The organism is Vibrio sp. FE10 (assembly GCF_030297155.1).
GTDB classification, from domain to species: domain Bacteria; phylum Pseudomonadota; class Gammaproteobacteria; order Enterobacterales; family Vibrionaceae; genus Vibrio; species Vibrio apostichopi.
Map to the genome: position 1 here is coordinate 2,018,503 of NZ_AP028068.1, position 115,343 is coordinate 2,133,845.

Annotated in this window: 97 protein-coding genes, 2 pseudogenes and 1 riboswitch (2 of these 100 only partly in view); of the genes and pseudogenes, 43 read left to right on the plus strand and 56 right to left on the minus strand. The window is 43.7% G+C overall.

Annotation, left to right across the window (positions count from 1 at the left end; translation table 11 throughout):
- Both QUF19_RS25615 and QUF19_RS25620 read left to right on the plus strand, forming a co-directional pair.
- Positions 1–274, plus strand: partial view of a substrate-binding domain-containing protein gene (locus tag QUF19_RS25615; RefSeq protein ID WP_286301055.1) — the 3' end only. It extends 845 nt beyond the left edge of the window; 274 of the gene's 1,119 nt are visible here — the last part of the coding sequence; its start codon lies off the left edge, out of view; the stop codon is at positions 272–274.
- Positions 271–2,745 carry an EAL domain-containing protein gene (locus tag QUF19_RS25620; RefSeq protein ID WP_286301056.1) on the plus strand — a complete coding sequence of 825 codons (2,475 nt, stop codon included), beginning with the start codon at positions 271–273 and terminating at the stop codon, positions 2,743–2,745. Before QUF19_RS25615 ends, QUF19_RS25620 begins: the two co-directional genes overlap by 4 nt.
- Positions 2,746–2,937: 192 nt before the next feature.
- On the opposite strand, the gene QUF19_RS25625 is transcribed toward QUF19_RS25620, so the two are convergent.
- The 9 genes from QUF19_RS25625 to QUF19_RS25665 all read right to left on the minus strand — a co-directional run bounded on the left by QUF19_RS25625 (position 2,938) and on the right by QUF19_RS25665 (position 14,857).
- Positions 2,938–3,843 carry a LysR family transcriptional regulator gene (locus tag QUF19_RS25625; RefSeq protein WP_102434976.1) on the minus strand — a complete coding sequence of 302 codons (906 nt, stop codon included), beginning with the start codon at positions 3,841–3,843 and terminating at the stop codon, positions 2,938–2,940.
- 78 nt (positions 3,844–3,921) lie between these two features.
- A complete protein-coding gene (locus QUF19_RS25630) occupies positions 3,922–5,301 on the minus strand; it encodes a BatD family protein (RefSeq protein ID WP_286301059.1) in 1,380 nt (459 codons plus the stop codon).
- Positions 5,298–7,040: a VWA domain-containing protein gene (locus QUF19_RS25635; protein WP_286301061.1), complete on the minus strand. Its 1,743-nt coding sequence runs from the start codon at positions 7,038–7,040 to the stop codon at positions 5,298–5,300. Before QUF19_RS25635 ends, QUF19_RS25630 begins: the two co-directional genes overlap by 4 nt.
- A complete protein-coding gene (locus QUF19_RS25640) occupies positions 7,033–8,112 on the minus strand; it encodes a vWA domain-containing protein (protein ID WP_286301063.1) in 1,080 nt (359 codons plus the stop codon). Before QUF19_RS25640 ends, QUF19_RS25635 begins: the two co-directional genes overlap by 8 nt.
- The gene (locus QUF19_RS25645) at positions 8,105–8,665 is read right to left on the minus strand and encodes a DUF4381 domain-containing protein (RefSeq protein WP_286301064.1); all 561 of its coding nucleotides are present in this window, start codon (positions 8,663–8,665) and stop codon (positions 8,105–8,107) included. The genes QUF19_RS25640 and QUF19_RS25645 overlap by 8 nt, the downstream gene beginning before the upstream one ends.
- Positions 8,666–9,628 carry a DUF58 domain-containing protein gene (locus tag QUF19_RS25650; protein WP_286301066.1) on the minus strand — a complete coding sequence of 321 codons (963 nt, stop codon included), beginning with the start codon at positions 9,626–9,628 and terminating at the stop codon, positions 8,666–8,668.
- 12 nt (positions 9,629–9,640) lie between these two features.
- Positions 9,641–10,624 (minus strand): AAA family ATPase, encoded by a 984-nt coding sequence (locus QUF19_RS25655; protein ID WP_286301069.1) that lies wholly within the window; start codon positions 10,622–10,624, stop codon positions 9,641–9,643.
- Between the two features lie 95 nt (positions 10,625–10,719).
- The gene (locus QUF19_RS25660; RefSeq protein ID WP_286301070.1) at positions 10,720–13,101 is read right to left on the minus strand and encodes a multiheme c-type cytochrome; all 2,382 of its coding nucleotides are present in this window, start codon (positions 13,099–13,101) and stop codon (positions 10,720–10,722) included.
- A gap of 208 nt (positions 13,102–13,309) precedes the next feature.
- Positions 13,310–14,857 (minus strand): arylsulfatase, encoded by a 1,548-nt coding sequence (locus tag QUF19_RS25665; RefSeq protein WP_102435034.1) that lies wholly within the window; start codon positions 14,855–14,857, stop codon positions 13,310–13,312.
- A gap of 345 nt (positions 14,858–15,202) precedes the next feature.
- Between QUF19_RS25665 and QUF19_RS25670 the strand changes: the two genes are divergently transcribed.
- The 4 genes from QUF19_RS25670 (at position 15,203) to QUF19_RS25685 (ending at position 21,516) form a co-directional block, all read left to right on the plus strand.
- A complete protein-coding gene (locus QUF19_RS25670; protein WP_286301072.1) occupies positions 15,203–16,765 on the plus strand; it encodes an arylsulfatase in 1,563 nt (520 codons plus the stop codon).
- Positions 16,766–17,192: 427 nt separating this feature from the next.
- Positions 17,193–18,299 carry a cytochrome-c peroxidase gene (locus tag QUF19_RS25675; protein WP_286301074.1) on the plus strand — a complete coding sequence of 369 codons (1,107 nt, stop codon included), beginning with the start codon at positions 17,193–17,195 and terminating at the stop codon, positions 18,297–18,299.
- Complete coding sequence (locus QUF19_RS25680; RefSeq protein WP_286301076.1) at positions 18,292–20,688, plus strand: ATP-binding protein; 2,397 nt, start codon at positions 18,292–18,294, stop codon at positions 20,686–20,688. The genes QUF19_RS25675 and QUF19_RS25680 overlap by 8 nt, the downstream gene beginning before the upstream one ends.
- Before the next feature lie 174 nt (positions 20,689–20,862).
- Entirely contained in the window at positions 20,863–21,516 is a 654-nt protein-coding gene (locus tag QUF19_RS25685; RefSeq protein ID WP_102435035.1) for a DUF2057 family protein, read from the plus strand.
- 169 nt (positions 21,517–21,685) lie between these two features.
- On the opposite strand, the gene QUF19_RS25690 is transcribed toward QUF19_RS25685, so the two are convergent.
- The 3 genes from QUF19_RS25690 to QUF19_RS25700 form a co-directional block, all read right to left on the minus strand.
- Entirely contained in the window at positions 21,686–21,844 is a 159-nt protein-coding gene (locus tag QUF19_RS25690) for a hypothetical protein (RefSeq protein WP_286301080.1), read from the minus strand.
- A gap of 184 nt (positions 21,845–22,028) precedes the next feature.
- Positions 22,029–22,745, minus strand: a complete 717-nt coding sequence (locus QUF19_RS25695) for a Crp/Fnr family transcriptional regulator (RefSeq protein WP_286301083.1) — start codon at positions 22,743–22,745, stop codon at positions 22,029–22,031.
- Between the two features lie 336 nt (positions 22,746–23,081).
- Complete coding sequence (locus QUF19_RS25700; RefSeq protein ID WP_286301085.1) at positions 23,082–24,095, minus strand: adenosine deaminase; 1,014 nt, start codon at positions 24,093–24,095, stop codon at positions 23,082–23,084.
- 89 nt (positions 24,096–24,184) lie between these two features.
- Positions 24,185–24,284: riboswitch (purine riboswitch) on the minus strand.
- Positions 24,285–24,454: 170 nt separating this feature from the next.
- Between QUF19_RS25700 and QUF19_RS25705 the strand changes: the two genes are divergently transcribed.
- Positions 24,455–25,237, plus strand: a complete 783-nt coding sequence (locus QUF19_RS25705; protein WP_286301088.1) for a response regulator transcription factor — start codon at positions 24,455–24,457, stop codon at positions 25,235–25,237.
- Positions 25,238–25,387: 150 nt separating this feature from the next.
- Here QUF19_RS25705 and QUF19_RS25710 read toward each other — a convergent pair whose 3' ends face one another.
- On the minus strand, positions 25,388–25,882 hold the full coding sequence (locus QUF19_RS25710; RefSeq protein ID WP_286301089.1) for a GNAT family N-acetyltransferase: 495 nt from the start codon (positions 25,880–25,882) through the stop codon (positions 25,388–25,390).
- Between the two features lie 162 nt (positions 25,883–26,044).
- Positions 26,045–27,037 (minus strand): DUF2860 family protein, encoded by a 993-nt coding sequence (locus QUF19_RS25715; RefSeq protein ID WP_286301092.1) that lies wholly within the window; start codon positions 27,035–27,037, stop codon positions 26,045–26,047.
- A gap of 203 nt (positions 27,038–27,240) precedes the next feature.
- Between QUF19_RS25715 and QUF19_RS25720 the strand changes: the two genes are divergently transcribed.
- A complete protein-coding gene (locus QUF19_RS25720; RefSeq protein ID WP_286301094.1) occupies positions 27,241–27,738 on the plus strand; it encodes a fasciclin domain-containing protein in 498 nt (165 codons plus the stop codon).
- Between the two features lie 129 nt (positions 27,739–27,867).
- On the opposite strand, the gene QUF19_RS25725 is transcribed toward QUF19_RS25720, so the two are convergent.
- The 6 genes from QUF19_RS25725 to QUF19_RS25750 all read right to left on the minus strand — a co-directional run bounded on the left by QUF19_RS25725 (position 27,868) and on the right by QUF19_RS25750 (position 30,981).
- Positions 27,868–28,164, minus strand: a complete 297-nt coding sequence (locus QUF19_RS25725) for a hypothetical protein (protein ID WP_102434992.1) — start codon at positions 28,162–28,164, stop codon at positions 27,868–27,870.
- Between the two features lie 197 nt (positions 28,165–28,361).
- Complete coding sequence (locus QUF19_RS25730) at positions 28,362–28,562, minus strand: hypothetical protein (RefSeq protein WP_286301096.1); 201 nt, start codon at positions 28,560–28,562, stop codon at positions 28,362–28,364.
- A gap of 136 nt (positions 28,563–28,698) precedes the next feature.
- A complete protein-coding gene (locus QUF19_RS25735) occupies positions 28,699–29,166 on the minus strand; it encodes a GNAT family N-acetyltransferase (RefSeq protein WP_286301098.1) in 468 nt (155 codons plus the stop codon).
- A gap of 54 nt (positions 29,167–29,220) precedes the next feature.
- Entirely contained in the window at positions 29,221–29,535 is a 315-nt protein-coding gene (locus tag QUF19_RS25740; protein WP_102434995.1) for a cupin domain-containing protein, read from the minus strand.
- Between the two features lie 9 nt (positions 29,536–29,544).
- Positions 29,545–30,048, minus strand: a complete 504-nt coding sequence (locus QUF19_RS25745) for a YgjV family protein (RefSeq protein ID WP_102434996.1) — start codon at positions 30,046–30,048, stop codon at positions 29,545–29,547.
- A gap of 132 nt (positions 30,049–30,180) precedes the next feature.
- On the minus strand, positions 30,181–30,981 hold the full coding sequence (locus QUF19_RS25750; protein WP_286301104.1) for a PhzF family phenazine biosynthesis protein: 801 nt from the start codon (positions 30,979–30,981) through the stop codon (positions 30,181–30,183).
- Positions 30,982–31,222: 241 nt separating this feature from the next.
- On the opposite strand from QUF19_RS25750, the gene QUF19_RS25755 reads away from it, so the two are divergent.
- A complete protein-coding gene (locus QUF19_RS25755; protein WP_286301106.1) occupies positions 31,223–32,254 on the plus strand; it encodes an ABC transporter substrate-binding protein in 1,032 nt (343 codons plus the stop codon).
- Between the two features lie 3 nt (positions 32,255–32,257).
- The gene (locus QUF19_RS25760) at positions 32,258–34,690 is read left to right on the plus strand and encodes a putative bifunctional diguanylate cyclase/phosphodiesterase (RefSeq protein WP_286301108.1); all 2,433 of its coding nucleotides are present in this window, start codon (positions 32,258–32,260) and stop codon (positions 34,688–34,690) included.
- 449 nt (positions 34,691–35,139) lie between these two features.
- Here QUF19_RS25760 and QUF19_RS25765 read toward each other — a convergent pair whose 3' ends face one another.
- Both QUF19_RS25765 and QUF19_RS25770 read right to left on the minus strand, forming a co-directional pair.
- Complete coding sequence (locus QUF19_RS25765; RefSeq protein WP_102435000.1) at positions 35,140–36,165, minus strand: GGDEF domain-containing protein; 1,026 nt, start codon at positions 36,163–36,165, stop codon at positions 35,140–35,142.
- A 9-nt stretch (positions 36,166–36,174) separates the two neighbouring features.
- The gene (locus QUF19_RS25770) at positions 36,175–36,630 is read right to left on the minus strand and encodes a putative pterin-binding protein (protein ID WP_032500264.1); all 456 of its coding nucleotides are present in this window, start codon (positions 36,628–36,630) and stop codon (positions 36,175–36,177) included.
- 356 nt (positions 36,631–36,986) lie between these two features.
- Here QUF19_RS25770 and QUF19_RS25775 point away from each other — a divergent pair, with 356 nt between their 5' ends.
- The 6 genes from QUF19_RS25775 (at position 36,987) to QUF19_RS25800 (ending at position 42,628) form a co-directional block, all read left to right on the plus strand.
- Complete coding sequence (locus QUF19_RS25775) at positions 36,987–37,382, plus strand: c-type cytochrome (RefSeq protein WP_286301113.1); 396 nt, start codon at positions 36,987–36,989, stop codon at positions 37,380–37,382.
- 15 nt (positions 37,383–37,397) lie between these two features.
- On the plus strand, positions 37,398–38,834 hold the full coding sequence (ccoN, locus tag QUF19_RS25780) for a cytochrome-c oxidase, cbb3-type subunit I (protein WP_286301115.1): 1,437 nt from the start codon (positions 37,398–37,400) through the stop codon (positions 38,832–38,834).
- Positions 38,824–39,438, plus strand: a complete 615-nt coding sequence (locus QUF19_RS25785) for a cbb3-type cytochrome c oxidase subunit II (RefSeq protein WP_286301117.1) — start codon at positions 38,824–38,826, stop codon at positions 39,436–39,438. The genes ccoN and QUF19_RS25785 overlap by 11 nt, the downstream gene beginning before the upstream one ends.
- Positions 39,435–41,591, plus strand: a complete 2,157-nt coding sequence (locus tag QUF19_RS25790; protein WP_286301119.1) for a c-type cytochrome — start codon at positions 39,435–39,437, stop codon at positions 41,589–41,591. Before QUF19_RS25785 ends, QUF19_RS25790 begins: the two co-directional genes overlap by 4 nt.
- 328 nt (positions 41,592–41,919) lie before the next feature.
- On the plus strand, positions 41,920–42,144 hold the full coding sequence (locus tag QUF19_RS25795) for a PAS factor family protein (protein ID WP_076670032.1): 225 nt from the start codon (positions 41,920–41,922) through the stop codon (positions 42,142–42,144).
- A gap of 301 nt (positions 42,145–42,445) precedes the next feature.
- The gene (locus tag QUF19_RS25800) at positions 42,446–42,628 is read left to right on the plus strand and encodes a hypothetical protein (RefSeq protein ID WP_004730424.1); all 183 of its coding nucleotides are present in this window, start codon (positions 42,446–42,448) and stop codon (positions 42,626–42,628) included.
- A gap of 214 nt (positions 42,629–42,842) precedes the next feature.
- On the opposite strand, the gene QUF19_RS25805 is transcribed toward QUF19_RS25800, so the two are convergent.
- The 7 genes from QUF19_RS25805 to QUF19_RS25835 form a co-directional block, all read right to left on the minus strand.
- Complete coding sequence (locus tag QUF19_RS25805) at positions 42,843–44,135, minus strand: alpha/beta fold hydrolase (protein ID WP_286301152.1); 1,293 nt, start codon at positions 44,133–44,135, stop codon at positions 42,843–42,845.
- A gap of 457 nt (positions 44,136–44,592) precedes the next feature.
- Positions 44,593–45,330 (minus strand): DUF3726 domain-containing protein, encoded by a 738-nt coding sequence (locus QUF19_RS25810; protein ID WP_102435007.1) that lies wholly within the window; start codon positions 45,328–45,330, stop codon positions 44,593–44,595.
- Entirely contained in the window at positions 45,327–47,141 is a 1,815-nt protein-coding gene (locus QUF19_RS25815) for a hypothetical protein (protein ID WP_286301154.1), read from the minus strand. The genes QUF19_RS25810 and QUF19_RS25815 overlap by 4 nt, the downstream gene beginning before the upstream one ends.
- Before the next feature lie 279 nt (positions 47,142–47,420).
- A complete protein-coding gene (locus tag QUF19_RS25820) occupies positions 47,421–49,016 on the minus strand; it encodes a BCCT family transporter (protein ID WP_286301157.1) in 1,596 nt (531 codons plus the stop codon).
- A gap of 231 nt (positions 49,017–49,247) precedes the next feature.
- The gene (locus QUF19_RS25825; RefSeq protein WP_029222845.1) at positions 49,248–50,243 is read right to left on the minus strand and encodes a membrane dipeptidase; all 996 of its coding nucleotides are present in this window, start codon (positions 50,241–50,243) and stop codon (positions 49,248–49,250) included.
- A gap of 210 nt (positions 50,244–50,453) precedes the next feature.
- Positions 50,454–51,914: an aldehyde dehydrogenase family protein gene (locus QUF19_RS25830; RefSeq protein ID WP_286303311.1), complete on the minus strand. Its 1,461-nt coding sequence runs from the start codon at positions 51,912–51,914 to the stop codon at positions 50,454–50,456.
- A gap of 199 nt (positions 51,915–52,113) precedes the next feature.
- Positions 52,114–52,512, minus strand: coding sequence for a RidA family protein (locus QUF19_RS25835; RefSeq protein ID WP_004730412.1), 399 nt, complete (start codon positions 52,510–52,512; stop codon positions 52,114–52,116).
- A gap of 157 nt (positions 52,513–52,669) precedes the next feature.
- On the opposite strand from QUF19_RS25835, the gene QUF19_RS25840 reads away from it, so the two are divergent.
- The 10 genes from QUF19_RS25840 (at position 52,670) to QUF19_RS25885 (ending at position 61,265) form a co-directional block, all read left to right on the plus strand.
- On the plus strand, positions 52,670–53,554 hold the full coding sequence (locus tag QUF19_RS25840) for a LysR family transcriptional regulator (RefSeq protein ID WP_019823356.1): 885 nt from the start codon (positions 52,670–52,672) through the stop codon (positions 53,552–53,554).
- Between the two features lie 811 nt (positions 53,555–54,365).
- On the plus strand, positions 54,366–54,767 hold the full coding sequence (locus tag QUF19_RS25845) for a hypothetical protein (RefSeq protein ID WP_004730409.1): 402 nt from the start codon (positions 54,366–54,368) through the stop codon (positions 54,765–54,767).
- Position 54,768: 1 nt separating this feature from the next.
- Positions 54,769–55,539, plus strand: coding sequence for a F0F1 ATP synthase subunit A (gene atpB, locus QUF19_RS25850; RefSeq protein ID WP_286301164.1), 771 nt, complete (start codon positions 54,769–54,771; stop codon positions 55,537–55,539).
- A 46-nt stretch (positions 55,540–55,585) separates the two neighbouring features.
- Positions 55,586–55,822 (plus strand): F0F1 ATP synthase subunit C, encoded by a 237-nt coding sequence (atpE, locus tag QUF19_RS25855; protein WP_004730405.1) that lies wholly within the window; start codon positions 55,586–55,588, stop codon positions 55,820–55,822.
- A gap of 54 nt (positions 55,823–55,876) precedes the next feature.
- The gene (locus QUF19_RS25860) at positions 55,877–56,347 is read left to right on the plus strand and encodes a F0F1 ATP synthase subunit B (RefSeq protein ID WP_171307887.1); all 471 of its coding nucleotides are present in this window, start codon (positions 55,877–55,879) and stop codon (positions 56,345–56,347) included.
- A gap of 11 nt (positions 56,348–56,358) precedes the next feature.
- Positions 56,359–56,910, plus strand: a complete 552-nt coding sequence (locus QUF19_RS25865) for a F0F1 ATP synthase subunit delta (RefSeq protein ID WP_009844933.1) — start codon at positions 56,359–56,361, stop codon at positions 56,908–56,910.
- 9 nt (positions 56,911–56,919) lie between these two features.
- Entirely contained in the window at positions 56,920–58,461 is a 1,542-nt protein-coding gene (gene atpA, locus QUF19_RS25870; RefSeq protein WP_016766773.1) for a F0F1 ATP synthase subunit alpha, read from the plus strand.
- Positions 58,462–58,508: 47 nt separating this feature from the next.
- Positions 58,509–59,378, plus strand: a complete 870-nt coding sequence (gene atpG / locus QUF19_RS25875; RefSeq protein ID WP_286301292.1) for a F0F1 ATP synthase subunit gamma — start codon at positions 58,509–58,511, stop codon at positions 59,376–59,378.
- 42 nt (positions 59,379–59,420) lie between these two features.
- Positions 59,421–60,806, plus strand: coding sequence for a F0F1 ATP synthase subunit beta (gene atpD, locus QUF19_RS25880; RefSeq protein ID WP_004730394.1), 1,386 nt, complete (start codon positions 59,421–59,423; stop codon positions 60,804–60,806).
- 15 nt (positions 60,807–60,821) lie between these two features.
- Positions 60,822–61,265 carry a F0F1 ATP synthase subunit epsilon gene (locus tag QUF19_RS25885; RefSeq protein ID WP_017074015.1) on the plus strand — a complete coding sequence of 148 codons (444 nt, stop codon included), beginning with the start codon at positions 60,822–60,824 and terminating at the stop codon, positions 61,263–61,265.
- Positions 61,266–61,441: 176 nt separating this feature from the next.
- On the opposite strand, the pseudogene QUF19_RS25890 reads toward QUF19_RS25885, so the two are convergent.
- Positions 61,442–62,403 (minus strand): annotated as a pseudogene (locus QUF19_RS25890) (nitrilase family protein).
- 106 nt (positions 62,404–62,509) lie between these two features.
- Here QUF19_RS25890 and QUF19_RS25895 point away from each other — a divergent pair.
- A complete protein-coding gene (locus QUF19_RS25895) occupies positions 62,510–63,409 on the plus strand; it encodes a LysR family transcriptional regulator (RefSeq protein WP_286301296.1) in 900 nt (299 codons plus the stop codon).
- A 147-nt stretch (positions 63,410–63,556) separates the two neighbouring features.
- Here QUF19_RS25895 and QUF19_RS25900 read toward each other — a convergent pair whose 3' ends face one another.
- The 18 genes from QUF19_RS25900 to bla form a co-directional block, all read right to left on the minus strand.
- Positions 63,557–64,879 carry an ethylbenzene dehydrogenase-related protein gene (locus QUF19_RS25900; protein WP_286301299.1) on the minus strand — a complete coding sequence of 441 codons (1,323 nt, stop codon included), beginning with the start codon at positions 64,877–64,879 and terminating at the stop codon, positions 63,557–63,559.
- A 1-nt stretch (position 64,880) separates the two neighbouring features.
- Complete coding sequence (locus QUF19_RS25905) at positions 64,881–65,405, minus strand: cytochrome b (RefSeq protein ID WP_286301301.1); 525 nt, start codon at positions 65,403–65,405, stop codon at positions 64,881–64,883.
- Positions 65,406–65,952: 547 nt separating this feature from the next.
- Positions 65,953–66,501, minus strand: coding sequence for an RNA-binding S4 domain-containing protein (locus tag QUF19_RS25910; protein WP_286301303.1), 549 nt, complete (start codon positions 66,499–66,501; stop codon positions 65,953–65,955).
- Between the two features lie 78 nt (positions 66,502–66,579).
- Positions 66,580–67,869, minus strand: coding sequence for an ATP-binding protein (locus QUF19_RS25915; RefSeq protein WP_353505930.1), 1,290 nt, complete (start codon positions 67,867–67,869; stop codon positions 66,580–66,582).
- A 19-nt stretch (positions 67,870–67,888) separates the two neighbouring features.
- On the minus strand, positions 67,889–68,593 hold the full coding sequence (locus QUF19_RS25920; protein WP_286301307.1) for a response regulator: 705 nt from the start codon (positions 68,591–68,593) through the stop codon (positions 67,889–67,891).
- 240 nt (positions 68,594–68,833) lie between these two features.
- Entirely contained in the window at positions 68,834–72,781 is a 3,948-nt protein-coding gene (locus QUF19_RS25925; protein ID WP_286301310.1) for a zinc-dependent metalloprotease, read from the minus strand.
- A 19-nt stretch (positions 72,782–72,800) separates the two neighbouring features.
- A complete protein-coding gene (locus QUF19_RS25930) occupies positions 72,801–73,832 on the minus strand; it encodes an IS630 family transposase (RefSeq protein WP_270000015.1) in 1,032 nt (343 codons plus the stop codon).
- Between the two features lie 120 nt (positions 73,833–73,952).
- Positions 73,953–74,792: a hypothetical protein gene (locus QUF19_RS25935; protein ID WP_017064734.1), complete on the minus strand. Its 840-nt coding sequence runs from the start codon at positions 74,790–74,792 to the stop codon at positions 73,953–73,955.
- 55 nt (positions 74,793–74,847) lie between these two features.
- Positions 74,848–75,681, minus strand: a complete 834-nt coding sequence (locus tag QUF19_RS25940; protein ID WP_286301314.1) for an ABC transporter ATP-binding protein — start codon at positions 75,679–75,681, stop codon at positions 74,848–74,850.
- Positions 75,682–75,683: 2 nt separating this feature from the next.
- Positions 75,684–76,553, minus strand: coding sequence for an ABC transporter ATP-binding protein (locus QUF19_RS25945; protein ID WP_286301315.1), 870 nt, complete (start codon positions 76,551–76,553; stop codon positions 75,684–75,686).
- Positions 76,554–76,566: 13 nt separating this feature from the next.
- On the minus strand, positions 76,567–78,390 hold the full coding sequence (locus QUF19_RS25950; RefSeq protein WP_286301317.1) for an extracellular solute-binding protein: 1,824 nt from the start codon (positions 78,388–78,390) through the stop codon (positions 76,567–76,569).
- 16 nt (positions 78,391–78,406) lie between these two features.
- Positions 78,407–79,450: an ABC transporter permease gene (locus tag QUF19_RS25955; protein WP_286303312.1), complete on the minus strand. Its 1,044-nt coding sequence runs from the start codon at positions 79,448–79,450 to the stop codon at positions 78,407–78,409.
- Positions 79,451–79,452: 2 nt separating this feature from the next.
- Complete coding sequence (locus QUF19_RS25960; RefSeq protein ID WP_286301321.1) at positions 79,453–80,478, minus strand: ABC transporter permease subunit; 1,026 nt, start codon at positions 80,476–80,478, stop codon at positions 79,453–79,455.
- Positions 80,479–80,843: 365 nt separating this feature from the next.
- Entirely contained in the window at positions 80,844–82,493 is a 1,650-nt protein-coding gene (gene yejF, locus QUF19_RS25965; protein ID WP_286301323.1) for a microcin C ABC transporter ATP-binding protein YejF, read from the minus strand.
- 9 nt (positions 82,494–82,502) lie between these two features.
- Positions 82,503–83,525: an ABC transporter permease gene (locus QUF19_RS25970; protein ID WP_102486191.1), complete on the minus strand. Its 1,023-nt coding sequence runs from the start codon at positions 83,523–83,525 to the stop codon at positions 82,503–82,505.
- Between the two features lie 31 nt (positions 83,526–83,556).
- On the minus strand, positions 83,557–84,645 hold the full coding sequence (locus QUF19_RS25975; protein ID WP_004730359.1) for a microcin C ABC transporter permease YejB: 1,089 nt from the start codon (positions 84,643–84,645) through the stop codon (positions 83,557–83,559).
- Between the two features lie 12 nt (positions 84,646–84,657).
- A complete protein-coding gene (locus QUF19_RS25980; RefSeq protein WP_286301343.1) occupies positions 84,658–86,553 on the minus strand; it encodes an extracellular solute-binding protein in 1,896 nt (631 codons plus the stop codon).
- A gap of 240 nt (positions 86,554–86,793) precedes the next feature.
- Positions 86,794–87,657, minus strand: a complete 864-nt coding sequence (gene bla / locus QUF19_RS25985) for a class A beta-lactamase (protein ID WP_286301344.1) — start codon at positions 87,655–87,657, stop codon at positions 86,794–86,796.
- Positions 87,658–87,849: 192 nt separating this feature from the next.
- Here bla and QUF19_RS25990 point away from each other — a divergent pair, with 192 nt between their 5' ends.
- Complete coding sequence (locus QUF19_RS25990) at positions 87,850–88,911, plus strand: endonuclease/exonuclease/phosphatase family protein (RefSeq protein WP_286301346.1); 1,062 nt, start codon at positions 87,850–87,852, stop codon at positions 88,909–88,911.
- 149 nt (positions 88,912–89,060) lie between these two features.
- Here the strand turns inward: QUF19_RS25990 and QUF19_RS25995 are convergent, their stop codons facing one another.
- Positions 89,061–89,684, minus strand: a complete 624-nt coding sequence (locus tag QUF19_RS25995) for an outer membrane beta-barrel protein (RefSeq protein WP_286301348.1) — start codon at positions 89,682–89,684, stop codon at positions 89,061–89,063.
- Between the two features lie 435 nt (positions 89,685–90,119).
- Here QUF19_RS25995 and QUF19_RS26000 point away from each other — a divergent pair, with 435 nt between their 5' ends.
- From QUF19_RS26000 to QUF19_RS26030, 7 genes are all read left to right on the plus strand, one after another.
- Complete coding sequence (locus tag QUF19_RS26000) at positions 90,120–90,434, plus strand: winged helix-turn-helix domain-containing protein (protein ID WP_286301349.1); 315 nt, start codon at positions 90,120–90,122, stop codon at positions 90,432–90,434.
- A 328-nt stretch (positions 90,435–90,762) separates the two neighbouring features.
- On the plus strand, positions 90,763–91,182 hold the full coding sequence (rbsD, locus tag QUF19_RS26005; protein ID WP_286301351.1) for a D-ribose pyranase: 420 nt from the start codon (positions 90,763–90,765) through the stop codon (positions 91,180–91,182).
- An 89-nt stretch (positions 91,183–91,271) separates the two neighbouring features.
- A complete protein-coding gene (gene rbsA / locus QUF19_RS26010) occupies positions 91,272–92,777 on the plus strand; it encodes a ribose ABC transporter ATP-binding protein RbsA (RefSeq protein WP_286301353.1) in 1,506 nt (501 codons plus the stop codon).
- Positions 92,774–93,760: a ribose ABC transporter permease gene (gene rbsC, locus QUF19_RS26015; RefSeq protein WP_286301355.1), complete on the plus strand. Its 987-nt coding sequence runs from the start codon at positions 92,774–92,776 to the stop codon at positions 93,758–93,760. The genes rbsA and rbsC overlap by 4 nt, the downstream gene beginning before the upstream one ends.
- Before the next feature lie 149 nt (positions 93,761–93,909).
- Positions 93,910–94,788, plus strand: a complete 879-nt coding sequence (gene rbsB / locus QUF19_RS26020) for a ribose ABC transporter substrate-binding protein RbsB (protein WP_102435026.1) — start codon at positions 93,910–93,912, stop codon at positions 94,786–94,788.
- A gap of 216 nt (positions 94,789–95,004) precedes the next feature.
- Entirely contained in the window at positions 95,005–95,931 is a 927-nt protein-coding gene (gene rbsK / locus QUF19_RS26025) for a ribokinase (protein ID WP_286301360.1), read from the plus strand.
- A gap of 153 nt (positions 95,932–96,084) precedes the next feature.
- Entirely contained in the window at positions 96,085–97,086 is a 1,002-nt protein-coding gene (locus QUF19_RS26030; RefSeq protein WP_048663431.1) for a substrate-binding domain-containing protein, read from the plus strand.
- Positions 97,087–97,252: 166 nt separating this feature from the next.
- On the opposite strand, the gene QUF19_RS26035 is transcribed toward QUF19_RS26030, so the two are convergent.
- From QUF19_RS26035 to QUF19_RS26045, 3 genes are all read right to left on the minus strand, one after another.
- Entirely contained in the window at positions 97,253–98,044 is a 792-nt protein-coding gene (locus tag QUF19_RS26035) for a carbon-nitrogen hydrolase family protein (RefSeq protein WP_286301368.1), read from the minus strand.
- A 131-nt stretch (positions 98,045–98,175) separates the two neighbouring features.
- A complete protein-coding gene (locus QUF19_RS26040; protein WP_286301369.1) occupies positions 98,176–98,604 on the minus strand; it encodes a lysozyme inhibitor LprI family protein in 429 nt (142 codons plus the stop codon).
- A gap of 39 nt (positions 98,605–98,643) precedes the next feature.
- Complete coding sequence (locus QUF19_RS26045) at positions 98,644–99,306, minus strand: hypothetical protein (protein ID WP_286301371.1); 663 nt, start codon at positions 99,304–99,306, stop codon at positions 98,644–98,646.
- Between the two features lie 295 nt (positions 99,307–99,601).
- Here QUF19_RS26045 and QUF19_RS26050 point away from each other — a divergent pair, with 295 nt between their 5' ends.
- From QUF19_RS26050 to QUF19_RS26060, 3 genes are all read left to right on the plus strand, one after another.
- Positions 99,602–101,182, plus strand: coding sequence for an EAL domain-containing protein (locus QUF19_RS26050; RefSeq protein WP_286303313.1), 1,581 nt, complete (start codon positions 99,602–99,604; stop codon positions 101,180–101,182).
- A gap of 191 nt (positions 101,183–101,373) precedes the next feature.
- Positions 101,374–103,827: a CHASE3 domain-containing protein gene (locus tag QUF19_RS26055; RefSeq protein ID WP_286303314.1), complete on the plus strand. Its 2,454-nt coding sequence runs from the start codon at positions 101,374–101,376 to the stop codon at positions 103,825–103,827.
- 43 nt (positions 103,828–103,870) lie between these two features.
- Positions 103,871–104,140 carry a hypothetical protein gene (locus tag QUF19_RS26060; RefSeq protein ID WP_286301373.1) on the plus strand — a complete coding sequence of 90 codons (270 nt, stop codon included), beginning with the start codon at positions 103,871–103,873 and terminating at the stop codon, positions 104,138–104,140.
- Between the two features lie 142 nt (positions 104,141–104,282).
- Here the strand turns inward: QUF19_RS26060 and QUF19_RS26065 are convergent, their stop codons facing one another.
- Positions 104,283–104,762 carry an Sbal_3080 family lipoprotein gene (locus tag QUF19_RS26065; protein WP_286301375.1) on the minus strand — a complete coding sequence of 160 codons (480 nt, stop codon included), beginning with the start codon at positions 104,760–104,762 and terminating at the stop codon, positions 104,283–104,285.
- A 195-nt stretch (positions 104,763–104,957) separates the two neighbouring features.
- On the opposite strand from QUF19_RS26065, the gene QUF19_RS26070 reads away from it, so the two are divergent.
- Entirely contained in the window at positions 104,958–105,356 is a 399-nt protein-coding gene (locus tag QUF19_RS26070) for a hypothetical protein (protein ID WP_286301377.1), read from the plus strand.
- 66 nt (positions 105,357–105,422) lie between these two features.
- On the opposite strand, the gene QUF19_RS26075 is transcribed toward QUF19_RS26070, so the two are convergent.
- Together QUF19_RS26075 and QUF19_RS26085 are read right to left on the minus strand one after the other, a co-directional pair.
- Complete coding sequence (locus QUF19_RS26075) at positions 105,423–106,127, minus strand: HNH endonuclease (protein WP_286301379.1); 705 nt, start codon at positions 106,125–106,127, stop codon at positions 105,423–105,425.
- A gap of 138 nt (positions 106,128–106,265) precedes the next feature.
- On the minus strand, positions 106,266–107,168 hold the full coding sequence (locus tag QUF19_RS26085) for an HNH endonuclease (RefSeq protein WP_286301383.1): 903 nt from the start codon (positions 107,166–107,168) through the stop codon (positions 106,266–106,268).
- A gap of 124 nt (positions 107,169–107,292) precedes the next feature.
- On the opposite strand from QUF19_RS26085, the pseudogene QUF19_RS26090 reads away from it, so the two are divergent.
- The 3 genes and pseudogenes from QUF19_RS26090 to QUF19_RS26105 all read left to right on the plus strand — a co-directional run bounded on the left by QUF19_RS26090 (position 107,293) and on the right by QUF19_RS26105 (position 110,020).
- A pseudogene (locus QUF19_RS26090) lies at positions 107,293–108,314 on the plus strand (IS110 family RNA-guided transposase).
- A 385-nt stretch (positions 108,315–108,699) separates the two neighbouring features.
- On the plus strand, positions 108,700–109,596 hold the full coding sequence (locus QUF19_RS26100; protein ID WP_286301387.1) for an endonuclease/exonuclease/phosphatase family protein: 897 nt from the start codon (positions 108,700–108,702) through the stop codon (positions 109,594–109,596).
- Positions 109,597–109,606: 10 nt separating this feature from the next.
- Positions 109,607–110,020 carry a hypothetical protein gene (locus tag QUF19_RS26105; protein WP_286301388.1) on the plus strand — a complete coding sequence of 138 codons (414 nt, stop codon included), beginning with the start codon at positions 109,607–109,609 and terminating at the stop codon, positions 110,018–110,020.
- A 626-nt stretch (positions 110,021–110,646) separates the two neighbouring features.
- Here QUF19_RS26105 and QUF19_RS26110 read toward each other — a convergent pair.
- Positions 110,647–113,220: a molybdopterin oxidoreductase family protein gene (locus QUF19_RS26110; RefSeq protein WP_286301392.1), complete on the minus strand. Its 2,574-nt coding sequence runs from the start codon at positions 113,218–113,220 to the stop codon at positions 110,647–110,649.
- A 486-nt stretch (positions 113,221–113,706) separates the two neighbouring features.
- Here QUF19_RS26110 and nirB point away from each other — a divergent pair, with 486 nt between their 5' ends.
- Positions 113,707–115,343: the 5' portion of a nitrite reductase large subunit NirB gene (gene nirB, locus QUF19_RS26115; RefSeq protein WP_286301395.1), read on the plus strand. The gene runs 946 nt beyond the window's last position; the window shows 1,637 of its 2,583 coding nt (coding positions 1–1,637); its start codon is at positions 113,707–113,709; its stop codon lies off the right edge, out of view.

Sequence of the window (115,343 nt, forward strand, 5' to 3'; positions counted from 1 at the left end):
CGCTGGCGACGGAAGCAAAGCCGCATACAAAAGAATTAATAGTGGTCAGTTCCAACTGGCAACCGTCCCAGAGCCCCTGTATTTACAAGGTTGGCAAATTGTCGACGAACTCAATCGAGCCTTTAACAATATGCCACCGAGTGGCTACTCTACGCCTGTTCATCTCGTCACGCCAGATAATGTCGAAGAGCTCATAAGCCAAGAAGACAAAGGTATTTACGACCCTAAAAACGGCTACCGTGAAGCGTATCTGAGAATTTGGAAGCCACAATGAAATTACGTCAGATAAACATCACCCAACGACTCATTATTTCGAACCTTTTATCGTTATTGATCGTGAGCCTCGCCGTCATCATGGTGATTAGGTCGCTCTATTACGTCGAATCGACACTCAAAACCGAAACCTCTACACACGTTTCAGAGTTGATAGTGAACTCCGAAATCAGTCGTCGAGTGTTCACTTTGACGTCTCGAGTAAAGTTACTCGAACAAACCTTTTTATTCAGTGAAACCACGCTGTCAGAAGAGGCATTTAACGTCGATTTCCAGCTTCAGCGACTGAGAGATTTGTCGACCAATGAAGGATTTTCGCAAAAAATTGATGCCTTTATTAACAACTTCCACCGATTCTTGGGCAGCTCACTGGCACTGAATAGAATTTTTAAACAGACCAATAAAATTGATGCGACCTTGGCCGATCAACTCAACCAACTCGAATTTGCTATCGCCGACAGTAAACTTAGACACCTAGATAAACCTGATTTCATTCGTTATAACAACGAGTTAGATCTCATCAACATGTTGCGCGAGTCTTTTCTTACCTCGGGGAAAATGGTCGGTGATATTCACAGTCGTATCACCCCAGAAACAGAAAAAGTACTGCTTATCGAAGTCGAAAAAGAACTCGATATTTTCTTACTTCACCTAGAAAACGTTGATATTGAAACTGCCGCTGTCATCGCAGAGAAAAAACGCATCAACCGCACTGTTAAACGATACAACGCCGCCTTAAAACGCATTAGAGCTAACTTAGAGCAGCGTTGGTTAGTAATGGCGTCACTCTTAGAAGCACAAAGCGACTTGTTGGAAATGGTAGAAAACACCGAGTCACGCGTTCAAATTCAAGCCTTAGAACTAACCGATCAACTTGAAAAAGAGATCGGTTTATCTAGGTTGAACGCCATTGTTATGAGCTTTTTCGCTATTGTATTGTCGATGCTGTTAGTTAACCACGTGGTTAGACACCACATCAGACAGCCCCTCAACGCGCTAAGACATGGCTTCGACCGTTTAGAATCCGGTAGCCTCAAGCACCCGATCAACTTAGGCAGAAATGACGAATGGTCCCACTTAGAAAAAGCCTATAACAACATGGCATCAAGGTTGTCTGAAGCCTATTTGGATCTCACAGAGGAGAAGAAGAACTTCGACTTCCTCGCCCACCACGATCCACTGACCAACTTAGCGAATCGACTATTAGCCACCAAGCAGTTAGACAAAGAAATTGAACGTTCGAGCGAGAACAACGTACCTTTCTTATTGTTTTATCTCGATATTGACGAATTTAAGACCATCAATGACTCGTTAGGCCACGCACCAGGCGACAACCTATTGGTCAATGTCTCTGACATCCTAAGTAACCTAGTCGGAGATAAAGGCTTTGTTGCTCGAATGGGTGGAGATGAGTTTTTGGTTATGTACTCGAACGTTGGTTTAGATGAGGGCGAACCAATCGCCGACCGCTTAAACCAAGCATTGAGAAAACCTTATTACATTGATGACAACTCTATCTTTGTATCAGCCAGTATCGGCGTATGTGAATATCCGACTCACGGTTTGGATCGTGAAACCTTAATTCGAAACGCGGATACCGCCATGTATCACGCCAAGCGCAATGGTAGAGATCAATACAGAGTTTATGCTGACGAAATGACCCATGCGGTCAATGACTTAATCGAAACCAATATGGGGCTTCATCAAGCGATCGCCAATGACGAACTGGAAGTCTACTTCCAACCTAAGGTGGATTTGAACTCGCAAGACATCATTGGAGCCGAAGCTTTGATTCGATGGAGACATCCCAAGTTAGGGCTACTGCCACCGGTTGATTTTCTTGAAGTCGCCGAGAGAAGTGACTTGATCATCGACATTGATAAGTGGGTGTTTAAGAAAGTCGCCAACCTGATCACCGAATGGCAACGCGTGGGTATAGACCTGCAAGGTGTGATTTTCTCTATCAACTTCTCTGCGCGAATGTTCTATATGAATGACCTTGCTGAGCAGTTGCAAGTGATACTCGACGAAACAGATTGCAAACCACATCAGCTGCTTCTTGAAATCACTGAAAGAGACATGATGCGAGATTTCGAAACCTGTTCAAGAACCATAGAGGTACTTCATTCTAAGGGCTATAAGATTGCAATTGATGATTTTGGGACTGGTTATTCTTCACTGTCAGTGTTGAAGAATTTGTCCGCTGATTGCGTCAAACTCGATCGAAGCTTTATCGAGGACATTAACTCGTCAAAGGTCGATTACGAGATCACTTGCGCGGTACTCAAACTCGCGCAAATATTGGATTTCTCAGTGATAGCTGAAGGTTTGGAAACCCAAAACCACGTTGAGACGCTGCGCCAGATAGGCTGCAAGTACGCTCAAGGCTATTTCTTTGCGCGACCTTTACCGGTTAATGATTGGGTATCTTACTTCTTGCTCAACTCAGAACAGAGGCAAAAAGAGGCATAACAGCTGTTAGCTTCATAACAGATCTTAGCTGCATAACAGGTCTTAGCTGCATAACAGGTCTTAGCGGCATAAATGACTACATTGGGTAAGAAGCCTTGCCGAAAAACCGCTGCCTCAGCTCAGGGTATGGGATATTGGCTTTCTTTCCATTTAGAATCGCGCGAATGCCGCCAATAGCGGTGTCCCCTTAGGCTAACTGGATGTGTCCTTTGCTGCCGCTTTAATTTTAGCGCGCAGCCATTTATGGCTTGGCTCGTTAGTACGGCTTGGATGCCAGATCATACACATATCGAGATCTTCCAGTTCGAATGGTAATGGCAGTGTTTTTACATCGTACTTTTCAGCAAAACAACGTACTGATGAAACGGGTAACACACCGATGTAATCAGAACCGTCAATAACAGGGAGCATCTCAACAACACCCGCAGCACGATAGACTATTCTACGTTTCTCGAGGTCACTGTAGTGTTCAGAGCTCAATAAGCTTTTACGTGCATGCCAACGAGAAACAACCACATGCTCAAGTGATAGGAACTGTTCCATATCGATTGTATCGCCAACCGTAGGATGGTCTTTGCGACAAACCACCACTAACTCTTCTCTAGAAATTACCTCATGCTTAAGCATGGTTCTTCCTTTTGGCGTCATATCGACAATAACATCGTGTCTTTGAAGCCTTAAATCAGACTCGTAATCTTCCGTAAATAGAGGGTGAACCTCTAGTGCGATACCCGGTGCAACTTGGCTGATTAACTGCATAACTCTTGGCATCATTTCATAGCTCGCCGCCGAGACGCAGGCAATTGAAAACACGCGGCCTGAAGTTTTAGGATCGAAGTCTCTTGATGCGGATAAAGTAGAAGTAAAGTTTTTAAGCGCAGCGGCCATTGCAGGATAGATATCAATAGCGAATGTGGTTGGCTCTACGCCAGATGTGGTTCGATGAAACAGTGGCTCGTCATAGATATCTCGCAACCTTGCAAGCGCTTTGCTCACAGCTGGTTGGCTTATATCCATACGATTAGCAGCTCTTGATAAGTTCTGCTCTTCATAAATTGCGACAAATATAGGAATTAAATTGAGTTCGGTACTTTTCATACAGTTCCATATTAAAGAGGCAGGTTCCCTATAGTAGAGAACCTGCCGATTTTGTTCGATGCGAATAACTAAAGTTTGCTACTTAGTTCTATCTTTTAAGTCTGGCAAGGCTTTAGGAATTTTCAAGCGTTCAAAAATCGAACGAGAATTGCTTGAGTTTGACTTGTCACTGGGTAAGTTACGTAACCCTCTCCACAAACGAGTAAATAGGCTTTTATCTTCATGCCCTTGTTGGAAGGATTTACTGTCTTCTATCCAACGTTTCTCTCCATTCAATTTACCAAGTTGCGCTTTACCCAGTTCTAGCTGAGTAGTCTGAGTTCGCAACTCACGATAGATAAAGGTTCTCAATGCAGACCAGTTACCTTGCTTAAGCAAACGACGTAATACCAACCAACTTGGCGTCGGGCGGTTTTTATAATAGCGCTTCAAGGAAACAACGAATGCAATACACAATACCAGTGCCAAACCAACGCCAATAAAGATAGACAGGTAAGCTTTGATAAAGGATTGTAGTGTGTGTTTTGCTTCAAACACTTCGCCTTTTATCACAACGCTTTCAAGACGCTGATTTTTGCTGTCCCACCATTGGAATGAAAATTCTGGCAAAGTGAATTCACCACCTTGCTGAATCACATAAACCGTCTCTTCAACTCGGCTAGAACGGTAGTCACCACGTTCTTGTGTGTCATCCAAACGATTAGGCTGAGGGTAAGCCTGATATTGCTGAGTCGATTCATTGGTCAACACATTTGGCAGTAAAACCGACAAGCTGTCTTTCGCTTTGATCGTCACTGTTCGTGTAACCGCATCACCCACCTTTAAGTCTTCGCTTGAGCGCTGCCATTGCTGTTCAACATCCACGTCTGTCGCAGAGAACCAAGGAGACTCGTCGCTTAATAAACCAGAAGGTAGTGAGGCTTCAAACTTAATCGGCTGCGTGTAAAGCGTGCCGCCAACGTTTGATCCATCAGGAGCAGACACTTGAACACGAACAGGTACCGTCGGAATCACAAACTCGCCCGATGTCATCGGATAGAGCGTCACTTCCCAACGCTGGCGTGACCATGTCGTACCATCCACTCGTTCAGTGTAGTTTGTCGCCAGTTGGTTACGCTGCTTAGCAATGACATTAGGGATTTCGATGCTGCCAATTCGCGTGCCACCGGTTAGCCAACGCGGAGTTGCCACCTCAATGGTCAGAATCACTTGCTCATTAACGCTGACTTTGGCTGGTGTAATTTTATCTCCTGACTTTGGCTTTTCTCCAACCCAAGCGATCAGCTCGACATCACCACTCTTCTGCAGATCATAGATATCGGCCGCAGAAGCAAGAGTAGGTAAAACAGTGCTAATTAATAGAACCATCGATACAAGCAAGGTCTTGGTTAGTTTAAAGGACTCTGAGCGCCCTACCTTTGATTGAACCGCTGCAAGAGCTAAATCAACTCGACTCATTGTGTTTGCTCCTGTTTTGGTGCCTGTTCTTGTTTTGACGACGGCTCCTGTTGTGATGTCTGTTCGACCGAAGGCGCAGGATCTCTTAACTGAATCTGAAATTTCGACTTTAAGAAAAACTTAGGATCCGCTTCTACTCGCTTCAACCACTTGTCGGCAAGCTCTTGGCTACCCAAAATCTCATTGGCGTTAAGTGTTTCCTTAAGCATTAATTCAGCTACCGTTTCTTCTTCTGCACCATCACCCGTGCGCGGCTGGTCGTCCTCCAGCTCCAAAGATTCCTCAGGACCATCGGTGGTACCTGATTGGCTTTCACTGGTGCGATTAACCTCTTCGACAATACCACTCAGAACCGCTAAATTATTTTCTATATCGGCTTTTAATTCTGGAGACAAATCGGGCTTCTCACTCAATGATTTGAGTAGATCGCGAGCAGCAAGGTACTCACGCTGTCGAGCTAATGCACTGGCTGCGTTATACAAACCATAATCGGTTTTGGTTTGCAAAAAGGCACTGTGAGCTAACTTAAAATCACGAGCATAGTAATAAGCCGCGCCCTTTCGCATTGGATCCTTAAAATGCTTGGCGGCTTCAAGGTATTCCTTTTGATTCAATAAACGTTGCCCTTGTTGATCAGGCGTCAGCCATAAATCCCACCACCATTGAGCTGTTTTATCCCAAACAGTCACGGACTCTTCAACCACTGGCTTGTCAGCAGTTAAACTGACCGTTTTCGCCAAAGTATGCGGAGAATACACGCTGCTTGTAATCAAAACACCAACCACACACCATTGAACCAACCACCCTTTTCTAAACCACAACAGCATGATAATCACCATTGGAATAAGAAGGCCGTATCCCATGTCTTTCCAAGGCATTGAAGACTCACCGTTAAGTTGCATGTTTCTTTCAACCGCTTTGTTGAGTTGTTGGATATCGGAATTATCAACGGTCACTTCGATAAGTCGCCCACCCGTCTTGCTCGCTAGGCTACGCAATGAATCGAGATCGACTGGATTATCGCTCACCACATTGCTATTTCCTGCCGCCAGAATGAGCAACTGATACGGGTTGTCGTTAAAGAAGCTTTCGAACGCCCTGATGGTACTTGGGTTAACACCATCTGATACCAACAACACTGACGAACCTAACTCACCAGACAATTGTTGGTTGATGAGTGGCAACGCTTCTTCTGCAGACTTACCTGATACCGGCATGATATCGGGTGTAATCGCCGCTAGAAACGGTTCGAATACCTTACTGTCTTGAGTCACAGGCATCGCAACGTGGGCACTGCCCGCATAAACAACCAAACCCGTGTTACCGCCTTTGCGCGCTGCGAGTAAGTCTCTAATTTTCTGTTTAGAGCGTTCTAAGCGACTCGGTGGTAAATCTTTAGCCAGCATCGACTCACTGTTATCAAGTACCACTAACATCGACGCTTTGTCTTCACCAAAAGGCGAAGCTTCACGTTGCCATGTTGGGCCCGAACAGATAATGATGGCGATGGTCACAATAACCATCAGTAACTTCAGTGGTAATTGCTTGCGCCAACCGGTTTCCCCAATGGTCAATGCATCGCGTAAATGTGCAGGAAGGATGTCTTTCCACGTTGGCTTAGTCTCTTCTCTCCAACGAACCCATAACAGGAAGAACATCGGAATAAAGGCCAACAACCACAATGGTCGAATAAAGTGAAACTGGGTAAAGAACTGTTGCAACATGAGAGAATCAGGCATTGTTCTCTCCTTTCAAATTTTTCTTTGAAGAAACCAAAAGCGATCTTCTACGGATTGTCGCCAAGCTAAACGCAGTCAAATACATCACAACGACAATCGCCATCAAGTAATGGTGTAACCCCTGTTTAGGACGATAAGTCGTACTCTCATACAACTGAGGCTCTAGCTCACCGATTTGAGCGTAGGCTTTAGTCAGTTCATCGCGGTTGAGAGCTTCAAAAGCTTCACCACCAGACTCTTGCGCCACCCGCTTGATGGTTTCCATATCCAAAGCCACTTCTCCCACGGTTTGCGGATCACCCATGGCGATAACGTGAATACGAACGCCTTTCGCCTTGGCTACTTTGGCGGCATCGATAGGTTCTACAAAGCTTCCAGTGTCATTACCATCGGTTAGCACAATCACAACTTTCTCTTTCGCGTTCGCATCAATACTTGAATCTTGAACCGCTGCACTCTGCTTCTCACTCTGTTCAAACACCTTGATCGCAAGGCCAATTGCATCGCCTAAGTGCGTACTCTGTCCTGCCATCGCCACGTCGGTTTGATTGAGTAGCTCAAGCCACACCTCTTGGTCGGCTGTAAATGGCGTCTGCACAAACGCAGCGTCACCAAACAGAATCAAGCCTAATCGGTCACCCTTTCGTGTTTTGGCAAAATCAGCCAGCACGTCCTTGGTTGCGTCTAAACGAGAGATTTTATCGCCTTGTTGAGAAGTGAAATCTTGTTCAGCCATTGAGCCAGACAAATCAACCACCACCATCACATCACGGCCTAATTGTTCACGAACTTGTGGCTCACCTAAGATGGTTGGTTTCGCTAACGCACAAACCACGAGTACCCAAGTGATAATCAGCGTGGTGCGTTGCCACCAGCTTGGTGTTAATTGGCTTGCTCCTTCTGAAGGTGCTTCACCAATCGCTTCAACCAGTTCACTGAAAAATGGCACTTTGATAGCCATTTGTTTGGTTCGATAAGCAGGTACGGCGAAGTATACAAGTAAAGGCAAAGGTAGTGCGATAAACCACAGTGGGTGCGCGAATTCAAAGCTAGCAGATAAACTATCAAACATTATCTTGCCCCTCTGGTTTCGCTTGTAACTCTGGTTTTGTTTGTACATCGGGTTTATGAAGTTTTAGCCACATCATCGCGGTTTGAATCACCTCTAAACGCTGTTCAAAAGTCAAACGCACCTTAGGGTCAATTAGGCTTTGCATCCATAACCCCGATACTTCATCGGCAAAGAAAGCATTGCTGTTTGCACTCGTGCTAGCACTAACAGGCAGGTAAGCGTTCAAGCGGTTTATATAGGCTTGACCAAACAACTTGGCATTACCGCTGTCTAGATAACGAAGCACCACTTTGAGCACCTTGAAGGTTCGCTCGGTTGAATTTTTGTCTCGCGCATCCAATAGCACGAGCTCTTTAAGCGCTTCTTTGCGATAACGATTATTCCACCATCTTAGCGCCAAGCGATAAGTCAGATAGAAAGCAACCAATAGCAAGACCACGCCGAGGATCTTCCAGCCGATCGTTTGAGGAACCCAGCTCACGCTGTCGGGAATCGTGACATCATGCAGTTCGCGAAGGATATAAGTGCTAGGAGGCGTATGTTCAACGGCCATTTAGCGCCCTCCTACTAGTTTTTGAAGTTGTGAAATATGATTACCAGACGTGTCTAATTCAATATATGGGAGATTTTTCATCGCCATTAATTTAGCAAGAGATTGTTTTTGGAGCGCCGCTTTTTGAGCAAGGCTCTCGCTCGCAAGATTGACCTTAGATTGACTATCAAGATTGAGCTGAAAACGACCATCACCCACCACCCAGTTTGCGCTCGCAAGGTCTTGAGGCAATGATTGTTCTAATGGGTCAGTCACCATAATCGCTAGGATGTCATTGTGTTGTTGAAGCTGCTTGAGTCGGTCAAGGTGTTGTTCTTGGCAGTCACGCCAATCACTAATAAAAATTAAGGTCGACTGCTTGAGTCTCATTCGTTTTATCAGTTCAATCCACTGGCTAAATCCAACTCCCTCGCTGTCACTCACACTCACATCTAAGCTTTGATTAGCCTTGGTAAGATGCTTTAACTGAGCTAATAAATCAGATTGAGAACGCTGCGCTTTGGTATGAAAGAGCTTTTGATGTGAGGCTAAAACAAAGCCGACACGGTCACCATCTTTTAGCACTCGCCATCCACACAATGCTGCGACTTCGGCCGCCACAACGGATTTCATGGTGTTTTGAGAAGCAAAGAACATCGAGCTGCGCTGATCGACACAGATAATCACATTACGGTCTTTCTCTTCGGTATAGCTGCGAACATGAGGCTTACCCGTTCGCATCGTAACTTTCCAATCGAGGTTACGGATATCATCACCCAATTGGTAATGACGTAATTCCTCGAAGTTCAGACCACGGCCACGGAACAGAGAATTATGTCTCCCCGACAGTACACTGCCCGCCTTAAGATGAGGCAACAGAGAAAACGACTCAGCTTGAGCCTGTATTCGCACTAACCTTGAGTAATCACAGTATAATCGTGGATCAAGGCCTTGCGGCTTGGGAGCTTGTGTTGGCTTCGCCATGACGCCCCCTAGTTATCCGATCTCAACATTATCAAGCAGTTCTTCAACCACTCTTTGATGGTCAACACCATCGGCCAATGCGTCATAAGACAATGAGAATCGATGACCTAATACGGTAGGTAGCATTGCACGCACATCATCTAACGTGACGTGGTCACGCCCTTGTAGCCAAGCATAAGCGCGAGCACATTTATCCAATGAGATTGACGCGCGTGGGCTTGAACCAATCTCAATCCATCTAGACAAGTTTGATTCTGGGTAACGCTCTGGCTTACGAGTCGCCATCACCAAGGCCACAATGTAGTTTTCGACTAAATCGGAAACCGCAATATCAGGAAGTTGGCGACGAGCTTCAAGTACCAATTCAGGTTCGATGTGTTGCGGTGTGACTAGCTCTGAACTCGTCTCACTGCCAAGTTCTTCGCTGCGCACCAATCGAATGATGTCACGCTCTGCTTCGTCTTCTGGGTAGTCGACCGTTACTTTCATGATGAAACGGTCCATTTGCGCCTCAGGTAGCGGATACGTGCCCTCTTGTTCAACCGGGTTTTGAGTCGCTAACACCATGAACAAGTCTGGAAGGATATGAGTTTGACCACCTACGGTTATCGTCCCTTCCGCCATCGCTTCAAGTAGAGCCGCTTGCACCTTCGCAGGGGCACGGTTCACTTCATCGGCCAGAACAATGCTATTGAAAATAGGACCCGGTTGGAAATGCAGTTGAGGCTTACCATCTAGCTCTTGATACACTTCAGTACCCGTTACATCTGATGGCAGGAGATCGGGCGTAAACTGAATACGGCCAAAGCTTGTATTCAATAAATTCGCCAACGACTTCACCGAGCGTGTTTTCGCTGTGCCGGGAAGCCCTTCTAGAAGCACATGGCCATTGGTCAATAATCCGATTACCAGAGCCCGAACGACGTGGCTCTGACCGATAACACTTTTCTCTGTCTGTTCAATCAGTTGGTTTATTGCTTGTTGCGCATGGTTCATAGGTCTTCCCTTAATTCAATCTGGCTGCGTACATCCTACTCACAAGCCCCATAACTATTAGTTATAAGCACCATAGCCACGTCAATTCTGGTACTTTATTTCAGCATTGCTTTCAATTGGTTAATCGCCTCCGGTGGCGCGACTTTACTCAATGACGAAATACATTTTTCAAACGCTTTTGCTGCGCCCGGTTTCTGGTAATTTCGGGCCAAAATCTCACACTGTGCGTACAAGTGTTGTGGATTGCGGCTGAATTGGTAAGCCTTGTTCAATGACTTACTCGCGGCAAGAACATCAGACTTCTCTAAAGCCAAGCCGTACACATACCAATATTGTGGGTCAGTTTGCGCCGTTTCAGCGGCTTGTTTTAGGTAGTCGGTTGCTTGCTTGTAATCTTTGACTCGCAGCATGGATAACCCTGCGCTGTATGGCAACACACTCGATTTAGGTTGAGCTTGAATGCCTTGCTTCAATGTCGACAGCGCTTTTGCTTCGTTACCTTTCGCTCGATACAAATCAGCCAAGTTGGCATAACTGTTCTCGAAGTAAGGCTCAATATCGATAGCGCCTAGATAAAACTCAATCGCTTTGTCGTGCTCACCTAAATCTCGGTAAACGTTACCTAGGTTTGTGCGGCCAAATCCTCTGTCAGCATTAAATTGTTGTATCTCAATGTACTCTTCCAGCGCTGGCTTGATTTGATCTTTCTGCAGCGGGTTCATCTCTCCCCAGTAACGCACAAGCGCGCCTGCAGTTTCTGAACGAATCGACAATACAGGATCTTCCAATAGTGGCTCTAGAATCTGCCAACGATCAGTGAATGGGAAACCAGACGAGCCTTGTACAACACCCAACCGAATCATCTCATCTTCGTGTTTTACCGCTCTTGCTAATGAGATAAGTGTGTTCTTACCCGTATTACCACCCAAACGTTCTAAGCTCGAAGCGCGAATGATATTGCTTAAGCTTGAATCCTGAGCTGAATACGCCAATGCATCCTCTGCACCTCTGTGCCCTATTGAATCCGCGTAAAAGGCGACAGCAAAGTGTTGCTGGTTACGATACTTAGAATCTGGGAACCATTGACCGATTTGTTTATCAGCCCACTGGTCGGTTTGATCTTCATGACAGCTGGTACAGACGTTCGGTGTTTTAATGTGTTGGCTGATATCAGGGCGTGGGATATGCCAACTGTGGTCACGCCTTGGGTCAACTTCCATGTACGTCGTTTCAGGCATGTGGCAAGTGGTACATTGTGAAGCTTCGGTATTTGCTTCATGGAATGTGTGTTTTTCAGGTGTGTATTCAGAGGCAATGTGACATTGGCTACACACAGCTTCTTCAGCAATTTTCAGTTCTGCGGTATGGGGATCGTGACAGTTAGTACACGTGACGCCTTTCTCTGCCATCACTGATTGTAAAAAGGACCCGTAAACGTAATCTTCATCGTAGATTTGACCATCGTTGTGGTAAAGCTCAGGAGTAATCAAGCTCAGACGATACTTATCAAAAAATGACCCGTTTACGTGATCACCCGTTTCATTCAACTGAGTACGTCGACTGTGGCATTGAGCACAGGTTTGAACTTGATTGGTATGGATGATGTCTTTTGGTTGAAGGGTTGAGTTGCCCTCTTGGTAGATCCACTCTTTCACCGACTTCGACAAGTCACGGTCAAAACCGTAATGCGCCGAGACATGGACATCTTTTCCACCGTTGGCTGCGGCTTGCTGGTTATTTGCTAGCTTGGCCTGCTCAACGTGCTCACTCGCAGGGCCATGACACGCCTCACAACCAACATTAATCTCAGACCAAGTGGTATTGTAAGTATTGCTTGCGCTGTCGTAGTTCTTTTCTAGATTTGTTGAATGGCAGTCTGCACACATGAAGTTCCAGTTTTGACCGCTGTTGGTCCAGTAGAATTCATCGGTGTTGGTGGTATCAGGATAGAGATGAAACCAGCGTTGGCCGCCTTCGTCCTCAGTGCGAGAATCCCAAGCGAAAGGAATCAACTGTACGCGTCCGTCTTCAAACTCAACCATGTACTGCTGCAGAGGCTCAAAGGCAAAGGTATAACTGATTTTGTAATCTTTGAATTGTCCGTCGGGCCCTTCGATGTTGACCCAAAACTCATCACCCTTGCGAAAAAAACGGTTGGGCTTTCCTTTATGAGTTACGGTTTGATCGTTGAAGTCGCCCAAAACGGACTCTTCGGTCGCATGCTTCATCGCCATATCATGATGAGAGCCTTGCCACGCTTCCACTTCTTCGCTGTGGCAGTCAATACAAGCGTCAGAGCCGACATATTTAGCTTGAGAGCTAGCAGGCAAAGCTTCTGATCCGGCTGATAAAGCCTGTTCATTGGCATAGCCGTTGAAACTGAGTGTCGACAACATAGGTAAAGACAACATTGCGGATAATACTGCAACTCGCTGGTGTTTCAATCCGTTCACTAGTGAGCACAACCATGCAGACATAACATTCCTTGTTTTTATACATCCTTATGCTTAATAAGGTAGACGTAAAAACAACGAAATTACAATTATTTAGTGGCAGTTAGCTCGATAGTTGTGATTCATATTCACGACTGGTATTTACTCACCGATATGCGCATAAAAAAAAGAGCTCCTAGGAGCTCTTTGTGTTTTCAGTTTCATCAAGCTATCAGTTTCAATAAACCAAAGCTTACTTGTTATGGTTCTCTTGAAGTTTCTCCATTACCTGATCCAAGCTAAAGCTTGCTGCTTTTTGGCGTGGTGGGTATTCAGCAAATGTTTCTAAGAATTTGCCCACATACGCTTGTGCAGGAACGAACATATAAGCATGGTCTAGCAACCAGTCATAATAGGTATTCGACGTAATATCTGCGTTTTCGTATGGGTCCATACGCAAGTTAAACAGCTTAGGAAGACGTAACGTCACGAACGGTTCTGACCAAATCTGCATCGTACCCGTTGCACGCTGCTCCATGAACACCGCTTTCCATTGGTTGTAACGAAGCGCCGCTAAATCACCGTCATCAGTAAAGTAGAAGATCTCGTGACGACGACCTTTTTCTTCTTCACCGGTTAGGTAAGGCAGGAAGTTATAACCATCTAGGTGGACCTTGAACGTTTTGTCACCCGCAGTATGACCTTTCAGCAGTTTCTCTTTGATTTGATCATCACCAGCGGCTGCAACGAAGGTCGGCATCCAGTCCATGTGGTGCATAATTTCGTTAGAGACACTGCCCGGTTCAATCTTACCCGGCCAACGAACCATTGCTGGCACACGGTATGCGCCTTCCCAGTTGGTATTTTTCTCACCACGGAACGGCGTTGTACCGGCATCAGGCCAAGAGTTCATGTGTGGACCATTATCTGTTGAGTAGAAAACAATCGTGTTGTCTTTGATACCCAACTCATCCACTTGCTTCAATAGTTGGCCAACGTGTCGATCGTGCTCAACCATACCATCGGCGTAGTTACCAACGCCTGTTACACCTTTACTGTCCGCTTTCACGTGCGTTCTAAAGTGCATACGTGTTGCGTTCCACCAAACGAAGAAGGGCTTGTCGGCTTTCACCGCACGATCCATGAAATCGAGTGCCGCATCGAGTGTTTCTTCATCAACGGTTTCCATACGCTTACGCGTTAGTGGGCCCGTATCTTCAATCTTGCCATCAGCAAATGATTTGATTACACCACGCGGGCCAAATTTCTTACGGAACTCTGGGTCGGTTGGGTAATCTTCATTTTCTGGTTCTTCCTCAGCATTCAGGTGGTAAAGGTTGCCAAAAAATTCGTCAAACCCGTGCGCTGTTGGAAGGAATTCATCTTTATCGCCGAGGTGGTTTTTACCAAATTGACCGGTCATGTAACCCATCGGTTTAAGCATTTCAGCAATGGTTGCATCTTCTGCTTGAAGGCCAATATCGGCGCCCGGCAAGCCTACTTTACTCAAACCGGTTCTAAGTACACTTTGACCCGTAATGAACGTAGAGCGACCTGCGGTACAAGATTGCTCTGCGTAGTAATCCGTAAACATCATGCCTTCTTTGGCGATGCTATCAATGTTCGGAGTTTGATACCCCATTAAGCCAAAGGTGTACGCACTGACATTAGATTGACCAATGTCATCACCCCAAATGACGAGAATATTCGGTTTTTCTGCTGCGAATGTGGTGGTGGAAGCCGCCATCATCGCAGTGCCCAAAATCGCTAATCGACGTTTGACGCCATATTTCGCTGTCATAGAAACCTCTTCGTTAGTTATTTGCATCCTGCCCTACTACCTATAGTCCATTTTTTACGCATTCGCGAGATTCACTAACTTATTAATCTTTTTGTCATTTTTCTATTTTCGATAACCCGCAAATGACCGATAAATTTACGTAAGCAAACATGACTAGGATCACACATACAAATTGAAGGGACATTTCACTCATTAGAACTAAATCATTTAGAATCATTAAGTTAGCACCTACCCATAACATTTAGTTATAACCACTATAAAAAGACAGCATCCATTTTTGAGATTAATGTGCGCTCATCGATGTGTTGTTCTAACGCATTAATCTTAAAAGTAAATGGAGTCCTTATGGGTACTAAAATTAATAAACTAGCATTAGGTGTTGGCTTATTAGCAGCTTCTTCAGCGGCAACAGCAGCAGAAAAACCAAACATTCTTGCTATCTGGGGTGATGACATTGGTGTGTTTAACATCAGTGCTTACAACAACGGTATGATGGGTTACGAAACACCTAACATCGACCGTATTGCTAACGAAGGCGCACTGTTTACCGATCACTACGGTCAACAGTCTTGTACTGCAGGTCGTGCTGCATTCCTAACAGGTCAAGAACCATTCCGTACTGGTCTTCTGACTATCGGTATGCCAGGTTCAGACCATGGTATTCCAGATTGGGCTCCAACTATCGCTGACCTTCTTAAAGAACAGGGCTACATGACTGCTCAGTTCGGTAAGAACCACATGGGTGACCAAGACAAACACCTTCCAACGAACCACGGCTTTGACCAGTTCTTCGGTAACCTATACCACCTAAACGCGGAAGAAGAGCCAGAGACATACTACTACCCTAAAGACCCTGAGTTCCGTAAGAACTTCGGTCCTCGTGGTGTAATCAAGTCGACTTCTGACGGTAAAATTGAAGATACAGGCCCTATGACGCGTAAGCGTATGGAGCATGCTGATGAAGAGTTCCTAGAAGAATCTCTTGCGTTCATGGAAAAAGCAGTGAAAGCTGACAAACCATTCTTCATCTGGCACAACACAACACGTATGCACGTGTGGACTCGTCTACAAGAAAAATACCAAGGTAAATCAGGTATCAGCATCTACGCAGATGGCATGCTAGAGCACGATGACCAAGTGGGTATCCTTCTAGACAAGCTTGATGAGCTTAAAATCGCAGACAACACAATCGTAATCTACTCTACCGATAACGGTGCAGAGACAGTATCTTGGCCTGATGGCGGTGCTACTTACTTCCACGGTGAGAAAGGTACAACTTACGAAGGTGGTATGCGTGTTCCTCAGCTAGTTCGCTGGCCTGGCACTATCAAACCGGGAACTAAGATCAACGACATCATGAGTCACCAAGACTGGATCCCGACTCTACTAGCAGCTGCTGGTGATGATAAAGTGGTTGAGAAGCTAGCTTCTGATAAAGGCGCGTCTTACAACGGTAAGAACTGGCGTGTACACCTAGATGGTTACAACTTCCTACCTTTCTTCGAAGGTAAAGAAGAGAAAGGCCCTCGTGATAGCATGCTTTACTTCTCTGCTAACGCTGAGCTAAATGCGGTACGTTGGAATGACTTCAAGATCTCATTCGCAGTTATGGATGGTAACATCACCAACGCTGTTCGCTTCCAACCAAACTGGCCTCAAGTAGTACATCTACGTGCAGACCCGTTCGAAAAAGCACCACACGAATCTGGCATGTACCTACGTTGGATGGCAGACAACATGTGGCTATTCGTACCTGTAGGCGGCAAAGTACAAGAGTTCATGAACACGCTACCTGACTACCCTATGCAGCAAAGCCAAGTGTTGAACCCTGGTAACTTCAACCAGAATGCTTACATGCTTCAAGGTAAACTTAAGCAACTAGAAGCAGCGGCGGCACAAGCTAAGTAATCATTACTTTATGCTAAACAGTCACTGACTAGATTGAAGCAAAGCCGTGATAGCCATTTCGCTATCACGGCTTTTTTGCATCTACTAACTATTAAGTCTGTATTAGCTATTAAGACTGTATTAGTTATTAAGTCTAAAAACTGATTTCTGAAATACCCCTGATTTGAATCGCACACATGATTGAAACACCGCGTTCGTTACAATAAATTTCCTGCTCAGTCATGCCTCGCTGATGAACACCAAATCCCAAGCCTTAAGTTTCAACCTTTGGTCACCTTCCTCATAGAACGAAGTTCTAACCCCTACGCTTGCAAGATTTCGATTATGAAACTAGATTTATATTTATGTACTTATCGTTCACAGAGTAAGTGAGCTCAGAAGGATTTTGAGCTGACAAAATGGTCTAAATTCAGATGGAACTAATGCGATGAAAACTCCATATTTGGTAGGAATCGGCATTGCTGTAACGTGTATTTCAATCGCAGCCTTAGTTTATGATGCTGCATCGTTCGACACTCACCATTACCATGATGAGGAAAACAAAACACCCCCTTCCTTAACTAGCGAGCATTCACACAAAAACACGAGCGCTAACACAGGTATCAGCAACAACACAGGCATTAGCAACACAGGCGTCAGTTCTTCTAGTTTGCAAATTTTCCCAATTCCCGATTCCACAGAAATTGACCACAAACTCGCAAGAATCGGGTGGGCACTGTTCAAAGATCCTAACCTCTCCTCAAATCAAAGCGTCAGCTGTGAAAGTTGTCATAGCTTACAAACGAATGGAGCAGAAGTGATTCCTGTCTCTATTGGCGTCAATGGCGCTGGAATGCGAAATTCACTCACGGTCTTTAACGCTGTCTTTAACTATCGATTCTTTTGGGATGGACGAGTGAACAACCTTGCTGACCAAATTGATGGCCCGGTGCACAACGTCGATGAGATGGATTCCAACTGGGAACTCATTACCAATTACGTCTCCCAGTCGGATGACTATATCGATATGTTCCAAGCAGAACAGATACCCATTGATACTGCGTCGATAAAGGCCGTTTTAATTGAATTCATGCAAGGGCTAACCACCCCAAATGCGCCATTTGATCAGTATTTACGTGGTGACACGAATGCCCTTTCTGAAACCGCACAACGCGGGTGGGAAACCTTTCAAGAAGAAGGCTGTATCCGTTGTCATCAAGGCACCAATATTGGTGGAGGCATGGTGATGCGATTCGGATATTTTGGGTTATCAAAGACAGGAGCAGAACGAAGTGAAGATCAAGGCCGCTTTATGTTTACTGCTCAACCTCAAGATAAACATCTGTTTCGTGTCGCGAGCCTTAGGAATGTTGCGATTACGGCCCCCTATTTTCACGATGGACAGACCGCTACGTTAGAAGAGGCGATTAAGATTATGGGAGAGAGCCAGTTAGGAAAAACATTTGAACAACAAACCATTAGCGACATCAAAGTGTTTCTCGAATCTCTCACCGGTAACCGCCCTCAAATGTTAGTGGAGTTTGAAAATGAATAGAATACGGCTCATATTCTTACTCTTTCTGGCTTTATTCGCTGGCTTAATCAGTTTGCTGACTCTCACCTATTTTGAGCATGAGAAGATCGCCAAATACGGAGGGGTAGCTCGAGAATTAGGGCATGAAGTGCTTGAGATGCGGGACCAAATCACCAGTAATGCCATTGCAGGGATCTCTAACCCCTATCAGCTTTCAGCAAGCCTCGTGAACTTAGAAAAAGAACTGCAGAAACTCAAACAGAGCTATCAAAATACCAACATCCACTCCTCTTTATTTAGTGGGTTACCTACCGAACAATTACTCGATAATTTTTACCTGTCTTCGATGTCCAACATTGATACATTGGATAACCTTGTCGGTTTAAGTGTTGCACGTCAGTTCATCCTTCAATCTCTTACCAAGCGACTGATGGAAAGCGATTCTTTATCATCGACATCGAGGATTAAAAGCGATCTTCTTGCTAGCATACTTCAAGTTGAAGCCGACCTTCCTCTGCAAGAAGAAGATTCAGATTTAGCACAACTGACGACCACATTTACTGAGCTACATTTACAGCAAGGGGAGTTATTGTCAGGGATTCTCTCCGTTAAAAGCATGGAATACCTTGAACACGTTGAGCATGAGTTCACGAACCTACAAGATCAACTTAAAGGGCTTATTATTAAGCTTTTAGGGATACTTTCCATTCTGATCTTCGCATTCTCGTTTTCCATTTTTATCCTGCGAATCTTTGAGTTAAAACGCAACAACCTAGCCTATCAGCAAGCCGCGGATACTGCGCAAAAAGCCAATGAAGCCAAGTCTTTGTTCCTCGCCACTATGAGCCACGAGTTAAGAACGCCAATGAATGGTGTACTCGGTATTGCCCAGATCATCAAAGATGATTCACAAGAAGCGGATACCCGTAAGCAAGCACAGGTGATCATTGATTCTGGCCAACACTTAGTCACAATTCTTAATGACATTTTGGACTTTTCTAAGGTCGAACAAGGGAAAATGGAGTTGGAATACAGCCCGTTCTCAGTCCGTGATGTTGTCACCCACCTCGATAAAACACTCACTCCTCTTGCGGCTGACAAAGGCGTCACTTTTGCGATAAAAGATAACATCCCATCGAATATTCAATTAATCGGCGACCCGGCTCGTACCCGTCAAATACTCTTCAACCTCGCGGGGAACGCGGTCAAATTCACGGAATCAAGAAAAGTCGAGGTTCAATTCGAGATTGCCAAAACCACCCCACCAAGCGTGAATATTTTAATCACGGATACCGGTATTGGGATTGCAGAAGACAAGATCGACCATATATTCACAGCCTTTGAACAAGCCGAGCTTTCAACAACACGTAAGTTTGGCGGAACAGGTTTAGGCCTATCGATTGTGAAACAATTGGTCGAGCTGATGGGCGGAAACATTGTAGTGACTAGCCAACTGAATGTCGGGACTCAGTTCTCATTGTCTTTACCACTCGAAATAAAAGAGCTTGCAACAACAATAGAGGAAAAAGTCGAAAGCAAGGCCAATATGGCTCTCGAAGACTTCACCGTCTTACTCGTTGAAGATAACAAGATAAATGCCATGGTTATCAGAAAATTCTGTGAATCCCTCAACTTATCGGTAGAGAACGCTTACGATGGATTACAAGCACTCGACAAGTTAGCCTCTAACCAATATGACTTGATCATCATGGACAACCACATGCCGAACATGAGCGGTATTGAAGCGATACAAAAAATTCGTAACGAGCTCAAGCTAACGACAGTGGTCTTCGCCTGTACTGCGGATGTCTTCAAAGAAGCACATGATGAGTTCCTTGTATCTGGAGCCGATTTCGTTCTCACTAAACCCCTGCAAAAGAACAGCTTACAAAATGCCATCAACGAATTTCACGAGCAGTTCGAGATACACAGAAATCAGATAGCTCGAGCAAGCAGTAATAGCGCCCGTCATCACGACAACAATATCACCGTGTTAACTCGTTACCCCAAAAACAAGCTACCCATTACTGAAGAAGAGATATCTAGGAGTCAATTACTCGTTGGAAACGAGCTTGAAAATGAAGATAAGCTCGAGTGTTTAGAATCGCTGGTGAGTGACTTAGAAAGCCAAATTGACGCACTGATAGAGATATTTTCAACAGCTAAGCCTGACGATTTACGCAGTACGTTACATGCAGTAAAAGGCACGGCCACTGAATTCCAAATGACAGAGGTACTTGAGCTTGCGGGGTCAGCAGAATATACGACCGAACAACATCTCATGCCAGAGGCAGAGTTACTTCAACAGCTGATCAATCGATTGATGGTGAACAGCCACCAAGCTACGCGTCTAATACACAAACTCCATCAGCAATCTAAACCACAAGAAATGAAGCATCGAAATAACTAAGCTAGCTATAACGCATACAACCTTATAGTTTGCGTGAATAAGCACCAATTACGCTTTCAAGATCTGCCCTTACGTTAAGTTTCGGTGAATTTTACCAAATCGAGACAAGGCAACTTGAAATACTTCGTTCTGCATGAGATTGTAAAAATATCTCACTAAAATAACTGTATGATTATGAAAACATTACAATCCATTGCGCTGCTTTCCACAATTATCGTAGCACCACACGTGTTAGCTGACGTGACAATTGAAGTTCCTTCTAGCGTAGATGTCTTAGCGGTTAATGAAGCTAAGCCAGATCTTGACGGTAGTCTTTTCTCTTCTCACAAAACGCTAACCGTTCCAGACGGCCAAAACCAAATCGTATTCCAATATCAACTGGCTTTTGATAAAGGTAACGACCGTGAGTTTGTTGATAGCGACGCTATTATCGCAACTTTTAGCGCTACTGACGCCGCATTGACGTTTGATATGCCTAAATACCGTAATACAGCTGAAGCGAAGAAAGGTTTTGAAAACCTAGATTGGAAATTGGTTGATGAAGACCAAAATGCAATCAGTGTTAAGCAAGACAAGCTAGTGAAAGATGGGATGCAGATTGGTCGTAAATTCCCTCAAGAAGCGAAAGAGTACAACAAGAAAGGCGGCATTGCAGCGCTCGCTATGGGGACAGCAGCAGGCGCAACAGCGGCCGTTGTTCAACCAGTAACGCTACCAGCAAAGATCGACGCAAACGCGGCGAATACTGCTGAAGAAATGCTTTATTTTTGGTACGACAAAGCTGACGCTGAGACTAAACAAAAATTCAAAGATTACGTGAACAAGTAGATCGATTTATCGCTCGTTCAAACTAAAAAAGCTGGCACATCATGGCCAGCTTTTTTGTGTCTATTTTTATGGATCAGCTTCTGTGAACAAGCGTCTGTGAATCAGTTTTTATGAATAAGCTTCTAGACATATGATCCCATGCATAGAAGCTTATTCATTAGCGTTCGCGCTAAACATGTTCGGCAGTGAACACTTCTCCATCAATTTTGATAGGCCAACCCAATAGTTCATATTCAGCAGCCAGTAAATGTGCACAACGGCTCGATACTCTGGTTCTAATCCAGTCACCTATCCCACAGACTTTGTACTCCAAAACGGCCATTTTCATAACATCTCACTCCACTTAAATTTATAAATACAGAGTGCAAGTTATAGAGATAGTGGAAGCATGTATGTTCCAAAAGGAACACAGCACTGCAGTTTACTCATAAAGTTGTACATGTTCTGTCCTCAATCATCAAACTGAGGTTTAACTGACTAAGATGATTGAAATGACTGAAATCATTAGACGATTAGGACTTTATATCTTCGACGGGGTTTCGCATCATCAAGTTCATTGGCGAAATACGCGCGTAAAGCCCTTTTACATCCGAGATGAACACTTTGCCTCTTTGAATGGTCACCAAACCTGCTTGTTCAATGCCTTTCAGTACTTCATTTAACCTCGACCTTGAGATCCCCGTAATCGTGCTCAATTGAGTCTGTGACACATTGATACTGACCGTTGCGCCCGTTACGTTGGTTTGACGAGCTGCGAGCTCTAAGAGTACATAGATGGTTTTCTGTTCTTTCTCATGAATCGATGAGAGGTAAGCCTGCATCCAAATAGATTGTGCTCTGGTTCCACAATGAAGCAGCCACTTGAAGACCATACACTGCTCTTCTGCCAGTTCTAACACCTTCTCAGCAGGAAAAAGTACCATAGTGATGGGTTCGACTTCTTCTGCGACGGCAAATAGGTTGTATTCGGCATGAATTGTCAAAGCGCCCATCCAATCGCCTTTACCTATCACACCACCAGAAAGGCTCTTCATGTTCTCAGTAGAAAAGCAGACCCCTGCAGAGCCGCTGAGAATATAAAAAACACCTGGCAGGTTTTGAAATTTTTGTGTGATCTCTAGGCTATGAATTCCTGTCTTGTAAACAGCAATCTCAACCAGACTGTCGATCAAGTCTTGTGGCAAATCACACGGCCACTGTATTTGTTCACTGATTGTTGGTTCTAGCAACGGTTTATTCCTCCTCCGACAATCGCTGTATAAGGTAAACGCTGTATCTCCAGATCATTAGATCTCTTTTAAATGTAGTTCATCATTTCGGAGGCAAGAGGTTTTTATTCAGATAAAATCATATATCTTAGTAGCTTAAGTCATTTACTTAGTTGGCGAATCATAGGTAGGAGAAACAAAAAACGACCAACAATGGCTGGTCGTTTATATTTTTGTGAAGGGTAAAGGGTAAATTGCAGAAGACCGGAGGCTGTAAGCTAACTTTTAATAACCTGCCTGCTAATTACCTCTCTATTAGAAAGCTAACTGTTAGCTACCTCATCTATGCAGAACTAACTAGAGATCACCTGCTTGATCAAGGTACGCTTGAACCACACCTCGATACTGCTGCTTCAGTGATTCTTCGATAAAGCTAGCTTCAATGGCATTCAAAGTAAACTGCGCCAACTCTCGCTTCGTCATCTCATGAGCTAGGCTCACAGCGTTGAAGTTATCCGACATGTAGCCACCAAAGTAAGCGGGGTCATCTGAATTTATTGTCACAGCAACGCCTTTTCTCAGCAGTTCGACAATGTTGTGCTCTTCCATTACATCGAACACACGCAATTTAATGTTAGACAATGGACACACAGTCAGCGGCATTTTGGTTTCAATTAATTCGGCTATCAAAGCGTCATCTGTCATGCACTGCACACCATGGTCTACTCGGCTTACACTGAGCATTTCAATGGCATCCACGATGTTTTGAGCAGGTCCTTCTTCTCCTGCATGAGCCACAGTCAGAAAGCCCGCTTGTTTTGCTTGTTGGAATACACGCTTAAACTTCTCTGGCGGGTGGCCGAGTTCTGAGGAGTCTAATCCAACCCCAACGATTTTATCTTGATGCTTGAGCACATCAGCGAACGTTTGGATTGCGCTCTCTTCAGACAGGTGACGCAAGAAGCAGGCAATAATTTGAGACGTAATACCTAGCTCTTTTCGACCGCATTCAAGCGCACGATGAATGCCGTTAATGGCCGTGTCGAATGCAATACCACGATCCGTATGAGTCTGAGGATCAAAGAAAATCTCTGTATGAATAACATTATCCGCTTTACAACGCTCTAAGTACGCCCATGTTAAATCATAGTAATCTTGTTCAGTGCGCAGCGCATCAGCACCTTGATAATAGATATCGAGAAACGACTGCAAATCGTCGAATTCGTATGCGCGTCTTAGTTGCTCTGGGGATGAATAAGGCAGTTCAATGCCGTTGCGTTGAGCCAGTTGGAAAAGTAACTCGGGTTCGAGTGAGCCTTCAATGTGTAAATGCAGCTCTACTTTTGGAAGACCTTGAATAAATGCGTTCATATTTCACCTACTATGGATTTTAGGTGTGCACTTACTCTGAATAATAGACAGGATGTTTTTTGAACGCCATTACAAAGAGTAAGAACACAATTGTGATCTAAACCCTTCGTAATCAGCACTTTGCGGGAGCTGGTAGAGACCCCCAAACCATATCATTGGGGTTATACGAAGCAAACGGTTGCTACTATACAGCGTTCAGTCGGAATTTCACTAACCATTTACTCAATAAGCTAATAAGAGTTTGGCACACGAGAGCGAGTTTATTCAGAACAACATTCGACTCTTGGGTTGACACGCTTAGGTTGACACACTTAAGTTATTACCACTATTTTTGTCTTAAACAACCAATGACGGTCAATATGATAGATAACCAATTCGATAGCTTTGAAGATTTGCTTTCCCACCAAACCAACATTTTGACCGCTTGCCAACCCAAAGATTTCGATAGCACTTTTTCCTTACTAGCAAGAGAAGCGCTCGCTTGGTTTAAGCTCGACAGGCTTACCCTATTTCCAAACTCTATGATTCTTTTGGACACAGGCAAGAGTATTTCCGTATCAAAAACAGACACTCCGCCGCTTGAAATGGAACGCTTTCTAAAAGGTAACTATCTTGATTACCTTAAGCTTTTGCGTTCAAAAGAGTGTTGGCAACTATTCCCAGAAGAGACACTTGAGAACCACAAGATAGACCCGTTACGTGTACTTTACGAAGAAGGTGCGAATTGGCATGGGATTGTGAGCCTTTCATTATTTGGACAACAATGGGGCGCTATCGGCTTCTCACGCTTCAACCGCTACGACACGCCTATTGAAACGACGGACATGACGCGAATCAAGCTGCTCAGTGATATTTGGCTCTGCTTTTGGCAACACTCTAAAATGACGCGCAGTGTAACCAGTGACGAAGCCGACAATATTAACGAAAGCGAAAAGCTGTTATTGCTGACCAAAAAGCAATGTACGGTTCTGACTCAACTGGCCCAAGGTTATACGGCAAAACAATGTGCCGAGATTCTGTTTCTGAGCCCACGAACGATTGAATCCCACAAATACCGCATGTTAGATATTTTAGAACTCGATAATCACACTGAACTGATTCAATTTGCACTGCGCAACGGTTTTGGGATCGACAATAAGTAGCCCTATCATCAAAAGTAATCCTGTCATTCAACATGCCTTCCCAATCAATATAACGTCTCAGATAACATAAAGCCCCAAACAACGAACTGTTTAGGGCTTTGAGCTATTGCTATTGCATTCGCTATTTCAAACCGGACGGGTCACTAATAATCAAAGGTAGTCAGGTCTAATTCTCGACATCATCAACATATCAATGTATTTCCCGCCTTTGAATGTGCTCAGCCTTTTGGTGCCTTCTAATTGAAAACCGACGCCTTCATAAAGAGCAATCGCACCGTGATTATCGGCATGAACCTCTAACTCAAGTCGAACAAGATTGAGCCAGTTATCGGCTTGGTTGATTGCTTCTTGCATTAAGGTCTTACCGACCCCTTTGCCGTGCATATCCGGATTAATCGCTATCGCAAGGCCAGCGCAATGCCTGTCTCTTACCTTCGTCGTCATAAATAAAGTAATGTGGCCGACGACTTTGCCAGACACTTCCGCAACTAAAGTAAAATGGTCTGAGTGACCAAAAAGTCGCTCCACTTGGTCAGAGCTAAGGAAAGGCTTTTGAGAAGTATTCTCTAATACTGACGAGTGTCGATAAATATCAAAAATATCTTGGTTGTCGGTGGATTCAAGATGTCTAATTTGTATTTCCAAAGCGCTTCCTTATTATCTGATCCTAGATTTAAACTATTTTTCATATTACGGATAGCAGCGAGCACCTACAACCTTAAAGATTATAAGTGCTCGAAATAATTAAACAGATAATAAAAATTAACTAAATCCTAGCTTTAGATAACCATTCACAATGCCTAACCCTTAGAATTTATAGTCGACACCAACGCTCGCGAGTACCTGTTCGGAACTATAAAAGTCGATATTGGAATCAATCGTTCTTAAACCCAGTAAGGTGATAAACGACCAATCTTCATAGCCCATCAAGCCACCAAATTCATAAGCTAAAAATGCACCGTATTCGTTCTCTTCTCGAGTTTTTCCATAAATAGGATTCGCTTCATCGTACTGACGATCACTGGCATCCAATGTGACAACAAAGCCATGACGACCGATTCTCTTCGCGTAATTCAATTCAATACCGTAGCTGTCAAAGCTGAGTGCACCGCCTTCTGCATCTGAATTGAAATACACCATAGAAGGTACTAACAAACCTGATTGGTTTGGCAATATAAAGCGGTAGCCAGCTTTGGCATACAGATAGGTTCTTTCCCTATCTAAAAGCGCTATTTCTTCACCAGTTAATCCCGCTGAGTTTTGTGAGCCCGACAACTCATCATCCACATCAGATTGACCAATCGCGAAATCTGTTTGGAAAGCGGTTCCTCCGATATTAGTCAGTTGCAGTCGTCCAACATTACCCTTCACATCGGTTTCGTTTCGATTAACACCAACGGCATAAGGATCAGACCAGGCTTTACCAGAAATAAGCGTCGGTAACACAGAGAAATCCAAGATGGTCCCGCCTGAGAGTTGATGTCGATAACCAATCTCAAACGCAATGGTACCCGTTGCAATATCCTCTCGCGTCGTACCGGCATAAACTTGATGAGTCAGGGATTCACCAAAGGTATATTGAACGGTTCCAAGAAAACCCAGTAACCCTTGGTTCTCGCTATCTCCTTCCATGGTATTGCTTGTTTGGTTCGAATTTTGTTCGGTACTCAAATTGCTGCTATCTGAGTAGAAACCGGCCAAAACACTGAAGTTACCGCTGAAACCTTCACTCGGGGCAAGGCCACTATAAGCAGGCATTGAAGCAAATGCCGAAAACACCACTGGTAAAACAAACCTCATATTCACATCCATTATTTGAATAATCACCCGTTAACTATAAGTATAAAAACAGAATTATAACAAGTATTTAACCATGCAGATTTATCCTTCCGGTGACTTTGGTTGTCGAAGTAAGCGACTTAAGACAGCAATAAGTTGATCTATCGCTTTTGAGCTTTCGTAATACATCTCGGAAATCACAGACAAACTCAAAGGACTACAATATGTTTAATCATTTAAGCAAAACTCTGTCAGTACTGGTTGCAATTCTTCTTTTCACGGCTTTTGCTCACGCTAACCATCACGGTATGAAAAAAGACATCGTCGATGTGGCCGCTGAAAACGGCTCGTTCACAACCTTAGTGGCGGCGGTAAAAGCGGCAGGCTTAGTGGATACACTGAAAGGCGACGGCCCTTTCACTGTGTTTGCACCGACTGATGAGGCTTTCGCTGCATTGCCAGAGGGAACGGTCGACATGCTGTTGAAGCCAGAGAATAAAGACAAGTTAGTCGCAGTACTAACCTATCATGTAGTACCCGGGAAAATAATGGCAGCTGAAGTAATGAAACTGAACAGTGCAGTGACAGTTCAAGGTGAAGCAGTAATGATTGGAATAGATCACGGCAGCGTGATGATTAACAAAGCCAAGGTCGTAATGCCAGATGTAGAAGCAAGCAATGGTGTTATCCATGTGATTGATACTGTGTTGCTACCAAAGTAACCAACAGCTGAAGTTAGTAATAAGCCTTCAAAAATTATCTAAAGGGTGTGAGTAGATCACACCCTTTTCGTGTTCAGAGCCAGTTGAATTTCATAATCAAAGAAGGCGAACTTTCTGTAACGAGTAAACTTAGACAAACAAGCGTCCAAATATCAGAAATGCCGCCATCGACACAACCTTGGTAAATACCACCACCCAGATGCAATCACCAATACTTGAATGCGTTGCCTTCCCGAGTAGAAAGACAAACAGAATTAGTCCTAGAGCCCAACCCACTGTTGGAATCAATGACACCAAAGCCACGATAACGGCAATAGTAAGAAGAGATTTAAAATCCGCCACGACGAACGACATTTTTGAGGCAATATACATACAACATGCCGTGATTAATGCGTCCATTACAAACGCCAAAGCTTCAATTCCCACTTGGATTCCTTAAGTAAACTAAATCAGCTTGCATACTATATGTAACCCGGAAAAAGTTCTTAAGAGCGCGGTAAAAAAGCCACCAACAGATGTCGCATATTTGAGAATCATGAGAAATAAAAACTGATCATTGACGTCAGTTATTTCTTTGGTTTTTCAAAGCCTTTGGTTAATGTTTTGGGACGAGGTGCATTCGTTTATTGATAGGAATCGGAGACATCTTTCTCTTCTCGACTGATACACAGCAGATACAGATTGATAACGACAGAAAAGAAAGAAATAACGACAACAAAGAGCGGAAATAACCCTTCGTAGCCGAACTTCAAAGCCAACACCCCTGCCGCCAACGAGAAAGAGGAAATTAAGACGAGGATCTTATTACTAAGTACAATATTCATGAGAAACACTCCTTGTTTTCACTACCTATTAGATTAGGACAAATTAGCTTGTACACAATTTGAACTCCTCAACAATATCAATAGATCCGCATAAGTAATCCTCAAAAAGGATGATTAATACTTCTTTGTTTATCACTTATACCGTGACTTTCTCCATCACGTAATTCGTCAGTTTCACACCACGCATTTCGACTTCCTGCTCATTGACTACCGTGAAGCCAAGGTGCTCATAGAAAGGTCTAGCGGTAATGCTCACCTCTGAAAAGTATCGAGAGACACCACGAATTCGACCAATCTCGAATACATGTTCCATCAAAGCTCTTCCGACGCCTTTACCTTGATATTCATGATGGCAGAAGAAATGGTCAATCAAACCACTCGGCTGAAGATCGGTATAACCAATAACGCGACCGTCTAACTCAGCCACAAAAGGTTGTATCCGATGCATACATTTTTGCCAAAGCTCAGAGTCAAAATCACTTGGCGCCCAAGCCTCGACTTGTTCTTGAGAATAGTCACGAACGTTAATGTTACGAACGGTATAAAAGTAGATCTCCCATAGCGCTTTGCTATCACTAGGTTGATAATTTCTAATTCTAACCACGACACCCCCCTTTCATATCTTGTTGATTGTCCATCTTACTGTTTACTAACGATGCTAGCGATAAAACACGGCGAGCCAAATAGTTACGACGTCTTTGTCCGTTCCAAGAACCTTGTGCTTTTCTCTCGCAGCAATGTTGATGTAATCCCCTTTTGACAGAGTAACGACACGACCATCTTCAAACTCAATAACACCTTGCCCTTCTAGCACCATGACCCATTCGTTTTCATCTTGGTCATACCAACCTTGTTCCGGAGAACTGTGCCCATGAGATAAAATTCTTTCAATCCGCACGTTCTCAGTAGAGATAAGGTCGTTGAATATTTCGTTGGGTATTGACGAAGGCACATCCGAGTAAATATTTGACATTATTTTCTCCTAAGCCACAGCACTTTTTCTGAAATAGAATCGGTAATAGCCAACTAAGTTACTGCAGATGAACAAGGCTTCCATTACTACCGCGGTCGGTGAACCAATCAGATAGTTATGCACTAACCAGAAACTGGTGCCGATGATCATTAGCTCTCTCAATCGACGATCGTCTTTATTGAAAGCAGCGAACGTTTGGAACACAGAAGCAAAGAAACTTAATACGCTAATCAACCCGGAATAAGTTAAGACTGTTGCCACCAACGACATAGAACAGAACAAGTATTTAAATTTGGGAGATGTAGAAAACACGCTCGTTAAATAACGAATTGTCGCGATGATCATCAAACTTGCCGCAGTCCATTGCTCAAGCAAAATGAAATGGCTTGAGATAAGAACACCTGCAAAAAACAAGCATGTAACGATTTTCTTCCTCTCCTTAAATTGGAATGACAACAAATCGAAACAAATAGCGATAGCGACGAGTACTTGAGACAGATAAAAGGCTGACACGATTATTCCTTAACTTGTGACCTAGTAGATTTGAGTAGTGACCTAGCAGATTTAAATTATGACGTTACAGTTCTAAATAACGGCATTGCTGTTTTAATAATGACTTCGTTGTTTTAAGAATTGCATAGAAGTTTAGACTGTTAAGGTACCACTAATAACCGTGGTTGCAGACCCAATCAGTTTTATACGGCCGTTTGGCAATAACTCTGTCGATACATACCCACCGCGGCGTGACGCTTGGTAAGCATTAAAATGTGCTTTGTTCAGTTTCTCAGACCAATACTGTGTGAGAGCGCAATGCGCTGAACCCGTAACGGGATCTTCGTTTACCCCAACCCACGGCGCAAAATAACGCGAAACAAAATCAAGCTCAGAGTTCGACGACAATGCCGTCACAACGACACCTCGGCCTTTAATACCCTTCAAGGCATCAAAGTTTGGCGTTAGATCCAATAGAACCTGTTCGCTAACAACTTCAATAAACTGCTTGGTATCGAACTCATTGAATGACACCACTTGGTCTTCACGCAGCCCTAAATATTCCAACAACTCTTTATTGGCATCCAACCCAAGATCAAGCACTGTACTTGGGAAATCGAGCTCGATTGTCGAGTCACAGACTGTGGCAGATAGCTCACCCGAAAGCGTATCAAATGTCACGACCTCCCCCACATTGACTAACCCTTTTTCCTTCATCACATGTACTGTTGCCAACGTACCGTGACCACATAATTTGACTTCAACTTCTGGTGTGAACCATTTCAACGTCATCGTATTGAGGGCTAAGAATGCCGTTTCTGATACTGCCATCTCTTCAGCAATCGAATACATCAACGACTCTTCTAAAGGTTCTTGTGAAATACAAACCCCTGCTGGATTTCCTTTAAAAGCTTGAGTAGTGAAAGAATCCACTTGATAAATTTCTAGGTCCAAAATGACTCCTTTTTCTAAGGGGAACGGGGTTAAGCCTTAAGTCGTTATCGCCACCATAAGCGTAAAAACTGAGTAGAACAACCATTGAAAAGATGCAGTTAGAATAATTCGTAGCTCCTTGCCAACATAGCTCTTTAGATGCATTGCATTAAGTTGAAGTTAAATTGGAGGCTTAAATTTGAACTATGTCTCAATTTTTAGGCTACGATCAAAGAGTTCACCTACGAAAGGGAATCCGTCAGTGAAAGCTTTATACGTTTCTATTCTTGCGTCACCTTTATTCTGGGTTGGTTCTGTTAGCGGCCAGCAACACGACATTTATCTCTATAACTGGGATGAATTTTTGTCGGATAGTGTTATTACCCAATTAAGCGACACCTATGATATTTCGTTGAAGCAACAATTTTTCTCAGATGAATCCATCAGAGATGAAGTTCTATTGAGCGAACGCCGAGGCGCTTTCGAACTGGTGGTGGTTGAAAGCGTAAAACTGAAAGCTTTAGCTAAACAGAATCTATTTCACAACCTCAGTGAATTGCAGAGCTCCCTCGCCGATAACTTTGATTCTCGCTGGGCCGACGGATGCGGGGAATATGGTATCCCTTACGCTTGGGGAACGTCTGGAATCTTGTACAGAACAGACAAAGTATCCCCCCCTCAATCTTGGAATGCCATTCTCGACCCCGACACCCAGAACAGTGGCAGAATAAGCATGTACTACGAGCCAACGGATTTAGTGAGCACCGCCTTGTTAGTCAATCAATTTGATCCCTTCACTAATGATGAACAAGAACTTCGTGTCGCCTATCAAACCTTACAAATTCAGAAGCCTCATCTCGAAAGCAATGAATACGTCGTTGACTATATCCACCAGCCAGAACGACTCACCAATATTGATTTGGCTTACGGATATTCCGGCGACAGTTATGTACTTAATGATGCAGACCCAGACGCTTCATGGGCTTATATAGTCCCTCAAGAAGGCACAACACTGTGGCTAGAGTGTATTGCCGCCATTAACAATGGAGAGATGTCTTCACAGGCTTCCACTATCTTGTCGTTTCTTTCTCAACCAACCATTGCTGCACAAAATGCAATGGACTCCTGGTTTGCAACACCAAGTTTAAAAGCGAAAGCACTAACTTCTCAAGAGTATCAAAATGATCCTGAGCTCTTCCCTAGTAAAGAGGTATTAGAACGCAGTTATCTGTATGAGCAACTCGAACCCAATAGCATTCAAATTCGTAATCGTATTGTCGACAGTTTGAGATAACCAATGCCAATATTAAAGAAGCTGTACTTTGTCTTAGTCCCGACCCTAATGTTTGTGTTCACGATTGCGGGAATCGTTACCTACAACTTTGCATCTAACCACGCCAAACACATGTATTTGGATGAGGTGCAATCTGATGTAAATACCGCTTTGGTCGCCGCTGAATATGAACAGCTAGGCTTGTCATTATTGGTCAAAGATATTGGGTCGTCATTGCAGTTCTTACGCTACATTCAAACCCCTAGTGATTACATCACTTTGTCACTTTTGGAGAAACGCGTACTCCGAGTTTTAAACCAAAATCATGTTAATCAATTTGGCCAACGCAACGTCTATATCATTGATCCCAAGTTCAATCTGACACTTTCCACCTTACGTTCTGACCCGTTCGAGGGATTAAAAATCCCCGATACTGTTTACGAACGAGTCTTCGATATATACGCGTCCTTAATGAACAAAGATGAGCTAACTCAAGAAGGTTTTTCTTACATTTCTGTTAGTGGAGGCCTGAGGTATGCCTATGTCGCAGCGATAGACCCTTATTTAGTGCCGCAAGATAAACGAACCAAAAACAGTTTAGATCGCTACATTTTGATTGCAGATGGTCCAATGAAACAAATGTCTAGCTTGATGACTCAGTATAACGGCGACGACAACATGCAACTTATGATTGAACCCTCATCAAATAAAGAGAACATTGAAAATACTCAGTTCGTTATTCAGTCTTTTGAACAAAGTGAAGACAGCATCAATGTAAAAATGACAAGCCGACACTTCCTCGCCCAAGTTGATATTCGTGAACAAAAGTTCGACCAAGAAAAAACAATTATCGCTCAACAAACCATGCTTGGAAGCCTCGCGACTCTATTTACTATCATGCTTATCGTTCACTTAGTCGTGCGTTATCAATTGGTCAGCCCCCTCAAAGACCTGCTGAATGAAATCTCCATTGGTGGTCTCAAACTTAGATACTTCAAACGCTCGTCGGGGCAAAGTGAAATTGATGGCTTAAAGAACGCCTATATAGACTCACTGACAGAATTGAAATTTGAAGCCGAGTTCGACCAACTCACCAAACTTGCTAATCGACGCTCATTCATACGTCACCTCGATGTTCGCATTAAAAGCTCTATGAAGCCCCGCTGTTATTTGGTGTGTTGGGATATCATCGACTTTCGAAAAATCAACGACCTATACGGTGCAAAGGTGGGTGATAATGTACTGATAAGCCTAGCTAAATCGCTTAAAGAAACACTGCAAAATCAACAGTCTTCTTTTGGGTTCAGTTGCAGCGATTACTCACTCGCGAGATTGGGCGGCAACCAGTTCATTGCCATCTTGGAAATGAATGAAAACCAATCGATAAACGAAGAAATAGAGAACATCAATAACACGCTAACAGGTACGACATTCCTTGATTATTATGGTTTTAGACTTTCGATTGCCACTGGCGTACTGCCAGTCGACACACCGAAATTTGAAGAAATATGGCACAGATGCATTGATGAAATGCTAATCAACGCCAAAGCGCACAGTGATGGTGAGAGCCGCATTGTTTACGGCGAAGAGCTGGTCCATACGCTGGAAAGGCACGATATTATTGAGAAAAGACTTTTGGAATGTTGTGAGAGCGACAACTTTGAACTTCGTTTTATGCCTATTTTTAATGCTCAAACACTCGATATCGACGGCGCTGAATGTCTCATTCGCTGTCCTGCCCTGTTTGACATTAAAGCAGGGCCAGATGAATTCATTCCAGTCGCAGAGAAAAGTAACTTAATCTCCAAACTCGATATGTGGGTTATAAGCACCGCAATCAGGAGCTACAAAGAGCTCTCAGAAATTCACAACTACAAAGGCACCTTATCCATCAATATATCAGCGATGGAGCTCTACAATCGTAATTTTGCCGACAACATTCGTAAAGTGATCGAACGTTATCAAGTGCCTCCCGAAAACATCATTATAGAAATCACCGAAACCAGTTACGTTAAAAGCACGAAACTGACCGTGCAAACCATAGAGAGTCTCCGAAATTTAGGACTAAAAGTTTCCCTCGACGATTTCGGCACGGGTTATACCGCGTTCAACCAACTGCTTCACTACCCTGTTGATGAACTTAAAATTGATAAGAGCTTTATAGATAATATCGTCAAGGACAAGGCTGGCCGTAAGATGGTCGAATCAATGGTTAACTTGGGGCACTCTTGTGACACCTTTGTTGTTGGGGAAGGCGTCGAATCGATCGAGCAATATCATCATCTACGAAGAGCCAACTGCGACTTAATACAAGGGTACTTCTTTAGCTCACCATTAACTTACATCGAGTTCATTGAATTTGTCCGTGACCATAACCCCCGAGCTATTCTAGACCAACAAACAACTGTAGAACCAAGCTCTCACGAAAGGATTGTGGCACTAAAGCAAAAGCAGTAACAGTTGCAGTAGCCGTATTACTTTGGAATCACAGCGGCTGATGACCATAGTCGCTTAGGCATCTTAATAACCACGATAACTTAATAACCGCGACAACTTGATCACAGCGACAAGAACCCTTCTCTTGATGTACTGAGTGATGCTCAATCATTATCTGCAGCTTAACCACAAACTATTCACGCAACATACCTTGAACAGCCAATATGCTCCTGTAAACCAATATGCTCCTATAAGCCAATGCGCACCTATAAAAAGGCGACTAAACAGAATAAGCCTTCATTAGTTCATTAGTTCATTAGTTCATTAGTTCATTAGTTCATTAGTTCATTAGTTCAGCGGAAGCTATTAGCGTTGCAATGCCAACGCCGAATATAGGAGAGGTTTAGGTAGGACAAACTAAGTGTCGGGTGGAATAGAACAATGAAAGCAAGATGAGCCTTTTGAAAAGCTTAGCCTTGCATGGATGTGAGTAACTCCATCATGTCTTTCGAACTGATGTTTTTCTTATGTCTAACTACGGCGTCAATCATCAACTCTAGGTTACCCGCCGAGATGTAATCACTGAGTACATCGTTAAATCTCTCTTGAATTTCATCACTCGCGTATAAATGGTCAGGAATAAAAAATAAAAACTGACTTCCGCTACTACGGAACGAAATTGTGCTTTCAGGAATCTTGTCGGTCAGAGACTTAGCAGCAGAACTCACCACGAGATCTCCATATTCAAGTCCATACTTTTGGTTAATTTCGCTTAAATTTCTGATACGTACGAAATAAAGGTCGAAGTTATTGTCTTTCGGGTAGTTGTTTTTGACGAACTTCATCAACGACACTCGATTTCGAAAGCCTGTGATGAAATCCGTTGAATAAAGCTTCCTTTTAATAGAGAAGTCCATATAGAAAATGATGCCGGTCATCACCAAGATCACAACAAGAAAAACACTACTGATTCGATGCACTACGACTAACTTATCAACCATTGAGGTGTTTTCTTCAATGACAGGGCTTTGTAATCGGAATTTTTCGTTAATAAAATCTACAAGTGTGTGATAACAAATATCGACTTTCTTCTGCAAAGATTCCTTCGGTAGAACCCCTTGGCTGACTAGTTTTATGGACGATTCCAAGCTCTTAAACTTCTCAAATTCCGCTGTAAAATAAGGCTTAAAGTTAGCAGATTTAATGAAATTGGAAGACTCGTTGCTATTAATTAATATATCAAAACGGCTCCATGTAATATCGTATGCTAGCCACAACTTATCATAATCAATGGTTTCAGAACGGCTTACCATTAAGAAGTTGGCGTATTCTTTTACCAATTGAAAGACGAACCAGGTTGCTTCATTTTGTCTATTTGAAAAACTCTTATTGATATCGTTAATGCGGGTAACACTATAGATATTAACGGTCAGTACCACTGCTGCCAAAGATAACACAGCGATTTTAATAGCAGTCAATGACAGCAGCTTTTTCATAGTAAACCCTTACAGATGAATATCGCGTATCTGCCAAATCATCTTGGCATGGAAGTCTGTGTTATCAATGTCAGGAGTCGAAGAAAGCGGGTAGATCAACCAATACGGCCCCTTATCCCTAACAGACATAAACTGGCCATTTTGTTTTATCGCAATGATCGGCTGATAATCATCAAAATCTTCTTTAGGTACAGCGATCTTGTAGTCATTCAAAGCAACAAAAGTGACTTGTGATGAAATGGGTAAGTCCATTGTTTCAAGCACGGTTTGTAAAGTCACACCGCTATAAACCAACTCTCCATCAACCCAAGGTAACGACGTGGTAATTTCCTTTTGAGGGAGCAATAACAGCTGTTCTCTACTTAATTGATGTTTTTGCCCTAAGTGGTCGAATACGGTGAGTTCCGATGTCGCGAAAATAGAAAATGAACACAGTGAAAGTATAAACAGAAGTGCAGTTCGCATTTTAAACTCCATTTTAAAAGGTCACTTATCTGAGTCTAGTTCATATTCCTCATTTAATTGGTGTAAGTCGCTCGCTAATTTCAGTCCACCTAACACGTTTCTTCTATATTCCATGAAATCCCATAATCCTCGGTTTACCGTGCTATTGGCGTCACTCAATTTAAATAAAAACGGCTTTTTTATGGCTAACAAGTAATCCAATTCCCGTGATGAATACGTAGTGACCGATAAAATTGACAATAAAAATGAGTAACTGAGTAGCGAGAACGCTTATGCATGCATAACCTTTACACCAAGGTGAGTGTTTTCTGAGGATCATCAAGCACTCGCTCTTTTCTTCAATAAGGGAATCAGTAATGAGATTAAATAAGCAAAAGTTTAACCCCATAACCGCACTTTCCATTCTGCTAATGACGGCTGTCATGAATCCAGTTTATGCAGAATCAAGCGACGAGCAGTTTGAGTTAGGAAAACAAAAAGCCAAGGTGTGTATGACTTGCCATGGCGTTGACGGCATCTCAACGCAAGATCCCTACCCTAACCTTCGCGGTCAAAAGGTGGGTTATCTCATTTCTTCTTTAAAAGACTATCAAACAAGAGAGAGAACCAGCGGTTTAGCGATTCTCATGCAGCAACAAGCCGATACGCTTTCAGACCAAGACATCCGCGATATCTCCTACTTCTATTCAATGCTCGGCAAGGAGTCAAATCCAGATAGCGACTCAAAATCAGACAGCAATTCAAAACTGTAGGCAAGGAGCCTTGTTATGGAACAAGTGACAACGCAGTACAGCATTAAGGTCGTGAGATACTTTATTATCGCCTCTTTAATCTGGGCTTTTGTGGGTATGATCATCGGCGTGATCCTCGCCGCTCAATTGTATTGGCCTGTACTCAATTTCGATTCTCAATATTTCCAATTTGGACGTCTTCGTCCACTGCATACCTCTGGCGTTATTTACGGGTTTGTGGTCAATATTTTAATGGGTACGTCACTCTACATTGCCCAACGAACGGGTCATTGTGGGCTGTTCAACAAAAGTTTGTCATGGATGGTCTTTTGGGGATGGCAATTTATTCTGTTACTTGCGGTCGTCTCCTTACCCGCGGGTCACACCAGCTCAAAAGAGTATGCGGAACTTGAATGGCCAATCGATTTAATGATTGTGTTGGTTTGGGTGCTCTATGCTGTCTTGTTCTTCGGCACCCTTGCCAAGCGAAAAGTGAGCCATATCTTCGTGGCCAACTGGTTCTTTGCAGCGTTCATTATCGTTGTTGCCATGATTTTCATTGTGAACAACCTCGCGATGCCGGTCTCGGCAATGAAGTCTTACTCTGTATTCGCAGGCGCTCAAGATGCGATTGTTCAATGGTGGTGGGGACATAATGCCGTCGGCTTCTTACTGACCGCTGGTGTGATTGGTATGAACTACTATTTCATTCCCAAAGCAGCAGATCGACCTATCTATTCCTACCGCTTGTCTGTCATCCACTTTTGGGGCTTGGTCGGCTTTTACACATGGGCCGGAACGCACCACTTAGTTTATTCTTCCGTTCCCATCTGGATTCAAAACATCGGAATCGTGATGTCGTTAATATTGTGGCTCCCTTCCTGGGCGGGTGCGTTCAATAGCGCAATGACCCTGCTTCAAAACAAAGAAAAGCTGAAGTCCGACTACATTCTTTTATTCTTTTTCTCAGCGATTCTTTACTACTGTTTAGCGACATTCGAAGGCCCGCTACTTGCTATTCGCTGGTTCAACATGGTGGCACACAACACCGAATGGATAATCGGTCACGTACATTCCGCAGCACTCGGATGGGTAGGAATGTCAGGAATTGCGGTTTTTTACTACTTCATTCCTCGCTTGTGGGGCCAAACCGAACTCTGGTCACGACGTCTCATTAAATGGCACTTCTGGCTTGCTCATGCTGGCGTGGCGATTTATGCGATCGCACTTTGGGTCGCAGGTATTGGTGAAGGTTATATGTGGCTCGCTCAAAATGAAAATGGCGAACTGATTTACAGTTTTGTCGAAGCGATGGACTTCAAAGCACCTTGGTTGTTCTTACGATTCTTTGGTGGTGCGTTGTTTGTTCTGGGGTTATTCCTAATGGCATTTAACTTATTTAAAACCGTTCGTATGCCAGCAACACTTGATGCTAAACACGCTTATAGCGAAGGAGGCTTAAATGATGAGTAAAGACTTTACGCATTCAATCGTCATTTTAATTGTGACTACCGTTGTCGTCGCCTCCTTCTCTCTGTTGGTTTGGGTAGTGCCAAGCATTGTCCGTGGGGATGATATAGCCAAGGGCAGCTTAGCGATGCCGCTCACACCTCTTGAGTTAGCAGGACGAGACATCTACATCAGTGAAGGCTGTCATGTGTGTCATACGCAAATGGTTCGCCCTCTAGAACCGGAAGTGAAACGAAATGGTCGTCCGAACAAAGAAGCAGACGACATCTATGAGTTCCCTAACTTATGGGGATCTAAACGTACGGGTCCTGACCTAACAAATTTAGGCAGAAAATACTCAGACCAATGGCATGCTATTCATTTAATTGACCCTCGAAAAGTCGTACCGACATCGATCATGCCCGCCTACCCTTGGTTATTTGAACAGACACTGTCAGGCGACGATATAAGTGACAAGATGGAAACCCTCCGCATACTCGGCGTGCCTTATACCGACCAAGAAATTGGTGACGCTCGATTACAAGTAAGAGGAAAAACCAAAGGTGAAGCTCTGATCCGTTATCTACAAAGCCTTGGTAAAGATACGTCACAGGAGGTATCACAATGAGTACATTTTGGAATCTATGGGCGGTAATTTTAACCTTGATTTTCTTCGTTCTTATGGTGACCGTTGTCGTTAAATACTGGCGTAGCAATCACCAAGCCGATCAAGACCACACCCTTGGCACTTTTGATGGGATTGAAGAAAAAGATGCGCCACCGCCAAAACTACTCTTTGTTAGCTATGCTATTGCCTTCTTAATGTCTGCAGGCTATTTAGTCCTTTACCCCGGATTAGGAGAATGGGAAGGGTTAGTCGACTGGCAACAAAGCGACGATAAACTCAGTTCACCCAGCACAACGTTAAACGAGCAATTCTCACAAACAACGGAGACCACCCTCGAAGGGTTGTCTGGCATACCCGAAATAGTGAATAGCGGACAGATCTTGTTCCAAACTCACTGCGCGGCTTGTCATCGTGACAACGCTCAAGGTCAGAAACACTTCCCTAACCTTATTGATCAAGAGTGGCTATATGGCGGCAGTGATGAAGCGATCATTCACTCGATCGCCAAAGGGCGAAATGGTGCGATGCCAGGTTGGAGCGAAATAATGCGCCCAGACGAAGTGGCTAAGGTTTCTTATTACTTAGCCTCACTTAATCAACGTCATACCGATGTGCCAGAGGTAAAAGTTAAAGTCGGTAAAGAGCTGTTTGTAAAATACTGTTCCTCTTGTCACGCCGATGGTTCTATCGCGAATCCGGCGATTGGCGTCCCTGACCTTTCAGATGATATCTGGCTGCACGGAGGAAGTATTGAAGAGATACAACACACCATCAACAAAGGCTTGAACAACCTCATGCCTGCGTTCGATAAACAGCTTACGGAGAACGAGATACTCGCACTGGGTGCTTATATTCGACATGCGGGCTCAGAGCAGCAACAAAGACTCGCGAACCTAGAAGCCCAATCTGTTGAACGTGGTGAATATCTCGCTTATGCCGGTGACTGCGTTGCGTGTCATAGTGCAGAAGGTGGCGAACCTTTTGCTGGCGGGCTGCCTTTTGTGACCCCTTTCGGCACCGTGTATTCAACCAATATTACTCCTCACACTACCGAAGGTATCGGGACTTATGACTTCGATGACTTCAGAGCCGCGCTAGTCGCCGGCAAGGGTAAGAACGGTTATCTATACCCTGCTATGCCGTACACGTCATATCAGTATCTTACCGACCAAGACATGGTCGATTTGTGGGAATACATGCAGTCAATCACCGCGGTGCCTCGTCGCAATGACGACAACAGCATGATGTTTCCATCGAACATTCGTCTAGGGCTGCTTGGCTGGAATATTGTGTTCATGGACACCGACCCTGTCGATTATCAAGTACCAGAGGAACTCACAGACAAAGTCGACAACGTGGAGAAATGGCAACAAGGTAAATATTGGGTGGCTGGCCTTGGCCACTGTTCTGAGTGCCACACGCCACGAAACATTGCCCAAGCGCTGATACCCGAACGCATTTTCCAAGGTAACTTGATTGATGGTTGGAATGCGCCCGATATTACGGCCAATGAATTGTATATCGATGGTTGGGATGAAGCGACACTCACCGACTTCTTACACACTGGTCACTCAGACAAAGGGACGGCTTTTGCGGGCATGGCAGACGTAGTGAAAAACAGCCTAAGCTTGATGACACGTGAAGATATCGAGTCGATGTCCTACTACTTGCTGAGCGGTGATATCAACAACACCATTAGCAGTGACGCTGTGCCGTTGCAGCCTAAAGGGTTTGATGAAGAGTCTTACGCGGCTGAAATCTACACCACGTATCGCCAAACGTGTGGAGCATGTCATGGAGACGACGGTAAAGGTCGCGACCCTATCGCCCCTACTCTATTGAATAACGGCATTATCATGCACAGTGACCCATTCAACACCATTGCGGTAACGGTGCGCGGTCTACAACCGACCTATCTCGACAAAGATAGAAACTTCATGCCAATGGCAAGTTTTGAAGATGTACTGTCGGATCAAAGGTTGGCTGAGTTGATCACCTTCGTGCGATTGCACCTAGGGGATAGAGAAGAGCCAGTAACGGCAGAGCACGTTCGAGAGGTAAGAGAAACGCTTGAAGCTGCAGGTTACGCTGGAGGATTACACACCACACCTGAAATGTACGAAAGTCGAGATAAGAATATTAACATTCGTTAGTCGACAAACCGACCATGCAGGAGGCCAAATTCAGGCCTCCTCTTTGTTTTTTAATAGAGCGGTTTTTTAATAGAACAGTTTCTAATAGAACGGCTTTTAATAGAACGGTCCCCAATACAACTGTGTTTTAGTACAGACGAGCTTTGATACAAACGTGTTTTTTATATTCTAATTACACCCAATCTCGACACGTTACCCACCAAACGTTTTAACTAACTGATTACATAATAAAGTCAATTCACACATAATGAGATCGATATCCCAGAACAAAGATGTGACTAAGTGCATAATCTTCATTATTTTATAAAGATGTACTAAGGGACCGTCTATGGATACAACAACTCTCATCTACGATACATTGGAAGGGTTATCGAGCGCAGAGCCTCAACAGCACGCTCAAATTCGCCAAAATCTATACAACCAATTAGATTTATCATTTGAGAAGCAGTTAGCCTTGTATTCAAATGTCCTAGGACCAGCCAGTGCAGGCCGTTTAACAGACCTTGAAAGTGCAGTCGTTTCTGCATGTAAGATTGTTGGTTTGAAAAAATAACCCGCCTTGGTGCTGAGTATTTCTTTCTAGGAACCAAAAATTAAAACGCTGCGAATTCGCAGCGTTTTTTGTTTTCTTACAACAAAGGCTTTCATACATAAACTCAACTCTTGACTCCTATCCTAGCTTCTAGCAGGCAAACCGTATTGATAACGGTTCGCGATAAGTCCAATTCTCTCTGTTTTTCAAGTTACACGCATTCTCATTTAGTTAATCTTATGTTCCATTTTTAACAGGTGTGCAACCTCAACAATGACGCTAATGTTAGTAGCACGTTAACCACACATCGGATGGAAGAATCATGAGAGTACTTATTGAATATACACAAACAGGCAAATACCGTGATCATGCGTGGGAAGCACTAACAATTCGTTCGAAAGGCGAAATTCAAGCTGTGACTCCCTCTTATGCGGCTCAACTTATCGAACAGAACCGCGCCAGCTTATCTACTACTGAGAATCAAGATATCGTCATCCAACCTTAATGAGTTTAGGAACTATCCCTCCCGGTTCTTAAATTCTCTGCTTTACTCGCTTTAGTTATCAATACGATACTGAGAAAAACAGAGTTTGATGACATAAAAAAAACGCTGCACGGATGCAGCGTTTTCTTGTTTCTAGCCTATCTGATATCTAACGTAGATAGCCTCTAACTTACATAGCTTTTAACGTAGACAGCTTCCAACGTAAACCGTCTAATTATTTTGGCAGGTTCTCTAACGCTTCAACCATCGTCATTAATTTATCGACAATTCTTTCGCCATCAACTCGCAAGCCATTGTGTTCGTACTCGTTGGTGATCCACGCTTTTGAATTTGGAATATTCGCCAGTGTTTCACGGCTGTAATCCAGTTCTACGTACATGTCGTCAGCGTAAACTGCACATGCCATTGGAACCGTATTCTTGCTTAGCTGTTCAGCGTTGTACAAAGTGCCCCAATCCGATTTCTCAGCCAACATGTTCGCCGCTTCACGCAGTGGCTTCAGCGTTTCTAGTTGGTCGAACATCCACGGGTACACCATTTCTCCAGTAAACCAGAACTCGCTACCCGCTTGGTAGTTAAAGTGTGGGTACTGCTCACGCACTCTGTGTGCAGACCAGTTAGACGCTGTACCTTGGCAGTAAATCGATTCATGCAAAATCGCGTAAATTGGGTTGGTTAGGTAGCCCTGCTCTTGTTGCATTTGATTAAGGAAGCTGTAGCTCAACTGCTTGTTACCGTTCACTTCAACAAACGCACTTTCTAGCGTGAAGTACATAGGAAGGTTTGCTTCGCCGCCACCAAGATTAATGCCTATTAGCTGGAACTGTTCAACTGTGAACACTTGACCGTTTGGCAGCCTCACATCGTTGTTGAGCAGGTAATCAGAGATCTCACGACACATAGCCTGTGCTTGCGGGAACTGAGCAAAGAAAGCTCTGTTTTTGTCTTCTACACGCTTGTAAGTCGCACGATAAACATCATCAGCTTCACGCTCAATAGACGGAATGCCACCTGTTACATAACAGCGCTGTAGGCTTTGTGGGAACAATGACAAGTAGCTCAAGGTGCAGAAACCACCAAAGCTTTGACCAATCGTCGACCATTGTTTAACACCGAATTGCTCGCGAATCGCTTCAGCGTCTCGAACGATGTTGTCTGCTCTGAAATGCGTTAAATATTCGACTTGTTGCTCTGGCGATAAGTGCGCCAAGGTTTCATGGCTAATCACCGTGCTGTTACCTGTACCACGTTGATCAAGAAGCAGAACACGATAGTTTTGTAATGCACGCTTTAGCCAACCTGATTGACCGCTAACACGTGGAGAAGGAAAGCCTGGACCACCTTGAAAGTAGATCAACCACGGCAGTTCTTGCGCATCTTTTGCGAGATCAACCAGTTCACGTGCGAAGACTTGGATCTGCTGTCCATCTTTTGCTTGGTAATCGAGTGGCAACTCAAAAGAGTGCTGACGATACAGGGTGGTTCCATCAATAAAGTTAGCTTGCACGCTTCATTCCTTTTTATCTGATTCTAAAGTCATCGGTACGAATAAAAATAGCGCCATTTGGCACCTTAGTTAGCAAGATACGCATAGTGGCTTGTAAATGAAACCGTTTGTTTAACATGAATGTGAAGGTGCTTCATCTAATCGCTTAATTTACCTTCAACGCGTAACAACATGTGTCAAAACAGTCAGTTTAGAAGGGTTTTATCCAGCGAGAAGCCAAAAGAATGAAGTGAAGTAAACCAAAAGCGTGAGGCAAATAAAAAGAGCTTAACGAGGTGAGGATACGTTAAGCTCTTTGGTTTTATCTGGGTTGATAAACTAACTGGCTTATTTGCCGTTAATCTATCGAATCTATTCGTTCTAACAAATCTATCGAATCTATTCGTTCTAACAAATCTATCAAATCTATCAAATCTATCAAATCTATCAAATCTATCAAATTAAGCGAATCTAGCGACTACGAAGCCGTCAATTCACCTGCACCTTGAGTCGAACGTTGGCTACTTTCGACAAGGATAGCTGTCGCAGTCTCTTTCAACGCGGCCCACTCTCCATCATCAACTTCAATGCCATCGTTCCACGCTTTCTCTTGAGTTTTAAAAAGCGCTTCCGATTCAATGTGTGTTTGGTAGCCATCTGACAAACGTTCGATATCGAAATCCTGGACGGAAAGTTCGATGGTCATATTGTGGATATGTTCGTCCGATGCCAGTGGCAAATCTGATAAAAACAGTTCTGGAGCAACGCAACCACGATTAAGAACATACAAAGTGCTCTTGGGGTTAGAACCATTATCCCAACGTGCGGTACACGCGATGCCTTTCGCGGCCAGTTTCACAAGCTCGCTGTACGCTAACCAACGGTTGTGACAGTTGTTTAGCTCAATTTTCAGTGTCTTCTTACCAACCATTTTTTCAATCGAATAGTCCATAATCACGGGAAGATGACACGCTAAGCTCGCCTTGTGCAGGTCAACTTCAACGGTATTATCGCTGCTCACTTGAATGTCTACAGGGCAATCGTCTTCAAGACCCATAAAGTTGCTCGCATTGTTAAAATGACGAACTCCATCCAAACCGACCATTTGTAAATCTGCCACCATGTTCGCTATTACATCGGCTTCACCACATGTACGACGCATCCCCAAAAAGGCTTTATTGACGGCCGCTACCAGTTCATTGTGAGAAACGATCATAACGATTTACCTCCATGTTGAGCGTTGATATGTGTAGTAGCTTTTTGTGAGTCAGCCATCTCCGCTTCACTTGGTGCTTCACTTGGTAAGACTGGGAACACCCATTCGTCCTGATGAATCTCATCAAGCAATGGCGCACCTTGGAAAAACGTCACTCGTACCCAGCGATCTGAGCGAGGGTCAAACTTAGTCGCACCAAACATCGCTAGCTTACAACGCAGTAAGTGCATTGGTGGTGAATCTTGGTGCAGCACATTCATTTGAATGTCGCCCATCGCTTTGTTACCCAGCGTCCACACACGGCGCGCGATTGCACGATGCTGCGGCTGTTTAACAAGGAATTCAGCCAATGAAAGCTCTGGCGCGAATTGCAATAAAGCATGGTACAAACGGTAAGCTTGACGACCGATATCTAACGGCAATTCACGCTCTTCACCTAACTCTTCACCTCGAACACCGAGTCTTGGCTCTTCTTTGTCTTGAGAGCGATACCAGAACCAGTAGTTGTTCTCTGCTTTCGTAAAGTCGGTCGTGATCGCCCAACGGTACTTTTCTTCTAATACAACCAGAAGATCTTGAATCTTTTTGCCACTAGGAAGCGACAGTGTTTCGCTGCAATTCATTTGCTCTTGATGGGCGTCCACTAATTCTGGGTACAATTCCATCAAACATGAGATAAGGATTTCTTGGGCTTCCATACTCATTTGCTTAGATTGCTCGACTAACTGCGCCCATGTATCACACTGGCTGACAGACGTTTCTAGCGATTGCTCTGTTGCTTTCAAATCATCAACAGCGGCTTTGTTCAGCTCTTGTTGTGTTTCATTGATGGTAACGACTTGTTCTAAATGACAAATCGCTTTTTTAACTAATGTACGTAGTGGCTCAATCAACGCCGTATCTGTCTGACTGGACAACACGTCCGCCAATGCATGCTCACGGGTTGTCATCCACTGATCGACAATACTTGGGTGGTTAATCAGGTATGGCGCCATGCCTAAGCCTGTCGCGTTACCAACGCCTAGGTAGCGTTGTAATCCACGGTGCAAAGCAATCGCTTGTTCGCCGCCTTGTTGTTCTGCTAGGTAATGAACCCAATCTAGACTGAACTCACGCAGCATATAAACCGCACACATTTGTGCACTGAACGACTGATTAAAATCTTCATTTTTTTCTAAAATTTTGAAGTCAGCAATGCCAAATTTGCCATTACCGTAAACTGCAGTGGTTCGTAGGATGTAGCCCACTTCAGCCAATTCTTTAGGTGTTGGTTGAACACCTTTAGCCAAGTGACTAACGATATGTTCAAACACACGTACACTTTTATTAGCACGCGCTAAAACAAGCACATTGTTAGGGTTACGGCCTGCTTCTTGAAGCGGTACATTCGCACGAAGTCTTTCAAGTAGGGTGACATCAACATCACCAAGAACAAGCGCAAACGTTACGTCCCACTTTTCAGCAATTACACGGTCATTTCGTTCGTCGTCTGCAATTTCATCGCAAAAAACAACCAAATGATAAACATGGTTTGGCGTCGCTAGCTTATAGATAACGTGACCAAAACCTTGAGCGTCTAATTGCCACTCATGCTTAGTCACTTTCCATTCTTGCTGCGCCATTTTACGAATCAGAGTTCTTACGAAGCTGATGCGTGTTTGGTGCATAGCACCTAGCCTTTCCGGTGCCATGACGACTGTTGCGTCACGTAATGCTGATTCAGTGTAGGTAGAACGATGTGCATCCATTTTGCTCACCACCTTATAGTTATAGGATTTTGCTAGCCATTCAGAACCGATCGTTGCCGTCATTTTAAGCATTCGTTGTTACAGTATGCTGGTTAGCTTTCACGTTATGTGGGGCAAGCGAGCTCGCCCCTTATTATTTGTCCTGACTAGATCGATTGACCTAAATACTTTGCCGTCCGATGTATCTTCACCAGTACGGGTTTGCTGTTCCTTTCGGAATTTTTGCATCAGCCTTCTTTCGAAGGCTGATTTGTTCTTATTTAATCAGTTTCTTGTTTTACAGAGCTCTTGTCTTACAGAGCCCTTTTCTTTAAAAACTCTGCTCTTTAAAGAGCCTGTTCTTTAGAAACCTTGTTCTTTCGCCATCTTGATTGCGATTTGAGGCGCATTCCAAAGCGATGGCAGTAAGATTAAGGACACCGGTACCGCTGTGATAACAATGAACGATTGCAGCGCAGAAATACCGCCTGAACCTAGGGAAATCAGAATTAACGCTGTTACCCCCATCATCACACCCCAGAAAGTACGAATAATTGCATTAGGTTCTGTCTCACCACTGATAACCACACTGATGGTGTAAGTCATCGAGTCACCCGTCGTTACGATGAAGATCGTGGTTAAGATCAAGAACAAAATAGAAATTAGCATTGGCATAGGTAGCTGCTGAGTTACCGCCAGTAGCGCGCCTGGTAAGTTGAAGCCTTCGAACGCTTTACTTACGCTGCCTGGATCTGCGATTTCGAACGCAAGACCAGAGCCACCAACAATAGTGAACCAGAAGCAAGTTACAAACGGTGCAATAAGGCTAATGGTTGATACCAATTGGCGAATACTACGACCGCGTGAAATACGAGCGATGAAGATTGCCATCATTGGGCCGTAACCTAGGAACCAACCCCAGAAGAACACTGTCCACCAGCTTAACCAACCTTCGTCACCACGGTATGTTGCCATTGGGATGAAGTTATCTATCATGCTGCCTACACCTTGGATGTAGCCATTAAAGATGAAGTTCGTTGGACCAAAGATAAGGATGTAGACCATCAATGCCATTGCTAAAATTACGTTGTAACGGCTTAGCATTTGCATTCCGCGGTTAAGACCACTTAATGCAGACAATGTGTAAAGCACGATAGCGAACAAGATGATGATTAGCTGTGTTGTGAAGCCATCTGGAATACCAAACAGTTCATTCAGTGCGTAGCTGACTTGCAAGCCTAAGAAACCAATCGGGCCGATAGTACCCGCCGCTACAGCGACAATACAACATGCATCAATCAGTGCGCCGGTGTGGCCTTTTAGTGCTCTTTCGCCCAAAACTGGGTAAAGCAAAATACGAGGTTTAAGAGGCAAGCCTTTGTCGTAGTGAAGGTGCATAACCACGATAGACGTTAAGCTGCCCACAATTGCCCATGCTAGGAAACCCCAGTGCATGAATGATTGTGATAGAGCATTCACCGCACCTTGTTGTGCGTTTTCTTGTGCGCCATACAACGGTGGTGGGTTAACGTAGTGTGCGATAGGCTCTGCTGCCGCCCAAAATACACCGCCGCCCGCAAGTAGCGTACAGAAGATGATAGCCATCCAACGGAAGCCATCCATTTCAGGTTTCGCGATGCCGCCTAGGATAACCTTGCCTGTTCGCCCTGCCGCCAGGCCAAGACCAATAAGAAAAGTCAGAAGAAGAAGCATTTGCCAATAAGGGCCGAACACTTTTACAGACCATGCAAAGCCCGTGTTTACTAATGTAGAGAGTAGCTCCCCATCAAACAAAGCAAGCGTTACGAACAGAGCGATAAAACCGCCGCTGTACCAAAGTGCTGGGTTGGTTAGTCCTAACTTGTCTGAAGTAGATTCAGACTTAGGTTTTTTGCTTGCTGTGTTTGCTTGACCCGCATTTACGTTTGAAGATTTCACGCTATTGGTTAAATCAGACATACTCTGACTCCAGAGGTTTCTTTGCAGCTGTCATTTTAATGATGACTACAAGAGGTGTATTTAACACCTGCCCTATTGTTTTTTGTGTTGGGCAGGCTAATCCATGTTTGGGTTACCGCGTTGCGAAATAGACCGTTGTTCCTTTTGAATAGTGAAATTAGTTAAAACAGCACTTCTAAATGAACGTTAATTAGAAGGCTGCTAATTCGATGATTACTAGTGAGAAAGCGCTTAACCCTTGCTTTGAGGCTCTAGGCCATCTTTCAAGAAGTTAAACCAGTTTTCTCCCAAGACTTGCCCAGCTTCAGACTCACTGAAACCATGACGCATCAATCCGTTATAAATATTTTCCATACCCGCACTACCACAGAACCAAGGCAACGCATCTGGCCAACCTGAGTTGTTCGCAGAGCCTTCTCCGTAGTCCATGGCTTTAGACCAACGACCATTTCTCATCCATTCAAGAACGGCTTGAGGTTGGTTTAAGCATAGGTCACTACCAATACCTAGGTGTTCTACGCCAACCATGTCAGCGGTAGTCGCAACCATTTGGCAGAAATCTTCCAACGTACATTGGCTGCCATTTGGTAGGTGGAATGGGTATAAGCTGAATCCGATTAAGCCACCGCGTGCGGTTAGGGCTTTAATCACATCGTTTGATTTGTTTCGTAGTGCATCATGAGCAAACGTTGGGTTCGCATGGCTGATACAAATAGGACGAGAAGACAAGTCAATCGCCTCAAGCGTTGAACGCTCGGCACTGTGAGACATATCGATGATCATGCCCACTCGGTTCATCTCTTCGATTGCTTGCTTACCAAAGCGAGTAATACCGGTGTCGTTCTTCTCGTAGCAACCCGTCGCCAATAAGCTCTGGTTGTTGTACGTCAATTGCATGATCAAAAGACCTTGCTGACGCATCACTTCGATAAGACCAATCTCATCGTCGATTGGAGAACAGTTTTGAGCACCTAAAAAAATGCCGACTTTGCCTGTCGCTTTTGCAGTTTCAACATCAGCCATTGAATGAATCGGCATGATAATGTCTGCATTCTGCTCGAATCTTAAGTTCCATTCTGCAAAGCGAGATAAGGTTTCACGAGCTGTCTCGTGGTAAACCGCGGTAGCGTGAACTGCTGTAATGCCGCTCGCCTTTAGTGTTTGGAAATATTCTCTGTTCCAATTGCAGTATTGCAATCCATCTATAACAATCCGTTGCTGGTACATAACCACTCCTATTGAAAGCTCAGTGTTCTAGCTCGGTTTTGAAAACACGCTCAAATAACATGTTTTCAAAAATGGGTTAAATCACTTGTCTAATTTCGTTTGCTGCTTTGGTTTGGATGTTGGCCTGACTCTGTGAATCAGGCCAATTCGATAGCTGGATAGCTAGAGACTTAATATCTTCAGCTATCCAATTCTTATATAGAAAGTTGCTTAGTAAGGACGCTGGTAAGCTGTCTTCACCACTGTGTAGAACTCTTTCGCGTATTGACCTTGCTCACGAGGACCGAAGCTAGACTCTTTACGACCACCAAACGGTACGTGGTAATCTGTGCCTGCTGTTGGTAGGTTCACCATCACACAACCTGTTTGCGCTTGTTGCTTGAACATTGCGCTAGTACGTAGGCTTTGAGTAATGATGCCGCCCGTTAGGCCAAAGCGAGTATCGTTGGTTGTCGCGATAGCTTCTTCTAGGTCAGCGACACGAATCACGCTTGCCATTGGTGCAAACACTTCTTCTTGGTTCACTTCCCAATCGTTCTTAGTGTTTAAGAACAGCGTTGGAGACATGTAGAAACCTTCGTGTTTCATGCTTAGGCGTTCGCCACCAAATGCCAGTTCACCGCCACTTTGACGTGCTTTCTCAACCCAACCTAGGTTTGCTTCAAGCTGGTTGCCGTCAACAACAGGGCCCATGAATACGCCGTCTTCTAGTGCGTGACCCACTTTAAGTTCGCTCATGCGTTTGATTAGTGCTTCAACGTATTGATCGTGAATGCCATCCATTACCACTAGACGAGAAGATGCTGTACATTTTTGACCCGCGCCAGAGAACGAACCTGCGATAGTCGCATCAACAGCTGTTTGGATATCAGCATCATCAGCAACCACAAGTGCGTTCTTACTGCCCATCTCTAGTTGGCAACGAACGAAGTTTGGCGCTGTAGCAGCCGCAACCTTACGACCTGTATCAACAGAACCAGTAAAGCTCACACCGTTCACATCTTTAGAGTTGATCAGTGCATCACCTACTTTAGAACCGCTACCTAGAACAAGGTTAAACGTACCTGCTGGCATGCCTTGGCGGTGGATGATCTCAGTTAACGCAACGGCACTTGCTGGTGTTAGGTTTGCTGGTTTCCAGATAACGCTGTTACCGAAAGCCAATGCTGGAGCGATTTTCCAAGCTGCAGTTGCTGTCGGGAAGTTCCAAGGAGAGATGATGCCGATAACACCCACCGCTTCACGAGTCACTTCTACAGAAACGCCAGGGCGTACTGATTCTGCGTTATCGCCAATTTGACGAAGCACTTCAGCCGCAAAGTACTGGAAGAACTGACCTGCACGATAAATCTCACCACGACCTTCAGCAAAAGGCTTACCTTCTTCACGAGAAAGCAAAGTACCCAGCTCGTCACAACGTGCAATCAGCTCATCACCAATCGCTTGAAGTACCGCTTGCTTACGTTCAATCGGCGTTTTTTCCCACTCTGGTTGAGCGTGCTTCGCCGCTGAAATCGCTTGTTGAACTTGGTCAGCACTTGCTTGTGCGAAGTTACCGATGTTTTCAGAAATATCTGATGGGTTAATGTTCGCAACGGTGCTTACACCCGCTTGCCATTCGCCGCCAATGTAAAGTGCGTTTTCTGCTTGAACATTCTGTAATTGAGTCATCATTCTGTCCTTGTAACGGTTAGGTTGCGGTTGAGTCTGGCAACCATCTGGTTAATTAATAAACTGTTAATATTCAGGTAATTAATTGCTAAAATAAGATGTATATTTTGTTTCTAAAGTGAACCACGTCGCTTGTATCAATAAACCACTTCAATTCAAAAGAGTTTTGATCCGCAAATAGCTTTAGTTCACAGTCTGATTATTCAGGTTGAGACGCCGATGCATAAACCACGAACTCGACCAGCATCTCTTCTCTTGCTAACCCTGCAACGACGACCGCAGCACGGTTTGGATAAGGTGCATTGAAGTATTCTCCGTATACGCTATTTACCGTTTTTAGATATTCACGGTCTGTCACGTAAATCAGAACTTGCAGCACTGAATCCATCGATTCGCCTGCACACTCCAACGTATGAACAAGGTTGTTAAAAGTCTGACGCGTTTGCGCTTCAATACCGCCTTCTACTACTGCGCCAGTTTCATCAATTGGAATCTGCGCTGTGTATAGAGTGCCGTTATTAACGATTGCCCACTCTAGTGGTGCTTTTGAAGCAAAAAGCTCGGTTTTTACTGGGTGTTTTTTAGTTTGTGCGTTCACGATTCCATCCAACTTTGTAACAACTATGTTTCAAGATGGTTAAATACTGCACCTTGACGACTGATAAATCTAACGGTAAATTTTGTGCATTTGATAAATAAAATCTATCACCTTTCAAAAAGTAAGGTATAGCAAGGGCTAGAGAAGGATCAGTGCCATGAGTATTAAGCTACAACAGTTAAAACATTTCGTTTTAGTGGTCGAAGAAGGCGGATTTCGAGCAGCATCTCACCGTGCGAATCGATCGCAAGCGGCACTTTCTACGTCAATAAAAGAGCTAGAAAAAATACTTGGTCAGCCACTGTTTGAAACAGGCAACAAATCAACGCTGACACCTTTCGGGGAAATATGCCTCCCAAAAATCATTCAATTCCTGAATGTTTACAAAGCATTAGACAATGACCTGCGCGCAGCCGCGGCAGGACAACAAGGAAGAGTTCGAATAGCGAGCGTGCCATCGGTCGCTGCAAAATTAATCCCTAGTGTCTTAGGGGCTTTTTGTGAGCAGTACCCTAATGTAGAAGTCAGCTTGATTGATGATAATGCGGCAGGTGTGGAAGCGAGACTACTGTCTGGAGAGGTGGATGTTGCCCTCGGAAATAGCTCCCATTTAGAAGAAGAGAGCATCGACTTCACGCCTTTACTTTCCGATCCTATAGGTGTGGTCTGCCTCAAAGACAACCCTATCGCCTCTCAAAAAGAGGGAATCGAATGGCAAACTTTGTTAAAACAACCCTTCATTCGCAATGGTACTTGTACCCTACTTGACCCAACACCCGCACGAATGCTCAGTGAACAAGCTCTGTATTCAGTAGAGAACATTACTTCGCTGTTTTCGGTGTTAGAGCTCGGGATAGGCGTGACCACACTACCTAAACTGGCTTTCCCAACCAATGAAACCCGCTTGGTGTGGATTCCATTGATTGATCCGCCTTTACAGCGCCAGATCGGTATTTTCAGGTTGGCTGACCGTACGATATCGCCACAAGCACAAGCCTTTCACGATTTGTGTATTCAGTACCTAAGTTATGAAGACTCATAAAGGAAGCTGATTAAGTTCGCTTCCTTTATAAGGCCCATGGTGGAGCATGACCTTCGATTTAGCTCCACGTTTGGCCTTTGTATCTTTGTATCTTTGTATCTTTGTATCTTTGTATCTTTGTATCTTTGTATCATAAGTTTTAGCGCCGATTTTCAGCTCTGTACATCCATATTTGGGGCTGAATGATTCCCAGAATCTCTTTCTTAAGTGACCATTTAGCCGTTTCAAAGCATGATTTATGGCTGTGTGACAAACAAATCAAAAAATATTTTATTTTCGATAGAGAACGCCGTATAGATAAATTACTCAACAAACAAAGGCTTACATCAGTGGTTAAAACGGTGCCAGCGGCTACCGGAATGACGCTCTGTAATTTATTTAGAATTGATTGTAAGTGTTTGAATAGTCTTAATTGATAAGATCGTAAGCGGCCCAATTAACCCTCTAAATTCTACTGAAAATCCCCTCCTGCCCTAGAAAATAAAACATCTTAAATTCTCATGAATATTCTAATCGAACTATTACTTTCATAAATGGAAAACACTCATTTCAAAAATGGAATTATTGATGTCGATATTTGTCGTTTTGATCACATAATTTTAGGCGTAGTTTATATTTTGTCGAAACGATAGCGAGTCAGTTTATTTCGTTTAATTTCGTCAGGAGATATAAAGCCAGAAAGATTATTTCTTTGTTAACAAGTAAAGGTTTATTAACAAGTCAAATTGCTATTAACAAGTAAGTGCTAGTAACAAAACATATTCAAACTGTGTTTTATATTAACTTACACTGTTAAATATAGGGTTTTATTATGAGGCTTAATGGGATAAGTAGCGACATCCTTGTTGCTGCTAAAAGAGTTGTTCTCTGCCAAATAGTATTAGCCGTCGGTGTAGTTTTATATGAAGTGTTTTTTGGTAATAAAGTAGATATGGAGTCTTCAGCTTTGGGTGTCGTAATCGCGATGTTACCACCGCTGTTTGGTTTTATATATGCAAGCCTTAAGGTGCACAAGAATCCTAATTATAGTTTACGTGACTTAATGCAAATGAGTCGTGTCGTGAAAATAACCTATACATTCTTAATGTTTATCTTGGCATTCCAGTTTTTTAAATTGGATAACCCAGTAATATTATACGCGTATATTTTCACAATGATTGGGTACTTCTTAACACCATTTATTACTGCCTCTACAAGATCGGAGTACGTGTAGTATGGATCAAGTCACTACCGCTCACGAATACATAGAGCATCACTTAACCTTCTTAACTACAGGTGATGGTTTCTGGGCGTTCAACATTGACTCAATGTTGGTATCTTGGATTACGGGTTTATTGTTTATTGGAGCGTTTCGATATGTAGTGACCAAGGGCACTAGCGGTGTTCCAGGTCGTTTTCAATGTTTTATCGAGCTTATCTTTGATTTCGTTAACAACCTAGTCAAAGAGATTTTTCAAGCGGAGGATAAATTAATAGGGCCACTGGCATTAACCACTTTTGTTTGGGTGTTGTTAATGAATGCAGTCGACCTATTACCAATTGATTTAATACCAGGGTTAACTCGTGCAATAGGTTTAGAACACTTTAGAGATCTACCGACAGCGGATGTGAATATCCCAATGTCGATGGCACTCGGTGTGTTTATTCTACTGTTAACGTATACGTTTAAGAATAAAGGTTTGAAAGGCTTTATCAAAGAGCTTACTACTCAGCCATTTGATAACCCTCTTTTATATCCTGTTAACTTGGTTCTTGAATTAATAACATTAATTTCAAAGCCAATATCACTAGGCTTACGATTATTCGGAAACATGTATGCAGGCGAGATGATATTCATCCTTATTGCATTAATGCCATGGTGGATGCAATGGGCACTGAGTGTTCCATGGGCCTTATTCCACATATTAATCGTATTCTTACAAGCATTTATATTTATGGTACTGACCGTTGTTTATCTAGCAATGGCAACAGAAGAACACCATTAATTAATAACTAAAAAATTAACCAACAAATTATTTATCGGAGATACAAATGGATATCGTAAGCGCAGTTTTATATGTAGCAGGTGCATTACTGATCGGTTTAGGTGCAGCAGGCGCGGCATCTGGTATTGGTAACTTAGCAGGTAAATACCTTGAAGGTGTTGCTCGCCAACCAGACCTTACTCCAATGCTTCGTACTCAATTCTTCATCATGATGGGCCTTGTTGATGCTGTACCGATGATCGGTGTTGGTATCGGTCTATACATCATCTTTGCCGTTGCTTAATTAAAAGCTTTGAAAAGATCGATTTGTAAATAATCAAGATTTAGTGAGGAAGGTATGAATTTAAATGCCAGCATGTTTGGTCAAGCAATCTCATTCGTGATTTTTGTTTGGCTATGCATGAAATATGTATGGCCCCCTCTCACCGCGATGTTAGACGAGCGCCAAAAAGAAATTGCTGATGGTTTACGCCACTCAGAGAATGCAGCGAAAGAGCTAGAACTAGCAAAATCAAATGGCGCACAAATCGTCGCAGATGCGAAAAAAAATGTGACCGAACTGATTGAGCAAGGTAAAAAACGCCGCAACGAAATCATCACCTTAGCTCACCAAGAAGGCGAGCAAGAAAAGGCACGCATCTTAGAGCAAGGTAGAGCTGAACTAGAAGGCGAACGTCAAAAGTTACGCCGTGAACTTCAGGCGGATATGGCAGACGCTGTTATTCAAAGTGCACAGAAATTGATCAGCAAAAACCTAGATTCTGAAACGAACCGAGCGTTAGTTGATCAAATGATAAGCGAACTCTAAACGGAGGCAATATGTCAGATTACACCAATATTGCTCATCCCTACGCTAAAGCATCGTTCGACTTTGCTTTAGGTGAAAACAAGTTACAAGAGTGGCACTCAATGCTGTCCATTCTTGTGACGGTAGCGGAAGAAGAAACGATCGCTAAACAGATTTCATCAGCAGAAGGTGTTCACACACAGCAATCTGAAGAACTGGTCAATCTCATCATTCACGTTTGCCAAGGACTTGTTGATGACCACGTCATTAATCTCATCAAAGTCTTGGCTGAGAATGGCCGTCTTGCCGTGATCAGAGACTTGTTTAACTTGTTCAGCGACCTAAAGGACGAACATGAACGTGTAATTCCTGTCACTGTCACCAGTTCAGAATTGCTTACACAAGATCAAGTTACATCACTCACTGCTGCACTTGAGAAGAAATTAGAGCGTCAGGTTGAAATGGAACAGGTTATTGATGACTCGCTGGTTGGCGGGATCGTAATCAAGGCGGGTGAAACCGTCATCGATGGTTCTTTGAACACATCAATTAACCGTTTGGCTCATCAACTTCACGCGAGATAGGTAACAATTATGCAATTAAATTCAAATGAAATCAGCGACCTGATTAAAGATCGCATCTCGAAATTTAATGTGAGCACCGAAGCTCGCAACGAAGGCACTATCGTCTCGGTTCGTGACGGCATCATTACCATTAACGGCCTTGCGGATGTCATGCAGGGTGAGATGATCGAGCTTCCAGGTGGCAAATACGCTCTTGCTCTTAACCTTGACACGCACTCAGTCGGTGCCGTGGTTATGGGTCCCTACACTGACCTATCTGAAGGTATGAAAGTGAAAGGGACAGGTCGTATCTTGGAAGTACCAGTAGGTAATGGACTTCTTGGCCGTGTAGTGAACACACTAGGTGAGCCAATCGATGGCAAAGGCCCAGTGAGTTGTGACCGACTAGACCCTGTAGAAGTAATTGCACCCGGCGTAATCGAGCGTAAGTCTGTCGATCAACCTATTCAAACTGGTTATAAAGCCGTTGATACCATGGTGCCTATCGGTCGTGGTCAACGTGAACTTATCATCGGTGACCGTCAAACTGGTAAAACAGCGTTAGCTATCGATGCGATCATCAATCAGAAAGATTCTGGCATCAAATGTGTTTACGTGGCTATTGGCCAGAAAGCCTCTACTATCGCAAACGTTGTTCGTAAACTCGAAGACCACGATGCGCTTAAAAACACCATCGTTGTTGTTGCATCAGCATCAGAATCAGCCGCGCTTCAATACCTTGCTCCTTATGCGGGTTGCACCATGGGTGAATACTTCCGTGACCGCGGTGAAGATGCATTGATCATCTATGATGACCTATCAAAACAAGCCGTCGCTTACCGTCAAATCTCATTGCTACTTAAACGCCCACCGGGTCGTGAAGCCTTCCCTGGCGACGTATTCTACCTCCACTCACGCCTACTAGAACGTGCAGCAAGAGTAAATGCGGAATACGTTGAGAAGTTCACAAACGGTGAAGTGAAAGGCAAAACAGGTTCATTAACCGCGCTTCCTATCATTGAAACTCAAGCGGGTGACGTATCGGCGTTTGTACCAACCAACGTAATCTCAATCACCGACGGTCAGGTTTTCCTACAAACCCAACTATTCAACTCAGGTCTACGTCCTGCTGTTGACCCAGGTATCTCGGTATCTCGTGTGGGTGGTGCAGCTCAGTGCAAGATCATCAAGAAACTGTCTGGTGGTATCCGTACATCATTAGCTCAATACCGTGAATTAGCCGCATTTGCTCAGTTCTCTTCTGACTTAGATGACATGACGCGTAAGCAGCTTGACCATGGTGAGCGTGTAACCGAACTGATGAAGCAAAAACAATACTCGCCAATGTCTGTCGCTGAGCAAGCAACGGTTATCTACGCTGCAGAAAAAGGCTATTTGGCTGACGTAGAGTTGCACAAAGTTGCGCGTTTTGAAGAAGAGTTAATTGCTTACGCAAAAGGCCAAAACCCAGAGTTGTTCGACACCATCAACGCGAACGGTGACTACAACGACGAGATCGACAGTGCACTTGCAAAACTGCTTGGTGACTTTGTAGCGTTGAAAGCTTGGTAAACGCTCCGGTTTGTTGGCTGGAAATCAAAACAAATTAGGAGCAGATAATGGCAAATACTAAAGAAATTCGCACCAAGATAGGCAGTGTTAGTAACACTCAGAAAATCACCAGTGCAATGGAGATGGTTGCGGCAAGTAAGATGCGTAAAGTTCAAGACAATATGACGCTAACACGTCCCTATGCCGAGAACATGCGCAAAGTTATCTCTCATGTCGCATCAGGGTCGCTGGAATACCAGCACCCCTATCTTCAACAACGTGAACCAAAACGTGTTGCTTACATCATTATTTCGTCCGATCGGGGCTTATGTGGTGGCTTGAACTCGAACTTGTTCAAGAAAGTGCTAGAAGAAATGGAACAGTGGCGTACCAAAGGTGTTGAGGTAGAAACCACCTTAATTGGTTCAAAAGCTATCTCATTTTTCCAACGCAGCGGCAATGTTATCGCGCAAACGTCAGGTCTTGGTGACGCACCTAAATTAGAAGACATCTTAGGTACCGTTAACGCGATGCTGGGGCATTACGACGACGAAAAAATCGACAGTTTGTATCTCGTTTATAACCAGTTCATCAACACCATGGTTCAAGAACCAACGACCTTGCAGTTGCTACCCCACCCTTCAGATTCTGAGGCCGATGGCGGTACGAAAAAAGCGCGTCGTTGGGACTACATCTATGAGCAAGCGCCAAGAGACATCCTCTCTGAGCTGTTACATCGATACATTGAATCGCAAGTTTATCAAGGCATCGTAGAGAGCATTGCCTGTGAACAAGCAGCCCGAATGGTAGCCATGAAAGCGGCGACCGATAACGCAGGCCAACTCATCGATGATTTGCAGTTGGTTTACAACAAAGCGCGACAGGCTGCCATTACCCAAGAACTGAGTGAAATAGTCTCAGGTGCTCAAGCTGTCTAAGGGCAGAAAGAGTGGGTCAGAATAGAATTTGAGGATTTAGAGATGAGTGTTGGAAAAATAGTTAAAGTTATCGGCGCGGTGGTAGACGTCGAGTTCAGCGGCGGCAACAGCCCACGCGTTTATGATGCATTGAAAGTGACGAGCGAAGAAGCAAGCTCGCTCGTATTAGAAGTTCAACAACAGCTGGGTGGCAGTATCGTTCGTTGTATTGCAATGGGCACGTCAGATGGCTTGCGCCGCGGCCTAACTGTTGAAAACACAGGTTCTCCAATCACGGTTCCAGTGGGCGAAGAAACCTTAGGCCGTATCATGAACGTGCTTGGTCAGCCAATTGATGAATGTGGCGAAATCGGCCAGAAAGAAAGCTACGAAATTCACCGTGAAGCTCCTTCTTATGAAGAACAAGCCAACAGCACTGAACTTCTAGAAACAGGCGTTAAGGTTATCGACCTTATCTGTCCGTTCGCGAAGGGTGGTAAAATTGGTCTGTTCGGTGGTGCTGGCGTAGGTAAAACCGTCAACATGATGGAGCTTATCAACAACATCGCCAAAGCCCACTCAGGTCTCTCTGTATTTACCGGTGTTGGTGAACGTACTCGTGAAGGTAACGATTTCTACTACGAGATGAAAGAAGCTGGCGTATTAGACAAAGTTGCCATGGTTTACGGTCAAATGAACGAGCCACCGGGAAACCGTCTACGTGTTGCGCTGACTGGCCTGACTATGGCTGAGCGCTTCCGTGACGAAGGTCGTGACGTACTGTTGTTCATTGATAACATCTACCGTTACACACTGGCAGGAACAGAAGTATCCGCACTGCTAGGCCGTATGCCATCAGCAGTAGGTTATCAGCCAACGCTGGCTGAAGAGATGGGTGTTCTACAAGAACGTATCACATCAACCAGACAAGGTTCGATCACGTCTATTCAAGCGGTATACGTACCTGCGGATGACTTAACCGATCCATCGCCAGCAACAACCTTTGCTCACTTAGATGCAACCGTTGTACTGTCGCGTAACATCGCTGCTTTAGGCCTCTACCCTGCAATCGACCCATTGGATTCAACCTCTCGCCAATTGGATCCTCTTGTGGTTGGCCAAGAGCACTACGACATTGCACAAAAAGTACAAACAACGCTGCAACGCTACAAAGAGTTAAAAGACATCATCGCGATTCTTGGTATGGACGAGCTATCGACTGAAGATAAGCAGACCGTATCTCGCGCTCGTAAGATTGAACGTTTCTTAACTCAGCCTTATCACGTAGCCGAAGTATTTACTGGTCAGAAAGGTGTATTTGTACCGCTAAGTGAAACACTGAGAGGCTTTAAAGGCCTGCTAGGCGGCGAATACGACGATATTCCAGAACAGGCTTTCTTGTACTGTGGTTCTATCGACGAAGTGCTTAACAAAGCAAAATCACTCTAAAAAGGTAGGTGCATCATGGCTATCGGAGTTACAGACAATACATTTCAACTTAATATCGTAAGTGCGGAAGGTACGCTGTTTTCAGGTCCAGCGTATGCCCTAGCCGTTTCTGGCGCTGACGGTGAGCTGGGGATTCGCCCAGGTCACTCCCCGCTTCTAAGCAAAATAAAGCCGGGCGTGACAGTGTTTGTCACAGACCCTAAATCAGAGGGACAAGTGCTGTATGTCTCTGGTGGCATGCTCGAAGTTCAGCCGGATGTGGTCACGGTGTTAGCCGATACCGCCTTGCACGGTAAAGACATTGACCGCGCTCGCGCAGAAGAAGCGAAATATGCGGCTCTTGAGAATATCAACAAGGGCAATGTCGACATCAATTTTGCACAAGCTCAGCTTGAACTGGCAAAAGCCGTTGCTCAGCTACGCGCATCAGAACTGACGTCTTCTCGCACTCGTCACTGAGAATAGAACTTAGATGCAGGTGCTAGATGCTAGATGCTAGATGCTTAGTGCTTGATGTGTAAATAGTCTACCCACTTAAAAACAGTTTAAGTGGGTAGACTACATCCGATGTTATTGAATCAACCCCTTCCCTGCCGACTCCTTATTTACTCGCCTTATCCACCAGCATCTTCACATTACTTCTCAGCAAAACGCGCTTGGCGCGGATCAAGTTCATGACCAAGAGGTTGTGTAAGTGAATGATAAAGCTCTGGCTTACGACCACGAATCCAACGTCTTCCCGTACACATATCTAACTCTGCTGCTTTTAGCTCTGCAATCACCATGTCGTTATCTACGCTGTCCGTCTCGGTGATGATTTCCCCATAAGGGCTCAAGATCATCGCATTGCCTGTTCTGACTTCATCCATATCAACGCCGACACCATTACTAAACACCACAAACATGCCATTGTCGTGCGCTCTTGCAGGCAGCCAACGCATTAACCACTCTCGACCATTCTTACCCTGCATTTCAGCACGAATTGCTTCCGGGTTTTCATCTCGCTTAAACCATAACTCTGGGTCAATTCGCTTCATCGCGTTCGGGCTGCGTGATTGGCAACCGCCTGTCTGATGTGGGGCAATCAATATATCAGCCCCTTTCAAAGCAGTGATTCGTACGTTCTCGACCAAGTTGTTATCCCAACAAATCAAGATACCGACTTTGCAGCCATGCGGCGTATCGAACACCGTGTATTGGTCTCCACTGATCATGTGTGGGCTAACGAAGGTGTGCAGTTTTCGATGTTTCTGTACTTCTCCATTGGGCATAGCAAATACGTAGGTGTTGTATAACTCGCCATCAGTACCCTGCTCTATCAAGCCCGCGCCAACACTCATTCCAAATTGTGTTGCTAGCGAAACAAGCTTTTGAGTCGATTCACCGCTTGGTACAGGTTCGGCTAATGCTTCAATTTCATCGCGAGACAAAGCAGACACATGCCAATAACCGGTGATGCACATCTCTGGGAAGCTGATGATCTCTACGCCACTGTCCGCGGCTTGTTGAACGTATTGCTCAATCACCGATAAGTTATACGCCTGTCACCTGCATGGTGGTTAAATTGAACCGACGCTATTTTGATGTCTCTTTTCATGATTCGTCCTCAAGTTTCGCTTTATCTGATTTGGTATAAACTCAGTATAAAAAATCGATTCAATTCCATATAATGAAAGATATTCTTAGTACAATGAGCATTTGGAATGGAATTTGATTTACTGAAGGCATTCTGCCAGTTGGCTAAATCGGGCAATTACCGTTTGGCGTCAGAACAGCTATACATTACTCAATCAGCCCTCACTAAAAAGATTCAACGACTTGAATCCAACATTGGGGCGTCTCTGTTTTCTCGTGGTAGGAATGGCGCAGAGCTCACGCACGCAGGCAAAACGTTACTAGCAGAAGCCCAACGTTTAGTTCATTCAATGCAGGCGTTTGAACAACTGTCAGGCTCTGTGGTGAACGGAACTCAGGGACATTTGAACATTGGTTTTGGTGTGTCTACTTATCATGAAGCGCCTAAGCTTATTGCAGCTTATAAACAGCAATATCCAGACGTTCACATCACCTTGAATGACACGCCCTCAAAGCAGCAAACAGACGAGCTATTGATCTATGAACTCGATATCAGCTTCAATAGGCTACCCTACTCTTCCGATTTAGAGAGCCTAACGCTTTTCAACGATTCCCTTGTGATTGCGATACACAAAGATCTTCTCAAACAAGCGCCAAGCAAAAATCACGTCGTCTCTGAGTTAGCGAAATGGCCTTATCTAAAGCTCGCCCAACACCGTGGCCCCGGATTAGACAGACAGATTCAACAATATTGTCTTGCCAATAAGATCGACTTATCAAAGACACAAGAAGCCGACGATATTCTTACCTTGCTGGCGTTGGTTTCTGCCAATATCGGTTTCACCATTGTACCTAGCAGTGCGCAGTTCATTAGTAACACCGATGTGGAATTCATTGCGCTACAAGGTGAACACGCCACTTGGCCTGTCGGATTAATATGGAATGGAAATAGCGAAAATACACTCCGGGATAGATTTGTAGCGTTTGTTGCTGATCAAGCCAAGCAAACAGAAAGCCAAAGAGGCTAATAGACCAGTAGATCAAAAGTTAGGGCAGCAGTTCGTTGAATTAGAAAAGATAACCGAATTAGAACAAAAAAGGCTCTTGATGATTATGCGAATCGCACACCAGCCAAGAGCCTAAGATTGTTGCTCACATTCAGTGAATGTTACTCGTTACTTAATCGGCAACGCAATAACACTGCCTTCAGAACCCTCACCAATACCAACCGTGAACGGGAACGCGACATAGTGGAAACGTGTTGTTGTTTCGCCATCGTGAATCGCGATGTTCATGTCATAAGTGCCGCCAATTTCCATGATTTTGTCATCTTCTGGGTGGCCAGTGTTCAACTTACGCTTGAAGATAACCGTGTATTTTCCGTCTTCCCATGAAGAGAATACTTGGTTGTTATCCCCCGCAGAACCTGCGCCTTCTCGGTTTAATCGACCTTGAAGATATTGGCCTTCTTCAATTTTACTCGCGTCGTAAGGCATCACGTTAACGCCTTCAACCATTGCTATCTTCTTGTTGAGATCGTTGAAGTCTTCTTTATTCAGCGCGTAGAAACCGGTTACCGACTTATCGTACATGTACTTAGGTAGGCCTGTTTTCCTATCGAAGTTCCAAGTAAACACTGTGGTGCCTTTATCGTTCAAACGATACTCAAAGACATAACCATCATCAGCACTATTGGTCGGTGCAGAGCGCGTCGAACGCCATTGCATCAAATCAACAAACTGCCCTTCCGCTTTCAGCTTATCGATTTCTTCTTGTGGCTTCACTTTGTCCCAGTTTACGCCGTAACGCTCAGTGCGAGACTCTGGAAGGTACTTACGAATATCTTTTTGATCTAAGCCAAACGCGCCAACTACATCCAATGCTTGAACATCTCTCGTAGTCGCTTGGCCGATATCACGCGCACCACGGTGGCACGACATCCAACACCCTTGTTCGCGGAACTGCAATACCGAGCCATCGTCAATCATCAGCGAAAAACGGTCTTCATAGATAGGTGTGTAAGGGTTCTTGCCTCGGTCACCGCCAATGATTGTCCATTTGCCGTCTTGGAAAAGAAGCGTGTCGTGTAAGCGCGCTGGGAAAGGCGATTCCGTTTCCCACGTTCCTTTTACGTAAAGGTGTTCATCATCGTGCGCAAATTGGAACTCGGCAGGAATTGACCCTTTTTTGTCTGGGAAGTTACCTAGCCTGTCGTCTTGCACCAACATTTCACCAAGACCTTCTTCTTCACCTTGGTGGCAGCTCGAACAGGTTTTGGTTTCAAAGCCTTTTTTGAGCGTGCCTTTATGCGCTGGCGAATTGATCCAATCGAAGGTCACTTTGCCTGGGAAAAACATGGTTTTCTCAACCACAGGAATGTCGCTCCAATCGACGTCTAATTCCGTGTCGTAAATACTCATGTTGTAGGCATTGGCACTCAAAGACAAACCACTTAGTGCAGCGAGTAAAACGCTATTTCTTACAGAGAACATCATCATATTATTTCTTCCCCATCATTCGGCTAAGGGTTTCATCTTTAAGGATAAAGTGGTGATAAAGCGCGGCACCAACGTGCATAGCGACCAACAGGTAACAGATGATTTCTAAGAAAGAGTGAAGACCAGAAGCAAAATCGATCAAACCTGAATTACGTTCTGCAAACCCAGGAATGGTGAATAAACCAAATACCACGGTATCTTTGGCTTTTGCCATCGCGATAAGCAAACCAGATAACGGCATCAAAATTAGAATGCCGTACAAGGCCAAATGAGCCATATGTGCCATGAACTTTTCGAACTTAGTGCCAAGCGCGTTCGGCTTTCCAGCCCAGTTCATCCAAACAATACGAGCCAAATACAGCACAATAACCAACATGCCCAAAGATTGGTGAACACCAAAAGCAAATGAATCAGGATCTGGCGCAAGCAGCATGATCAACAACGCACCGATAAAGGCAACGGCAGATATGATATGTATAAACTTACTGACAGGACTGAAATGCTCGGTAGGGACAAATACCTTCATAATTAATTCCTAAGTGTATCGTTAATAAAGAGAAAATTTTATTGATATGATTTTTATTATCTTCAGCAGCTAATACCACTAAAGTACTAACATTATATTTTCTACTCACACTCAGGACTTTTGATGACGGTCAATTTCCTTTCCGGACAGACTTTAATCGCCAACAAACCATTGAAATAGCTGAATATATTGAAGGGTATCTACAGATTAGAGTTATGTAAAAAAACAAGATAAATTTATTTATCAGATTTTAAAGTTACCGATAATTAAATTACAGAGAATGAAGAGGTTAGATATTAGCACCGTACCGAATATCATCTCATGATATGTTTTTGGGTATAGATTCAGCTAAGCACAGACGAATAAATCATCATTAGAAAGTGACTATTGAAGCCTAAGATATACTCTTTAAAACAACTGCCAAGTACACACGATTTCACCTTTAAACGACTCTGACACGCAGGATACAGATACAAAAAGGCTCACTAAATAGTGAGCCTTTTTGTATCTTCTGAACGTAAAACCAAGGTTTAACGTTGCTTAAGTTTTAGAAGAATTCGATCGAGTTACGGCCGCTTTTGTCGTCACGTTGTGGCTTAGGCGTATCCGCTTTCTTTTTCGGTTTGTTTTCTTTCTTCTTCTCTTTTTTCTCTTTCTTTGGTTCAGCCGTTGCGCTTAGCATTTCTGCTTTGCTTTTCTTAGATTCTTTCTTCTTAGAATCCTTTTTAGACTGACCTTTCTTCGCCTTGTTGTCTTTTTTAGGCGCGTCTTTCTTTTTCGGCTTTTCTGATTCTTCTTGTACCGGCTGATCACACACCACTACATAGTACTCTTGGTTGAATTCAAAGAAGTCGCCATCGTACATTTTACGACGTTTACGAGTTTCTAATTCACCATTTACCGCAACATAACCTTCAGAAATGATGTGCTTAGCTTCACCGCCACCACTCACTAGGTTAGCAATTTTAAACACTTTGTAGAGTTCGATTGGCTGAGACGATACATCAATACCAATTGCTTCGATCTCAATCTCTTCGCCTTCTTCGCCCAGCTCTTGGCCTTCGTAATCAGCGTCTTCGTAATGTTCTTGGTCCATGGTGACCTCTACCTAAATATGTACTTCTGAAATATTGGGCGCAGTGTAATCTTAAAACAAGTAAATGACCATGTTGAATTATGGCTCAAGCCTAGGAAACGACAACGCAAAGCACGCACCATCCATATAGCTTTCGCCAACTGTCACATGTGCTTGGTGTCGGTCACACACTTGTTTGACGATAGCTAATCCTAAGCCATGACCCGTTTTTCCCTTATTCCTAGCGGCATTAGCACTGTAAAAAGGATCAAACAGATAAGGCCAATGCTCCGTTTCAACGCCTTTCCCGTCATCATGAACTTCAATAACAAATTCATTGTCGGTATACCACAACTCAATAACGATCTTAGTATCAGCAAACTTAAAAGCATTCCTTACTATATTGTCCACCGCCCTATTGAATAACTTTAGATCGACATAAAAAGAGGCTGGGACTTTTAGTGGCACCTTGATGAGATCGAGTGTTGTCTCTTTCTCCCAAATGCTAAAACGCTCGTTTAACCATTCATTGGCATCAATAGGTTGCTTAAGCAATTCAAAGCCCCCTCTTTCCAATCGAGCGTAATACAATAGCTCATCAACCATGTCTTCCATTTCTTCCGTATCAGCAAGAATACGGGCTATCGCTTTAGATTGTTGCGGAGTTGGCGCTAAGTCACTCAACAACTCAGCCTGCCACTGAATTCGGAATATAGGCGTCCTTAGCTCGTGAGCAACAGCATTAGTCAAAGACTTATTACTATTGATTAAATCTCTTATCTTGTCCGCCATAACATTAAAGCTACGGTTTAACGTACCTAGTTTTATGCTATTTTTTTCGGACGCTCTTTCTAGTAGATCCCCATGAGAAAAAGCAACCGTCGCCATTTCAAGGTTATTTAATCGGCGCTTGATTCTCCAAACCAAAAACAAGCCGCTAAACGCAAAACCAGTTATGGCAAACACCCAAATAAGACGGTTTTCAAATTTGATTTGCTTCCTCAGATAAGAATCTTTGTTCTTAGATAACTCATATAACTCATCACTTCCAACCAACCTTAACCAAAGGAAGTATTCGTCATGGTAGTAAACATTTCGGCCTTGCTGCTGAAACGCTTTTCTCACTAGTTCTGGAGCATTATCAAAAGGTATGATTCGCAGGTTCTGCCGAGTCTTATCCGCATAATTTTTTAATAGATTCTGCGTTTCAAGCAAACCTTTTTCACGGTAAACCACATCAATCAATTCTTGATAGGCTTCTGCTTCATGGTCTCGTAATATGTATTCGTAGTCAGTGCTTAACTTGTAAACAATAAAAGCATAGGAATATATACTCACTAAGAAAATGACAGTCAGCCCCGCTAGGTATTCAAAATAGATACGTCGCATATTATTTATTCAGCTACCGTTACCAACGTTCGGGTACGAACAAGTAGCCTTTGCCTCTTACAGTGATGATCTTTTTAGGTGGGACAGTTATGTCATTAAGCTTTTTACGTAAGATTACGATTTTGTTGTCGATAAAGCGGTCAATGCCATCGTAATCAACACCTCTCAACTGTTGAGTCAAAAAGTTACGTGATAACACCTGTTCCGGCGAGGAAGCTAATAGCCAAAGCAGTTCAAATTCGCTCTCCGCTATGGATATATCTTTTCCAATATGCGTACAGGCTTTGGTTGTGCGGTTTAAATTTAACTTACCAAAAACCAGTTCATTCTTACTCACTTCAGCACTTATTGAACTGTCAGGAATACGACGCAAAAGCATCCTCACTCGAGCAAGTAAGACTCTTTGGCGAATTGGTTTGCTAATAAAGTCATCGGCACCAGTTTCTAACGCTGCAACATGGTCAAAATCATCATCACTAGCTGTAAGAATGAGTATCTTTCCCTTAAACTGACTCCGGACTTGCCTACAAATAGTTAGCCCATCAACTTCTGGCAACATAAGATCAAGTAGAACAATGTCGGGCTGAATATTTAAGATTTGTTCACTCGCTGATGCGCCATCAGAAATAGTGACTACATCAAAAGATTGGCTTTCAAAATATTCCTGTAACATCTCTCTTAAGATGGGATCGTCTTCTACGATCACTAGTTTCGGGTTGGTCATAAATCCTTCTCACCATTCCTATTGCTACCTTGCGAACCGCCCGCCTCTCTATTGCGAAATTCAGCACATTCTCTTACATAGCTTATATTTATAAAAATAACAAAAACATCTATATAACATATAAATAAAAGGTAATGCAGCTAAAAATAGACCATAAGCTCTTAATTTTAGACTCAAAAAAACCGGTTAACTTAATAAGGTAACCGGTTCAATTTATGGGTTTAATTAAACATTTGTTGTCTAGTCATCATAAACAGGGAACTGTTCAAATGCGCGACGATAATTCACGTACTCATTAGAGCTCCATAACCTCAATTCTTCTGGGTCATAGTTGTACACTTCTTTATGAGCCGCATTTGTGGAACTGGTGTTGTTATCCGCAATCTGATTACCAAAGATTTGTGCTAAATCGAATATACGTTCGTGCTCTTCATCTTCGAATTTACCAATCGAGCTATTTTGTACCGTCTGCAAACTGGATTGAGGGTTACACTTACGTTTCATGTGATCTTCGGTCGACTCGCCATCGACTTTAAATCGTAAACACTTCTGACCATCTTCATCATATTCTTCGAACTGATTATCAAACATAAAAAAGCGTGCGAAACCAGTGGTGTCACGAAGAGCAACGAGCGCCTCTTTATCACCGACAGCGATAATACGAGCTTCGTTGCGATCTCGCGTATTCTTAAACACAGACAGCGCGTTACGGACTCGGTAAGGCAAACCGTTTAATTTATCTACGCGAGCTTTCTGCTCTTCTGTATATAAGGCGCGTGAAGCTAAAGCATTTGCAAGTGTGTTACGTGAACTCAACGAGTAATTTGTCCCTTTCCAAGTAAAGTTAATCCCATCTTCGTCGGCATAACTACTATTTGCATAGTTGACATGGATAGAGTCGCTAAAACCAGATACTGAGTCACTCAAACCATATTCATTTGCACGGTTATACTTGTTTAGGTTAGCCAATAAGGTTCCAAAGTACGGCACCTTCGTATCTTGGCTAGCTCCCTCAGTCCAATACACAAATGCTTCATTACCACCCATTGAGAAATAGCGCTTCATTGGCCACAGGTATGAAGGTGTCGCCTCAATTGTTTCGGTAATGTCCTGTTTGTACTTTAGAACCGTTTCTACGTAATCCCCTTTCCCATCAACAAAAATAGCTTGGCGAGCTTCAGCTCTACCCGTTAAATCGGATAGATACGTATACAAGTGTGAAATTTTGTCTGACATATCAACCAACGCTAAGCTCGAATTCTCAGTTGACTTGAATGGTGTATCACGCCTAACTAACATCTGTGCTGCGAGTAGTTTGTCTGGCCATACGCCTAACAAATCAACAGAAGAAGACGATGTTTGATAAGGATTGTTCGCTTTTAAGCTCGCCCATACTTTTCCATCTCGAGTTTCAGAGCGAATGACGATCTCGTTAGCTTGACTTGCCAACATCTGAACTAACTCTTCATCAAAACAACTGGTTGGAACATCACGATTTTGCGACATACCGCCTTGGTAGGTTAACCAAAGGTCAGATAACTTAGCGAAACGATAGCGGTTAGGAACTCCAACAACACCACTCAATTCTTCTAATTCACAAACTTTATCTGGTGCTGTTAGCACTTCTAAAAAGAAGTCTGCTGCCAAATTTGCTGCATTGTAAGTATCACAAATAGGGCGAACACCCGCAGACAAGTTTTCTAATGGAATAGCGTTACCGCGAAAATCCACACAGTTGTTTCCGGCTATTTCTTCAAAAACCTGCCCTTTGTTATTCGTCGTATTTGCACCTAAGTAACGAGCAAACATGAAGTCAATTTCACCAACATTTTCAACGATATCGCGAATTTTTTGGAACTCACCCATTCGATATAAGAAGTAACTATATTGATGAAATTGTTCAAACCTCTCACGTCCGTTTCTTTGGTTAACCGTGTCGTAGCTATCTTTGTATCGCTGAATTCTAAACTCAGTGGCTTCTTGAAGGCTTGTACCTTCGTCAAAACGATCACATAACAAGTTAGTGGTCGTGTGTTCATCCGTACAATAGCGATAGCTCACTAACGAATCTGGAATACCATTTTGACCCGCGTTAGCTCTTAAGTGTGCAATAACACCCGTCGGATAAACCTTATAGTCATTAGATAACTGACGGTCATACTCAGCCAGTGAATAGACTTTGCGCTTTTGTGCCCCAGTGGCGTCTACTACTGCGACATCGTCTCCTTCGCTATTGGTGTTAACGATGAGTTCATTTGTTTCAACCTGACGAGCATAAGCGAAACGTAAAGCGGCCTTGTCATACTTACCGAACGTCAACAGTTCATCAAATATTGATGCACCGTAATCCATGATCGAACTGTACGCAGCTGGCTTATCAAGGTGCCCAATTTTGCTTTGTGCAAGCTCAGCCTCTGTATAAAAATGGCTTTCGTCCGTTGAACCCATAAAGTTATGACGTAAACCAAGGTTATGCCCAAGCTCATGAATCAATGTTGATTTAAACATATGCTTTGAAATCGCTTGGCTTGCTAGCTTCTGCTGATCAATCGTTAGCGCTTCCCACGTTTTCATTTTGCTTTGATCAGCATCGGCGAAGAAGTCACCTTGGATATAGTCTAAACCCTTCACTAAGCCCTTTGACTGGGTACTTAGCCACATCGCATCAACGCTATATACATTCTGCTCAGAGAATCGCTTCAACATATCTTGGCGTTTATAGAATGATTGCAAAGCGAGGTCTTGGTTGCTGGTATCGTATTTGAAATCCAAATCGGCTTCAGGCAATGAATCGACTAAATTATCTTTGCCCACCAAATTAATTTCGCGTTCACTCAACGCTGGAACATTGATCGACGGTCCTCGATCTTCCTCGAGCATTTTATTGAACAAATCGATTTCGGTTGGCTCAGAGCTTGATTTCGAAGCGTTGCTTTTTTCCGCCACAACCGCAGGTTGTACTTTTGCAATTTCTTGGCGGTTGTAACGCTTAGCGAGATCATTCCACGTATGGCGACTTGCGGAACGAATCACACCTAAATATTGGTTAACATGCGCGTGAATAATTTCACCCGTTAATGGGTTAGTGGCAGATGGGCCATAGCCAAGAAGTCCGTTGTCTACCGGATCCGCGATCAGGTTGAATACGTTGTAACGTAAGTCACCCGTTTTTACACCCGCTTTCTTGTCACTATTAACAATGTTAATGCGAGGAACACCTGTGCCTTCTAATGACTGATTTACCTCTTTCATGGTATCGAGCGTAAGTTGTAGGTACGCTTCATTGCCATCATCGAAGTAGCTGTCGCTTAAGTAGTAATCGATCGACTCTAAATTGGGATTGAATCGGTTAATATAAGAAAAACGAGAACCCTGTACGTTACTCTCACCAGTGTGAGTTTTTACTTCTTTGCTATCGTTGAAGAACCCAAAGTATGCGCTGTCTTGGCCTTGATAATAGATAGGTTCGTAATTTTCACTTGCTAACTTATCGAGCTTAACAAGAGAATAGAAAAAACGTGTTTTGAACGATAAGTCTTTAAGTTCACCACCAAACTGGTATTGATCTTCCGCTTCTGCAGTAAAGGTCCGTTCTACTTCAACGTTAATTACCCCACCCTCAGGGTCGTACTCGTATGAAATCAAACGAGGCTCTGCAGACTCAGTAACATTACTTGAGGTATACCAAGCTCTAATTGTGTCTTGAGATAGTGATTTAATCTCTTCATACTTAGGTACAAAGTGCGTCGCCTGACTCCAAGGCACGTCTTCATCGGCGTTAATTTCTTCTTTATTTGTACACTCACCGTAGCTATTTTCAGCACAACGATACTGGCGGAATTCTCCAGGAATTTTGAGTACAGGAGCACGGTTTATTTCCGTATCCCAACGACTTTCATCTGTCGCATTGACCTTATCGCGATCAACTTCTTCAACATAAATACCATTGGTTTCATCAAAACGAAGCGTTACTAACTTTGGATCGCCTTGGAAAAAGCCACGCTGAGTCATAGCATAGCGAGGAGCTTCACCAGTTGACGGCATGTACATCCAAAGTGATTCCGTATCTAAAGATTGAACAGAAATCTCTTCGGTTGGTTTTTCATAGGTGTCATAGGCACGATCTTCGGCCCCACACCCACTGAGGATTGCGGCCATACTTGCTGCGATAATTGCGTGTTTAAACATAATTTACCTATATACCGAATCAACTTGAAGATGCAGGCTTGAGAATCTGAAAATTATCATTAATTCGAGATGTCAAAGAGCCTGCGATCTCTGGAAGAGTCACTGCAAAAAATTGGTCTATTGCCTCCTTGAAGTCCCGTTTTCTTTTGAAGTAAACGTTGTTCCTCGACTTCTCATTCATTACTTTCCATAGCCGCTCTATTGGGTTGAGGTTTGGGCTGTAAGGTGGAAGATAATGCAGTTCAATATTCAGGACAAACGCCGCATCTTTGACTAAGTCACTGCGGTGATACCCCGCACCATCTAAGATGATATGAAGCTTATGGGTTAACGGATAACTCTCTCTTAACTTACAGAAAAAGCGAACAATCGTTTCACTGTTAATGTTCTCATAGTCGTGAACAATGGTTGCACCGATATCCGATAGGTTCAGTGCGCCAATAATGTTCAATCGGCTACGATTACCCGTTGTTTCAATCACTTTATCCTGACCAGTTCGTATCCAGCCACGAGATATTTTTGTTGATAGTGTTGGGTGAACTGCATCAATAAAGACTATCGATTCATCCTCGCCACAGCTTGCCTTTAGCGCTTCATAAGCCTCGATGAAAGCTTGTTGTTTTGCTTCATCAAATTTGTGTGGAACGCCTTTCGGCTGCTTGTAGCTAAAACCATTGTGGTGAAGCCATTTGTTCATACCAGAAACCGTGTAATCAAGTCCAAATGTCTCTTTAACGTAGGCGACAATTTGATGCGTGTGAGAATAGGTTTTCTCAGTCAAATGCTCGATTAGGTGCATGGTTTGAGTTGCAGAAAGCTTGCTTTGGCTTCCGCCATTTTCAGGCTTAAGTTTTTCAGAGAAAACATAATCACTGAGATGACGAGCAACAGTCGATTCGTGAATACGAAGAGCTTGTGAAATCATAGTCTGACTCCAGCCTTCAGAAGCCAGCAAAACAGCCTTAATACGGTCGCAGACCCGACTATCACGTTCAATGTCGTGCATTTGTTCGAGTTGTAGTTTCTGCTGAGGAGTCAGTGTAATTTTCATGGTTCGTAGCATGATCCTGATTTTAAAGAAAATCAAGCACCTTCAATGATCACGGGTATATTTATAATTATATTACATTTTTATTTCTAACTATCTAAATTCAATGCGAACGGAGCAGTATTAGAATTGATAGTTAATCACTGCGTAATAAGTTGTTTTCTTTAAATCGACTAAATCATTAAGAGGGTTTGAACCTCTTTCTGGATTGTAATAACTAATGCCATTCGTCAACCCAGCAGAAATAGAAATACTCTTAGTTATTTGGTAGCCCACCTCTTCCCCATGTAATAAAGTTGGGTCAAACGTGCTCCCGTTATAATCCCATGACTGTCTAGGCATTACGAAAATGTTAAAATAGAAGTCTTCTGCAAAAACATAATCAAGAGAAAATTGGCTACTCAATTGGTATTCAATAAGCTGATTACCACCGGCTGTTTTATATTCGTGAAAGTTTTTTCTAAGTAATAACGTATTACTTAATGAAAGTCCTTCAATCCAATTATCGAATGGAGCACTCCACCTGACTTTCAACCTAGTTCCTAACGTTAGATCGTTCCTCCTTGACCATTTGGACGTTGGCAATATTACTCTCACCTCACCACTCAGTGATGAACCATCAGTTGGTTTGAATAGTCCATTGCGCCCCCATGAGATAGACGTATCATTCCAGAACTGTCCTCTAGTCCCATATTCATCACCGTCGGACAAGTGGTAACCTGACGCCACAACCTGGAGTCGAGATTTGTCTGAAAACGAATATCGGACAACGCCAGTTGCAGAAGCCGAACGGTTTGCTAAAGACGCACTGTCTTCATATCCGTTTCGAGAATAGTCAGCACTAATGTATCCAGACCAAGGATTTTCATTATTTTTGGACTCCCACTCATCTTGCAAATTATTTGCTAGGGCGAGCGAAGGCGCCACCAGCATAAAAGCTGGCAACATAAGTAGTTTATTCATATTTTCCTTCTTGTATTACACTTCCGTATTATATCTAAATTTTCTTTTTGTAATTTTAAGCCTGTTTAGCTAACCTCGTTGTTTTTATTTTATTCCTTTGAGATGGATGTGTTATTGGAATAGACGACAATAATGTTTTTGTATAATCTTCTTTTGTATTTTTATAAACATCTTCCACACTCCCAAATTCAATTATTTTCCCTTTTTTCATTACGACCACATTATCTGAAATGTGCTTAACGACAGAGAGATCATGTGAAATGAAAATAATGGAAAGGTTCATCTCTTTTTGTATTTTCAACAATAGATTTAGTATCTGAGCTTGCACAGAAACATCCAATGCCGATACTGACTCATCGCAAATTAATAACTTAGGCTTTAACGCTATTGCCCTAGCAATACCAATACGCTGCCTCTGCCCTCCCGAAAACTCGTGCGGATAACGAGTTACAGCAGAGTGAGGTAATCCGATTTTATCGAGTAGATCTAAAACCCATTGCTTTCGTTCTTTCTTTGAACCAATACCATGAATAATAAAAGGTTCTTCAAGTATGCCGCCGACTGTATGCCTCTGATTCAATGACTCGAGAGGATCCTGAAATACAATCTGCATATCTCGACGAAGTGGACGCATTCTTTTGGTGCTGTAATGGGTGATATCTTCGCCTTCAAAAAAGATCTTTCCAGCTGATGGCTCATACAATTTGAGCAATGTTCTACCAAGCGTACTTTTCCCGCAGCCCGACTCTCCAACCAAACCTAACGTCTCACCTTGTTTCACTGAAAATGAAACGCCGTCAACAGCCTTGATTACATAACCTTTCGCAAATAAATTTTTGCCCGATAAAAAGTGCTGCTTTAACCCTTCAATTCTAATGACTTCTGACATACTCAACTCCCCTTGTATTCTGGGAATTCATTCAAATCAATTGGGTTAATTTGAATGGTTTGTTTCGGTTCTACATTGAGATCTGGAATTAAGCTCAAGAGTCTTTTTGTATACGGATGTTGTGGGTGATCAAAAAGTTCGAAAATTTCTGCATGCTCAACAATACGTCCGTCATACATCACAGCGACTTCATCGCAAATTTCCGCCACAACGCCTAGATCATGAGTGATAAAGATCACTGCCATCCCAGTCTCTTCTTGAAGCTCTCTTATCAGTTCCAAAATTGATGCTTGAACCGTTACATCTAATGCAGTCGTCGGCTCATCGCATATCAAGATGTCAGGCTTACATGCAAGAGCTATCGCAATCATTACCCTTTGTCGCATCCCCCCTGACAGGCTATGAGGGTATTCTTTAAAACGTAGTTTTGGCATTGGAATTTCAACTTTCTCAAGCAAACCAATTGCGTACTCTATCTTTTTAGACTTAGACATCTGGCTATGGTGCAAATCCAGAACCTCGACAATCTGCTTGCCAATTGTCTGAACAGGGTTTAAGGCAGTCATAGGGTCTTGGAAAATGATTGAGATACGGTTCCCACGCATCTTATGCATCTCATGTTCAGGTACCTCTGTAAGGTCTGTATCACGATAAATTATTTGTCCAGCCGTAACCTTTCCATAAGGCTTAGGAAGTAGTCCCATAATAGACATGGAAGTTACGCTCTTCCCACTGCCCGACTCCCCAACCAAACCCAGTGTTTGGCCAGATTTCACGTCAAAGGACACACCTTTTAGTATTTTTATAATGCCGTCATCAGTACTGAATTCAGCTTCTAAGTCACGAACTTTTAATACAATGTTTTGGCTCATTCCACGTTCATCCTTAGAGCTTATATCTGTCATCAATGATAGTGATGGGTGGATACGCCTTACCTTCTTTAGAAGCCAACTGAGTTTCTTTTTTTAGGTCTGTATCAATCCAGAAATTACTGGTATCTAAAATATTGAACATGGCGCCAGTTTTCTTAGTCATTGGGTTCTTTGGGAACTTAATCCAACGCCAGTAGGCATCTCGTGTATAAGGCACCATATAGCCAGGTACAATGACATACGCATCCTTTATTTTTCTTTGAATGTTCTGAGATAGCTGCTGTTTTCTTTCCATATCAAACTCAGAAATAAACGCCTCAATTTTCTGATCTAGCTCTGGTGAACTAAAATTTGTATGGTTATTCGTTTGAGGACGGTTGGCATTGGTCGAATGAAAGTACTCTTTGTAAGCGGGTATCTCTCCTCCTCCCATATTCAGAAAGGCTAATTGGTGCTTTTTCTCTAGAATAAATTTGAATGCAGCAGAACCATCGACAAGATTTAAGTCAAGTTCTAGGCCAGCTAACTTCGCTTGCTCTTTTAGATAGGCAATTCTTGGTGTCCAAATGTTGTAGCCATAAGTAATCTTAAAGCTCAAACGAACCCCACTGGCATTCATGCGGATACCATCAGAACCGATACTATCGAAGCCTGCAGATTCGAAATAACCAATCGCAAGTTCAGGTCTAAACGGTGGGGCCTCTACACCCTCTAAATCATATTTACCGTGTCCAAACCCCATAGCATGAGGTTTTCGGGAGTAATCGCCTCGTAACACGTTTTTGATCATGCCATCAAAGTCAGTAGCGTAAGTGATGCCTTTTCGAACATTGATATTGTTCAGAAGTGGCATGGATGTGTTTATCCATAAGCCGCCAGCGCCTTGTGGCCTTTGATTGAAGCCCCAGAATTTCTGTATAAAACCATGACTAAAGGGTTCTGAACTGGTTTTCTCATGCCATAATTGAGGCTGTACCATTGCAAACGTGTCTAGCTTTCCTTTTTCAAAGTGCTTACGTGCAATATCACTATCACGAATTACCTTGATGCGAAGTTTTTCCACATTAAATCGGTTCTTATAATATTTATTTCCGTAACCCCACCAGTCATCACCAACATGTGAAAACGTAATGCTGCGGCCTTTATTTACTTTCGATATGTAATAAGGCGACGTTGTAGGCTCTGGCTTGAAGTTGTATTTGCGAACAAAATTATCATCCATCCCATCCTTATTCCCATCGTTAATATCAACAAAATGATGCTCGGGACGAGGCTGGACTCCGTGACTCGGCATATTGATAAGAGCCATAAGTTCATCATTACTTTTAGGTTCGGCCATCGTAATACTGATCGTATAGTCATCGAATTTTTCAACGGTCGTGATGCTGTTGCGGAAAAAGTCGCTATACCAAGGATCAATAATGTCTTTGGAACGGTAATACGTAAGCATAAATAGATAGTCGTCAGCCGTTACCGCTTCCCCATCAGACCATTTCGCGTCGGGATTCAGCCTGAAATAAACCGTCTGGTGATCGTTCCCAAATGCCCATTCATTCGCCAGCTGTGGAATCCAATTGTCGGTATTTGGATGTCGTTGTGCCAATTTAGGCGTGCCATCCATTAAATAGAAGCGAATACCTGAATTCGCGTCAGGCCCCACTGAACGTAATGTTTGTGGAAAACTAGGCATAAAGCTACGTAAAGTACCGCCACGCTTAGCCTCTTCAGAAGCAAAAACGGGGTCATCCCAATTACTTTGCCATTCCAAATTATTTGGTGTTTGTTGTGCTTGAGCTAAGAAACTCAACAACAAAGCGAATAGTCCGTATCTGTACATCATCACTTCCTAGTGCCTATCTATAAACTGTGTATTTTTTGGGGTCAAAGGCAGTTCTTATCGCTTCACCAATGAATGTAACCATGACCAAAACACCTACAATTGCCGTCACAACAGAGCCAACAATCCATGGCGAATCGAGATTCGACTTGCCTTGTTGAAGAAGCTCTCCCCAGCTTGGGGTCGGTGGTATAAGGCCTAAACCTAAGTAGTCTAGTGCCGTTAATGCGGTGATATTGGCGGCAATGGTAAAAGGCGCCAGAGTGACGATCATCACCATCGTGTTGGGTAAAATATGATTGAAGAGGATTCTTGCTGTGGATGCTCCTAGCGCCTTTGCAGCTAACACATACTCTCGAGCAGATTCTCTGTAGGTCATCGTTCGCATGTACCAAGTAATACCCATCCATCCAAAAGTCACATTGATCAATACAAACAGCATGAATGTGGGTTGTGCTATCGAGACCAAAATCATGATCACGTAAAGGAACGGAACCATAGACCAAGTCTCAATGATTCTTTGAACAATCAGATCAAACTTGCCACCAAAGAAACCCATCGCACACCCCACCGTTACACCAATGCTGTATGCAATGACCATAGTTATCAGAGCAAATCCCATTGCTGTTCTAAACCCGTAAACCAATCGAGCCAAAATATCCCGCCCGATTACGTCAGTGCCCAAATAGTGCTTTGAATAGGCACTTGGCGCATGTGGCGGATATTCACCAGAGAAGTCTTGTTCATACGGATTCCAAGGCACCAAAGGTAAAATCGCAAAGTCACCATTGTTTTTATCCTTAAGCGCTAATTGAAGTAGTCGATAGTTTGCCTCTCCCGAAGACTCCAAACCAAATGTCTTACCGGAGTAAACATCAGATACAATTGGAAAGTAATATTCCCCCTGATAACGCACCATTAAAGCCTTACTGTTGATCAACGCTTCAGCAAAAAGAGACAGTAATAACATTACAGATAGAATAATCAGCGACCAGTATCCACGCTTTATTTGTTTGAATCGCTTGATCTGCTTTAGTGTCAACGGATTTAATTTAATCATCATCAAGCTCCAAACTTCACTCTAGGATCGACCAGTGCAACGCAGACATCAGACAAGATATTGCCAAGTAGCAATATGCAGGCGTTGATTGCGACAATACCCATAACCACTGGGTAATCTCTTTCTACAATTGATTCATAACCAAGCAGGCCTATGCCATTAATATCGAATATGACTTCAATTAAGAAAGAGCCCGTCATGAAGAAAAGAAGAGAGTTGCCAAAGTGGCTAGCGATTGGAATTAAACTATTGCGTAGTGCGTGTTTACGAATCGCCTCTCTGAAAGGCAAACCTTTAGCGATTGCAGTGCGAATGTAATCTGACGATAAGTTTTCCATCAAATTGTTCTTCATGGTCATGGTTAACGTAGCAAAGTCACCTATCAGATAACAAAGCAAAGGTAAGACCGCATGCCACAAAATATCAGTAATTTGCTCTGAGAAAGTATTGAAGTCGTCGAAGTCATCATCCACAAAGCCCCCCATTGGGAACCACTCTAGGTGATAACTGAAAAACGTAATAAGAAGCACGCCGACCACATATCCCGGTAAGGCATAGCCGACAAAAATCATGATTGATGAAACAGAATCAAAAACGCTGCCGTGCTTCATCGCCTTGAAATAACCAAGAGGAATAGAGATAAAATAACTAATGAAAAAGGTCACACCACCATACATAGCCGAGACTGGCAGGCGCTCAAAAATCATCTCACTGACCGGTTCGTAGTAGCGTGTCGACTCGCCTAGATCAAAGTGAACAAGTCGAACTAACCATTCGAGATACGCTTCCGTTACCGGCTTATCTAATCCATAAAATTTATTAAGATCTGCGAGTTGGTCTTCAGACAAAGCTGAGTTTTGGCCAACGAGGCTAGACGCCCCACCACCATCCCCTTGAGGCTGCATGTTAGCGAGCATCCTCTCGACAGGGCCTCCTGGGACAAAACGCGTAATCGCGAATATCAAAATCGTAATACCAAGAAACGTAGGTACAACTAAAGCAAAACGTTTCAGTAAATATGCAATCATCCTAACTAGCCAAATTCCATTTAAAGCAATATTTCATCAATTTAATCAATAAAAGAAAGTAGTCAAATGGTTACATTTACCTACATTAACTTACAATTGCATTTAATTTGGATTAGTTCACTTAACACCTTTTAATCTTAATAATCAGAAACTTAAATTGGCTATCAGAAAGGAATTTTGAATTAGAAGGTGTGGATAATCTTTGTTTGTAACTTAAAAAGTGAACTGCTTAGACAATTCAAACATGTTTGTAAGCTGCATTGATATGGTGACAAATCGAAATCAAATACAAAAAAATCGCACTGTGAAACAGAAGCGATTTTTTGGTCTAATGAAAGAGGAGCTAATCTATGAATAATGTTTGGCTACATCCCACCAACATTCGAAAGACTGACAAGCTGCTTAGTATACTCATGCTGCGGATTACCAAACAAAGTCTCAGTGTCGCCCTTCTCTATCACCTCACCGGCTTTCATCACGATGGTGTAATGACATAGGGATTTCACCACGTTGAGGTCATGACTAATAAATAGGTAAGTCAGGCCATACTTTTCTTGTAATGACTTAAGTAAATCTAGGACTTGCGCTTGTACCGTTCTGTCTAATGACGATGTTGGTTCATCGAGCAAGATAAACTCTGGCTTTAAAATCAATGCACGAGCAATCGCGATACGTTGCCTCTGCCCGCCTGAAAACTCATTCGGGTAACGATGACGAGTTTCTGGGTCTAGGTCGACCTCTTTCATTACGTCACAGATGCGTTGGTCGAGTTCAGTGTCATCCAATTGTTGATGCACCAGTAAACCTTCACCAATCACTTGAGCAACTGACATTCTTGGGTTCAATGCCGAGAATGGGTCTTGAAAGACAACTTGCATGCGGCTTCGAAACGGCAACATCTGTTGTCGGTTTAAGCCTTGAATTTGTTCGTCAGCGTAGGTGATTGAACCCTCACTCTCCACCAGCTTCAAAATCGCCATACCGGTTGTTGATTTGCCCGAGCCACTCTCGCCAACAAGACCGATTGAGTGCCCTTTTTTCAAGCTGAACTCCATGTCTGTTACAGCTTTAACATGCGAAATCGTGCGCTTGAATAGACCGCCAGTAATCGGAAACCAAACACGCAGTTGGTCGACGTTGAGCAGGGATTTACTTTCCGGTGATACGGGAACAGGTAAGCCTTTAGGATCTGAGTTAATAAGTTTTTGAGTATAAGGATGAGATGGTGCATTAAAGAGTGTTTTACAGTCATTGCTTTCAACTAAGCGGCCATCTTTCATTACCGCTACTCTGTCGGCAATCTTACGAACGATACTCAAATCATGGGTGATAAAGAGCATCGCCATACCCAGCTCTTGTTGCAGGTCTTTCAACAAATCCAAAATCTGCGCTTGTACCGATACATCCAATGCCGTTGTGGGTTCATCAGCAATAAGCAACTCTGGCTCATTGATCAGTGCCATCGCTATCATTACACGCTGACGCTCACCACCGGATAACTCATGCGGGTAAGCTGAAATCTTTTGTTCTGGGTAGCGAATACCCACCTTTGAAAGCCACTCTATCGCCAAGGCTTGAGCTTTATTGGTTCGCATTCCACGGTGAATAGAAAGAGTTTCAACCAGCTGCTTACCGACTCGATGGAGTGGGTTCAACGAAACCATGGGCTCTTGGAAGATCATCCCAATACGGCCACCACGAATCCCGCGTAATTGCCTTTCAGAACAACTCAAGATATCGGTACCAGAGAAATTAATCTTACCGTTTAAGTAGTGGGACGAGCCTTTAGGTAAAAGTTTTAAAATAGAGTTGGCTGTAACAGATTTACCGGAACCACTCTCGCCCACTAGCGCGAGTGTTTCGCCTTTGTATATTTCTAAAGAGACATCTTGCGTCACTTGCTCTATCGAATCTTTTCGCCCAAACCCTACCGACAACTTATCTATGGTCAGAACTGGAGATGCATTAGCACCCTCTGCTGTTGACCCTGAAGTAGGAACCGTATTTGAAGTCATAACTTATCCTTACTTCTGTTTATGTGGGTCGAAGGCATCACGCACAGCTTCACCAACGAAGACAAGTAACGTAAGCATCAGTGAAAGCACGACGAAAGCAGAGATGCCAAGCCAAGGGGCTTGCAAGTTAGCCTTACCTTGCGCTAATAGCTCACCTAACGAAGGCGAACCGGCAGGTAAACCAAAGCCCAAGAAATCTAATGAGGTTAACGTGGTGACCGATCCAGAAAGAATGAACGGCATCATGGTTAACGAAGCAACCATCGCGTTGGGTAGCATGTGACGAAGCATAATACGTTTGTCGTCGACGCCCATGGCTTGCGCGGCTCGCACATAATCAAAGTTTCGACAGCGTAAGAATTCCGCTCGCACAATACCAACCAAACTCATCCAACTAAACAGAACCATAATCCCGAGTAACCACCAGAAGTTAGGTTCGATAAAACTGGAAAGGATAATCAGCAAGAATAGAGTCGGCATGCCAGACCAGACTTCAATGAAGCGCTGCCCAAACAAGTCGACCCAACCACCGTAGTAACCTTGTGTCGCCCCGACTACGACGCCGACCACGCTCGATACAATCGTCAGAATAAAACCAAATAGAACGGAAATGCGGAAGCCGTAAATGATCCTAGCTAATACATCTCGCCCTTTATCATCGGTTCCTAACCAGTTCACTGAATCTGGCTCCGATGGCACCGCACCTGAAATATCGAAGTTTATCGTGTCGTAACTAAACGGAATGATTGGCCACACGATGTAACCGCTGTCTTCGATGAGTTCGATAACATACGGGTCTTTGTAGTCGGCTTCGGTTTCAAACTCGCCACCAAATTCTGTTTCGGCATATTCATTGATAACAGGTACAAACCACTGATTATCATAAGAAACCAATAATGGCTTATCGTTGGCAATGATCTCAGCGAACAGGCTCAAGCCAAACAAGATGGTAAATATCCAAAGGGAGATAAAACCACGCTTGTTTGCTTTAAAACGTAACCAACGAGCTTCAGCTAAAGGGTTGTTAAACATTTATTATCAATACCTTGTTATTCGTTCGCCATTAACGCGCTTCAAAATCAATTCGAGGATCAACCCAGGTATAAGTCAGGTCGGAGATAATGCTCAGCACCAAGCCAAGCAAGGTCATGATATAGAGAGAGCTGAACACCACGGGATAGTCACGTTGAATGGTTGATTCAAAGCCAAGCAAACCAATGCCTTCGAGTGAAAACATCACTTCAATCAACATAGAACCCGTGAAGAAAATACTAATAAATGCGCTTGGAAAACCCGCAATGATGATCAGCATGGCGTTACGGAAAACGTGCTTATAGAGAATACTGCTCTCGTCCAAGCCTTTCGCTCGCGCGGTCACCACATATTGCTTATTGATTTCATCAAGGAAGGAGTTTTTGGTCAGCATGCTAAGTGTGGCGAAACCACCGATGACCATCGCAAAAATAGGCAACGCTAAATGCCAGAAATAATCGCCTATTTGCTGATACCAATTGAGCTGGTCGAAGTTACTCGACACTAGCCCGCGCAATGGGAACCAACTGAAGTAGTTGCCACTCGCGAACAAAATAATCAGGATGATCGCAAATAGGAAGCCCGGCACCGCGTAGCCGACAATCACCACCGCACTCGACCAAATATCAAAGCGAGATCCATGATGTATCGCCTTCATGATGCCTAGGGGTATCGAAATCACATAGATGATTAAGGTACTCCAGAGTCCTAATGAAATGGAGACGGGCAAGCGCTCGATGATCAAATCAATCACGTTGCCGCCCTTAAACAGGCTTTCACCAAAGTTAAAGGTCGCGTAATTTTTCAACATATCGAAGTAGCGAACGTGAATAGGCTTATCAAAACCAAACTGCTTTTTGATCTCTTCAACCACTTCAGGATCAAGCCCGCGTGAGCCTTTATAGCCACTGGCAGATGCTTGGTCACTTTCGCTTAAATCAACTTCTTGTCCACCACCAGAAAAGCGCTCCATAATGCCAGAGTTGTGCCCTTCTAATTGGGCAACGGCTTGCTCTACCGGGCCTCCGGGCGCAATCTGAATAATGAAAAAGTTGATAGTGATGATCGCCCACAGCGTGGGGATCACCAACAGTAAACGCCGAAATATATACGCGGCCATGCTAACTAACTCCTAGCGACGTTTTTCAGGAAGCAAAGCCGCCTTCTCTTCTGAAATCCACCATGTATCAATGCCTAAATCGTATTTAGGTAATACATCTGGACGCTCAAACTTATCCCACATTGCTACGCGATATTCACCGACGTGCCATTGAGGGATGTTGTAGAAATTCCACTGCAATACACGGTCTAGTGAACGACCTAACGTAAGAAGCTTTTCAGGATGCTGTTGGTTACGCGCAATTTCTTCTGTTAACGCGTCAACCACCGGATCCATTACACCTGCAGTATTGTAAGTAGAATCAATGTAGTTAGAGTTCCAAACAATCATTAAGTTCGGGCTAGGATAAGGGTTTGCAGAAAACGATGAAGACACCATGTCGAAATCACGATCACGCAAGCGCTTGATGTACTGAGTGGTATCGATGGTACGGATCTTCATCTCGATGCCCATACGCTTGAGGTTCTTTTGAACAGGCGTTGCAATACGCTCCGTGGTTGGGCTGTAAATCAACAACTCAAATGACATCGGCTTGCCGGTCTTTTCATTGGTCATTACTTTGTCTTTCAGTACCCACCCTGCTTCTTTTAAAAGCTTGAAAGCAGTACGCATCTGGCTACGAATACGGCCACTGCCATCGGTGACTGATGGCTGGAACTCTTCAGTAAAAACTCTTGGAGGGATTTGGTCTTTGTACTGAGACAGCAATTCAACTTCGTCTGCGCTTGGTAAGCCTTTCGCTTCATAATCTGTGTTTTGGAAGTAGCTACGAGTCCGTTTGTACTGACCATAAAACATGTTTTTGTTCATCCACTCAAAGTCCATCGCGTAGGTTAACGCTTCACGCACTTTAGGGTCAGAGAACACTGGAGATTGGATATTGAAGACAAAACCTTGAGTCGTTTCAGGCTTCTCATGATTGATCTCTTCTTTAATGATGTAGCCTTTATCGAAGTTTGCGCCCGTGTAAGAGTTGGCCCAGAACTTAGCCGAGTTTTCGGTTCTAAGATCGAACTCCCCTGCTTTGAAGGCTTCCAGCATTACGGTGTCATCACGATAGTAATCGTATTGCACTTGCTTGAAGTTGTTGCGACCAACATTGACTGGCAAATCCGCAGCCCAGTAATTTTCATCTAAACCGTAGGTCACGCTTTGACCCGATTTATAGCTGATGATCTTATAGGGACCGCTGCCGACTGGCGGTTCACTAAGCGGCTCAGACAGTTTTCTGTCTTTCCAGAAATGTTTTGGTAATACACGAGTACTTTGGGCAAAGCTAAACAGCTTCTCGCGGTTTGGCTTGTTCATCTCAATGCGAACAACCGAATCAGAAACAGCCGTTACTGATTCAATTTCTTTGTAATACACGCGATATTGAGGCACACCTTCTTTTGAAAACTTATCAAAGGTAAAGGCCACATCATGAGCCGTGATTGGTTTACCATCTTGGAATTTAGCATCTGGGTTAATGTCGATTTCCATCCAAGTGAAATCACTGGCGTAGCGAACCTTTGAGGCGATCAATGGATAATACGCATCAATCTCGTCACTCGGAGAAAACATCAAGGTATCGTAAATCTCCCCCGTATAGCTGGCAGCAACGCCGCGGGAACCGAATCGATTAAAGCTATCGTAAGTACCGATACTGCCATAGGTCACCTTACCTTGCTTTGGCGCATCAGGATTAACGTAATCGAAATGAGTGAAATCGACAGGATATTTTGCTTCACCAAAACCGACCAGTTGAGTGGTTTCAATAACGGTGACAGCGGGAGTTGATTCGGTATCAGAGGCGTTTGTAACGGAGGGATATAGAGCAATTAGCGGCAGCATGACTGCACATGACTTCAAATTAGACCTGAAAAATTGAGTGCGCTGCGAGGCTTTGCTTCGGAAATCTGTTCCCATTTGACTCTCCCTTCAAATGTTATGAATTCTATATTCAACTTGATTAACCGGCTTTGAATGCACACCGTTAAAACAAGTATAGGTTCAAATCTAACATCATGTAATAACTAATAAAACCATCAGCACTCCATCTCTGACGGTTTATTTACAAATTACTCGGGTTCAGTCTAAAGAAATAGAACTCGCCAGCACCGAAGCTGGGTCAATGACTAGCGCGAAGTATAGTGAAGTGGGTATTAACTATTGAACACGGTAATCATCAAAGATAAGTTCACCAATTTCATTTATCACAGTGTCACGCTCTGGAATGGTTAACTCGGTTTCTGTGAGAGAGATACTGATGATCAACGGAGCGCGAGTTTCACTCCACACGATAGCCGTAATAGCGCGCGAGCCATAAGCGCCCGCTCCTGATCTGTCAGCAATCTTCCAACCATCAGGCAGGATCGAACGAATCATTCCATCAGAGACTTTGTTGTCCTTCATCCAAGTCTTGAGCTGAGCTTTAGAATCTTCTAATAGCACGTTGCCATACACCAATTCATTCAACGTTTTCACCATAGTGTTTGGTGTTGTGGTGTCACGAACATCACCCGGTCGAGCATGATTCAAATCGGGTTCGATATGGTCAAGACGTGTTTCGCGGTCTCCGATTGAACGCAAAAACTCTGTTAACCCGTTAGGCCCATCAATACCAGCTAACACGATATTAGCGGCCGTGTTGTCGCTCATTTCCATGGTTGCAGCACATGCACCTGTGAGTGAAATTTCTTTACCGACAAACGCTTTAGTCATCGGAGACCAAGCAATAAGCTCATCAGATTTAACCCCAACCTTAGACTCTAAATCTAACCCTTCATTTTCAGAATCATAGAGAAGATTGGCGCAAGCTAAGGTTTTGAAAGTGCTCATCATTGGAAAGCGCTCGTCACCCTTATAACTCCATGTTTGCTTAGTTGCAGAATCATAAACAGAAACACCAATGCGCGCGGATACACGAGACTCGATTTGCTCAATAGACTCAGGATCCAAAGAATGACTCAATGACGATGTAGAGAAGAAAACGCTCAACAACACAAGAGCGAGAGAGGGATATTTTTTCATTGTGAAACCATAAAAAAGCGATCGATTGATCGTAGATAAAATTAAACTCGACGCCTTAAAAGCATCGAGCGGAGAGAATATAAGCAGAAAGCGACTCCCTAATCTAGAGACAATGAAAATAACTGACTAAACCCGAACAATATCTTCATATTTTAGATATCCTTAAAGGAGTGATTTCAATAGGATTCAACCTTGAATAAACCAAACCACATAACACTCGCAACGTTCAATCTTTTGAACTACCTCGAACCACCGAATGCTTATTATGATTTTGAGAACATCTACAGCTTCGAGGAGTGGCAGAAGAAACAAGGCTGGATGGCTGAAGCGATTGGTTCATTAGATTGTGATGTGATTGGCTTCCAAGAGATATTTAGCCCGCAGTCTTTAGAGCAGTTAATGAATGATCTGGGTTATCCGTACTTTGCGGTTGTCGATTGCCCGCATGTTGAAGATGATTACCTGTATACCTCGCCTGTAGTCGGTATCGCCTCTCGCTACCCGATTGAAAAAGTACAGCCGGTTAAACCAGATTCAGAGTTGCTGTCAGCCTTCAATCTTAGTGACAATTTTTCATTCAACCGAACGCCTGTCCACGCGACCATTACGCTTCCTCACTTGGGCTCGACTGATTGTTACGTTGTACATTTCAAATCTCAGCGAGCAACCGAACCAAAAAATCACACTCCAGATAACGCTGATAGAACTAAAGTCTCGGAAACCTCAGGCAACCAAAAGCCAAAAAGTGACACATTGGTTAAGCTTCATCAGGAGCAACTTGGGTCTTGGTTATCTAGCGTTCAGCGCGGCCTAGAAGCTCAGATGCTGCATCAATACATTACCCATCAACGTCACCAAACCGATCAACCAGTTGTGTTAATGGGTGATTTTAACAAGCCATTGTTTCACAATGAGTTCAAAGGACTTCTTAGCTATTCATTGAATCGAGATGAAGCAAGCAAACATTGGTTATCGCACTTTAGACTAAAAGACAGTTGGGATCTGTACCATCAGCTTCACGAAGAGGATTTGCTCGAACAACGTAAACCAACACACTATTACGGCGCTTCAGGGTCAGTTTTGGATTACATCTTGATGTCGAACGAGTTTGATTGTCAGAACTCATCAAGCTTGATGGAGATCTCTAACTACACAGTGCTAGACCATCACCTCATCAATCCTAGTTTTGAACACGACCAATTCAGTACTGACCATGCCATCGTTGCAGTCACCGCTCATATCCGTGAAGCCTAACTATTCGATTACATTCTCAATCGGATTCACCAAAGATAAGCATTAAAAAAGCCGCAGTTAAAAACTGCGGCTTTCCACTTTAGCTAAACGGGTTGAGCCAACCGACGCCCCATTTAGAAACCGATTTACCGTTTAGCAAAGTGTGAAACTTAGAATGTGTACATTGCGCCTAAGTAGAAAGAGTCCAAAACGACAGTTTCTTCTATCTTATGTCCGTTGTCGTAATTTTCAATGTCGAAAGCATCGGCTTCATATGCTAGGCGAAAGCTCAATGAAGACATTGTAGGTGGCGTATATTCAACACCAACACCCATACGGATGCCATCTCCCGTATCATCAAAACCATTTCCTGAAGGGCGAGAACCGTCTGCAAACTTCATATCTAAATCAATGGTCGATAAACCAATCGTACCAAATGGACGAACGCCATTATCAAACGTGTAACCAAGATTAGCCGTTACTGAAAAGATTTGAGGTGTCCAAGTGAAACCATCGTTACGACCGGGAGATCTAGCAACAACATCGCCAAAGTCTGTATATTGCGCTTCAATCGCAACAATGCGATTAAATTTATAACCTGCAATCAAACGATATGTATTGTCTTCGGCTTTAAAACTAACTGGTACATTTACAGAATCAAACATACCACCATCATCCACACCAGACGTACCGATTGCGCCGCCTAGGTAGAAACCACTGTCTGCTGCCATTACATTGTTTGCTGCCACTGCTGACGACATCATCGCAATGCTTAGAATAAATTTGTTGTTCATTACTGCTTGACCTTACTTATTACAAATCAAGATTGCTGCGCCTTCCTGTGCTGCACAATCTTGTTAGAGTTATCCGACACCCCGTCGAATTCGCAAGCAGGTTAAGCTCACAGAAAACAAAAAAATAAATAAAAATATAACCACTTTGTAATTTCAAACAACAGAATCAGTAAAAACCAATTAAACACATGAATAATAACGAAATAAAAACCAATCATTTCTAGAAGAAAACCTCTCCTTGATTTTCAAACCAGACCATTTTTAGATTTTAATCACGCGAACTTACGCACGCTTACTTTCAGGAGTGGCGTTATTTCGCATAATCCGCGCGCTTTGATCATTAGTACACTTAAATAAGCACGCTCAAGCAGTTACCCGCTCCAACCGCAGGCCAGCTTTATCTCCACCATTCAAAATAAGAAAAACCACAACGTAATGAACCAGACCATAGACCTCAACGGCTTAATCATTGATATCAACTCTCGAACTATTACTAATCAACAGGGAAACAAAATCACTTTGCGCCCTCACCTTTTGGCAGTGCTCTGTTTATTGCTAGAAAATGCGGGAAGACCCATTTCGAAAGAACACATCGTTGATACCTGTTGGGACGGACAACTCTCATCTCCTCACGTTCTCGCCAACGTCGTCTATAACCTACGTAACGTCTTTGCTCATTTGAGAGCCCCAAACATACAGATAGTTACCATCAACAAGTTTGGCTACGCGTTATCGGTTGAATCCACTTAAGTGGCGAGAAGCTGGGGGATTAGGAACAGCCATTGTCAGGCTAAACGGTGTGAATAACGCATCGTAAACATCCCCTCTTTCATCCCGTTTGATACCCCCTAAAACGCTTTGTATTCCTCAGTTTTGTTCGTGTTTATGCAACTAATCGAGGTGATAAAGATCACCAAAAAACACCCCATCGAAACGTTTCGATGATCGTTATCACACTCTAAAACAATCAAACGTGCAAATGATAAATCAAACACTATTATCACTATCGAAACGTTTCGATGGCTTTTTCTTGAGTTGTTCTCAACCCATTAAACGTTATTTTTCGATAGGTCGTGATATGAAAAAAAGTACTCTAATTAATTCTGAACTCTCTTACTTGGTGGCGACTCTTGGCCACACAGATGAAATCACGATTTGTGACGCGGGCTTACCAATTCCAGACCAGGTAACTCGCATTGATCTTGCTCTGACTCATGGTGTACCAAGCTTTCAACAAACGGTAAAAACCATGCTGGATGAATCTCAAATTGAAGGTGTTGTGATTGCAGAAGAGTTTGCGAAAGTAAGCCCAGAGCACCACGCTTCGCTGATTGATTTGATCAAGACAGAAGAAGCGCGTTGCGGAAAATCGCTTTCGATTACGTACATTACTCATGAAGAATTCAAAGAGCGCACGCATGAAAGCCGCGCGGTTATCCGCACTGGTGAATGCACACCTTACGCGAATGTTATTTTCCAAGCTGGCGTAACGTTTTAGCTCAAGCGAAACGCAACGACAGTCCAGCGTCATTGCTGAACAAAGATAGACACAACCAAATACAACTGGCCCCGAGTAAAGGAACCGACATGACTCAAGCCATTTTAGAACTTAGCTCAATTGAGAAAGCCTTCCCTGGTGTGAAAGCACTGGATAAGGCAAGCCTCAACGTTTACCCAGGACGCGTAATGGCGTTAATGGGTGAAAACGGTGCAGGTAAATCAACGCTCATGAAAGTGCTCACCGGCATTTACCACTTGGATGGCGGCACTATCGCCTACCAAGGTAAACCAGCGGCATTTAAAGGACCTCGTGATTCACAACAAGCCGGCATTAGTATCATTCACCAAGAATTGAACCTAATTCCAGAGCTAACCATCGCCGAGAACATCTTCTTAGGTCGTGAAATCACCGGGACTATGGGTCGCATTCTTTGGAACGAAATGTACCAAGAAGCGGACAAGCTACTTAAACGTCTTAATGTAAAACACAGCTCGAAAACACTTTTAGGTCAGTTAAGCCTTGGTGAGCAACAAATGGTAGAGATCGCGAAAGCCCTATCGTTTGAATCTAAGGTCATCATCATGGATGAGCCAACGGATGCATTAACCGATACCGAAACTGAGTCGCTATTTAAGGTGATCAACGAGCTGCGTTCTGAAGGCTGCGGCATTGTTTACATCTCTCACCGCTTGAAAGAGATCTTCGAGATTTGTGATGACATCACTGTGCTTCGTGACGGTAAATTCATAGGCCAATGTGAAGTAAAAGACACCGATGAAGATGGCCTGATCGAAAAGATGGTTGGCCGTAAGTTGGACGAGCAATATCCACGTATTGGCCAGAGCCACGGTGAAACCTGCCTTGAAGTGATTGGCCTGACGGGTTCTGGCGTTCATGACGTGAGCTTTACTCTAAAGCGCGGCGAAATCCTGGGTGTATCGGGCTTGATGGGTGCAGGTCGTACTGAATTGATGAAAGTGATTTACGGTGCCCTTCCGAGTGAACGCGGTGTTATCAACTTAGAAAACAAAACCATTAACCCTGTTAGTCCAAAAGATGGCCTTGCCAATGGCATTGCATACATCTCTGAAGACCGTAAAGGCGATGGCTTGGTTCTAGGGCTTTCAGTAAAAGAAAACATGTCTTTATGTTCACTTGACCTACTGACTAACAAAGGTCAAATCCAACATAAAGATGAAGTGATGGCGGTTGATGACTTCATCAAACTGTTCAACATCAAGACCCCGACTCGCGAGCAAATCATCGGCAACCTTTCTGGTGGTAACCAACAGAAAGTGGCTATCGCTAAAGGCTTGATGACCAAACCAAAAGTACTGATTCTCGACGAGCCCACTCGTGGTGTCGATGTCGGTGCTAAGAAAGAAATTTACCAACTCATTAATAAATTCAAAGCCGACGGCATGAGCATTATTTTAGTCTCATCTGAAATGCCAGAAGTGTTAGGAATGAGTGACCGCATCATGGTGATGCATGAAGGCCGTGTAAGCGGTGAATTTGATGCTAAAGAAGCAAACCAAGAATTATTACTGGCGTGTGCGGTCGGTAAAAAGATCAACGAGGACGCAGCATGAGTACTAAAACCATGAGCAAAACAACTGAAGATCCAAAGAAAAAACCGTTAATCAGCAAAGAGTGGCTGATTGATCAAAAGTCATTGATTGCTTTGATTTTCCTGATTGTCGTCGTTTCTTTCTTAAACCCGAACTTCTTTACGGTCGACAACATCCTAAACATTCTGCGCCAAACCTCGGTTAACGCAATCATCGCTGTGGGTATGACGCTGGTTATCTTAACCGCAGGTATCGACTTGAGTGTCGGTTCTGTACTTGCACTTTGTGGCGCGTTCGCTGCCAGCATGATTGGTCTAGAGATCCCTGTGATGATCGCAGTGCCAACCGCTCTTGTAGCAGGTGCAGCACTGGGTGCTATCAGTGGTGTGATTATCGCCAAGGGTAAGGTTCAAGCCTTCATCGCAACGCTTGTAACCATGACTCTATTACGCGGCGTAACCATGGTTTACACAGATGGTCGTCCTATCTCAACAGGCTTCACTGACACTGCAGACGCATTCGCTTGGTTCGGTACAGGCTACGCAATGGGCATCCCAGTTCCAGTATGGATCATGGTCGTGGTATTCGCAGCGGTATGGTACCTACTTAACCACACACGCTTTGGTCGCTACGTTTACGCTCTGGGTGGCAACGAATCAGCAACTCGCCTATCAGGCATCGACGTAGACAAAGTAAAAATCGGCGTTTACGCAATCTGTGGTCTGCTAGCAGCAGTGGCAGGCATCATCGTGGCATCTCGCTTGTCATCAGCTCAACCTACCGCAGGTATGGGTTATGAATTAGACGCCATTGCAGCCGTAGTTCTTGGCGGCACAAGCTTAGCCGGCGGTCGTGGCCGCATCATGGGCACATTGATTGGTGCACTGATTATCGGCTTCCTAAACAACGCCCTAAACCTACTAGACGTATCTTCTTACTACCAGATGATTGCAAAAGCAGTGGTTATTCTTCTGGCGGTATTGGTCGACAACAAAAACAAATAAAACCTATTCACACTCTAGGTTAATACAAACAACACACTAGGTTAATACAAGTAACACCCTGTTTTACCTTAAAATATTAGAATCTATAAATAATGTAACTACGAGCTAGGACTCACCTCCTAGCTCACCCTACACAAAGGACTTACACCATGAAAAAATTAGCGACTCTTATTTCTGCTGCTCTTCTTTCTACAACGGTATCTGTGTCTGCACAGGCGCAAGATACAATGGCAATCGTTCTGTCTACATTGAACAACCCATTCTTCGTGACCATGAAAGATGGCGCAGAAGCGAAAGCGGAAGAGCTAGGCTACAAGCTTATCGTTCTTGATTCTCAAAACGACCCAAGCAAAGAGCTTTCGAACATTGAAGATCTAACCATTCGTGGTGTTAAAGCAATCCTGATTAACCCAACGGATTCAGACGCTGTGTCTAACGCTATTCGTATTGCTAACCGCTCAGACATCCCAGTATTAACGCTAGACCGTGGTGCAAGCCGTGGTGACGTAGTGAGCCACATTGCTTCTGATAACGTAATCGGTGGTGAAATGGCGGGTCACTACATCATGGAAAAAGTGGGCGAAAAAGCGAAAGTAATCCAACTTGAAGGTATCGCCGGTACCTCAGCAGCTCGTGAACGTGGTGAAGGCTTCATGAACGCAGTAAACGGCAGCGATCTTGAGCTTCTTGCAAGCCAACCTGCTGATTTCGACCGTACTAAAGGTCTGAACGTAATGGAAAACTTGCTTGCAGCTAACCCAGACGTACAAGCGGTATTTGCTCAAAACGATGAAATGGCACTGGGTGCGCTTCGTGCAGTTCAAGCTTCAGGTAAAGACGTAATGATCGTTGGCTTTGATGGCACTGAAGACGGCATCGCAGCGGTTAACCGTGGCCTACTTGGCGCAACGGTTGCACAACAACCTGACCTAATCGGTTCCCTAGGTGTTGAAATGGCAGACAAAGTACTGAAAGGCGAAACAGTAGACGAGTACGTACCAGTACCTCTAAAAATCATCGCTAAGTAATTCAGTTTAGCGCTGAGATCTAATTAAGCAGGGAGTCCCCTATCTCCCTGCTCATTAGTTCACTAACTCGCTGACTCAAGAAAAACCAAAAGACCGACAGTGCATCGCTGTTTCTCATACCGCCGTCTAACAAGGCGAACAGTTTACGTAACGAGAATTAACGTAATGAGAAAGACCCATGCATTTTCAAATACGATATATCATAAGGCTCGTATCATGACTCAACTGATTGTTTTAGGTAGCGTTAACGCTGACCACGTACTGCAAGTTCCTTCGTTCCCTCGTCCGGGTGAAACCTTGATTGGCGGTAACTATCAGGTCATCCCTGGTGGCAAAGGCGCAAACCAAGCGGTAGCCGCAGCGCGATTAAACGCAGATATCGGCTTTATCGCCTGTATTGGTGACGACCCATTTGGCATCAACATTCGTCAAGATTTTGCTAAAGACGGCATCAACATCGACGGCGTGATCGTTGCAGACAACACGCCGACAGGCATTGCGATGATCCAAGTATCCGCAACGGGTGAAAACAGTATTTGTCTTTCTGCTGAAGCCAACAACAAGCTGACTTGCGACCAAATCGAACCGCACCTAGAGAAGATTCGCAGTGCTAAGTACCTGCTGACTCAGCTAGAAACTCCGATTGAAGGCATTGAATACGCAGCAAAAGCAGCAAAAGAAAGCGGCACTCAAGTGATTCTTAATCCGGCTCCTGCTCGTCCCCTATCAGATACACTATTGTCGTGTGTTGATGTGATTACACCTAACGAAACAGAAGCTGAGGTACTGACAGGCATTACTGTGACTGATAGCGCATCCGCTCATCAGGCAGCTTTGGCTTTGCACGCGAAAGGCATCGACACAGTGATGATCACACTTGGCGCGAAAGGCGTTTGGGTAAGTAAAAACGATAAAGGCGAGCTAATCGCAGGTTTCCGCGTTGAAGCGACAGATACCACCGCTGCAGGTGATACCTTCAACGGTGCATTGGTGACAGGCTTACTTGAAGACATGCCACTTGAGCGCGCGATTAAGTTTGCTCATGCCGCGGCAGCTATTTCAGTGACTCGCTTCGGCGCACAAACCTCTATCCCAAGCCGTGCTGAAACCGACGCGTTTTTATCAGAGCAATTATCGGCTTAGCTTGCTACCTATTTGAAGGTTTAAACTCCTGAGCTAAACCGTAGTTAACGGATGTTAGCCTTCAAATTCGGTAACAACAAATAACAAGCATAAGCCCCTGTATTCAGGCAGAATATCGCGCAACGTGGCAAGTTACTCCCACAAGGATTTTTTATGGCAACAATGAAAGACGTCGCTCGGCTAGCAAAGGTTTCAACTTCAACCGTCAGCCATGTGATCAACAAGTCACGTTTTGTCAGTGAAGAGATAGCTGAGCGTGTTAACAGTGCGGCTAAAGAACTCAACTACGCACCGTCTGCATTGGCTCGTAGTTTGAAAATGAAGCAAACCAAAACCTTAGGCATGCTGGTAACTACCTCTACTAACCCATTCTTTGGTGAAGTAGTGAAAGGTGTTGAGCGTCGTTGCTACGAGAAAGGTTACAACCTTATCTTGTGTAACACCGAAGGCGATAGCGAGCGCATGAAGTCATCTATCGACACATTGCTACAAAAGCGTGTCGATGGCCTAATGCTGATGTGTTCAACCCTTGAAGGCGAGCACATTGACGTATTTGAACGCTACCCAGAATTACCTATCGTTGTGATGGACTGGGGCCCAATGTTGTTCGCCAGCGATAAGATCCAAGACAACTCGCATCAAGGCGGTTACATGGCGACCAAGCACTTGATCGATAACGGCCACTCTCAAATTGGTTGTATCACTGGCCCACTGCACCGTAATCAAGCATCGTCTCGTTATCAAGGCTTCAAGCAAGCGATGGAAGAAGCAAAGCTAGAGATCAACCCTAAGTGGATTGTTGAATCAAACTTCGAATGCGATGGCGGTTTTGACTCATACCAAACCTTAAAAGCGCGTGGCGAAATGCCATCGGCACTGTTTGTTAGTAATGACATGATGGCAATGGGTGTGATTCACGCTGCGGCTCAAGATGGCACATCGATTCCAAATGATCTTTCAATCATTGGCTACGATGACATCCACTTGTCGAAGTACATGACACCCGCTTTAAGCACTATCCACCAGCCAAAACACCGTTTAGGTAAAGCGGCCGTAGATACTCTATTGAACCGACTCAAAACCCCTGATGCGTATCCGCAGGTTGTTGAGTTAGAGCCAACGTTAGTTGAACGAAGCAGCGTAAAAGCGATTTAGTGCTCCTTTCTACAAATCTAAATAACTGTTCTAAACAACAGAGTCGAGCAGCAAAGCAACTAGGCAAGGCAAGGCAAGGCAACAGCCTACACAACAGACCCAAATAACAAAGGGCAAGGTTATCTAACCTTGCCCTTTTCGATTCTATTGCGTTTCACTAGTCTTGTTAACGATTCAACGCAGACGCTATCTGCTGTATTTCATCCAACACATCAACACCATTGTATTGAGGCGCAATAGACAAGTCTTGAATATTGATCGTTTCAACAGACTGATGCTCACTGAGTTGAAGCATTAAATCTCCCCTCGGTGAATAGGTTCTACTGCCACCACAATATGTCGCGGTAAAGGCATCAACCACATCTTGCCCGACGCGATTACAAGTAACCATATGACACCCTTCTTCCAAGGCTCTCGCTTGAGCAATGGCAAAGCTATGATGGCCACCAAAATTAGCAGGATGAAGAACAACGTCTACCGACTGATACGCTCGCATGATCTCTGGGAACCAAATATCAAAGCAAATCGCGACACCGAACTTCAAGCCTTTGTATTCAAAAGTAAGGAGCTCATTCCCTCTTGAAAAGTACTCTTTATCGAATTTCGTTTGACTGACTTTTCTGTATTTATGACGCAAACCTGAACCATCAACCACCACAACGCTGTTGTAATGCTGGCCATTATCTTCCTCTGCGATACCTGCAACGATTAACGTCTGATGTTTCGCGGCAAGAGCAGTTAACGAATCAATGGTCGCGCTGTTATTGAAGTCTTCACACAGTTCATGAATTTCTGCAGCCTCGTTAAAGATATATCCAGTAGAGAACAGTTCAGGCAGCAGCGTGATATCACCCACTACAGTCTCGGCTTCTAAAACCTCAGAGACTCGCGAGAGGTTCTTTTGTTTGTTTTTGTATTCAACTTCAAGCTGAACAAGGGTGACGCTAACACTATCCAAAATCGAATCCTTACTGGGTAACACTTCAAACTTGATACTAAGAACGACAGAGTAAGATAATCCCCTCTCACTTGCCTGCGCGAACGCCAACGGCTGAAGCAAGCGCACACTCTCATAAGCACTCAGTTCATCTACTTCAGCAGCGTGGGCTCTGGCAAAACTGGTGGAGTGCTGTCCATGTAGGTTAAGAAGTTTTCCCACACCTCATACGTTCTTTGTTTAGTCAGCTTAGTTTTGCAAGAAAGCGCCATAAGACCTCGAATTGATCCATCACGCCACTGGGTATACACCGAGTCACAATGTGCTGTCATGTAAGCTTGCCAACGGTCCTGAGCCACCTTGATTGAACTGACCAACTCCGCATCATATGCATTGTGCTCAAAGCTCGCTTCAAGGTATTGATCAAGTTCCACTTGTGCAGTTTCCAATTCGATCGACGCACAGTGATTGATCTCTATGGTATTCATCGCATTCTCGCAATCGACAACATCATCTGATGCTGATGCTGATGCAAGCAAAGGTAAACACGTTAATAACACGACCGTTAAAGCCTTTTTCATTATTGTTCTCCTAATTCAAAAGCACGTGTATGTGCCCTGTTAGTGCCAAGTGTTACGAATCTTAACGACATGAGACGTCAATTGTTGATAACTGCGTTTAGGGTTATGACACAAGATGACGAAAGCATATAACCACAGAACAAGAAGCATGGAAAACAAACCTGACTGGAAACCATCTAGGTACAACTCAGGTAGCAAGTCGATTACCTTTTGATAATTCGCTATTGAAATTGTTGTTTTACTGCTAATCAACTCATACGTTAAGCTTATTGGACCCACGAAAGTCCAAACTAAAAACCAAGATACCCCAGCGACGGGAACTAAGCTCAGTAAAGGCTTAAGTTGCTTAATTGGAAAAATGAAATACAAAAGCATAATCAAATACAGAGCGGCTAAAAATAAACTCCAAGCGTTAACGCTGACTCCAAAAATCCGATAGCGCTCATCGAGATACATGACTAACACTACCGCCCCCAATACACTAAGCGATAATAATTTTCCTATGTACCTCGTTTTAGAAAATCTGATCAGTACATAACCAATCACAAGAAGGAAACAAGAGATCCAGGCTAAAACCTCAGCCGTAGTATCTAAAAAGACAGGTGCTGCTGTATTAGACAAAATAAGGATCGCGTAAGTAGGACCTATCAACAAATAGGCGATGAACACACGCAACAACATCCAAATCATATTTTTTATCATTATGCTCAAATCTATCCACTCGCATTACTTCAAAAATAACAGTTCTCTATTTGATGATAAAACCGGCAACAATCCGCTTCATCAAAAAACTCAAAAGTACTGAACAAAAAAACGACACAATCAACCTTGGAAGCATATCTAACGCTCTGATTTTTATAGTAAGACGATAAAACACTCTATTTCAATCAATAACACGTGCGCACATTCACACTATTTATGCATTGCCTTGCATCGCTATCGTTAAATTTATAAATTAACTTGAATGCTCACCCAAATCGGTAACGCTTCTCCAACTATGGATATCAAGTACCAACATTTTGCCAAGACTTCGTTCTACTTTGCCATTTCTTTCTTTTTTTCTATGGCATTGCTTATCCCTTTTACACCGTCTCACTACCAGAATTTAACGGAAGACACATCGAGGCTTGTCGAAACAAGACTTGAGAGCATCCAATCAAGGTTTGACCTTTTTCTATCAAGCATCACACCGGATCACACTTGCGACTCGATGGTTAGGCAGCTTCGCCAAAACGTTTTTGATGCCGATTGGGTAAAAGAAGCGGCGGTATTCAATAAAGACGATCGTTTTTACTGCTCGACTACCGATGGCGAAGTCTCGTTTCGCCTGTACAGGACCATCAGACAAAGACTCAATGACGACCCTAACTTAACAACCTTGTCGTATTCCAATTCAGCGATCACTCAAGTGCAATCCATCATGCTGATTTTCTCTAACAAGGAACAAGCGGGCGTGAGCCTGATGATCCCACCACATTTCATCTATGACATTGTAGAGACAAACCTCAGCAAGCACGGAATTCAGGCCCAAGTTGAGGTGATTAAAAAAGATATTCACCCTTCTGAGACTGCGCTGTCTATAGCCAAAGTTCGGATACAATCGAACGCTTACCCGCTGACCATAACGTCATACATTGGCTATCAGTATTATTGGAACTTCCTGTTGAACTATTTGTGGTTTGGCTTTCTGATGGCCGGAATCACGACCATTATTATCCTTTCCATCAAACACAAGAAACAAAGCCAGCGTAGCTTAGAATACTCACTGTCTAGCGCACTCAAAAACAAACACCTACATGTTCACATGCAGCCTATCGTCAACCGAAATACAACCGAAATCGTAGGCTGTGAGTCGCTGCTCAGGTGGAACGACCCTATTGAAGGCAATGTATCCCCTGCCATCTTCATTCCTCTGGCTGAAAGCTTAGGGTTGATTGAAGACCTGACCTACTTTGTGCTGCGTGAAGTGCTGTACACAATGAAGAATCATCGCGAGCTGTTTGAGTCAAAATACATCAGCGTCAATATCAGCCGAAACGTTGTCTCTAATAGTAACTTCGCCAACAAAGTCATTAGCATCTATAAGAAGAACCCAGACATTCTCAAGCAGGTGGTTTTTGAAGTCACAGAAGATGGCGAGTGCTCTGATGCGGATATGGTGAAGATCAAAAACAACTTAACCAAGCTTGCTGATCTAGGTGTGAGAGTCGCGATTGATGACTTTGGTACTGGCTACGCAGGCTTAGATTTTGTGAGACAATTTCCGTTCAGCATTCTCAAAATCGATCGCGTGTTTGTGAAAAACATTTCGGACGAATCTAGCCTTGGTATCCCTTTGCTTGAATCTATGCTTCAGCTATCCCGCACCTTAGGAATGCAAGTGATCGTCGAAGGGGTTGAGTACGAATCTCAAGTGAACACCTTGTCTAAACTGGGCGTCGACTATATCCAAGGCTTCTATTTCTACAAGCCAATGCCGATCAACCTGACGATAAGCTTACTCAGACAGCAACATGTAGATTCTAGTCATACTCTTCAAGAGCCATCGCCTTCTACGACAGAGGTAGAGCAACCCTAAATTGAGTCGATACTTTGTGTATCACTCAATGTTTCCCCTATTCCTCAAACAAGTAGAGCTCGCGCACTATTTTAGTGCCCTAGCTCTACTTTTAGCTATCTACCTTACCCAACCACACTCTATGCATTTGTACACTTAACAATCTAACCTACACTAACAGCAGGCCTTTAGTGTGTGGAATGCGTGTCTTTATGTTTGTGAGTTGGTTTGATGAACTATCCCTGCAACGAAAATTATTAGTTAGCTTTGCCACACCTATCGCGCTGATGGTTCTCGTCTCTTTTTCCGTCCATAAAAACACGCAGTCAATCGTCGAAGATAACCGCTGGGTGGTTCACACTCATAAAGCCATTGCACGAGCTCAAGAACTTCTTAACCTAGCCATTGATATGGAAACAGGCCAACGGGGGTATCTGATCACGGGCGATCCTGTTTTTCTAGAGCCTTACCACCTTTCTCTAGATGTTTGGAATCAAAAAATTAATACACTCAGTATCCAGGTCAGCGATAACCCGCCACAAGTTGAACGTCTTAAGCGCATCGATGATCTACACGATCTTTGGTTAAAAGAAGCCGGAGAAAAAGAAATAGCCCAGCGTAGCCTCGTTGGCAGTGGTAACAGTTCGATGCAAAACGTCATTGAACTGACTCAGAAACAAACCGGAAAGAAAATCATTGATGAAGTTCGAAACGAGATAGCCGAATTCATAGAAATTGAACAGAAACTCATTCAGATTCGAGTCGAAAAGTCCGACAACTCCGCGAACCAAACCACTTACGTACTGCTGCTTGGGACGCTATTTTCAACGTTTATTTCGCTGCTCGTTGCTGCATGGTCGTCAAACCGCATTAAGAAACGCATTCATATACTTCTTAACGCTGCCAATCAGGTCGCGGCAGGACATCTAAAACAAGTCGCTTCAATGCTTAACCAGAACCCTAGCCAAAGAGGGACGGATGAAGTCGCTCAGCTAACCCAAAGTTTTCATAAAATGGCGACCAATCTGGTTAAAAGTGACAATCAGATGCAAGCGTCGAATCAAGAGTTGATCGCTGAGCGCAAAAAAGCCGAAGCAGCCGCCAAAGCAAAAAGCGAATTCCTTTCAACTATGAGCCACGAGATACGTACGCCAATGAATGGCGTGCTAGGCATATCTCAAATCATCGCAGCGCAAACCAAAGAGCCGTCGACCAAAGAGAACATCGATATCATCCTTGATTCTGGTCAGCACCTTATGACTATACTCAACGACATCCTCGATTTCTCTAAAGTCGAAGAGAATAAGCTCGAACTAGAAATCGTTCCGTTCAACTTTAATCAAGTCATTCATCCAGTCAGCGGTGCAATCAAACCTATGGCCGATGAAAAAAGTATCCGTTTGATCGTCGAAAACGAAATCCCTGAAAATATCGAACTCATTGGTGATTGCGCGAGACTTCGTCAAATCTTGTTCAATCTAGGCGGCAACGCAACCAAGTTCACCAATGACGGGCATGTGCTGATTCAAGCGGTACTCAACAAGCAAGAAAGCCGGTTACTTCTCACCGTCACTGATACTGGGATCGGCATCCCGAAAGAGAAGCATCAACATGTCTTTAATTCTTTTGAACAGGCAGATACATCAACAACGAGGAAGTTTGGCGGTACAGGGCTCGGGCTCGCTATCGTTAAGAACTTGGTCGAGTTGATGGACGGTCAAATCACCTTAAACAGCGCTGTCGGGCTTGGCACCAAATTCCAGGTATCGTTGCCTATCAAGTGGCAAGAAAGCCAAGCAGCACATGCAGTCCCTAACTTAATCAGCACGGCAGAGCCTTTCAAGAACCCACTGAACGTTCTGCTTGTCGAAGACAACCGCATTAACGCAATTGTTGCCAAAGGATTCTGTGAAAACCTTGGATACAATGTAGAGCTCGCAGAAAATGGAAGAATCGCAACCGAATACCTAAAAACCGCTGAATATGATCTGATTTTGATGGACAACCACATGCCCGAAATGAATGGCGTTGAAGCAACTCACTTTATTAGGCAACAACTTGGTTTAGAGACTCTGATCTTTGCTTACACTGCCGATGTTTTCCGCGAAGCCCATGACAGTTTCATTGAAGCTGGCGCAGACCACATTTTAACCAAGCCCTTGCAACAAGAGAGTTTCTTCGACGCGCTGCAGCAGTTTGCGGCGCGCTTACCTAAACCACCCAAAGGCGATCAAACCGCTTGCCAAACAAGCAACATCATAGAGCTACATCGAGAACCTATTGAAAAGCTTCGACTGACAGAGGAAGAGATAAGCCATTCTGATGTCATTCAGTCGTTCAAGGAGAGCCACGACCGTTTAATCATACTCTTAGAATCAACAACCGTAGAGTTTGAAAAATCCATCGACCAACTTATCAAATTCTATATGATAAAAGACCTAGCCTTGTTGAGACGAACTCTACACTCGATTAAAGGGATGGCGCTCAACCTCGGGCTCAGCATCTTATCCAATCAAGCCCTGACTCTAGAAACACAAACGAAGAACCAACAACTGCCCGATATCGAGCAATTACAGAAGCTGATCAACCGCATCTTGGTCAACGAGCATCAAGCGCAGAGAATGATCATAGCTTACGCTCCGCAACTGCCTAATCGAACAGGCTAAGTGCGCGAGTGCGAAAACTCATGCCATCATCGCGTATGCGTTAATGCTATTAGGCTTCTTTACTGGTATTAGTTTTCTTGCAGGTGGTATTTGGGGCATCGTTAAGAAGTCTGATGCTCAAGGGACTATCTTTGCGGATCACTACGACAACATCACCAAAACATTCTTTGTTTCGATTGTGCTCACTATCATTGGCGCTCTAACAGCCGTTTTTATTATTGGCTATGTTGTTCTTCTTGTTGCCGCGATCTACACGCTTTGGAAGTTGATTGCTGGTTTAGCAAAAATTACTTCAGACAAGAGTTTTAATTAATATGAAAAGATGTGAAGCCGCAGCTTTAAAAGCGACGGCTTCACATCTTCGTCTTTTCGTCTTTTCGTCTTTTCGTCTTTTCGAGCAGAGCTTAAAGAAAAATAGAAAGCGAACAAAGGTATGAGTTAGTAAGCTAATTAGACTAGTTCGTTGCTTTTGAAGATGATGAATTGGCCGCTTTCGTCGCTTCCTCAGCAGTTTTCTTACCAAATACCGTATCCATCATGAAACCAATACGCTTAGCTGCATTACCAAATTTGTTCGGGTTAGCCGTGTATGGGACTTTAAATTCTACTTCACCTACTCTTTGCCCGTTCTGATAAGCATTGATCTCTGCTTGTTTCAAGAACAAAGCTAAGTCCCAGCTCCAATGGCCTTCATACTCCAATGTTAGCTTATCAAGATCGTGCTTCGACTTATCTGGTACAACTGTGTAGGTGTAATCATTATCTTGCAGCCACGTTTCCATAGTATTCAAGAACCCTTCACGAGTTTCAGCGTCTTTAACAATCACAACATCCACATCAGTCGTAGGCTCTGGAATCGCGCTCCCGGTGTAACGAGGGGCTCCACAACCAGCCAAAATTAAAACCGAAAGCGATAATAGTAGGTATTTTTTCACGTTATGTATCCATTAATAATCAACTGGATAAATGATACCACAAAAGAAAAGAACAACATACCATATAATTGGAGAGTAACCAGACACTCCTTGTTACATAGGCGTTGAAAAACCGAGAAATAAAAACCAACGACCATGGGTCTCCTTTGATGGACATTTAACTTCATCGCATCTTGAGTGCACAAAAGGAATATCATGGAAAAGACACTTCAAACCAAACTGGCGACCAGCCTACTGCTGCTGAGAATCGGCATTTTTATCGTCTTCTTGTTCTGGGGCTTAGATAAGATCCTAGTGCCTGAACACGCAGTTAAGGTGCTATCAGGCTTCTACGGCATCGACATATCGGTGAACGCGATGATGGCACTGGGTGTCGCGCAGCTTGGATTTTTAGGCGCGTTCGTTGTCGGCATGTGGAAAAAGTACACCTACGGCGCGGTTCTAGTCCTGCATGCAGGTTCCACCTTCGCCTCTTTCGCTAAGTACATGGACCCGTTCAATAACCTACTGTTTTTTGCCTCTTGGCCAATGCTCGCAGCGTGTGTCGCACTCTTCTTATTGCGCGACTATGACACTTACAGCGTTTCCAACTAATACAAAGGGCGTCGTTATTGGCGCCCTTTGCGGTTTGCTTGGTTCTAATATGTTTTGTTATACACTTTAAACTTTGGCGTCTAACTGAGAAATTAAAGCATCGACGGTTATCGGTGGATGTGTTCTATGTATAATTCCGTGACAATTAGGACATAAAGGCTTTAAGTCATTGATAGGATCAACATCATATTCTTGCTTTATATCAGCAAGTGCAACTTCGTGGTGCACGTGTATAAACCCCTTACCGATATCACCATAAACACTTTGAAAATCAAAGTTACAAACATAACATTTGCACCCATAATGAGATATGCACTTAGCTCTAGCACCTGCGTTACGTTCATATGCATTCACAGAGATTCTCTTCGTTGCACCCTCAGTGTAAGTCTCTGGGTTAACGACCTCTTCTATAGCTGTGACACCCTCGTGTTCAGAGGGGCTTAACGCATACCAAAGACCACCAACTCCCGCTAAATGCTTATCCTCAAGAATCCAGTCGAAACTTTTAATTTTGGCGGTACCAGTATCTGTTTCATCGTACTGCATTGGGAAAGTTTTTAAACTGTACCCATGTTCCTGAATTAGAGATACGTGCTCGAGTGACTGCTTTCTCCCCGCACCTTTCCAACTTTCATCAAAGATTAAGCCATCTTTGTGGACATCCCAATGACCAAAAACCACAAACTTTTCATCATGATTAACGAATGACCAGCTCCAGTTCCAGTTTCTGCAGGTTGCACCCACAGACTCCATAAATTTCTTTCGACTCATTTGAACTACCTAATCAAATAAAGCATATAATGCCCTGTTAAGGGGTGAATAACGCAATACAAAAGCCGCCGCATACCATCTTAAAAGCCAACGCATAGTAAAAATGCCACGCGTTACGAATCGTTCTTAAACAGTTTGTTATACGCATTTTTTGAGCAGCTTTGCTTTTAGAACTTCAGGTTTCATTACTGGCTTGGTGCGATGAAGCATACGGTGACAATTTGAACAAACCACACAAACGTCATTTAATGTACTGATGTAGTTCTCATCTTTTTCGTGCAGAGGGTTTTTATGGTGACACTCGATAAAACCAGCGCCTAATTCTTTGCCATACACTGACTCGAAATCGAAATCACAAACCTGACATATAAAACCAAACTCGGCTTTCGCGTCTTTTACTAACTTAGCGTTACGCTTGAAATATGAAGCTTCACGTACTTGCCTTTCGCCCTCAGCATATTCCTGTTCTGGTGAGTTCTCTCGAATTTCATAGTCACCTAAATCATCGATTCCATATGGGCTTTGTAAAAGATGACTGACATAGCCTCTCGAACCACCAAAGTGTTCAAGTCGATCACTCTTCACACGATAAACATTTCCTGATGGTCGAAAGTTAGGCATATATTGAACATTTTTCTTGAACTGGGTCCAAGTCAGTTCGATATGCTGAGTTTTGAAAAAGAACACGTAGGGGAAATGACTACTTCCCCACAAAAAGTTTGAAAGGTCTAACAGCTGCTCTTTCCAAAAGCCTTTTACATGACAAAGAGCAGGCATTTCACCATCACCACCTGTGGTCTTGATTAAAAGCATGACATCGTCAACTTTAAGTTGACGAATAACACTCTTAGCGCCATCAGGGACTCCCCAGACGTTACACCAGCCATCAGGAAACTCAGCGAGAAGCTTATCTTCTATTTCTGTTTGTAGATAAGGTGGACAATATTCGACGATGTCGGAAACAGCGACTTCACCAAAGACTGTTTTTGGAAAATCTGCATTAGCTCCTTTTAAGCCAACATCATGGAAAAATAACTGCATAATACTTCCTCTGAACTAATACGTATAACGCCCAATTAAGGTGATGAGATGGTCTCCCCCTACCACTTCACATGACTGTAAGCCATGCTTGGAGTGTTCAGGTCCGAAGTAAAAGGAGAAGACCATGACTCAGCATAAAATCATCGGCATCGATTTAGCAAAAAATATCTTCTTTCTTTTTGAAATCAATCATAAAGGGAAGAACCTTTGCCGTAAAAACTTCAACGAAGTAAACTACTTAGTTACATCGCCAATAAAGCACCCTGTACTATCGCCATGGAAGCTTGTTCCGGCGCACACTACTGGGCTCGTGAATTCTCTCAGTTCGGTCACGAAGTCATACTCTACGCACCCCAGCATGTGAAAACTCAAAGGCGTAAACAGAAAAACGACTATAACGACGCCGAAGCCATTGCCGAAGTCGCGCTCTACAAAAGACCTCACCCTGTGCCTCATAAATCCGTCGAGCAACAAGACATCCAATCTCTTATTCGAATGAGACATCTGCTCGTCACTGAAAGAACTCGTATCGTTAATCAAGTGCGTGGCCTTATCTCTGAATACGGCATCATTATGCCCCAAGGAGCCGCTGCTTTCAGAAAGGCCATACCCGAAATACTCGAGAACGATGAAAACCAACTGTCTTGTATATTAAGAGAGCTGCTATCCCATCAGTACGAACGATATTTATACATCGACGAACAAGTAAAATGGTTCGACGATAAACTTAACCAAACCATCAAGCAGTTCGAAAACGCAAAGCGACTCATGTCTATTCCAGGCTTTGGACCACTCACTAGCCAAGCCGTTGCAGTATGGCTTGGCTCTGGACAACAGTTCAAAACCGGTAGAGATGCCTCCGCCGCAATGGGGCTTGTACTAAAGCAAGATACCAGCGGCGACAAAGTCATTCTTCTAGGAATAACCAAAAGAGGCAACACGTATATCCGCTCCCTTCTCGTTCATGGAGCAAGAGCAGCGTTGAGGCGCGCCAAATTTAAATCCGATAATCTCAGTAAGTGGATGCTTGAACTCCAAGAGCGACGAGGACCAAACAGAGCCGCTGTCGCTTTAGCAAACAAACTCATGCGCATAGCGTGGGCCGTTATAACTAAAAATGAAGAGTATCAACCAAAACAAAGCTAATGATGATCACCAACCCTTTGCAAAGTGCGTAGTAAGATGAATAACAGGATAAATCCTACACGTTGAAAACCTTATACTCACACTGTCTTATAAAGTCGATAAGGTGATTAGGACTTCGTGTTCGACTTCCTCATCTTGGCCAAGGCAATAGCCGCTCAACAGGCCGTATATATGGAAGTTAACCTGCGCTTTTAATCATACTGCTGACTTGCAAAACTGGGGGAGACCATATATGTGAGCAACGCAATACCGATGCCGCCGCATACCACCTTAAACACTAAAACCAACGATGGAATTAAAAATGCCAAGCGTTGGGAATCACGCTTGAATGCTTTGTTATAACGCATTAAAATTCAGCCTATCTTCAAACCAACACTGGACAATAATGCAATTACAACACCTCAAGTTCTCTTGGTGGAACACTGCTCTTTCAAGTGCCGCTAAGAAAGCAAACTCGAACTTAATCCAGTGCATTGAAGCCCTTAGCTACATTGAGGAATTATTAACAGATTTCGACTGTGATTTGGTAGCGCTATCTGAGGTCTGTTCGGATGACCTAAAGATATTTAGCACACTTCTCCCAAGTAATTACAAAATTCTAGATATTACCAACAAAGCAGGCAGAACTCGTTTTGACTGTGCCGTAATTTACAATGAAAATGCTGTTGATATTGTTGAAATTAAAGATCTAAACCTTAACGACCTCCAAAATACTGTTAAATCAGGTCAGGTCCTGAAGGTCACCGAAAAAGTAAGTAGCGACGAATTCACCCTTGTTTTATGCCACTGGAGTAGTCAAATTATGACGTCAGGCATTACCAAGCGTGACAGCGCAGCGAAATACCTAAAGTTTTATTTGGAAGATGTACTTCATGTAGGTGGAAAAGTAATAGTGATGGGTGACTTTAATGATGAGCCCCACAGTCATTCGATGATAGATAATCTCTATACTTCTAGGTGTATAGATGCTGTTCGAAAACACCCCAAAGATTTACTTTATAATCCATTTTGGAGACATATGGTTTCCAAAGATCTATACAGCTATACAACCCCTAAAAGTAGTTATGAATCTGGTACACATAACTACCAATCATACTCAAAGAATTTTTGGCATATGTACGACCAAATTTTATTCTCTGCTAGCTTCCTTGGTAGTAGTGAATGGCATATTAACGAAAAAGAGACAAAAATAGTGAAAAGCCCAAGCTTAACAACTGCTTTTTCCTCCAAATCTTCATTCATAGATCATTACCCAGTAATTTGCGAGATCCAAAAACCATAAGGCATAAACTATGACTAATATATTTCAAGATTCTTTAGAGTCTGGACGTGAAGCGGCTCGTAATGTGACCGAAAATAGAGCACAAATAGCACATGTTCTCGACCAGCTTAAATTGGCTATAGACTCACTTACTGGTTTTGAAGGAAAAATCCAAATTCTAGATGAGTACAGCGATTTTTTAAGACAAAAGCCTACTGGCTATGAGACTGTTTCATATTTACTAGCAAATAAAGGAATGTCAGCTCTATATTTATTCAGAATGAAGCGAGATGACTCTGGCTACCCTCTAATTATTGAGCATAAAAAGAACAATGTGTTTTGCCAAAATCAAGAAGAATTGATCAATTGTATATCTAGAATCTTAAAAGATGGTCAGTTGATCTTAAAGGTAGAAGGCTTTGCTGCTGAAATCCAAAGTAAATAGCTAACCATTGGGCGAGTTTCTCAATTCGCCCTGCGTTATAACAGCTATATTAGACAGAATAATTCTATATTTTGTCCCTGAAACAATTCTGTCTAGTAATCTAAATCGTTTAGGCTCTGTCTAATAACTCATTTAATAACATAATTTTCCCTGCATCAAACATGACAAAAAGCAGAAAAATTCCATATAGTTTCGTCAAAATGTAGAAAGTGATTCAATGTGTGAGTTAGTCGTCATCTTGTTGGTTGATTTCTTCGCCGCAGCCTAGGCATTTTGGCTCTATGTCTGTAGGTAGCATGATGATTAAGCCACAGTGTGGGCACAGGTCGCCTTGGTTATACATGGTCACCCCTAGGCAGCGCTGAATTCGCCAGTGTATTGTACAAGGCCGATTTTCTTGCGTTGGCTAACTTAGACATCAACTTACCTCTACCTAAAAATTACAGAACACCATACCATCGCGTGGGATGATATGTGAAACTTGTCGTTTAATCAATCAGTATCGCATACTTAAAAATAGTAACGCCAACATGATTGTCGGCGTTACTGTTTAAGTATTAATAGGTTGAAGGTAGTCAGTTACTTGGGCGAGTAGTCACAGGCTATGGCTACTCGTGTATAACCCTTTAATTCGCCAAGGCACTCAAAAACTCGGCTTCAAACTCTTCATCAATAGGTTTAGAGAAACAGTCCACCAGCCAATCGATGCTACGTTGTTCCAGCTGTGTGTTGACGACAAAAGCTTGTTTCAGCCCAAACTCATCTAACGTCGCTGAACCATGGTTTTTGTAATGCTTATTGCCGTGATAATGCAGTGATTTAAGGTTTTCTGAAGTCTTGAGAGGTTGTGATTCAATAGTATTAGAAAGTTGAATAACGAGTTCCATCGGATTTTTAAGAGAGCTGATTCGATACAGAAACCCTCCTTCCACACGCTGTCTTACCCAATAATCAAACTCATCACAGTCCACCACACTGTCACTGATCAGTACCGCTTCACTGCGATAGTCACATGGCTCAATCATCACGGGTGTGTGCTTGAATTCTGGTTGTCCTGAGTTGGAATCGGTATTGGGTAAGATAAGGTCGCAAGGCTTACTGTTTTTGGCTGTGGTGCCGTTCCAGTGGATTGGCATAAACACCTGCTCTTTACGCATCTCTTGCGTTAACACCAAGCGTGCTTGAGATTCACCTTGGGCACTCTTCACTTTAACCACTTGATTGGTTTGATTGGTACTGGTTGCAAAGCCGAACTTTTTGGCGGTTTCAGGGTGAATGGCTAAGAAAGGCTCTGGCGTATGCTCGCCAAGCGATGAAGCAAGCCCCGTTCGGCTCATGGTGTGCCATTGGTCGCGCACTCGACCGCTGTTCATGATCAAAGGGTAATCTGGAGAAGTGGTCGTTAAAGGCTGCGAGTATTCGACTGCAACAAACTGCGCTTTCCCTGAAGCGGTAAAAAACTCGCCATTGGTAAACATTCGTTGGTTCACGATATCTTGTTGCAGCTCCAATACTGGCCATTGTTGAGGTTTAAGCTCGCTGTAGCCTTTGTCGTCTAGCTTTGTTAAACCAATTAAGCACAAGTCTCGTTGTTTGCCATTTGCATTATCAAGGCTGGTCATCTGGCAATATTCTCCAAAGATCTGCCCTTCGTGACGATAATCAAAAGCATCTTGATGCCCCATCTTCTGGGCCACTTCTTTAATCATCCACCAATCGGGTTTGGCTTCGCCTGGGCTTGGCAATATGCGGCGCTGCCTTGATATACGGCGCTCAGAATTAGTCACAGTACCCGACTTTTCACTCCAACCTTGAGCGGGTAACACCACATCGGCCAAGCGAGTGGTTTCAGTGTCGGCTATGCAATCTGACACGACAACAAATGGGCATTGTTCTAGCGCGGCTTTCACTTTCGCACTGTCTGGAAGGCTAACGACCGGATTCGTCGCCATGATCCACACGGCTTTGATCTTGCCATCCAACATGCCATCAAACAGATCGACCGCCTTCAAACCCGGCTTGGCCGCTAGGTTATCGGTTTGCCAAAAATCACTCACCGTTTGGTGTGATTCAGCATCCCCAAACTCAAAATGCGCGGCTAAGGTATTCGCTAATCCCCCAACCTCTCGACCGCCCATAGCGTTCGGTTGCCCTGTCACCGAGAAAGGCCCCATGCCTACTTTACCAATCTTTCCGGTCGCCAAATGGCAATTGATGATGGCATTCACCTTATCGCAGCCTTGACTGGATTGATTCACGCCCTGCGAATAGATGGTGATGACTTTCTTGTTGCATGCGAACGCACGATAAAAGCGTTCAATCTCTTGTTCGGTTAAACCAGTCAGTTGGCTGACGCCTTGCTCAGAATTGATGTTTGAATCAGAGTGGTAAACATACTTCTTTGCTGACTCGATCGCTTGTTCAAAACCTTCTGTATGTTTGCTTATGTATTCTTCATCAAGTGCGTCATTGTCCGCGAGATAAGAAAGCAGTCCATTGAACAAGGCAACATCAGATCCTGATTCAATGGCTAGGTGTTGGTCGGCAATTTCACAAGTGTCGGTATAGCGTGGGTCGATCACCACAACCGTTAAGTTCGAGTTACTTTGCTTGGCAGCGCGTAATCGTTGAAACAACACAGGGTGACACCAAGCCAAGTTAGAACCGGTGATCACCACTAAATCGGTATCTTCTAGATCTTCATAACAGATAGGCACCGTGTCGCTGCCAAATGCACGCTTGTGTCCAACAACGCTAGAAGCCATACACAACCTAGAGTTACTGTCGATGTTGCCGCTGCCGATAAAGCCTTTCATCAGTTTATTGGCAACGTAGTAGTCTTCCGTTAACAGTTGTCCGGAGACATAAAACGCCACGGAGTCAGGGCCAAACTCTTCGATGGCTTGATTGAATCTATCTGCGACTAACTGAGTTGCATCGTTCCAACCAAGTGCTTGCTGTTGTTGGTTTTGAATGTGCAGTTGGTTTTGAATATGCATGGGCTGTGTAAGTCGCCCCAAAGGTGTGACGGTATCGCCCAGTGCTATCCCTTTGGTGCACAGCTTTCCATAATTTGATGGGTGCTCTTTATCACCGCGTACTTCAAGTTTACCTAATGAAGTCGGCCTCGCTTCTATTCCGCAGCCAACACCACAATAAGCACATGTCGATTTTATCCAGCCACTGTTTGAATCGGTCATCCGTTTCTCACTCAATTATCCATAATTGCATTTAACCAAATAAAGCAAATAACACGCCACTTAGTCATAAGATTTTCATCAGTAAAAATAACCAATAAAAACATAAGCTTATTTTAATAATAGATATCAATAGCAAATTCAATCGAAGTTAAGCCATCATGAAAGTTAACTTTTGCACCATCTTGCTGAAAGTTGCACCACAAATGCTCATTTCCATAAATTTAACAAAATAATTACATACCACTTTAGGGGTAAATGCGTACTACCTCATATTTTTAATTCATTGAAAAATAAACGTTAAATATTATTTAATTTGATGAGATGTAATCTGGCACCCTCCTTGCTCCACTAGAAACCAAGACTTAGAAAAACAATTTTTGTTTTCTTGATAATTATGAATTGAGTGGAATCTCAACCCGGTATTCATCTGCTAGCGACTAGAAATTAGATACTCGAAACAGTGAAGCCGAGAATAAGGAATGGATTATGAGCAAGAAGAAAATCGTCGTCGTTGGTAACGGTATGGTTGGACACAAATTTATCGACAACATCCTGCAATCAGACAGTGATGAGTTTGATGTCATGACTTTCAGTGAAGAGCCAAGGTTGGCCTACGATCGAGTTCAGCTTACGGCTTACTTCAAGCGCGGAAATGCTGATGACTTGGCATTAACCAGCGAAGAATATTACCAAAGCAATGGCGTCAATTACCTTCTCAACGCGAAAGTCGCTCAACTGGATACTGAAAATAAGTGCGTTGTGACTGAGTCGGGACATACCGAGAGTTATGACACTTTGATTCTGGCGACCGGTTCATTCCCTTTTGTTCCCCCTATTCCCGGTAACGACCAAGAACACTGCCACGTTTATCGCACCATCGAAGATTTAGACGCTATTGAACTCTCAAGTAAAGGCAGCAAATCGGGCGTGGTGATTGGTGGTGGCCTGCTGGGTTTAGAAGCCGCGAACGCAGTCAAAAACCTTGGCTTAGAAACTCATGTTGTGGAATTCGCACCTCGCCTTATGGCCGTACAATTAGATGACGGTGGCGGTGCGCTTTTACGCAGAAAAATCGAAGACCTTGGCGTTCAAGTTCATACCGAGAAGGCAACCTCAGAGATAGTCGCGGGTGAGAACGCTCGCTACAGAATGAACTTCGCCGACGGCACCCATCTTGAAACCGATATGATCGTGTTCTCTGCGGGTATTCGCCCTCAAGATGCCCTAGCTCGTAGCTCTGACATCGCCATTGGTGAACGTGGCGGCATCGTGATTAACGATCATTGCCAAACCAACATCGACAATGTGTATGCGATTGGTGAATGTGCCCTTTGGGACAACAAGATCTTCGGCTTAGTCGCCCCTGGCTATTCAATGGCGAAAATCGCGGCTGCGCATATCTTATCGGACGGAACGAGCGACGCTTCATTTACTGGTGCCGACATGAGCACCAAGCTCAAATTGCTAGGTGTTGATGTAGCCAGCATTGGTGAAGTACACGGCCAAACGGAAGGCGCTCAATCGTATACCTATAACGATGAAATCGAACAAGTTTACAAACGCCTGATCATATCGGCTGATGGCAAGAAGATTGTCGGTGCGGTATTGGTGGGTGACGCCGATGCTTACGGTTCGCTATTGCAAATCAAGCAAAACGATATGCCTCTTCCTGAAAACCCATCAGTACTGATTCTACCTAATGTCGCGGATGATTCAGGCTCTGCAATGGGTGTTGAAGCTCTGCCCGATAGCGCAGTGATTTGTTCATGTTTCGATGTGACCAAAGGCGACATTAAAGACGCGGTATCTGCTGGCTGCACCACGATGGCTGCACTGAAAGAAACAACCAACGCTTCGACAGGTTGTGGTGGCTGTTCTGCCCTTGCTAAGCAGGTTCTCGATAGTGAGCTGAGTAACCTAGGTGTCGAGGTTTCTAACGATATCTGTGAGCACTTTGCCTATTCTCGCCAAGAGTTGACTGACATCATTCGAGTCAACAAAATTAAGACCTTTGATGAGTTGTTGGATTCTCATGGGAACGGACTGGGCTGTACCGTGTGTAAGCCTGCAGTCGGTTCTATTTTGGCTTCTTACTGGAACGATTACATCCTCGAAGATCAGCA

Coding starts and splice junctions, on each gene's coding strand:
- rbsB (WP_102435026.1), top strand. CDS start 93,910: ATGAAAAAATTAGCGACTCTTATTTCTGCTGCTCTTCTTTCTACAACG.
- QUF19_RS26110 (WP_286301392.1), bottom strand. CDS start 113,220: ATGACCGATTCAAACAGTGGCTGGATAAAATCGACATGTGCTTATTGT.
- QUF19_RS25820 (WP_286301157.1), bottom strand. CDS start 49,016: ATGTCTGATTTAACCAATAGCGTGAAATCTTCAAACGTAAATGCGGGT.
- QUF19_RS25935 (WP_017064734.1), bottom strand. CDS start 74,792: ATGAATAAACTACTTATGTTGCCAGCTTTTATGCTGGTGGCGCCTTCG.
- QUF19_RS25690 (WP_286301080.1), bottom strand. CDS start 21,844: ATGAAAATGGCCGTTTTGGAGTACAAAGTCTGTGGGATAGGTGACTGG.
- QUF19_RS25825 (WP_029222845.1), bottom strand. CDS start 50,243: ATGTACCAGCAACGGATTGTTATAGATGGATTGCAATACTGCAATTGG.
- ccoN (WP_286301115.1), top strand. CDS start 37,398: ATGGAACAAGTGACAACGCAGTACAGCATTAAGGTCGTGAGATACTTT.
- QUF19_RS26000 (WP_286301349.1), top strand. CDS start 90,120: ATGAACCAGACCATAGACCTCAACGGCTTAATCATTGATATCAACTCT.
- QUF19_RS26070 (WP_286301377.1), top strand. CDS start 104,958: ATGGAAAAGACACTTCAAACCAAACTGGCGACCAGCCTACTGCTGCTG.
- atpB (WP_286301164.1), top strand. CDS start 54,769: ATGGATCAAGTCACTACCGCTCACGAATACATAGAGCATCACTTAACC.
- QUF19_RS25800 (WP_004730424.1), top strand. CDS start 42,446: ATGAGAGTACTTATTGAATATACACAAACAGGCAAATACCGTGATCAT.
- QUF19_RS25620 (WP_286301056.1), top strand. CDS start 271: ATGAAATTACGTCAGATAAACATCACCCAACGACTCATTATTTCGAAC.
- QUF19_RS25940 (WP_286301314.1), bottom strand. CDS start 75,681: ATGTCAGAAGTCATTAGAATTGAAGGGTTAAAGCAGCACTTTTTATCG.
- QUF19_RS26100 (WP_286301387.1), top strand. CDS start 108,700: ATGCAATTACAACACCTCAAGTTCTCTTGGTGGAACACTGCTCTTTCA.
- QUF19_RS25970 (WP_102486191.1), bottom strand. CDS start 83,525: ATGTTTAACAACCCTTTAGCTGAAGCTCGTTGGTTACGTTTTAAAGCA.
- atpG (WP_286301292.1), top strand. CDS start 58,509: ATGGCAAATACTAAAGAAATTCGCACCAAGATAGGCAGTGTTAGTAAC.
- QUF19_RS26085 (WP_286301383.1), bottom strand. CDS start 107,168: ATGCAGTTATTTTTCCATGATGTTGGCTTAAAAGGAGCTAATGCAGAT.
- QUF19_RS25675 (WP_286301074.1), top strand. CDS start 17,193: ATGAAAACTCCATATTTGGTAGGAATCGGCATTGCTGTAACGTGTATT.
- QUF19_RS26040 (WP_286301369.1), bottom strand. CDS start 98,604: ATGAAAAAGGCTTTAACGGTCGTGTTATTAACGTGTTTACCTTTGCTT.
- QUF19_RS25910 (WP_286301303.1), bottom strand. CDS start 66,501: ATGGACCAAGAACATTACGAAGACGCTGATTACGAAGGCCAAGAGCTG.
- QUF19_RS25660 (WP_286301070.1), bottom strand. CDS start 13,101: ATGTCTGCATGGTTGTGCTCACTAGTGAACGGATTGAAACACCAGCGA.
- QUF19_RS25640 (WP_286301063.1), bottom strand. CDS start 8,112: ATGTTTGATAGTTTATCTGCTAGCTTTGAATTCGCGCACCCACTGTGG.
- QUF19_RS25715 (WP_286301092.1), bottom strand. CDS start 27,037: ATGAGGTTTGTTTTACCAGTGGTGTTTTCGGCATTTGCTTCAATGCCT.
- QUF19_RS25630 (WP_286301059.1), bottom strand. CDS start 5,301: ATGAGTCGAGTTGATTTAGCTCTTGCAGCGGTTCAATCAAAGGTAGGG.
- QUF19_RS25950 (WP_286301317.1), bottom strand. CDS start 78,390: ATGTACAGATACGGACTATTCGCTTTGTTGTTGAGTTTCTTAGCTCAA.
- QUF19_RS26050 (WP_286303313.1), top strand. CDS start 99,602: ATGGATATCAAGTACCAACATTTTGCCAAGACTTCGTTCTACTTTGCC.
- QUF19_RS25860 (WP_171307887.1), top strand. CDS start 55,877: ATGAATTTAAATGCCAGCATGTTTGGTCAAGCAATCTCATTCGTGATT.
- QUF19_RS25895 (WP_286301296.1), top strand. CDS start 62,510: ATGGAATTTGATTTACTGAAGGCATTCTGCCAGTTGGCTAAATCGGGC.
- QUF19_RS25670 (WP_286301072.1), top strand. CDS start 15,203: ATGGGTACTAAAATTAATAAACTAGCATTAGGTGTTGGCTTATTAGCA.
- QUF19_RS25645 (WP_286301064.1), bottom strand. CDS start 8,665: ATGGCCGTTGAACATACGCCTCCTAGCACTTATATCCTTCGCGAACTG.
- QUF19_RS26060 (WP_286301373.1), top strand. CDS start 103,871: ATGCTATTAGGCTTCTTTACTGGTATTAGTTTTCTTGCAGGTGGTATT.
- QUF19_RS25790 (WP_286301119.1), top strand. CDS start 39,435: ATGAGTACATTTTGGAATCTATGGGCGGTAATTTTAACCTTGATTTTC.
- atpD (WP_004730394.1), top strand. CDS start 59,421: ATGAGTGTTGGAAAAATAGTTAAAGTTATCGGCGCGGTGGTAGACGTC.
- QUF19_RS25665 (WP_102435034.1), bottom strand. CDS start 14,857: ATGACAGCGAAATATGGCGTCAAACGTCGATTAGCGATTTTGGGCACT.
- bla (WP_286301344.1), bottom strand. CDS start 87,657: ATGAAAAAATATCCCTCTCTCGCTCTTGTGTTGTTGAGCGTTTTCTTC.
- rbsD (WP_286301351.1), top strand. CDS start 90,763: ATGAAAAAAAGTACTCTAATTAATTCTGAACTCTCTTACTTGGTGGCG.
- rbsA (WP_286301353.1), top strand. CDS start 91,272: ATGACTCAAGCCATTTTAGAACTTAGCTCAATTGAGAAAGCCTTCCCT.
- QUF19_RS25915 (WP_353505930.1), bottom strand. CDS start 67,869: ATGCGACGTATCTATTTTGAATACCTAGCGGGGCTGACTGTCATTTTC.
- QUF19_RS25930 (WP_270000015.1), bottom strand. CDS start 73,832: ATGAAAATTACACTGACTCCTCAGCAGAAACTACAACTCGAACAAATG.
- QUF19_RS25655 (WP_286301069.1), bottom strand. CDS start 10,624: ATGAACCATGCGCAACAAGCAATAAACCAACTGATTGAACAGACAGAG.
- QUF19_RS25945 (WP_286301315.1), bottom strand. CDS start 76,553: ATGAGCCAAAACATTGTATTAAAAGTTCGTGACTTAGAAGCTGAATTC.
- QUF19_RS25840 (WP_019823356.1), top strand. CDS start 52,670: ATGAGTATTAAGCTACAACAGTTAAAACATTTCGTTTTAGTGGTCGAA.
- yejF (WP_286301323.1), bottom strand. CDS start 82,493: ATGACTTCAAATACGGTTCCTACTTCAGGGTCAACAGCAGAGGGTGCT.
- rbsK (WP_286301360.1), top strand. CDS start 95,005: ATGACTCAACTGATTGTTTTAGGTAGCGTTAACGCTGACCACGTACTG.
- QUF19_RS25760 (WP_286301108.1), top strand. CDS start 32,258: ATGCCAATATTAAAGAAGCTGTACTTTGTCTTAGTCCCGACCCTAATG.
- QUF19_RS25635 (WP_286301061.1), bottom strand. CDS start 7,040: ATGCCTGATTCTCTCATGTTGCAACAGTTCTTTACCCAGTTTCACTTT.
- QUF19_RS25765 (WP_102435000.1), bottom strand. CDS start 36,165: ATGAAAAAGCTGCTGTCATTGACTGCTATTAAAATCGCTGTGTTATCT.
- QUF19_RS26045 (WP_286301371.1), bottom strand. CDS start 99,306: ATGATAAAAAATATGATTTGGATGTTGTTGCGTGTGTTCATCGCCTAT.
- QUF19_RS25815 (WP_286301154.1), bottom strand. CDS start 47,141: ATGACGGCAACGATCGGTTCTGAATGGCTAGCAAAATCCTATAACTAT.
- QUF19_RS25680 (WP_286301076.1), top strand. CDS start 18,292: ATGAATAGAATACGGCTCATATTCTTACTCTTTCTGGCTTTATTCGCT.
- QUF19_RS25920 (WP_286301307.1), bottom strand. CDS start 68,593: ATGACCAACCCGAAACTAGTGATCGTAGAAGACGATCCCATCTTAAGA.
- QUF19_RS25770 (WP_032500264.1), bottom strand. CDS start 36,630: ATGCGAACTGCACTTCTGTTTATACTTTCACTGTGTTCATTTTCTATT.
- atpA (WP_016766773.1), top strand. CDS start 56,920: ATGCAATTAAATTCAAATGAAATCAGCGACCTGATTAAAGATCGCATC.
- QUF19_RS25730 (WP_286301096.1), bottom strand. CDS start 28,562: ATGAATATTGTACTTAGTAATAAGATCCTCGTCTTAATTTCCTCTTTC.
- QUF19_RS25980 (WP_286301343.1), bottom strand. CDS start 86,553: ATGGGAACAGATTTCCGAAGCAAAGCCTCGCAGCGCACTCAATTTTTC.
- QUF19_RS25775 (WP_286301113.1), top strand. CDS start 36,987: ATGAGATTAAATAAGCAAAAGTTTAACCCCATAACCGCACTTTCCATT.
- QUF19_RS26055 (WP_286303314.1), top strand. CDS start 101,374: ATGTTTGTGAGTTGGTTTGATGAACTATCCCTGCAACGAAAATTATTA.
- QUF19_RS25785 (WP_286301117.1), top strand. CDS start 38,824: ATGATGAGTAAAGACTTTACGCATTCAATCGTCATTTTAATTGTGACT.
- QUF19_RS25810 (WP_102435007.1), bottom strand. CDS start 45,330: ATGATCGTTTCTCACAATGAACTGGTAGCGGCCGTCAATAAAGCCTTT.
- QUF19_RS25885 (WP_017074015.1), top strand. CDS start 60,822: ATGGCTATCGGAGTTACAGACAATACATTTCAACTTAATATCGTAAGT.
- QUF19_RS26105 (WP_286301388.1), top strand. CDS start 109,607: ATGACTAATATATTTCAAGATTCTTTAGAGTCTGGACGTGAAGCGGCT.
- QUF19_RS25925 (WP_286301310.1), bottom strand. CDS start 72,781: ATGTTTAAACACGCAATTATCGCAGCAAGTATGGCCGCAATCCTCAGT.
- QUF19_RS26030 (WP_048663431.1), top strand. CDS start 96,085: ATGGCAACAATGAAAGACGTCGCTCGGCTAGCAAAGGTTTCAACTTCA.
- QUF19_RS25955 (WP_286303312.1), bottom strand. CDS start 79,450: ATGATTAAATTAAATCCGTTGACACTAAAGCAGATCAAGCGATTCAAA.
- QUF19_RS25900 (WP_286301299.1), bottom strand. CDS start 64,879: ATGATGATGTTCTCTGTAAGAAATAGCGTTTTACTCGCTGCACTAAGT.
- QUF19_RS25995 (WP_286301348.1), bottom strand. CDS start 89,684: ATGAACAACAAATTTATTCTAAGCATTGCGATGATGTCGTCAGCAGTG.
- QUF19_RS25720 (WP_286301094.1), top strand. CDS start 27,241: ATGTTTAATCATTTAAGCAAAACTCTGTCAGTACTGGTTGCAATTCTT.
- QUF19_RS25830 (WP_286303311.1), bottom strand. CDS start 51,914: ATGACTCAATTACAGAATGTTCAAGCAGAAAACGCACTTTACATTGGC.
- QUF19_RS25845 (WP_004730409.1), top strand. CDS start 54,366: ATGAGGCTTAATGGGATAAGTAGCGACATCCTTGTTGCTGCTAAAAGA.
- QUF19_RS26075 (WP_286301379.1), bottom strand. CDS start 106,127: ATGAGTCGAAAGAAATTTATGGAGTCTGTGGGTGCAACCTGCAGAAAC.
- QUF19_RS25625 (WP_102434976.1), bottom strand. CDS start 3,843: ATGAAAAGTACCGAACTCAATTTAATTCCTATATTTGTCGCAATTTAT.
- QUF19_RS25865 (WP_009844933.1), top strand. CDS start 56,359: ATGTCAGATTACACCAATATTGCTCATCCCTACGCTAAAGCATCGTTC.
- QUF19_RS25685 (WP_102435035.1), top strand. CDS start 20,863: ATGAAAACATTACAATCCATTGCGCTGCTTTCCACAATTATCGTAGCA.
- rbsC (WP_286301355.1), top strand. CDS start 92,774: ATGAGTACTAAAACCATGAGCAAAACAACTGAAGATCCAAAGAAAAAA.
- QUF19_RS25960 (WP_286301321.1), bottom strand. CDS start 80,478: ATGATTGCATATTTACTGAAACGTTTTGCTTTAGTTGTACCTACGTTT.
- QUF19_RS25795 (WP_076670032.1), top strand. CDS start 41,920: ATGGATACAACAACTCTCATCTACGATACATTGGAAGGGTTATCGAGC.
- QUF19_RS25975 (WP_004730359.1), bottom strand. CDS start 84,645: ATGGCCGCGTATATATTTCGGCGTTTACTGTTGGTGATCCCCACGCTG.
- QUF19_RS25905 (WP_286301301.1), bottom strand. CDS start 65,405: ATGAAGGTATTTGTCCCTACCGAGCATTTCAGTCCTGTCAGTAAGTTT.
- QUF19_RS25705 (WP_286301088.1), top strand. CDS start 24,455: ATGATAGATAACCAATTCGATAGCTTTGAAGATTTGCTTTCCCACCAA.
- QUF19_RS25650 (WP_286301066.1), bottom strand. CDS start 9,628: ATGGCGAAGCCAACACAAGCTCCCAAGCCGCAAGGCCTTGATCCACGA.
- atpE (WP_004730405.1), top strand. CDS start 55,586: ATGGATATCGTAAGCGCAGTTTTATATGTAGCAGGTGCATTACTGATC.
- QUF19_RS25740 (WP_102434995.1), bottom strand. CDS start 29,535: ATGTCAAATATTTACTCGGATGTGCCTTCGTCAATACCCAACGAAATA.
- QUF19_RS25700 (WP_286301085.1), bottom strand. CDS start 24,095: ATGAACGCATTTATTCAAGGTCTTCCAAAAGTAGAGCTGCATTTACAC.